Origin of the sequence: Nibribacter ruber (genome assembly GCF_009913235.1) — a bacterium.
GTDB classification, from domain to species: domain Bacteria; phylum Bacteroidota; class Bacteroidia; order Cytophagales; family Hymenobacteraceae; genus Nibribacter; species Nibribacter ruber.
Map to the genome: position 1 here is coordinate 3,335,415 of NZ_CP047897.1, position 115,343 is coordinate 3,450,757.

The 115,343-nt window shown below is 50.6% G+C and carries 93 protein-coding genes and 2 tRNA genes (1 of these 95 only partly in view); 47 read left to right on the plus strand and 48 right to left on the minus strand.

Going from position 1 to position 115,343, the window contains the following annotated elements; genetic code table 11:
• Positions 1–36 precede the first annotated feature (36 nt).
• The 11 genes from GU926_RS14055 to GU926_RS14105 all read left to right on the plus strand — a co-directional run bounded on the left by GU926_RS14055 (position 37) and on the right by GU926_RS14105 (position 13,014).
• A complete protein-coding gene (locus GU926_RS14055) occupies positions 37–234 on the plus strand; it encodes a DUF5522 domain-containing protein (protein ID WP_160692967.1) in 198 nt (65 codons plus the stop codon).
• Between the two features lie 110 nt (positions 235–344).
• On the plus strand, positions 345–584 hold the full coding sequence (gene rpmB, locus GU926_RS14060; RefSeq protein ID WP_160692969.1) for a 50S ribosomal protein L28: 240 nt from the start codon (positions 345–347) through the stop codon (positions 582–584).
• Between the two features lie 16 nt (positions 585–600).
• On the plus strand, positions 601–2,214 hold the full coding sequence (locus GU926_RS14065; protein ID WP_198001421.1) for an aminopeptidase P N-terminal domain-containing protein: 1,614 nt from the start codon (positions 601–603) through the stop codon (positions 2,212–2,214).
• Between the two features lie 185 nt (positions 2,215–2,399).
• On the plus strand, positions 2,400–2,588 hold the full coding sequence (gene rpmG / locus GU926_RS14070; RefSeq protein ID WP_066508181.1) for a 50S ribosomal protein L33: 189 nt from the start codon (positions 2,400–2,402) through the stop codon (positions 2,586–2,588).
• Between the two features lie 2 nt (positions 2,589–2,590).
• Complete coding sequence (locus GU926_RS14075; protein ID WP_071887815.1) at positions 2,591–2,743, plus strand: DUF4295 domain-containing protein; 153 nt, start codon at positions 2,591–2,593, stop codon at positions 2,741–2,743.
• Positions 2,744–2,854: 111 nt separating this feature from the next.
• Positions 2,855–3,817: a signal recognition particle-docking protein FtsY gene (ftsY, locus tag GU926_RS14080; RefSeq protein ID WP_160692973.1), complete on the plus strand. Its 963-nt coding sequence runs from the start codon at positions 2,855–2,857 to the stop codon at positions 3,815–3,817.
• Between the two features lie 298 nt (positions 3,818–4,115).
• A complete protein-coding gene (gene rimO, locus GU926_RS14085; RefSeq protein ID WP_160692975.1) occupies positions 4,116–5,480 on the plus strand; it encodes a 30S ribosomal protein S12 methylthiotransferase RimO in 1,365 nt (454 codons plus the stop codon).
• Positions 5,481–5,934: 454 nt separating this feature from the next.
• On the plus strand, positions 5,935–7,494 hold the full coding sequence (bshC, locus tag GU926_RS14090; protein ID WP_160692977.1) for a bacillithiol biosynthesis cysteine-adding enzyme BshC: 1,560 nt from the start codon (positions 5,935–5,937) through the stop codon (positions 7,492–7,494).
• 3 nt (positions 7,495–7,497) lie between these two features.
• Positions 7,498–8,070, plus strand: coding sequence for a 5-formyltetrahydrofolate cyclo-ligase (locus GU926_RS14095; RefSeq protein WP_160692979.1), 573 nt, complete (start codon positions 7,498–7,500; stop codon positions 8,068–8,070).
• 316 nt (positions 8,071–8,386) lie between these two features.
• Positions 8,387–11,608, plus strand: a complete 3,222-nt coding sequence (locus tag GU926_RS14100; RefSeq protein WP_160692981.1) for a SusC/RagA family TonB-linked outer membrane protein — start codon at positions 8,387–8,389, stop codon at positions 11,606–11,608.
• Positions 11,609–11,619: 11 nt separating this feature from the next.
• A complete protein-coding gene (locus GU926_RS14105) occupies positions 11,620–13,014 on the plus strand; it encodes a SusD/RagB family nutrient-binding outer membrane lipoprotein (protein WP_160692983.1) in 1,395 nt (464 codons plus the stop codon).
• A gap of 308 nt (positions 13,015–13,322) precedes the next feature.
• On the opposite strand, the gene GU926_RS14110 is transcribed toward GU926_RS14105, so the two are convergent.
• The 12 genes from GU926_RS14110 to GU926_RS14165 all read right to left on the minus strand — a co-directional run bounded on the left by GU926_RS14110 (position 13,323) and on the right by GU926_RS14165 (position 25,731).
• Entirely contained in the window at positions 13,323–13,703 is a 381-nt protein-coding gene (locus tag GU926_RS14110) for an SRPBCC domain-containing protein (RefSeq protein WP_160692985.1), read from the minus strand.
• Between the two features lie 47 nt (positions 13,704–13,750).
• Positions 13,751–14,353 (minus strand): hypothetical protein, encoded by a 603-nt coding sequence (locus GU926_RS14115; protein ID WP_160692987.1) that lies wholly within the window; start codon positions 14,351–14,353, stop codon positions 13,751–13,753.
• A gap of 115 nt (positions 14,354–14,468) precedes the next feature.
• Positions 14,469–16,985, minus strand: a complete 2,517-nt coding sequence (locus GU926_RS14120; RefSeq protein WP_160692989.1) for a S9 family peptidase — start codon at positions 16,983–16,985, stop codon at positions 14,469–14,471.
• Between the two features lie 107 nt (positions 16,986–17,092).
• The gene (gene mnmD, locus GU926_RS14125) at positions 17,093–17,770 is read right to left on the minus strand and encodes a tRNA (5-methylaminomethyl-2-thiouridine)(34)-methyltransferase MnmD (RefSeq protein ID WP_160692991.1); all 678 of its coding nucleotides are present in this window, start codon (positions 17,768–17,770) and stop codon (positions 17,093–17,095) included.
• A gap of 242 nt (positions 17,771–18,012) precedes the next feature.
• Positions 18,013–18,666, minus strand: coding sequence for a hypothetical protein (locus GU926_RS14130; RefSeq protein WP_160692993.1), 654 nt, complete (start codon positions 18,664–18,666; stop codon positions 18,013–18,015).
• A gap of 268 nt (positions 18,667–18,934) precedes the next feature.
• Entirely contained in the window at positions 18,935–19,327 is a 393-nt protein-coding gene (locus GU926_RS14135) for a VOC family protein (RefSeq protein ID WP_160692995.1), read from the minus strand.
• A gap of 100 nt (positions 19,328–19,427) precedes the next feature.
• On the minus strand, positions 19,428–20,390 hold the full coding sequence (locus GU926_RS14140) for a YihY/virulence factor BrkB family protein (RefSeq protein ID WP_160692997.1): 963 nt from the start codon (positions 20,388–20,390) through the stop codon (positions 19,428–19,430).
• A gap of 497 nt (positions 20,391–20,887) precedes the next feature.
• Positions 20,888–22,321: a DUF4403 family protein gene (locus GU926_RS14145; RefSeq protein ID WP_160692999.1), complete on the minus strand. Its 1,434-nt coding sequence runs from the start codon at positions 22,319–22,321 to the stop codon at positions 20,888–20,890.
• 56 nt (positions 22,322–22,377) lie between these two features.
• A complete protein-coding gene (locus tag GU926_RS14150) occupies positions 22,378–22,707 on the minus strand; it encodes a thioredoxin family protein (RefSeq protein ID WP_160693001.1) in 330 nt (109 codons plus the stop codon).
• A 122-nt stretch (positions 22,708–22,829) separates the two neighbouring features.
• Positions 22,830–23,558, minus strand: coding sequence for a DUF3891 family protein (locus GU926_RS14155; RefSeq protein ID WP_160693003.1), 729 nt, complete (start codon positions 23,556–23,558; stop codon positions 22,830–22,832).
• Positions 23,559–23,770: 212 nt separating this feature from the next.
• A complete protein-coding gene (locus tag GU926_RS14160) occupies positions 23,771–24,436 on the minus strand; it encodes an outer membrane beta-barrel protein (RefSeq protein ID WP_160693005.1) in 666 nt (221 codons plus the stop codon).
• Positions 24,437–24,762: 326 nt separating this feature from the next.
• Positions 24,763–25,731 (minus strand): NAD-dependent epimerase/dehydratase family protein, encoded by a 969-nt coding sequence (locus GU926_RS14165; RefSeq protein ID WP_160693007.1) that lies wholly within the window; start codon positions 25,729–25,731, stop codon positions 24,763–24,765.
• Between the two features lie 113 nt (positions 25,732–25,844).
• Here GU926_RS14165 and GU926_RS14170 point away from each other — a divergent pair, with 113 nt between their 5' ends.
• The 4 genes from GU926_RS14170 (at position 25,845) to GU926_RS14185 (ending at position 30,223) form a co-directional block, all read left to right on the plus strand.
• Complete coding sequence (locus GU926_RS14170; RefSeq protein WP_160693009.1) at positions 25,845–26,972, plus strand: hypothetical protein; 1,128 nt, start codon at positions 25,845–25,847, stop codon at positions 26,970–26,972.
• 92 nt (positions 26,973–27,064) lie between these two features.
• Positions 27,065–28,258 (plus strand): glycine C-acetyltransferase, encoded by a 1,194-nt coding sequence (gene kbl / locus GU926_RS14175; RefSeq protein ID WP_160693011.1) that lies wholly within the window; start codon positions 27,065–27,067, stop codon positions 28,256–28,258.
• A 215-nt stretch (positions 28,259–28,473) separates the two neighbouring features.
• A complete protein-coding gene (locus tag GU926_RS14180; protein ID WP_160693013.1) occupies positions 28,474–28,830 on the plus strand; it encodes a hypothetical protein in 357 nt (118 codons plus the stop codon).
• Positions 28,831–29,314: 484 nt separating this feature from the next.
• Positions 29,315–30,223, plus strand: a complete 909-nt coding sequence (locus GU926_RS14185) for an NYN domain-containing protein (protein ID WP_160693015.1) — start codon at positions 29,315–29,317, stop codon at positions 30,221–30,223.
• A 130-nt stretch (positions 30,224–30,353) separates the two neighbouring features.
• Here GU926_RS14185 and GU926_RS14190 read toward each other — a convergent pair whose 3' ends face one another.
• The 4 genes from GU926_RS14190 to folP form a co-directional block, all read right to left on the minus strand.
• Positions 30,354–31,022 carry a 3'-5' exonuclease gene (locus GU926_RS14190; protein WP_160693017.1) on the minus strand — a complete coding sequence of 223 codons (669 nt, stop codon included), beginning with the start codon at positions 31,020–31,022 and terminating at the stop codon, positions 30,354–30,356.
• A 150-nt stretch (positions 31,023–31,172) separates the two neighbouring features.
• The gene (locus GU926_RS14195; protein ID WP_160693019.1) at positions 31,173–32,087 is read right to left on the minus strand and encodes a serine hydrolase; all 915 of its coding nucleotides are present in this window, start codon (positions 32,085–32,087) and stop codon (positions 31,173–31,175) included.
• Positions 32,088–32,952: 865 nt separating this feature from the next.
• On the minus strand, positions 32,953–33,783 hold the full coding sequence (gene cdaA, locus GU926_RS14200) for a diadenylate cyclase CdaA (protein WP_160693021.1): 831 nt from the start codon (positions 33,781–33,783) through the stop codon (positions 32,953–32,955).
• Positions 33,780–34,577 (minus strand): dihydropteroate synthase, encoded by a 798-nt coding sequence (gene folP, locus GU926_RS14205; protein ID WP_317165572.1) that lies wholly within the window; start codon positions 34,575–34,577, stop codon positions 33,780–33,782. Before folP ends, cdaA begins: the two co-directional genes overlap by 4 nt.
• Positions 34,578–34,677: 100 nt before the next feature.
• Between folP and GU926_RS14210 the strand changes: the two genes are divergently transcribed.
• The 5 genes from GU926_RS14210 to GU926_RS14230 all read left to right on the plus strand — a co-directional run bounded on the left by GU926_RS14210 (position 34,678) and on the right by GU926_RS14230 (position 42,004).
• The gene (locus GU926_RS14210) at positions 34,678–35,247 is read left to right on the plus strand and encodes a DUF1599 domain-containing protein (protein ID WP_160693025.1); all 570 of its coding nucleotides are present in this window, start codon (positions 34,678–34,680) and stop codon (positions 35,245–35,247) included.
• A complete protein-coding gene (locus GU926_RS14215; RefSeq protein ID WP_160693027.1) occupies positions 35,225–36,337 on the plus strand; it encodes a BT_3928 family protein in 1,113 nt (370 codons plus the stop codon). Before GU926_RS14210 ends, GU926_RS14215 begins: the two co-directional genes overlap by 23 nt.
• Positions 36,338–36,415: 78 nt before the next feature.
• Positions 36,416–36,961, plus strand: coding sequence for a shikimate kinase (locus tag GU926_RS14220; RefSeq protein ID WP_160693029.1), 546 nt, complete (start codon positions 36,416–36,418; stop codon positions 36,959–36,961).
• 74 nt (positions 36,962–37,035) lie between these two features.
• Positions 37,036–37,644 carry a sterol desaturase family protein gene (locus GU926_RS14225; protein ID WP_160693031.1) on the plus strand — a complete coding sequence of 203 codons (609 nt, stop codon included), beginning with the start codon at positions 37,036–37,038 and terminating at the stop codon, positions 37,642–37,644.
• A gap of 967 nt (positions 37,645–38,611) precedes the next feature.
• Positions 38,612–42,004: a YDG domain-containing protein gene (locus GU926_RS14230; protein ID WP_160693033.1), complete on the plus strand. Its 3,393-nt coding sequence runs from the start codon at positions 38,612–38,614 to the stop codon at positions 42,002–42,004.
• Positions 42,005–42,096: 92 nt separating this feature from the next.
• On the opposite strand, the gene GU926_RS18400 is transcribed toward GU926_RS14230, so the two are convergent.
• A complete protein-coding gene (locus GU926_RS18400) occupies positions 42,097–42,267 on the minus strand; it encodes a hypothetical protein (protein WP_198001422.1) in 171 nt (56 codons plus the stop codon).
• A gap of 235 nt (positions 42,268–42,502) precedes the next feature.
• Between GU926_RS18400 and GU926_RS14235 the strand changes: the two genes are divergently transcribed.
• A complete protein-coding gene (locus GU926_RS14235; RefSeq protein WP_160693035.1) occupies positions 42,503–42,901 on the plus strand; it encodes a hypothetical protein in 399 nt (132 codons plus the stop codon).
• 142 nt (positions 42,902–43,043) lie between these two features.
• Here GU926_RS14235 and GU926_RS14240 read toward each other — a convergent pair whose 3' ends face one another.
• Complete coding sequence (locus GU926_RS14240; RefSeq protein ID WP_160693037.1) at positions 43,044–43,247, minus strand: hypothetical protein; 204 nt, start codon at positions 43,245–43,247, stop codon at positions 43,044–43,046.
• Here GU926_RS14240 and GU926_RS14245 point away from each other — a divergent pair.
• A complete protein-coding gene (locus GU926_RS14245) occupies positions 43,246–43,641 on the plus strand; it encodes a hypothetical protein (protein WP_160693039.1) in 396 nt (131 codons plus the stop codon). The two genes, GU926_RS14240 and GU926_RS14245, sit on opposite strands and share 2 nt — an antisense overlap.
• A 314-nt stretch (positions 43,642–43,955) precedes the next feature.
• Here the strand turns inward: GU926_RS14245 and GU926_RS14250 are convergent, their stop codons facing one another.
• Entirely contained in the window at positions 43,956–45,326 is a 1,371-nt protein-coding gene (locus GU926_RS14250) for an MBL fold metallo-hydrolase RNA specificity domain-containing protein (RefSeq protein ID WP_160693041.1), read from the minus strand.
• 371 nt (positions 45,327–45,697) lie between these two features.
• Between GU926_RS14250 and GU926_RS14255 the strand changes: the two genes are divergently transcribed.
• Entirely contained in the window at positions 45,698–47,227 is a 1,530-nt protein-coding gene (locus GU926_RS14255) for a SulP family inorganic anion transporter (protein WP_160693043.1), read from the plus strand.
• 367 nt (positions 47,228–47,594) lie between these two features.
• Here the strand turns inward: GU926_RS14255 and GU926_RS14260 are convergent, their stop codons facing one another.
• The 4 genes from GU926_RS14260 to GU926_RS14275 all read right to left on the minus strand — a co-directional run bounded on the left by GU926_RS14260 (position 47,595) and on the right by GU926_RS14275 (position 52,949).
• Positions 47,595–48,620 (minus strand): UDP-glucose--hexose-1-phosphate uridylyltransferase, encoded by a 1,026-nt coding sequence (locus GU926_RS14260; RefSeq protein ID WP_160693045.1) that lies wholly within the window; start codon positions 48,618–48,620, stop codon positions 47,595–47,597.
• A 63-nt stretch (positions 48,621–48,683) separates the two neighbouring features.
• The gene (locus GU926_RS14265; protein WP_160693047.1) at positions 48,684–49,844 is read right to left on the minus strand and encodes a galactokinase; all 1,161 of its coding nucleotides are present in this window, start codon (positions 49,842–49,844) and stop codon (positions 48,684–48,686) included.
• Positions 49,845–50,215: 371 nt separating this feature from the next.
• The gene (locus tag GU926_RS14270; protein ID WP_160693049.1) at positions 50,216–51,853 is read right to left on the minus strand and encodes a sodium/sugar symporter; all 1,638 of its coding nucleotides are present in this window, start codon (positions 51,851–51,853) and stop codon (positions 50,216–50,218) included.
• Between the two features lie 70 nt (positions 51,854–51,923).
• Positions 51,924–52,949: a LacI family DNA-binding transcriptional regulator gene (locus tag GU926_RS14275; protein ID WP_160693051.1), complete on the minus strand. Its 1,026-nt coding sequence runs from the start codon at positions 52,947–52,949 to the stop codon at positions 51,924–51,926.
• Between the two features lie 337 nt (positions 52,950–53,286).
• On the opposite strand from GU926_RS14275, the gene GU926_RS14280 reads away from it, so the two are divergent.
• The 3 genes from GU926_RS14280 (at position 53,287) to GU926_RS14290 (ending at position 58,384) form a co-directional block, all read left to right on the plus strand.
• Entirely contained in the window at positions 53,287–54,480 is a 1,194-nt protein-coding gene (locus tag GU926_RS14280) for a glycoside hydrolase family 53 protein (RefSeq protein ID WP_160693053.1), read from the plus strand.
• Positions 54,481–54,646: 166 nt separating this feature from the next.
• Entirely contained in the window at positions 54,647–57,208 is a 2,562-nt protein-coding gene (locus GU926_RS14285; protein WP_232058339.1) for a cellulase family glycosylhydrolase, read from the plus strand.
• Positions 57,209–57,328: 120 nt separating this feature from the next.
• The gene (locus GU926_RS14290; RefSeq protein WP_160693057.1) at positions 57,329–58,384 is read left to right on the plus strand and encodes an aldose epimerase family protein; all 1,056 of its coding nucleotides are present in this window, start codon (positions 57,329–57,331) and stop codon (positions 58,382–58,384) included.
• A 42-nt stretch (positions 58,385–58,426) separates the two neighbouring features.
• Here the strand turns inward: GU926_RS14290 and GU926_RS14295 are convergent, their stop codons facing one another.
• The 5 genes from GU926_RS14295 to GU926_RS14315 all read right to left on the minus strand — a co-directional run bounded on the left by GU926_RS14295 (position 58,427) and on the right by GU926_RS14315 (position 70,351).
• Positions 58,427–59,119: a LuxR C-terminal-related transcriptional regulator gene (locus GU926_RS14295; protein ID WP_160693059.1), complete on the minus strand. Its 693-nt coding sequence runs from the start codon at positions 59,117–59,119 to the stop codon at positions 58,427–58,429.
• A 386-nt stretch (positions 59,120–59,505) separates the two neighbouring features.
• A complete protein-coding gene (locus GU926_RS14300; protein WP_160693061.1) occupies positions 59,506–61,536 on the minus strand; it encodes an OmpA family protein in 2,031 nt (676 codons plus the stop codon).
• Between the two features lie 26 nt (positions 61,537–61,562).
• Positions 61,563–62,507 carry a PorP/SprF family type IX secretion system membrane protein gene (locus tag GU926_RS14305; protein WP_160693063.1) on the minus strand — a complete coding sequence of 315 codons (945 nt, stop codon included), beginning with the start codon at positions 62,505–62,507 and terminating at the stop codon, positions 61,563–61,565.
• A gap of 24 nt (positions 62,508–62,531) precedes the next feature.
• Positions 62,532–68,306 carry an ice-binding family protein gene (locus tag GU926_RS14310; RefSeq protein ID WP_160693065.1) on the minus strand — a complete coding sequence of 1,925 codons (5,775 nt, stop codon included), beginning with the start codon at positions 68,304–68,306 and terminating at the stop codon, positions 62,532–62,534.
• 998 nt (positions 68,307–69,304) lie between these two features.
• A complete protein-coding gene (locus GU926_RS14315) occupies positions 69,305–70,351 on the minus strand; it encodes a threonine aldolase family protein (protein ID WP_160693067.1) in 1,047 nt (348 codons plus the stop codon).
• Between the two features lie 233 nt (positions 70,352–70,584).
• Between GU926_RS14315 and GU926_RS14320 the strand changes: the two genes are divergently transcribed.
• Complete coding sequence (locus tag GU926_RS14320; RefSeq protein WP_160693069.1) at positions 70,585–70,896, plus strand: hypothetical protein; 312 nt, start codon at positions 70,585–70,587, stop codon at positions 70,894–70,896.
• A gap of 163 nt (positions 70,897–71,059) precedes the next feature.
• Here GU926_RS14320 and GU926_RS14325 read toward each other — a convergent pair.
• The 3 genes from GU926_RS14325 to pheS form a co-directional block, all read right to left on the minus strand.
• A tRNA-Asn gene (locus GU926_RS14325) sits at positions 71,060–71,133 on the minus strand.
• 175 nt (positions 71,134–71,308) lie between these two features.
• The gene (locus GU926_RS14330) at positions 71,309–72,175 is read right to left on the minus strand and encodes a 3-hydroxyacyl-CoA dehydrogenase family protein (protein ID WP_160693071.1); all 867 of its coding nucleotides are present in this window, start codon (positions 72,173–72,175) and stop codon (positions 71,309–71,311) included.
• Between the two features lie 245 nt (positions 72,176–72,420).
• Positions 72,421–73,446: a phenylalanine--tRNA ligase subunit alpha gene (gene pheS, locus GU926_RS14335; RefSeq protein WP_160693073.1), complete on the minus strand. Its 1,026-nt coding sequence runs from the start codon at positions 73,444–73,446 to the stop codon at positions 72,421–72,423.
• A gap of 873 nt (positions 73,447–74,319) precedes the next feature.
• Between pheS and GU926_RS14340 the strand changes: the two genes are divergently transcribed.
• The 8 genes from GU926_RS14340 to GU926_RS14375 all read left to right on the plus strand — a co-directional run bounded on the left by GU926_RS14340 (position 74,320) and on the right by GU926_RS14375 (position 84,129).
• Positions 74,320–75,162, plus strand: a complete 843-nt coding sequence (locus GU926_RS14340) for a LiaF transmembrane domain-containing protein (protein WP_160693075.1) — start codon at positions 74,320–74,322, stop codon at positions 75,160–75,162.
• Between the two features lie 19 nt (positions 75,163–75,181).
• Positions 75,182–76,258: a sensor histidine kinase gene (locus tag GU926_RS14345; RefSeq protein ID WP_232058340.1), complete on the plus strand. Its 1,077-nt coding sequence runs from the start codon at positions 75,182–75,184 to the stop codon at positions 76,256–76,258.
• Positions 76,255–76,998: a LytR/AlgR family response regulator transcription factor gene (locus GU926_RS14350; RefSeq protein ID WP_160693077.1), complete on the plus strand. Its 744-nt coding sequence runs from the start codon at positions 76,255–76,257 to the stop codon at positions 76,996–76,998. Before GU926_RS14345 ends, GU926_RS14350 begins: the two co-directional genes overlap by 4 nt.
• A gap of 258 nt (positions 76,999–77,256) precedes the next feature.
• Positions 77,257–77,865, plus strand: coding sequence for a TetR/AcrR family transcriptional regulator (locus tag GU926_RS14355; protein WP_160693079.1), 609 nt, complete (start codon positions 77,257–77,259; stop codon positions 77,863–77,865).
• Positions 77,866–77,871: 6 nt separating this feature from the next.
• Positions 77,872–79,230: a TolC family protein gene (locus tag GU926_RS14360; protein ID WP_160693081.1), complete on the plus strand. Its 1,359-nt coding sequence runs from the start codon at positions 77,872–77,874 to the stop codon at positions 79,228–79,230.
• A gap of 36 nt (positions 79,231–79,266) precedes the next feature.
• On the plus strand, positions 79,267–80,397 hold the full coding sequence (locus tag GU926_RS14365) for an efflux RND transporter periplasmic adaptor subunit (protein ID WP_160693083.1): 1,131 nt from the start codon (positions 79,267–79,269) through the stop codon (positions 80,395–80,397).
• A 57-nt stretch (positions 80,398–80,454) separates the two neighbouring features.
• Complete coding sequence (locus GU926_RS14370) at positions 80,455–83,850, plus strand: efflux RND transporter permease subunit (RefSeq protein ID WP_232058342.1); 3,396 nt, start codon at positions 80,455–80,457, stop codon at positions 83,848–83,850.
• 21 nt (positions 83,851–83,871) lie between these two features.
• Positions 83,872–84,129, plus strand: a complete 258-nt coding sequence (locus GU926_RS14375; protein ID WP_160693085.1) for an acyl carrier protein — start codon at positions 83,872–83,874, stop codon at positions 84,127–84,129.
• Positions 84,130–84,766: 637 nt separating this feature from the next.
• Here GU926_RS14375 and GU926_RS14380 read toward each other — a convergent pair.
• From GU926_RS14380 to GU926_RS14390, 3 genes are all read right to left on the minus strand, one after another.
• Entirely contained in the window at positions 84,767–85,519 is a 753-nt protein-coding gene (locus tag GU926_RS14380; protein WP_160693087.1) for a M48 family metallopeptidase, read from the minus strand.
• Between the two features lie 130 nt (positions 85,520–85,649).
• A complete protein-coding gene (locus tag GU926_RS14385) occupies positions 85,650–86,525 on the minus strand; it encodes a YkvA family protein (RefSeq protein WP_160693089.1) in 876 nt (291 codons plus the stop codon).
• 299 nt (positions 86,526–86,824) lie between these two features.
• On the minus strand, positions 86,825–87,475 hold the full coding sequence (locus GU926_RS14390; protein ID WP_160693091.1) for a C40 family peptidase: 651 nt from the start codon (positions 87,473–87,475) through the stop codon (positions 86,825–86,827).
• A 273-nt stretch (positions 87,476–87,748) separates the two neighbouring features.
• Between GU926_RS14390 and GU926_RS14395 the strand changes: the two genes are divergently transcribed.
• The gene (locus GU926_RS14395; RefSeq protein ID WP_232058343.1) at positions 87,749–88,099 is read left to right on the plus strand and encodes a hypothetical protein; all 351 of its coding nucleotides are present in this window, start codon (positions 87,749–87,751) and stop codon (positions 88,097–88,099) included.
• Positions 88,100–88,803: 704 nt separating this feature from the next.
• Here GU926_RS14395 and GU926_RS14400 read toward each other — a convergent pair.
• Positions 88,804–89,433, minus strand: a complete 630-nt coding sequence (locus GU926_RS14400; protein ID WP_160693093.1) for a thioredoxin family protein — start codon at positions 89,431–89,433, stop codon at positions 88,804–88,806.
• Between the two features lie 4 nt (positions 89,434–89,437).
• The gene (locus GU926_RS14405; protein ID WP_160693095.1) at positions 89,438–89,953 is read right to left on the minus strand and encodes a TlpA family protein disulfide reductase; all 516 of its coding nucleotides are present in this window, start codon (positions 89,951–89,953) and stop codon (positions 89,438–89,440) included.
• A gap of 93 nt (positions 89,954–90,046) precedes the next feature.
• Here GU926_RS14405 and GU926_RS14410 point away from each other — a divergent pair, with 93 nt between their 5' ends.
• Complete coding sequence (locus GU926_RS14410) at positions 90,047–90,601, plus strand: type 1 glutamine amidotransferase domain-containing protein (protein WP_160693097.1); 555 nt, start codon at positions 90,047–90,049, stop codon at positions 90,599–90,601.
• A gap of 180 nt (positions 90,602–90,781) precedes the next feature.
• Here GU926_RS14410 and GU926_RS14415 read toward each other — a convergent pair whose 3' ends face one another.
• The gene (locus tag GU926_RS14415; protein WP_160693099.1) at positions 90,782–91,429 is read right to left on the minus strand and encodes a porin family protein; all 648 of its coding nucleotides are present in this window, start codon (positions 91,427–91,429) and stop codon (positions 90,782–90,784) included.
• A 165-nt stretch (positions 91,430–91,594) separates the two neighbouring features.
• Here GU926_RS14415 and GU926_RS14420 point away from each other — a divergent pair, with 165 nt between their 5' ends.
• A complete protein-coding gene (locus tag GU926_RS14420) occupies positions 91,595–92,497 on the plus strand; it encodes a histone deacetylase family protein (RefSeq protein ID WP_160693101.1) in 903 nt (300 codons plus the stop codon).
• A 91-nt stretch (positions 92,498–92,588) separates the two neighbouring features.
• Here the strand turns inward: GU926_RS14420 and GU926_RS14425 are convergent, their stop codons facing one another.
• The 4 genes from GU926_RS14425 to GU926_RS14440 all read right to left on the minus strand — a co-directional run bounded on the left by GU926_RS14425 (position 92,589) and on the right by GU926_RS14440 (position 95,900).
• Positions 92,589–92,813, minus strand: coding sequence for a hypothetical protein (locus tag GU926_RS14425; protein ID WP_160693103.1), 225 nt, complete (start codon positions 92,811–92,813; stop codon positions 92,589–92,591).
• A 28-nt stretch (positions 92,814–92,841) separates the two neighbouring features.
• Positions 92,842–93,582, minus strand: coding sequence for a methyltransferase domain-containing protein (locus GU926_RS14430; RefSeq protein ID WP_232058344.1), 741 nt, complete (start codon positions 93,580–93,582; stop codon positions 92,842–92,844).
• Entirely contained in the window at positions 93,572–94,684 is a 1,113-nt protein-coding gene (locus GU926_RS14435) for a type III polyketide synthase (protein WP_160693105.1), read from the minus strand. Before GU926_RS14435 ends, GU926_RS14430 begins: the two co-directional genes overlap by 11 nt.
• 97 nt (positions 94,685–94,781) lie before the next feature.
• Positions 94,782–95,900 carry an NAD(P)/FAD-dependent oxidoreductase gene (locus GU926_RS14440; RefSeq protein WP_160693107.1) on the minus strand — a complete coding sequence of 373 codons (1,119 nt, stop codon included), beginning with the start codon at positions 95,898–95,900 and terminating at the stop codon, positions 94,782–94,784.
• Positions 95,901–96,062: 162 nt separating this feature from the next.
• On the opposite strand from GU926_RS14440, the gene GU926_RS14445 reads away from it, so the two are divergent.
• Complete coding sequence (locus GU926_RS14445; protein ID WP_160693109.1) at positions 96,063–96,434, plus strand: T9SS type A sorting domain-containing protein; 372 nt, start codon at positions 96,063–96,065, stop codon at positions 96,432–96,434.
• Positions 96,435–96,798: 364 nt separating this feature from the next.
• Here GU926_RS14445 and GU926_RS14450 read toward each other — a convergent pair.
• Positions 96,799–96,870: transfer RNA gene (locus GU926_RS14450), tRNA-Arg, on the minus strand.
• Between the two features lie 337 nt (positions 96,871–97,207).
• Here GU926_RS14450 and GU926_RS14455 point away from each other — a divergent pair.
• The gene (locus GU926_RS14455) at positions 97,208–97,408 is read left to right on the plus strand and encodes a hypothetical protein (protein ID WP_160693111.1); all 201 of its coding nucleotides are present in this window, start codon (positions 97,208–97,210) and stop codon (positions 97,406–97,408) included.
• A 276-nt stretch (positions 97,409–97,684) separates the two neighbouring features.
• Positions 97,685–98,830: a DUF2652 domain-containing protein gene (locus GU926_RS14460; RefSeq protein ID WP_160693113.1), complete on the plus strand. Its 1,146-nt coding sequence runs from the start codon at positions 97,685–97,687 to the stop codon at positions 98,828–98,830.
• Positions 98,831–98,925: 95 nt separating this feature from the next.
• On the opposite strand, the gene GU926_RS14465 is transcribed toward GU926_RS14460, so the two are convergent.
• Entirely contained in the window at positions 98,926–100,113 is a 1,188-nt protein-coding gene (locus tag GU926_RS14465) for a Pycsar system effector family protein (protein ID WP_160693115.1), read from the minus strand.
• A 120-nt stretch (positions 100,114–100,233) separates the two neighbouring features.
• Here GU926_RS14465 and GU926_RS14470 point away from each other — a divergent pair, with 120 nt between their 5' ends.
• The 3 genes from GU926_RS14470 (at position 100,234) to GU926_RS14480 (ending at position 105,439) form a co-directional block, all read left to right on the plus strand.
• Positions 100,234–100,518, plus strand: coding sequence for a hypothetical protein (locus GU926_RS14470; RefSeq protein ID WP_160693117.1), 285 nt, complete (start codon positions 100,234–100,236; stop codon positions 100,516–100,518).
• Complete coding sequence (locus GU926_RS14475; protein ID WP_160693119.1) at positions 100,515–104,267, plus strand: metallophosphoesterase; 3,753 nt, start codon at positions 100,515–100,517, stop codon at positions 104,265–104,267. The genes GU926_RS14470 and GU926_RS14475 overlap by 4 nt, the downstream gene beginning before the upstream one ends.
• 122 nt (positions 104,268–104,389) lie before the next feature.
• Positions 104,390–105,439, plus strand: coding sequence for a DUF6268 family outer membrane beta-barrel protein (locus GU926_RS14480; RefSeq protein WP_160693121.1), 1,050 nt, complete (start codon positions 104,390–104,392; stop codon positions 105,437–105,439).
• A gap of 126 nt (positions 105,440–105,565) precedes the next feature.
• Here the strand turns inward: GU926_RS14480 and ppk1 are convergent, their stop codons facing one another.
• From ppk1 to GU926_RS14500, 4 genes are all read right to left on the minus strand, one after another.
• Positions 105,566–107,653 (minus strand): polyphosphate kinase 1, encoded by a 2,088-nt coding sequence (ppk1, locus tag GU926_RS14485; protein ID WP_232058345.1) that lies wholly within the window; start codon positions 107,651–107,653, stop codon positions 105,566–105,568.
• A 66-nt stretch (positions 107,654–107,719) separates the two neighbouring features.
• Positions 107,720–108,217 carry a SixA phosphatase family protein gene (locus GU926_RS14490; RefSeq protein ID WP_160693125.1) on the minus strand — a complete coding sequence of 166 codons (498 nt, stop codon included), beginning with the start codon at positions 108,215–108,217 and terminating at the stop codon, positions 107,720–107,722.
• Positions 108,218–108,453: 236 nt separating this feature from the next.
• Complete coding sequence (gene hflX / locus GU926_RS14495) at positions 108,454–109,659, minus strand: GTPase HflX (RefSeq protein ID WP_160693127.1); 1,206 nt, start codon at positions 109,657–109,659, stop codon at positions 108,454–108,456.
• Between the two features lie 204 nt (positions 109,660–109,863).
• The gene (locus GU926_RS14500) at positions 109,864–110,565 is read right to left on the minus strand and encodes a SirB2 family protein (protein ID WP_160693129.1); all 702 of its coding nucleotides are present in this window, start codon (positions 110,563–110,565) and stop codon (positions 109,864–109,866) included.
• A gap of 141 nt (positions 110,566–110,706) precedes the next feature.
• Here GU926_RS14500 and GU926_RS14505 point away from each other — a divergent pair, with 141 nt between their 5' ends.
• Entirely contained in the window at positions 110,707–111,813 is a 1,107-nt protein-coding gene (locus GU926_RS14505) for a glycosyltransferase family 4 protein (RefSeq protein WP_160693131.1), read from the plus strand.
• A gap of 77 nt (positions 111,814–111,890) precedes the next feature.
• The gene (rfbC, locus tag GU926_RS14510; protein WP_160693133.1) at positions 111,891–112,433 is read left to right on the plus strand and encodes a dTDP-4-dehydrorhamnose 3,5-epimerase; all 543 of its coding nucleotides are present in this window, start codon (positions 111,891–111,893) and stop codon (positions 112,431–112,433) included.
• Positions 112,434–112,670: 237 nt separating this feature from the next.
• Here the strand turns inward: rfbC and GU926_RS14515 are convergent, their stop codons facing one another.
• A complete protein-coding gene (locus GU926_RS14515; protein WP_160693135.1) occupies positions 112,671–113,957 on the minus strand; it encodes a UDP-N-acetylmuramoyl-tripeptide--D-alanyl-D-alanine ligase in 1,287 nt (428 codons plus the stop codon).
• Between the two features lie 35 nt (positions 113,958–113,992).
• Here GU926_RS14515 and GU926_RS14520 point away from each other — a divergent pair, with 35 nt between their 5' ends.
• Positions 113,993–115,343 carry the 5' portion of a T9SS type A sorting domain-containing protein gene (locus tag GU926_RS14520; RefSeq protein WP_160693137.1) on the plus strand. The gene runs 884 nt beyond the window's last position, so only the first 1,351 of its 2,235 coding nucleotides appear in the window; its start codon is at positions 113,993–113,995; the stop codon falls past the right edge of the window.

Here is a 115,343-nt window from a genome sequence, read left to right on the forward strand (position 1 = left end):
ACGGAATTTTCCACCAACACTGCGTATCTTTGCCGCATGAGACCAAAGCCGCTTCCGTTGCAACCGGGAGACACGTATTTCAATGAGCAGGGCTTGATGGTTTTCACGGAGCAGTACCACCTGCGGCGCGGCTATTGCTGCCAGAGCGGGTGCAGGCACTGCCCGTACGGGTACCAGAAAGAGGCCAAAAAAGACCAGAATACCCCAAGTAAGGATGGCGGTAAAAGCGGGTAATACGCTTTTTTAGAACGGATTAAAGAAAAAAGTTTAGCGGGGGCTTTGACATTATCTATCTTTTTGCGGATATTTGCGTCCCTTTTGTAATAAACGATACTAACGATACAATGGCACGAGTTTGTGATTTAACCGGTAAAAGAGTGCAGGTGGGTAACCGCGTTTCGCACGCCAACAATAAGACAAAACGCAAGTTTTACCCGAACTTGCAGAAGAAGCGCTTCTACATCCCAGAAGAAGATGCATGGGTGACTTTGAAAGTTTCTACCTCTGCCATCCGTACCATCTCTAAGAACGGTATCTCTGCGGTATTGAAGAAAGCAAAAGACGAAGGATACATCGTTTACTAGGTAGCATATGAAAAGCATGCGGCACTTATGGTTTTTACTGCTAGTGTCGCTTCCGCTTGGAGCGATGGGGCAGTCAACCACTCCCTCAGACAAACCTGCGGACTTTTTAACCAAAGAATTTCACCGGCAACGGAGAGAGCAACTGCGGCAACTGCTGCCGGCTCGCTCCGTTGCCGTTTTCTTTTCTGCCCCAGTAAGAAACCGCGCCAATGACGTGGACTTCCACTACCACCAGAACCCAGACTTCTACTACCTCACCGGCTACAAGGAGCCTAACTCCGTTTTGCTCCTGTTTTCAGAAAAACAAAACATCAACGGACAAGCCACCACAGAGGTAGTCTTCGCGCAGCCCCGCAACCCGCAGGCAGAGTCCTGGACCGGCAAGCGCCTGGGCGCCGAGGGCGTGAAAAACCAACTGGGGCTGGCTGCCGCTTACCCTAATACCGACTTCAATGCCTTTAAGCTGGATACTGCCAGTCTGCAGCAGGTGCTGTTCTTTGAGTTGCCGCATGACGTGCGCAATGAAGAAAGAGACCGCAGTGACCTCTATGACTTGCTGGCGCAGTTCAAGCAGAAAGTAGGCATCACCAATGGCAAGAGTTTCGCACACCAGGAACTATACAACGCCATCAGGCAGTATGATGCCCGGGCAGGCCAGCAAGTGCAACAAGAGGTGAAGCGTCAGATGGAAGCAGATCCGGCTCTTGCGAACAATGCTAACTTAAAAGACTATGTAGCGGCTAAAGACGCTTCGGCCAGAGCTGCGGTAGTAGCCAGAATCCCAAAAGAGAAACTGGACATGTCTTCCTTAGAGGAGATCATGAACCAGATGCGTGAAACCAAGACTCCTGAGGAACTGGTGCTGTTGCGCAAAGCAGTGGCGATGTCGGCTATTGGCCAACTGGAGGTTATGAAAGCCATGCAACCGGGCATGTCTGAGATGGAAGTGCAGGGCATTCATGAATACGTCTACAAGAAATATGGCGCCGAATATGAAGGCTACCCGTCTATTGTAGGCGCCGGCAACAACGGGTGTATTTTGCACTATACAGAAAATGAACGTCCAAAGCTAAACAATGACTTAGTATTGATGGATTTGGGCGCCGAGTACCACGGCTACACCGCTGATGTGACCCGTACCATTCCGGCCAACGGCAAGTTCACCCCAGAGCAAAAGCAGATTTATGAACTGGTGTACGTCGCGCAAGAGGCAGGTTTCGCGCAGTGCAAAGTGGGCAATGACTTTCAGGCCCCTAACCAAGCGGCGCAGAAAGTAATGGCCGATGGCTTGATTAAACTCGGCATCATCAAAACGCCCGAAGAGGCCCGCAAGTACACCATGCACGGCGTGTCGCATTACTTGGGCTTGGATGTGCATGACAGAGGCACCTACGGACCGTTTAAGCACAATACGGTGATCACGGTAGAGCCTGGCATCTATATTCCGGAGGGAAGCCCCGTGGACAAGAAATGGTGGGGCATTGGCGTGCGCATTGAAGATGACGTTCTCATTACCAACACTGGTTGGGAAAACCTGTCTAAGGGCGCGCCCAGAAGTGTGAAAGACATTGAAGCCACCATGGCCCAGCCAAGTGCGCTAGATGACTTCAAGCTGCCGGTATTAAAGTAAGAGAATTAATTGTACCGTTTTTGGCCTGTTTTAGCAGAAATAGCGCAAAAATGGTAGCTTTGCAAATGGTTAGGGAGCCGGGCCGTGGGCATTAGGTGATACTTGACTAAAAAAGTAGTATCGTATTTGTAATTAAGTAACTAAGGCTGTATATTTGCAGTCCTAAATAAAAAATCAACTTCGCGATGGCAAAGAAAGCTAAAGGCAATAGAGTTCAGGTGATTTTGGAGTGCACTGAGCAGAAAAACTCCGGCGTACCTGGCATGTCTCGGTATATCACTACCAAAAACAGAAAGAACACTCCTGAGCGTATGGAGATGAAGAAGTTCAATCCTTTCATGAAGAAAGTAACTGTACATAAAGAAATTAAATAACCATGGCTAAGAAAGTAGTTGCAACCCTGAAGACCGCCACTGGTAAAGACTGGGCGAAGGTGATCAAAGCTGTTAAGTCTCCTAAGACTGGCGCTTACACTTTTAGAGAAGAGATGGTGCCGATTGACCAAGTTCAAGACGCTCTTAAAAAATAATTGCCTTATATCGCAATCAAGATATACCTGTAAAAGTCCCTCCATACCAGGGACTTTTTTGGTATTCAAGCCTTTTTAATCTAATCAACCCAATCGCCTCTACCCACCGCTATGGCACTTTTCGGTTTCTTCAGCAAAGACAAAAAAGATTCTCTGGACAAAGGCCTTGAGAAAACCAAGACCAGCTTCCTGGACCAGCTTAGCAAAGCAGTAGTTGGTAAGTCTAAAGTAGACGAAGAGGTTCTAGATGAGCTGGAGACCGTTTTGGTGCACGCAGACGTGGGGATTGGCACCACGGTTAAAATCATTGAGCGCATTGAGAAACGTGTAGCCCGTGACAAATACGTAGGCACTTCTGACCTGGACCGCATCCTGCGCGAAGAGATCATGGAGCTCATGGAGGAGAACAAAGGCGGGATTGCCGCAGACTTCAGCCTTCCAGACACCGGCGGTCAGCCGTACGTGATCATGGTAGTAGGCGTGAACGGTGTGGGCAAAACCACTACCATTGGTAAGCTAGCCTCGCAGTTTCATAAAGCCGGAAAGAAGGTTGTGTTGGGTGCTGGAGATACGTTTAGAGCCGCCGCCGTGGACCAACTTAAAATCTGGGGTGACCGCGTGGGTATTCCGGTGGTGGACCATGGCATGAACACAGACCCAGCCTCTGTGGCCTATGACGCCGTGAAGAAAGGCGTGGAGATGGGCGCTGATGTGGTCATCATTGATACCGCTGGCCGTCTGCATACCAAAGTTGGCTTGATGAACGAGCTTACTAAAATCAAACGCGTGATGCAGAAAGTCATTGACGCCTCTCCGCATGAGGTATTGCTCGTCTTAGACGGCAGCACCGGGCAGAACGCCGTGATTCAAGCCCGCGAGTTTACCAAAGCCACCGAGGTAACTGCCCTAGCCGTGACCAAATTGGACGGAACTGCCAAAGGTGGCGTTATCATTGGTATCTCAGACGAATTCAAGATTCCTGTGAAATATATTGGAGTGGGCGAGCGGGTAGAGGACCTGCAAGTATTTGACAAGCGCGAATTCGTGGACTCTTTGTTCTCTAAAAACAAATAGGCCGTTTTTGGGCTGATTTCCAGAAAAGAAGCCAAAAACGGAAGCTAGAGGTGTCAAATAGATATAATTCCAATCCCACAATTCCCACTCGCTCGCGTCCCGCGAGTGTGAGTCACTCCGGCCTCTGGCCGTGTTGGGCATAAGTAGAAAGCAGCCAGAGGCTGTAGGTATCTCACACTCGCGGGACGCGAGCGAGTGAAATTTGAATATATCCATTTAATTGGGCGCAGACTAAACCAAAAGAGCCTGTTTGGTTGTTGCCCTTCCATCAAAGAAAACAGGCTAAAGTAGAAGGCACGTGAAAGTAAGATCCCTTAAACAAGACAAATACAACGTAATCACCCTGGGTTGCTCCAAAAATCTGGTAGACTCAGAGGTGCTGATGGGCCAGTTGCAGGCCAATGAGTTTGATGTAGTGCATGACTCTGAGAAAGACGATGCCAACATCATCATTGTGAACACCTGCGGCTTTATTGACAATGCCAAGCAAGAGTCTATTGACACCATTCTGCGCTACGCAGACGCCAAAGACGCCGGGGCCATTGACAAACTCTACGTGACCGGTTGCCTTTCGCAACGCTACAAAGATTCTTTAGAAACTGAGATTCCGCAGGTAGATGCTTTTTTTGGTACCATGGAACTGCCACAGCTCTTGAAAACCTTAGAAGCCAACTACAAGCATGAGTTGATTGGTGAGCGGCTAATCACCACGCCTTCACATTACGCCTACTTTAAAATAGCCGAGGGCTGTAACCGTCCCTGCTCGTTTTGCGCCATCCCCTTGATGCGCGGCAAGCACATGGACCGCCCAATGGAGGACTTGGTACGCGAAGCCACGCGCCTAGCCAACATGGGTACCAAAGAACTGATCCTGATTGCCCAAGACTTAACCTATTACGGCTTACAGCAATACGGTGAGCGCAAGCTAGCCGAGTTATTACAACGCTTGTCTGACGTGAACGGCATTGAGTGGATTAGAATGCAATACGCCTACCCGTCTCAATTCCCGATGGATGCGTTGGACGTAATGGCCGAACGTTCTAACATCTGCAAGTACCTGGACATGCCGTTGCAGCACATCTCTGACAACATGCTCAAGACAATGCGCCGCGGTATTTCTAAGCGTCGTACGCTGGAGCTGGTAGACACCATTCGTCAGCGCGTACCAGACATCGCGCTACGCACTACCTTGATTGCCGGTCACCCTGGTGAGACGCAGAAGGACTTCGAGGAGATGTACCAGTGGGTAGAAGAATCACGCTTTGACCGCCTGGGTATCTTCACCTACTCACATGAGGAGAACACGCACGCCTTCAGCCTGGAAGACAACGTGCCGGAAGAGGTGAAGCAGGAGCGCGCCGATACCATCATGGAATTGCAGCAGGGCATCTCTATGGAGTTGAACGAAGCCAAAGTGGGCAACACCTATAAAGTGCTGTTTGACCGCAAGGAAAGCGGCTATTATGTGGGCCGTACCCAGTATGACTCGCCGGAAGTGGACAATGAAGTATTGGTGCCAGCAGACAGCGCCTATGTGCGTCTGGGAGACTTCGCTAACGTGAAAATCACCGATTCTTCTGACTTTGACCTGTACGGCGAAGTAGTAGGAAGCGCGCAGGAATCTGCAATGCACATTTCTACGGTAGATGCCATTTCAGAATAAACTGTTTTTAGCCTGATTCTCAGGAAACAAGCTAAAAACGAAATAGGAGTAAGGCTCACAGGTTCTCAGAATCTGTGGGCCTTGTTTGTTTTAGGCAAGTGCCGCTTCTTTTTCTGGCGCGAGTCTTCAGACTCGTGACAAAGGATGAAGGGAGTCTCCAGACTCACTAAAACCAGCAATGCGTCAAATTGGAGTCTGAAGACTCCACCCATCCCACATCACGAGTCTGAAGACTCGCGCTATATAAGATTCGTTTTTGGTCTCTTTTTCAGAAAACAAGTCAAAAACGGTAACGAGCAGAAATGCTTCGTCCATTTCAAAAACCTTGTACAGGCATTTCGGTTTCCTGTAGGCAACCGCCTTCATAGCACAGAGACGCAAGAGCCAACGCAAATCCCAAAATAGCGTTTACCTTTGCAACGAAGGTTGCTATTAAATGACGACCGCTCCCCGTATGAAAGTTTCCTGTATTGACTATAGCGCCACCGGCGCCTTCTCTAAATTAGTTGTGGATTATCTCAACAGAGATGCCAAACTCCAGCCTTTCTATCAGCATTTTCCAGAGGTACCTGCCTTTTCCAAGATTATGGAAGAACGCAGGTATCCTGCTAGCCAACGGCAGATTCTGGTAGAGGAACTTCAGCGCCAGTATGACGGCGTAGAGATGCCAGAGGCGGTGCAGTCCAATATTTTGGCGCTGAGCCAAGAGCAGACCTACACCATCACCACCGGCCACCAGCTCAACATCTTCACTGGTCCGCTATACTTCATCTACAAGATTGTCACTGCCATTACCACTGCCCGTGCATTGAAGCAGGCGTACCCAGCGCAGATCTTTGTGCCCGTGTACTGGATGGCCACCGAAGACCACGACTTTGCCGAAGTGAACCATTTCACGCTCTTCGGGAAGGAGTACACTTGGGAGAGCGAGGAGAAAGGCGCCGTGGGCCGCTTTGCCACCGATGGCTTGAATGAGATACTGGATGCCCTGCCAGAGCAGTACGAACTTTTTGAGGAAGCCTATACCAACAGCACCACCCTGGCAGAGGCTACCCGTAAAATTGTGAATGGATTGTTTGGCACGTACGGTGTAGTGTGCGTTGACGGCGACAGTCCAGCCCTTAAGCAACTGTTTGTGCCCGCAGTGCAGAAGGAGCTGACGGAGCAGACGTCTTACAAAGAAATTACCCGCACCAATGAGGCGCTGCAAGCCCAAGGCTACAAGCCCCAGGTCATGACCCGTGAGATTAACCTGTTCTACTTGGATCAGCACCTGCGCGAGCGCATTGTGCAGGAAGACGGACAGTACAAAGTCTTAAACACCAACCTGACTTTTACAGAAGCAGAAATCCTGCAGCATCTGCAGGAACATCCAGAACGTTTCAGTCCGAATGTAGTATTGCGGCCTCTGTACCAAGAGATGGTCTTGCCCAACCTGGCTTATATTGGGGGCGGGGCCGAGGTGGCCTACTGGTTCCAGTTGAAGGGAATCTTTGAGGCATTCCAGGTTCCTTACCCAGCGGTGATGTTGCGCAACTCGGCCATGTATTTGACCAAGCCCAACGCGCATCGCCTGGAGAAACTGGGGCTTACCCCGGTAGAAATGTTCAGAGACATGCCAGAACTGAAGAAGCGACTGGCGGAGCTGTTGAATCAGGAAGAACTGAGTCTGGAAGCCCAACGTCAAGCCCTAGAGAACGCTTACAAGCAGGTAGAAGAATTGGCCCAAAGCATTGACCCAACCTTGGTGAAAGCAGTAGGTGCCGAAGCGCAGAAAGGTGCGCAAAGCCTGCAAATGCTGGAGAAAAAGCTGAACAAGGCCATCGAGAACAAGAACGACACGGCCTACAACCAATTGGCCAACCTCAAGGAGAAACTCTTCCCCACGGGTGTGTTGCAGGAGCGCGTGGACAATTTGCTGTCTTACCAGACTAACAATCCTGACTTCATCCAGCACTTGGTAGAAGCGTTCCAGCCGTTCGGGCACCAGTTTACCGTGCTGCAGGAAGACTAATCCATGTTAAAGGCCCATCTCAGAAAAGCCTACCTGGCCAAACGCCGCAATCTCTCTGAGGCCGAGGTGGAGGATATGAGCCTCCAGATAGCAAATCGGTTTTTTGAGGATTTCCAGCCGGTGAAAGGGCAGACGGTGCATGTTTTTCTACCCATTCTGCACCACCGTGAAATCAATACCTGGCGCATCATCCATAAACTTTGGGAACAGTTCCCAGAGGTGCGGGTGGCTACGTCTGTCTCGCATCTGGAGGATTGCAGTATGACGCATTTCCTCATTACCCCAGAAACCAAACTGGTCACCAACCGCTGGGGAATTCCTGAGCCGGTACAAGCCCAGCAAATCACAGAACAAGAAATTGATTTGGTGCTGGTGCCGTTGCTGGTGTTTGATTTGCAAGGCCACCGCGTAGGCTACGGCAAAGGGTTCTATGATCGTTTTTTGGCTTTTTTACCCAAAACAAGCCAAAAACGAGGCCTGTCCTTAGAGCCGCCGGTTCCCAAAATTGAAGACGTGCACCCTTTGGATCTAATCTTAGATGCCGTGATTACCCCTCAACAGACCTTCTGGTTCTAGCTCCTCCCAGGGGCTCCCTCTGATTTTCCTATTCCCTCTAAATTGTATTCCAAGGAAAGTATTCTAAGAGGTAATTCTTCTTGCATCTCCTTTCCTAACAACCAATCTTTTAGCCATGTCTTTGCCTTGTACACGAGGGCAGGGGTGCTTTTCTGTGGTGTTTTGAACTTACTTGTTGCTTGGGGCTAGCAGGAAGATGGATTAGAGGCAACAAAAAGCTATATATCTGAAAGCTATTATTTATATTTAGTTTTCAGGTAACTCTTTCTGTTCCTACTCTTTTGCATTTTCTTACTCACCCATAAAACAAACTAGCATGAAAAAACCCTTACTGCTATTATTAACTTTTCTGATGTCATGGGCGGTGGCGTATGCCCAGCAGCGGGAAATTAGAGGAAAAGTGACCGGCTCAGATGACGGGACAGGCCTGGCAGGCGTGAGCGTGGTGGTGAAAGGCACTACCAACGGCACCTCTACAGACGGTGAAGGAAACTTTAGATTGAATGTCTCTGGTGATAACCCTGTGCTGGTTTTCAGCTACCTGGGCTACCTGAGCAAAGAGGTGGCCGTAGGCAGCCAGACCAGTGTGGACGTGACCATTGCCCCAGACAATAAAATGCTGAAAGAGGTGGTGGTGACGGCCCTGGGCATTGAGCGCAGCGAGCGGTCCTTGGGCTATTCCACCCAAGAGGTGCAGGGCGAAAACCTCACCTTCACCAAAGAGCAAAACGTGCTGGGATCCCTTTCCGGTAAAGTGGCCGGGGTGCAGGTAACCGGTTCTTCTGGAGCCAGCATGGGCGGTACCCAGAAACTGGTGATACGCGGGGTGAACTCTATTAATGGCTCCAGCCCGCCTTTGTTGGTAGTGGATGGAACGCCCATTGCCAATACCAACTTCGCGGGTGACGCCGGCGCCGACTTCGGAAACCTGGGCCAGGACATCAACCCTGAGGATATTGAATCCATTAACGTGCTCAAAGGCCCGGCGGCCTCGGCCTTGTACGGGATACGCGGCCAGTACGGCGTGATCATGATCACTACCAAGAAAGGCGCCAAGGGAGCCAAGAAAGTAAGCGTGCAACTGAACTCGGCGTTCGCCATTGAGAAGGCCGGCAATTTTATGCCCTTACAGAATCTGTATGGCGGCGGGTCTAAGCAAACCTGGAACCAACTGGCCAACGGACAGAAGTATGTGCAATTAGACGTAGATGAAAGCTGGGGACCCAAAATGGACGGCACCCTGGCCCGCCAGTTCTACAGTTTTTACCCGCAGGACGCAGACTTTGGCAAGGAGACGCCTTTTGTGGCGCATCCAGACAATATCAGAGACTATTATGAAACCGGCACCAATCTGAATAATGGCGTAACCATTTCAGGCGGCGGTGAGAACACCAACTTCAGGTTGAGCTTTAATGATACCAGAATACAAGGAGTAGAGCCAAACACCTTCCTCAAGCGAAACAACGTAGGCGTGAGCGCCGGCATAGACATCAACAAGAAATTGAATGTCTCCACCAACCTCAACATTGCCACCAACAATGCCCAGCGTCCAACCCAAGGCTCTGAGTTTGGGGCCCGCTACACCACGCAGTGGTTCCAACGCAGCGTAGACATGAACCGCCTGAAAAACTATAAGTATGACGACGGCACATTCCTGCAGTGGAACTTACGCAACCCTACGCCAGGTTCCAGCGGCGAGATAACCAACTTCAAGGCCCTCTATTGGAACAACCCTTATTTTGAAGCCTATGAAAACCCCACCACCGACAGCCGTGAGCGTTTGTTTGGGGACGTAGGGATGACCTATCAAGTGCTGCCAGAGGTTAAACTGAGCGGATTTGTGCGTTCAGACATGTATACCCAGAACATAGAGTCCAGAATTGGGTTTGGTGGTCAGGAGGCAGTGCCAGCGTATTCTACAGGCAAGTATCAGGGCCGCCAGATGAACTATGAGTTTCTGGCCCAGTATGACAAAGAGTGGGGTGGGTTTTCTGTGAACGCCAACCTGGGAGCCAACTTGTTCAATGACAAGTATACTTATTTGTCTATGGCTACGGTGGGTGGACTTTCGGCCCCGGGCTTCTACAACATTGAGGCCTCTATTGACCGCCCGGTAACTGCTTCTTATTTGCGTGAAAAAGAAATAAGAAGTTTGTATGGCATGGTGTCATTAGGGTACAAAGACACATACTTCCTGGATGCTTCCCTCCGGAACGATAATTCTTCGGCCTTGCCGCCTAAAAACAACTCTTACTGGTATCCATCGTTATCCGGGTCTTTTGTGTTCAGCGAACTGATTAAGTGGAACCCGCTTTCTTTGGGTAAACTTAGGGTAAGCTACGCGCAGGCAGGGTCAGACTTGCAGCCTTACCAAACCACTGCATTCTACAACGTGGGCACCGTATACGCAGGTACCACCAGCGTGAATACGCTTTCAGTGCCAGACAACCTCAATAACCCATTGCTTGAACCTTCCTTCGCGCATTCATATGAGGCAGGCATAGACCTTAAATTCTTCAATAACCGCTTGGGTCTAGACCTGACCTATTACCAGCAGAAAAACAAGAACCAGATCATTCCGCTGCGGGTGTCTGGCGCCAGCGGTTACGGCACGGCTACCGTGAATGCCGGTTTAATTGAGAACAAAGGCTTTGAACTATCTTTAACAGGAAGCCCGCTTCAAACCGAGAGATTCTCCTGGAATGCTACTTTCAACATTTCCAGAAACAGAAGCCAGGTAGTAGAATTAGCAGAAGGCAGTGACGTATACAACCACTATTCTACCACGTACTCTTCCACTACCAGCTACCTGAACTCTTATGCCGGCCAGGCTTTTGGAGTATTGGTGGGTCAGTCTTACCAACGCGATGCCGCCACGGGTAAAATATTGCTAGGGTCAAACGGTGTGCCGTTGTTCACGGCGGCCACGCACAACTTCGGGAGCGTGATGCCAGACTATACCGGCGGGTTCCAAAACTCGTTCAGGGTCTGGAAGTTTGACCTCTCTGCCATGATTGACTACCAGATGGGAGGCCAGTTCTTCAGCAGGTCAAAAATGCTGGCTATGAGAACCGGACAGGCCGCTGAGACTGCTGCCATGAATGACCGCGGTAAAAACGTGCGTGACCCAGTGGCAGAAGGCGGCGGGGTACGCGTTGAAGGCGTGTATGGCCCTGGCGTGAAAGTGAACGGCGTAGATGTAAGCGGTCAGGAAGCGGTAGTCTATGTGAACCCGCAGACGCTGTACGGCACCACCGCCAGAAGAATCTATGATGACTGGTTGTATGACGCTTCTTACGTGAAGCTGAGAGAGGTTCGTCTGGGCTACACTTTAGACAAAGCCATATTGGGCAAGCTGCCATTTGAGTCAGTAGGCATCGCGTTGATTTCGCGTAACGTGGCGCAGCTCTGGCAGAAGGCCCCTAAAGGCTTAGATCCGTCAGAACTATCCAGCGGAGGCCAGTCCATCAGCTGGTATGAGTCTGGGCAGTTGAGCACCGTGCGTTCTTACGGGGTAAACCTTAACATCACCTTTTAATTTGAATGATCATGAAGAAGTTATATATTTTACTCCTGTCGGGTGTACTGCTGGGGGGGTGCAATAATTTTGACGACGATATTAACATTACCCCGAACGCGCCAAGTGCGTCTTCAGGGATGCAGCTGCTGGCCAACGCCATGCTCTCGCTGCCAGGGCTGGGTTCTTCGCCGCAGGGTGAATTCATGGCGCAGTACCTAGCGGAGACCCAATACCCTACGGCCTCTCTTTATCCTACCGGCGGCACCAGCTTTTATGGGTTGTACCAAGGGCCGTTGATGAACATAGAGGAGACGCTCAAGTCGCAGGACCTGAATACTTTGCAAGGACCTATCGCTAACCAACTGGCGGTGGCCAAAATCTTGAAAGCCTATTACTTCTGGCATATCACAGACCGCTGGGGAGACGTTCCTTACTCCCAGGCCTTGCAGGGGAACGCTAATTTCACGCCCGCCTATGATACGCAGGAGTCTATCTACAACAGCCTGTTTGTATTGCTGAAAGAGGCCAACGACCAGATAGTGCCTGGCAACGTGACCAATGACATCATCTACAACGGTGACATGACCAAGTGGAAGAAGCTGGGCAACACCATCAGATTACTGATGGCGCTGCGCCTTTCCAACGTGAACCCTACCAAAGGCAAGGCAGAATTCAACGCAGCTCTTACCGATGGCATCATGACCAGCAACGCCGATAGCTTTGTGTTTAAACACCTCCTGGACGCCAACAACCAGAACTACTGGTACGGTGAAGTGAGCAGGGGCCGCGAATGGTGGGCCTTAACCCAAACGCTGGTAGATTACATGAAGCCGGTAGAGGATCCGCGCCTGCTCGTGTATGGCCAACCCACCAAAACCACCAAAGAATACGTGGGTCTGCCCTTCGGGACTACGGCGGGTATGCCGAACACGTCCTCTTACTCCCTGTTAGGGACGGCCATCTTCGCGCAGAATGCCCCGGTCTATCTGGTGACCTATGCCCAGGCCCTGTTTGCCAAGGCCGAGGCCGCTAAATTAGGTTGGATTGATGGCGGTGACGCAGAGGCTAAAATCAACTATGACCTGGCGGTGCAGAACTCCATCCTGCAATGGACCGGAAGCACCAACGGAGCCAGTGCCTTGCTGGCCCAGCCCGGCATTGCCTATGACCCCGCCAATGCCCTGCAGCAGATTGGCAACCAGCGCTACGTGCACCTGTTCATGAACGGGTATGAAGCCTGGGCAGAATGGAGAAGGACCGGTTACCCTAACAACCTGGTCCCTTCGGGTGGGAATGCGGTCCCTACCCGCAATATGTACCCCTCAGATGAAGCCTTCCTGAACGCAGCAAACTACAATGCAGCCGTGCAAAGATTAAACGGCGGAGATACGCTGTACGGAAAAGTATGGTGGGACAAAGACTAGCCAACCATTGCTCATAAAAAAAGAGAAGGCTGGGTTTGTCCAGCCTTCTCTTTTTTTATGGGTTTTATTGAATAGAATCTGTTCAGTAAAGAAGAAGAGGCATGTAGTACAGCTACCTTTTAATGGTATAACCAACAGACCTAATGGAAGCGATGTTCTACTTGTTGGTGATAACACCAACAAGGGTGACTGTAATAAGTGTTTAGGAAGGATATTCCCGTTTTTGGGCTGTTTTCCAGGAAATAGCCCAAAAACGAGGTGTGTAAAGTTGACTCAAGACTCAGGACTCGCGACTCAAGACTATATGGTTACCCTTCAAAGAAAGAAATGAGGTTACCTACGTAGCTTTCCTCCCAGCCTTCCACCAAATCATCATAGTCTTCATCTGGAATGTTGGTTTGCTTTACTTCCAGAGAGGTGCCCTGTTTATGGGCGTGGGTTTTGATGGTGACAATGGAAGGTTCTTCCTGCTCCCCAAAATACCACTGTTGCACAATCTTGCGGTTTTCTTCAAACTCCAGGTTTTTGCCTACAATGCTTCCTTCCCAAAGCGAGAATTCTGAGCCGGGCGTGGTGGACATTTCTACGGCATCGCCGGTCCAGGTTTCTAAGACGGTGGGGTTGGTGAGGGCTTCATACACTTCCTCTGGCGAGGCAGGCACGATAAAATATTTCTTGAATTCTTTCATATACAGGTTGAATGCGCAGAGAGCAAAAGTACAGACAAAAAACCGGCTTACTTGACTTCTATGATCTCGCCGGTGTCCAGTACTTTAAAGGTTCTTTTGGTGACAGTGAGTTTTCTGGTTTTAGGGATCTCTTGGTAGGCGGCGTCAAACTCCCAGCGGGCGGTACTGTCCAGAATAACAATGGTTAAATCTTTCTGAATGGTAAGCTGCTCGCTGTGCTGAAAGCCGGGCTCTTCCCCGCAGGGGTTGAATTTCAAATCCTGCTCATCTAAGACCGTTCCCTGGTGGTCAAATGTCCTGAGGCGGGGCAATAGGTCATCTGTAGGATAAATGGCCAGAATAGCTTCTACGTTGGGGCTTACCTGTATTTTCTTGTACACCTTCTCAAACTCCTTCACATAGGTGCCCACCACCATAGAGTCAGGCTCTTTGGCTTCTTTGTACTGAAAGGCGCAGGTAGCCGTAAAGGGCAGGGGCAAGGCGGGGAGTTTGGCCATGAACACCTGGTGCCTGGCCTTAGGAGAGGCTCCCAACACCTGACTTTCAGATTCTACCACCGGTACAGATTCATACTGGGTGTTGTTGTCTCTGGAGCAGGAAGACAGTGCAAAGAAGAACAAGGCGAAGAAAAGCGGGAACAGGTTTCGCATAGGCAGCTGGTTTTTCTGTAGCATACGCAATTTTGAGCCGTAGGTAGATTTAACGCAAAAAGCCAGCAGCGGGAGGCTACTGGCTTTTTGAATTTTAACTGATGTTCAGAAGAAACTATTCCTCTTCTTCTGGCGTGGCTCTGCGCGCGCCGGCATTGCTCTTGTTATTCTGCTCCTGGTCTCGGTTAATCTCCGTGATGTCTACGGGTTGGGAGAAGTCACCCAGCAGGTACTTGGTGAAATAATCAGCGGTCATCCAGAAAGAATATTCGGTCATGTCTCCGTAGCCGTGGCGTTGGCCGGGCATCATGACAAAGTCAAAACGCTTGTTGGCTTTCATCAAAGCGTTGGCCATTCTGATAGTGTTGGCCGGGTGCACGTTGTTGTCTACGTCGCCGTGGGTTAACAACAAGCGGCCCTTCAGGTTTTTGGCCAGGTCTGGGTTTTTGTCAATGGAATACTGGAAGGTGGTGTCTCCTTTGGCAGTAATCACTTCCTTCACGCCGTGGTGCTTCTCAGACCACCAGCGGTTGTAGATGTTGTTTTCATGGTTACCTGCACCAGAAACAGCTACTTTAAAGAAGTCTGGGTACACCAGCATAGCGGCTGTTGACATAAAGCCACCACCCGAGTGACCGGTAATGCCCACCCGGTTGATGTCAATGAAGCTATAGCGGTCGGCCAGTTGCTCTACGGCGGCTTTCTTATCTGCCAAGCCGTAGTCGCGCAGGTTGCCGTAGCCATACGTGTGGTACCACTTAGAACGGGCCGGGTGGCCGCCGCGGTTACCTACGGTAATCACAATGAAGCCCATCTGCGCCAAACGGTCTACACGGTCCATGCCACGGCTGAAGGCCTTGTTCACGGCTTCGGTCTGCGGACCTGGGTAGATGTACTGAATGATAGGGTATTGTTTGGTAGAGTCAAAGTCATAGGGCTTGTACATAACGCCATACAAATCTGTGATGCCATCGTCTGCCTTTACTTTGAACGGCTCCGGGAATTTGTAGCCCGTGGTCATCAAACGTGAGAAGTCAGCCTTCTCCAGATCCATCACTTTCTTGCCGTTGTTGTCATACAAAGCGGCGGCGGGCACGGTGTTCACTCTAGAGAAATTGTCCACGAAATAACGGCGGCTGTCGCTTAGGCTCATGTTGTGGTCAAAATCGCCTTTGTTCAACAATTTTAGGCCAGAACCGTCGAAGTTGATGCGGTACAAGTGCATGAAGTACGGGTCTTCCTTGGCTTCGCGGCCGTTGGCCGAGAAATACAGCACTCGGGCTTTCTCGTCAATGGCTACCAGTTCCTCGGTGTGGAAAGGGCCTGAGGTGATTTGGTTCTTGAGCTTGCCGTTGCCGTCATACAGGTAGAAATGGCCCCAGCCGTCGCGCTCAGACCAATGGATCATCTCATTGCCACCATTCACTAAGCCAATTCTAGATACTTCTACATAGGTATTGAAACGCTCTTCAATCAAAGGCTTCACGGTGCCAGACGGAATGTCCAACACGCAAACGTCAATCTTCTTCAGGTCGCGGCTGGTGCGGGTGAAGTACACCTTGTTAGCGGTGCCGTGCCATACGTTAGGTCTGAACTCATCGTCACGTGAGCTTTGCTTGGCCGGGGCTGGCCACACAGACAATTCCTGATCTTTGAAAGCGGCGGTGTTGATTTTTTTATGCGTCTTTTCTGCGAAGTTGAACAACACCATTTCTCTGATGGGCGCTTCCTTCTCACCAGGCATCTGGTACTTGTATGTTTCCAGTGCCGGACGGCCCGTAGCCGTGTTATGAATCACCCACAGGTCTTTCACCTTGCGCGAATCTGTGCGCGTGAGCATGAAGTATTTTGAGTCCGGAGACCACAGCACAAATGTAGGCTTGCGGTTTTTCTTGTTTTTCTCCTGCTCTACGTTGGTCTCGCCGTTGCCATCGCCGCCGTAGCTGTAGAACTCCACGCCGTCTTTGGTAAGTTGGTGCTCTACAATGGTAGAGTCCTTCTCGTTCTTCAAGGCCTTCTCATAGTTGGCCTTGTCCATCCAGTATAGGTTGAAGTTCTTCGCGAAGATGATGAACTTTTGGTCCGGTGAGATGGAGGCCCACATAGGCTTGCGCTTCGGCTTCTCATAATCCTTCAGTTCAGTCAGCTGACGAGTACCAAGGTTGTACTGGAAGTAGTGCGTTTTCTTCTCCAGGGAATCGGCGGCCTTTTTGTCTAGGCGGTCTTTCTTCACCACATCCACAGAACTCTTCACCTCAAACTGTACGCTTTTCTCATCCTCAGTGAACTTAAGGTTTTCAATAGGCAAATGCTGGGCGTCAAACGGGTCTTTTACAATCACCGTGATGGCGGCGGCCAGTTTATCTAAATCAAAGATGGCGCGCTTGCTTTTGGTGGCCGGGTCTACCACATACCAGTTCTTGCCGCCGGTGGTCTCATACTGGTACCAGAACTGGTCCGTCTTTTTGAGCCAGTGCGGGTCCAGGTTGGTGGAGAAGATGATTTTCTCTAGTTTTTTCGGGGAGAACTTGGCCGCCAGCTGATAATTGCCTTTGGCCTGTTGCCCAGTAGATTGGGCCTGTAACCCCAGGCCAGCCAATAGAAAGGCCGCCAGGAAATAAAGGGTTTTCATGTAAAACGTGGAGTTGTTAGTTTGTATGCAGGAATATACAACACCTTGCCCATATTAAAAGCGATACGGGCCTGTCTCCTAGTTTTTTACAATATTTTAATTGATTGTTACTCTGTTGGTTTTACCCCGCGCGTCATCTCGCGCTTACCCGGAGGGCCCGGTAAAGCTTCTACTTTAAAACCAGCCGCTTTCAGGCTTCTTTTGAAACTTCCTTTGGCGCAATAGGTCACCAATGTTCCGCCCGGTGCCAAGGCATCATACATCTTCTGGAAGATGGCGTCCGTCCAAAGATGCGGCTGTTTCTCTGGGGCGAAGGCGTCAAAGTACACCAAATCATAACTCTCTGACGCTGGCGCAAACGCTTCTAGGTCAGTCTCCAGTTTGCGCAGTGTGAATTGAGGAGTGATAACCACGGGTTGTTCCCAAGGGGCGGTGTGCAACGGCTGAAAGAAGTCCAGCAGTTCTGGGTTGAGGATGAATTTGTCAAAACCCAGTTGATTTACCACGTCCATAGGCAAAGGATATTTCTCAAGCGTGTCATACACCACTTCTGCCTTAGTCGCTAAAACATGCTGCAGAGTAAGTAAGGCATTCAGTCCTGTCCCAAATCCTACTTCCAGAATGCGGACAGAGGTAGACCGGGTCAAGGCATCCTCCAAACCCATCTTGATGAACACGTGTAAACCTTCCTGCAAGGCCCCATGCACTGAATGGTAATGCTCATTCAACTCTGGTACAAATAAAGTAGTGGAGCCGTCCTTGGTTTGTCTTACCTCTAATGCCATTTTTAAAATTAGAAATTAAAAATTAGAAATTATGAATTGGGGTAGAGGTTGTGACTATGAAGGGAAGAACTGAAGAATTGTAAATAACCGTTTTTGGCTTATTTTATAGGAAACACGTCAAAACGAAGCAGGCGGGCCATTTTGGCCCGCCTGCTTCGTTTTATAGCTAGGTTAACATTAATGGTAAACGCAATTTCTAATTCTTAATTTCTAATTCTTAATTTCTAATTCTTAATTACTAATTAATCCACGTACCCCTCATACTGGATGCTGGCTACGCGGCCTTTGACCAGGTGGAACCGGAGCCAGGAGTTGCGTTCCCAGTCGCAGACTTCAAGGACGTTCTTCTGTTCCTTGATGTAGAGCTTATACCCCTGCAGTTTCTGAATGAGCTCCGCGCGGGTCATGCCTACCTTGATGCCGTTGCGCAGGGCCAGGTTCTGGCTCTTGACATCGGCGTAAGAAAGAAGGAACCGTTGCGTGTACACTGGGTAGTACAACTCTACAGTGCTGGAGTCAAAGTTAAGGTGAAACAGGGTGTCTATAGATCGGGCGTCATGCAGGTTGGCAATGGTGTCTTTTATGATGTTATACCGAGACTTTACCAAGGCCACGTAATGCTGCAGGGCCGGTTCTGGCTCCAGCAGAAACGGGTTGGAAATAAATTCGGTGGCCCGGCGCACCTCTGCATTGGACTCCAGGGTAAACTCGTTCTTCTGGTAAAAGGCGTCTACTGCGGCTACGTTGTTGTAAAAGCGCTGCGGAGAAGGCTTAACGGGTGCCTTTTTGGTCTTCTGGTCCTTGGCGGCCACGCGCGGCGTATCTGGGCCAATGATATTTTGGCCTGCATACGTCCAGAGGGGACAAAAGAGAAGAAGCAGTAACAGCTGCCGCATACCAGGGTTGAAAAGTGCTAGAATGAAATGTGGGGGTGATGTTCTTATACGTAAGTGCTGAAAAAAAGCTGCCTTAAATTGTCTTTTACTGTGACCGGCAAATCTTGATTTACCCCTATGTTCTTCTAAAATAAATCATACAGATTGAAAATCCTATAGCCAAAATGAAATAACTGGGAGATTGGTTCATTGTTTCAGATGAAATGCAAGCCAAGGGCCAAGTAACAGAGAATAAGTAGGTTCTGTACAATGGCGGCCTTTGTTGTTTTTACTGCCCGGCTGCCGCGAAGGCATGGTTGGGTGCATAGGCCACTTCCAGCACGTTTCCGTCTGGGTCTCTGAAGTCAACGGTGAGGTAGCCTTCTGAATAGTCCATTTCCAACGGCCCTCTGATGACGTGGGCGCCTGCCTCGCGCAGATACGTACCCACTGCGTGCACGGTTTTTGCGTCATCAGCATTAAAGCAGACGTGGCGCACCCCTGCCGTAGGCTCTTTTGACAAACCGGGCTTTTCTACCAGGTAAAAATCACAGGAGGCGGTGGCGAAGGAGAAATGGTTGAGTTGGGTCCAACCAAGGAGGTTGAACAAGCCTTGGTAAAAAGGAAGGGAACGCGAAAGGTCAGAAACCCAGAATTCCAGGTGATGAATGCCAGCGGCCATAAGGGAGGTTTACAGCCGCAAAAATAGCAAACGGCCCAGAATCCGGAGGGTTTTATTTTCCGATTTTGGGCCGTTTTCTGAAAATTAAGCTAAAAACGAGTTAACTCCTGAACCTGCCCTGCGCAGGCGGCCTGCCAGACTTGGCTTCGTCTGAGTCTGCGTACGGTACCTCGCGCACTTCTATGCGCACAGAATTGTGGTTGGGGATTACCGGCTGGCCAAATTTTTCAGCGTACTGCTGGGTCACCTCGGCGCCAAAAAACACAATCAAGGAAGAGTAGTACACCCACGTGAGCAGGATGACAATTGAACCGGCGGCCCCGTACGTACTGCCCATGTCGCTTTGGCCAATGTACCAGCCAATGAGGTATTTGCCCAGCAAGAAGAGAAGCGCCGTGACCATGGCACCCACCCAGACATCTTTCCACCGGATGATGGCATCTGGCAGGTATTTATAGATAAGCGCAAACAGCAGCGTGATAAAGCCCATGGAGACCACAAAGTCTAGCAGGTAGATGAAGAAGACCGCAATGCCCGGCAGCAGGCGCTGCAGGTATTCTGTGAGCACGCCCAGCATGGCACTGATCACCAAACTCACCAGCAGCAGAAAGGACACGCTCAATATCATCCCAAAGGACAGTATCCGGTCCATGGCCAGCTTGAGCATGCCGTTCTTAGGTTTGGTCTTCAGGTTCCAGACGTTGTTCAAGGACTCTTGCAGCGTGACAAAGATGGTGGTGGAGGCGAAGATCAAGGTGGCAATCCCAATCCAGGTGGCTACCGCGCTGCCGCCCTCCACTTTCACGCTTTTCAAGGCTTCCTCTAGCTGCAGCGCCGCGTCTGGGCCAATGAACTCGTCTAGTTGTTCATACAGCTGCCCGCTCACGGCCTTCTCCCCAAAAAAGTAACCTGCCGTGGCAATGACAATGTACAGCAAGGGCGGCAAAGAGAAAATGGTGTTGTATGCCAGGGCGGCGGCCAACCGCAAGGAATTGTTTTCCATGAACTGACCGGCAGATTCCTTCACCAACGAGAAGATGTCTTTGAATGTATATTTGGCCATAGGCGAATAGTGTAAAACCTTAATATTACTTGCTCTTCCCCTTACGTGAACCAGAAGCCATGGTTAAATTGAATTAAGAATTAAGCCCGCCTTGACCGTCCAACCTTTTCAAACATTCACTCTCGCCATCCTTCATTCACTCATTGTTCTGTCATCCTGAAAGGACCTTGTGGGCGAACAAGACGGACCGAGGCTAAAAGCCGATATCTTCCTGCTTCAAGTTTATAACTTGGAGCTTTGCAGGGGGCAAGTCTATAAACTTGCGGCTCATTCAAACATTGGTGAACGCAAGTTGGTAAACGTGCCCCAATGCTACCCACAAGTTGCCACTTTGCTCAAACTTGCGGGAGAGTTAGTTTTTTTCAACTTCACAAATTCCTGATCAGAAATGCGTTTTTTGCTTGTTTTCCAGGAAAGTGGCTAAAAACGGAAAGCCTCTCTTTGCCATGTAAAAGGCGAAGAGAGGCTTCGGGCTGAAATAAGAAAAAAACAGGAGGTTAGTCCAGAGACAGGGCTACTTTGCCGGTGGCGTTGAACAAGGCCCTGATGCCGGTGGGCGTTAAGAACAGCGTATCTGGCGCGAAGGAGAGCACGCTTCCCCGCAGGAGGGCGTGCTCCTGCAGGCGGTTTTCTTTGAGACCTTCCTGCAGACCGGTTTTGATAGACGTCAGCTGGTCTTTTATGGGAACCGTCATCTGGTCCTCTAGCTGCGTCCTGAACTTGTTTTGCAACAGCCAGTTGGCCGTGTTTAGGAGCTGGTCGCGGGTTTTGAGTTCATACTGCAGGTCTTTCACCTTAATGCTTTGGCTGGCGGCATCGTAATAGGGAGTTCCCTGTAGGTAGACCTTTCCCTGAAACTTCTTGGTGATGAAACCGCTTTTCCCGCTTCCGCTGAGGTCTAGCGCCAGGAGTAGTTTGGAGCCCGTGCCACTGATGTCAATGTCATGGATGGTGAGCTGGTGTTTACCTTCTTCAAATTTGAAAGTCTGGTTTTTTACCTCTTTCTGCGCCATCTGGGTGAGGTAGGTGTAAGGCAGGTCTGTGGTCACGGCAATGTTGGCTTCCTGCGGAAGGGTTTGTACCGGGGTGAAGGCGGGGAGCTGCGCTTGCAGGGGCAAGACCGGTTTTTTGCCCGTAGTCACAGAAATGAAGGCGTCAATGCCCACGTTCAGGCGCATCTGGTTTTTCTGTAGCTCTAGCGGCGTCATTCTAACTGCTCTAGGTTCAACAGTGAGCCAGGCCTGGTAGGTGTCATGCACTGAGATGGGCTGTTGCAACTGCCGCCAGGCCTCGGCAAGGTAGGTCTGCAGGTTCAGGCGTTGCTGTAGTTGGCTGTCCAGCTCTTTGAGCATGGGGGCAATCTGGGCTTTGAGCTTGGGTTCTATAAACGGCGCCAGGTTGATGTTCAAGGGACCCAAAGAAAGAGTGGGTTTGCGCTCGCCCCAGGAGAAATCACCGGTGGTATAGCTTTTAACCTGGTAGTTGGGCAGCATCTGCAGGCGGCTCTCTGTGCGCACCACCATGTCAAACTCGGTTTCCTCAGACTTCTGGATGTTTTTGCAGAGCTCGCAGGCGTTCCATTGCCAGCGGCCCTTAGCCCATACGTGCAGGGGTACTTCCACATATAGTTTGCTGAATTCGGCCTTCAGCCTGATAGGACCGGTCTTGGTCACTTTTACGGCCAGGTCATCGTCTGTGATGTCATTGTCCTGGTAGATGACGCCGGTGAGTTGCTCGTTCAGGATTTTCTCTACCACAGCCGTGGGCAGCGTGACGGGCAGGTTGATGGTGGAAAGGCGGCGCTCTGGTACGGGTTGCTCGGCCACGGCGGCGCTGGGCGCCTGGGTAGAAAGCTTGGTAGAAGATTCACACGCCCCAAGCCCGAAAACACTTAAGACACACCAGAAAACAAGAGGCAACGGTACACGCATAGGCAAAGATACGGCTAAACCCCAAAGAAAGAACAGTGGGAGGGCCCGCGGGCGTCTTAGTCACAGCAGACCAGGAGCGAGTCCAGGAGTTCTTTCACTTCGTGCTCTGTAGAAAGAAGGCCGCAGTTTTTGAGGGTGCCGTTGAAATAGGTGGCAAAGAACGGAGTGCCGGTCAGTTTCACTTCTTTGCTGGACACGGGGTTTTCTGAGGCTTCCATGCGCAGGAAGGTAATGCCTTGGTACTTGGGGTCGTCAGAGAACTTCTCCATAGACGGTGCCAGTTGCTTGCAGACGTTACAATTCTCGTCAGTGAATTTTACGATGACGCGCTCTTTCTCAAATATAATGGATCGCAGTTCTGCATCAGAAGAAGTTGTTATGGCCATTTGCGTTGAATTGGGTGTTCTCCTTCATTGTAACGGCAATAAACGGCAGAGGTTAGGGGAAATTCCTGAGGTGCAAGTCCCTTCAAAGAATTGTCTTCTACCCAGATGCGTCTGAGGCGCGGTTACCTGGGTATTATTTTCCAGACGAGCCGTTGCACCGGCGCTGCTTGAAGGGCGGCGGCCAGTTCTTTGGCGGTGGAGAATTGCAACTGGATGAGAAGGCTGGCCTCTACGCTCACCTCCAGTTCCTTTTCCTGGAAAGGCCACGGGTGTACCTGCACGTCTCCGGTGGCCAGGCGGGTGACCTCATACCGAATGCCGTCTGGCCCCTGGCTTATCTCCAGGGTGCGCTCCATTTCGGGTAGTTCGCGGCGGCAGAGAATGAGGGAGAAGCGGTCACACCACTGCATGAAGTCATAGGCATACTGGGCCTGCTGCTTATTGACTTTAAGCTGTCTGCGGCAGGTTTTCTGCAGTTCTATCTGGTCATCTAAGAAGGCGTCCCAGGTTTTGTGCTGGCCGCGCACCGTCTCATGCAGAAAGGAGAGGTGCATGCTGGTAAGGAGGCTTCGCCAGTGGCCCTGGAACTTGGCTTCTTTCATGACCTGCTGTGCCTGCTCCAGCGAGAAAGGCAACTGCGTGAAATTGGCGGGCGCCCCGGCGGCGGTGAGGTAGTACTTGCCGGTCCAATCCTTCTGGCCGTCGTCGTGCTGGGCAATGGCGGCCAGGGTCTTCATGAAGTGCAGCGGCCGGTCTGCCACCCGCCAGGCGAAGCCAATCTCTGCCGCCAGCAAGGCGTGCGCCTGTTGGTAGATTACTTCCCAGCCCTTCTCATGCGGATTTACTATCATAGACGCCTTGTCCTAATTTACTGCCGCGTTTTCTAACTGCTTTGCCGCTGGAAAGGTTTATTTAAAAAGAGTTCTGAGTCTTGAGTCAAGTAGCATTGAGTGGTCGTTTTTGGCTTATTTTCTGGAAAAGAGGCTGAAAACGGAAGTGCAACGCATAAAAGAGCCTGACAGCTTCTGGCTGCCAGGCTCTCATGAATTGTGCCTTTTAAAGACTAGAACACAAAACCTAAACGCAGGCCGCCATTCACAGAAGAACCTAATGTTAATGAGTTTTGATCATCGTCAACAGTAAAAGATGCGCCGTTCTTAGGGTTTATTTCTACTTCTCCGTAGGTACGGTAAGTTAGGCCATAGCCAAATTCCACGCCCAGGTACACATGCTTGGCAAAGTAATAGTCAGCGCCAGCAACCGCGCCCAAGCCTAACCCGAAGTAGTTGCGGTTGGTGCCAGTGCCCCAGCCTCCTTCTACTTCAAAATTGTCATCTTCATAGCTTGCAAAAAACTTGCTCAAACGCAGCTCAGCGCCAATGTACGGTGATAGTCGGTCTGTGCCGGCAAAATGCTTTTCAATGCCCGGAGACAGTGACACCAAGGTAGTGCTGCGGGTCTCATCATCATTAGTGTCATTGTAAGCATCTAACGCGAAGGATAGCCGTAGGGCCGTGCTGGGGCTCAGGAAATAGCGGCCACGAAGTTGGTTCAAGCCAACAGTGCTGCCATCGGTGAGGCTCAGCTGCACTTCGCCGGTGATTTCACCGGTGGTAGGTTTAATGCCGCCGCCAGCAGTAGAAGCGCTAGTCACGGTTACATCTTGGGCAGATGCAGAAAAGGCGGCAATTAAACTGAATGCGCAGGCAAAAAATGATTTCTTTAACATGGTTTTGATTGAATAAGGTATTTAAATGTGGTGCAATATTAAACATTCTATATGTGCTATAAACTGATTCGCGAAGCGCTTATTGCCCGCCCTTTTCAAAAACGCTCTAACAGAAGTATATAGATTTTAGGAGTTCTGAGTTTATTAGGGCAATCCCTTGTGGTTGCCCTAACACGGTAGCTACTGCAAAAAGGGCAACCATAAGGAATTGCCCCTACGTGCATACTTTCCGGTTTTTAGCCTCTTTCCCAGAAAACAGCCCAAAAACGAAAATCCCTGCCGAAGTCTTGCTTCAGCAGGGATCCTTTATTCTCAATTCGTACTTCCTACTTCGTAGTCCTTGATTCTTTCAAGTTCAGGAGCATGTCATCGGTCATGGTGTCCAGGTCGAACTCTGGTTGCCAGCCCCAGTCCTGGCGGGCAGCGCTGTCGTCAATGCTCTGCGGCCAGGAGTCGGCTATCTGCTGGCGGCTGTCTGGCTTGTAAGTGATGGTGAAGTCTGGCAAATGACGTTGAATGCTGGCCGTAATCTCTTTAGGCGAGAAGCTGATGGCGCTCAAATTATAGCTGGAACGCACTTTTACTTTTTCTGCCGGAGCGTGCATCAAGTCCAAAGTGGCTTTGATGGCGTCAGACATGTACATCATGGGCAGGTAGGTGCCTTCGCTCAGGAAACACTCATACGTGCCTTTGTCTAGGGCCTGGTGGTAGATGTCCACGGCGTAATCCGTAGTACCTCCGCCCGGAAGCGCTTTCCAGCCAATAAGACCCGGGTAACGCAGGCTGCGCACGTCCAGGCCGTATTTCTCAAAATAGTACTCGCACCAGCGCTCACCAGCCTGCTTGCTGATGCCGTAGACCGTGTTAGGGTCCATGACGGTGTGCTGCGGCGTGTCTTGTCTTGGCGTATTTGGGCCGAACACGGCAATAGACGAAGGCCAATAAACGCGCTCTACTTTATGCTCCAGGCACAGGTCCAGCACATTGATGAGACCGTCCATGTTCAGCTTCCAGGCGAATTTGGGATTCTTCTCACCGGTGGCAGACAGGATAGCCGCCAAGTGATAGACCTGCTTGAACTTGTATTGGGTGAACAAATCTGCCAGGCGGGAAGCGTCCAGCACGTCAGCAATGGCAAAAGGGCCCGAATCGCGCAAATCGGCTTGCTTAGGTTCTTGGATGTCAGAAGCCACAACGTTGGCGTTGCCGTATAATTTTCTCAGTTCCAGGGTGAGTTCAGAGCCTAATTGGCCACAGGCGCCTATCACCAGAATCGTGTCGTCAGAAGTTGTCATGAGGGGTTGAGGTATAGAAAACAAATGTACGTTATAATCTTCGGCATCAAAAAATATGGGCGTGGCTCTTAGCCTTTTGTATCTTTGAACAGGTAACCACGCGTACGCTCTTTATGACCTTCACAGAGTTTCTGGTTAAGCGACGGATTGATGAAGCGGCCTTTGCCACCGGTGATGCTGACCGGTACGCGCAATGGCAGACGCTATACGCCCAAATGCACCCCAATAGTTTTTACAATTCAGTGAAGATGGTGCTCAATGACGTGCGCCGCCGGTTTCATCTGGTTCAAGTGCCTGAAGTAGCAGTCGCCGTCCCCGCCAAGCCAAGACCCATTATCCGCCGCGCACCATCTGCACAACCCACTCAGAATACTGCTGAACAAGCCCCCGTTTCCAGACAGCCCGCCGAAATTGTAGCCCAGCAGTCTGCGCCCATGACGGAGGAGAAACCGGTAGAAGCAGAAACCAGTGAGACTTCTGCAAAGCCAGCCAAAGCCAGACCCGTCTTCAAACGTCCAGCTCCAGTACCTGAAAATACAAAAGCCCCTGCTTTTGAAGAAAAGTCTGAGTTACCAGCTGAAACTCCTGCGCCAGCACCCAGACCGCGTCCTGTTTTTAAACGACCATCTGTCACAGCTACCGTTTCTGACCAATCCATAGAGGGGAAAACACCAGAGGCAAAATCCGTAAATCCAACTCCAGACGCGCCCAAGCCAGTAAGACCGAGACCAGTTTTCAAGCGTCCTTCAACTGAGACTGAACCTAAGTCTGACGAGGCGATAAGTCAGGAACCGTTTTTAGCCTCAAATCCAGAAAACAGCCAAAAAACGGAGGCAGCTGCGCCAAGTGAATCAGCGGCGTTAGAAAGCAAACCCGCTACGCCCAGACCAAGGCCGGTTTTTAAAAGACCATCGGCGACAGAAGTAAAAGAGGAGGGAAGCTTGGCAGAAGCGACTTCGGCAGTAGAATCTCAGGCAGAACCACCGCAAGCGTCCTCCGCTGAAACAACTCCTGCAGCTAAACCACCCAGGCCCAGGCCCGTCTTCAAGCGGCCAAGTGCAGCTTCAGAGCCAATAAAGGAAGAAGAGGAGGCTGCGTCGTTTTTGGACCAAAACCCAGAAAAGGCACCAAAAACGGAAGAGCCGCGTAAGCCAGAACAAAACCCCGAGGATACGCCTCCGGCCAAAACTCCTCGGCCGAGGCCTGTCTTTAAAAGACCCACGCCGCCGCCGGCAGAATAGGCGGGAAACCAAAGGATTGATTACTTTTACAGAGGATTGTTTCTTCTGAAGAGCACGAATAACTACTAACGAGCAACGAATAACGAACCATCATGTACGAAACCTTACAACCAGATTTACAGCAACAGCTAGCCGACATTGAAGCGGCCGGTCTATATAAAAGAGAGCGCATCATCACCACGCCGCAGCACGCCGAGATAAAGACGCAGAGCACGGGCGAGGTCTTGAACTTCTGCGCCAACAACTACCTGGGCCTTTCGTCGCACCCAGCGGTGATTGAGGCCGCCAAGAAGACCATTGACACCCACGGCTACGGCATGAGCTCGGTGCGTTTCATTTGCGGAACCCAGGATATTCACAAAGAACTGGAAGCCAAGATTGCCGAGTTCCTGGGCACTGAGGATACTATTCTATACGCGGCTGCTTTTGACGCCAACGGCGGCGTGTTTGAGCCTTTGTTTGATGAGCAGTCTGCCATTATCTCAGATGCCTTGAACCATGCGTCCATTATTGACGGCGTGCGCCTGTGCAAGGCCCAGCGCTACCGCTATGAGCACAATAACATGGCCGATCTGGAAGCCAAACTGCAGGAAGCCCAAGGCGCCAAGCACCGCATCATTGTCACGGACGGTTCATTCTCCATGGACGGCACCATCGCCCAGCTAGACAAAATCTGTGACCTGGCAGACCAATACAAGGCGTTGGTGATGGTAGACGAATGCCACTCTAGTGGTTTTATTGGCAAAACCGGACGCGGCACGCATGAGCACCACAACGTGATGGGCCGCGTGGACATCATCACAGGTACTTTGGGTAAAGCTTTGGGCGGCGCTATGGGAGGCTTCACCTCGGGTAGAAAAGAGATTGTGGACATGTTGCGCCAGCGCTCGCGGCCGTATCTGTTCTCTAACTCTTTGGCGCCTTCTATTGTGGGGGCTTCTTTGGCCGTGTTAGATTTGTTAAGTTCCAGCACTGAACTGCGCGACCGTCTGGAGAAGAACACGCTGTACTTCAGAGACAAGATGACCGAAGCTGGATTTGACATCAAGCCAGGCGTGCACCCAATTGTGCCCGTGATGCTGTATGACGCCAAACTGGCCCAGGACTTCGCCGCGAAGATGCTGGAGAAAGGCATTTACGTGATTGGGTTCTACTACCCAGTGGTAGCCAAAGGCGCAGCCCGCATCAGGGTTCAACTATCTGCCGAGCATACCCAGGAGCACATTGACCGCGCCATTGCCGCCTTCATTGAGGTGGGTCGTGAGTTGGGTGTCTTGAAAGGGTAATCGTTTTTAGCCTGTTTTACCGGAAATAGCCCAAAAACGCCTGCGTGACAATGAGTTGCGCAGGCGTTTTTATTTAATTTTGTTACTTATTAATAAATCGAACTCCTTTTTATCTAGCAACTACCTTTGTCATGGCAGTATTCTTTTCCAGTAAACCTTTGGCGCTTGTTTGCCTTATTCTAGTGCTTAGTCTGAGTCTTTCGCCCTCAAAAGTTATGGCGCAGGCAAGTCAGCCGGAGAAAGAGTTAACCGTGACCTTAAACGGCAAGCCCATCAATTTTGAGGAAAAGTACAGCATTGACCAACTGCGCGGCAAGCTGGATTTTACCATTAAAGACGCCAACTTGGTAAAAGTGACCATTTACCTAATAAGAGGTGCGCTGCCCTTCAACATATACACCATCAACGGCCCAGATGATTACAAGGATTTTCAGTTTGCTGAATGGTTAAAAGGAAATAAGGGGAAGGCCAAGGAGGGAAAAGGATTCCAACACGCCAAAAGAGGTGACCGCGTCCTTTTTGAATATGTCTGGGACGGGGGCGCCAGTGCCGTCAATCTCCACCTTAAATAAGTGGTACAGGAGCGCTGTTGGGTAAATAACACCGCAAAAAACATCCTGCAAGCCTCCTAAGCCCCTGTATATAGGCTTTTTATATTTTTCTTGCCCCGCCCAGATTCCTTACTTACATTTGTAACCCGCCTGCTGTGAGAGCAGCCGGAAATATGTAAATTACTCTAGCAGTGCCAGATGCCCTGACTAAGCCTCTGGAGACAGCAAAACAACTTGTGGCTTTTCTTGTTAACTGACTATTGGCAAGACAACCACTGAACTGCGTGTGAACGCAAGGTATACCCAGGATAGGATTCTTTATTTTTATTTCAGATTAGATATAATCTACAGAAACGCACACCTACATCTGTTTCTGTTTCCCTCACTCCCCCAGAGAAAAGAACCTGTTTTTTTGTTGCCCGCTTCCATGCCCAGTGCAAAGGTTGGTTGAGCTGAACCCTGCCACCATCACTTTTTTGACAGACACAAAAGACAGACAACGCACATGCAGGAAAAATTAACCAGAATTGGCGTCTTCTATGACGGCAATTACTTTCTCCAGGTAAGTAACTATTACGCCTACGGGCACAACCGTAAGCGCCGCATCAGCATATCAGGCTTACATGAGTTCATAAGAGGGCAAGTGGCCGAAGAAGAAGGAATGGACCCGCGCCTTTGCAAGATCGTGGACGCCCACTACTTCAGAGGAAGGCTCAATGCCTATGACGCCAGCCAACGCGGCGACACCCTCTACTGGGACCGCGTCTTTGACGATATTCTCATGTCTGAAGGCGTGACCACCCACTACCTGCCCGTACGCACCACCCCCGAAGGTTTTAAGCAAGAACGCGGCATTGACGTGTGGTTGGCCCTGGAGGCCTTTGAACAGGCCTTTTACAAACGCTTTGACGTGTTGGTGTTGATTTCCTCAGACGGAGACTACGTGCCCCTAGTGCGTAAAATCAATACCCTGGGTACCCGCGTCATGGCCCTTACCTGGGAGTTTGAGTACACCACAGACAACGGCCAGCGCATGACCACGCGTCCGTCCCAGGACCTGCTCGCCGAGGTGAACTATCCGCTGGCCATGCACACCGTCATAGACCAGCGCATTGCCCGCAATGAGCCGTCCATGAACCGTTTGTTTGTACAGCCAGACCAGAAGCGCGTGGCCACCGCCACTTCCCCAGATTCCATGGAACCCTCCTCCAGTGAAACCCACGGCGAAGGCGAGATCATGAGCCTCAAGAACGGCTACGGTTTCATCAAATACCCGCCCAACAACCTGTTCTTCCATTTCACCAACGTCATAGACACAGACTTTACAGAACTGCGCGTAGGCGATTTCGTGGAGTTTGAAATCACCAAAGACGAAGAAGGCAATGACGTGGCCAAGAGCGTGAAAATGATCTAACCACCCGTGCCTATATAAGTACGAAGAAGGGGAGCGGCGTCAGCGGTTCCCCTTCTTCGTTTTTGGGCTGTTTTCCAGAAAAGAGACCAAAAACGCGGTCTCTGCTTTCTTCTTGGCAACTCATTTGATGCTAGCCTACATCTTTGGGGTCTGACTTGGAAAACGACGGGCCCGGCACCAGTTCTGCCAACGGCGGCAACCAACGCGCCGACCCATATTTGGGGTTGATGACGATTTTATTGAGCAAGGGGTCCACAGAAGCTTCTTCGTGCAGGCGGTGCAACAGGTGCCAGGTGGCCGTGGTGTCTGGCAAAGCGCGGTGCCAGCGGGGAAGGGGCACGTTATAGACCCGGCACATATCTGCCAGGCTTCTGGGCGAAGGCCGCCGCATGCGGCATACAGAGAGCGTGTCCAAGAACGGGTGTTGGATGGCGGGCATTTTATAACGTCGGTAAGCGGCGTACAGGAAGCTTAGGTCATAGCTTGCGTTGTGGGCCACTACCACGCTGTTTCCAATGAATTCTCTCAGAATGGCGAACGCCGCCTGCTCTGCCATGCCGTGTACCAGGTCCTCATCCCTTATGCCTGTAATCTCCGTGATTTTTCGAGGAAGCGGGGCTTCCACCCTCACCATGGTCTGAAACTGTGAGACTACTTTGCCATTGGCGCCGCGCAAGGCCGCTATCTCAATCACACGTCCTTTGCCCGCGCTCAGGCCCGTGGTCTCAAAATCCAGCACCGTCACATTCTCTAGTACGGGCGTGATGTTAGGAAACAGCGGAAGGAAGTCATTGGACATACAGCGTACAGAAAGTGATAAGCTAAAAAGGAAATTTCTATACGTGTACTAAGCGAAGAAGCTTGGGTAATTTCGTTTTTAGGCTGGTTTTCAGAAAAGAGGCCAAAAACGGACTTTGAATAAACCATTCCATCTTGAAACCCTATCTGGCTAGTATCGCTCAACGCCCGGGGCTGGTTTCCAGTCAGATTGAGGTTCAAAATGCTGCCAGAGGATTTTGGAAACATTCCTGATCAAAACAGAGCCTGCGTTGTCATAGGCCCAGCGTTCGTCTTTCTGGTTTTTGGTGATGATGCAGAACACGTAATCGCCGTGGGGCGCGTTGACCAGCACCACCTCAGACTTGGACTGATTCACCGCCCCAGACTTTGACGCGGTATGCACATACGGCGGTATCTGCGAAAGCGCCTCACTGTCATAGTAAATGCGGCCCAGGTTGCGGTACATGCGTTCACTGGCGGCGGGGCTCACCGCTTTGCCTTCCCTAATCGTGGTCAGGAGCGTAGCCATCTCGCGGGGCGTGGTCTGGCCCCAGCCGTACCTTTCCCAGTTGGGCCTTCGGTTGGGCGTGCGCGAGTTCATGCGGGTATGCACAAAGCCGTTGCTTTCCAGCCACTGGTTAATGGCCGTGCCGGTTCCTGCCAACTGCTGTAGCCACAAACTGCCCGTATTGTCTGACGTGGTAATGCTCAACATCTGCACTTTGCTCAAGGCCACCAAGCTGCTGTCTTTGAAGTTGCCCACAATGTCTTCGCCGGCATAATATAAAGAGTCACGGTACTGAAGAATGGCTTTGGGGTCTAGTTCGCCGCGCTCTATCTTGTTGAATACGCCCACCATGATAGGGACCTTGATCATGCTGGCCGTAGGAAAGAGCGTGTCTGCGTTAATAGCTACCGTTTTGCCCGTCTTCAGATGCTTTACATAAATACCCACCTCGCCTTCAAACCCTTTGGTCAAGGCCTCTAGCTTTTGGGTTAGTTTTTGGTCTATCTTCTCTTTAGGCTTCTGCGCGAAAGAAGTGAAGGCTAGCAGGCAGAAAAGCAGAGTTTGGAGGAAGCGCATAGCAATTAGTTTTATCCGGAAAAGATAGGGAATCTAACAGAAATGGGAGAGGCGCTTTTTGCTTGTTTTCTGGGAATTAGGGCAAAACCGGCAAAACACTCGTAAGAGCTCCGCGCACTGCGAGGTCTTTGAGAGTCCTGAGTCGCGAATTCTGAGTCATTCTCCTTGCCCGCGCCAGCGCATGCAGGCATTTCAACCCCTCCACAAGCAGCCCGCCCACCCTCGACCGAGGGTAAAGAGACTGGTCAGTTTAAGTCTCTTTGCCTGAGGGAGATAGTAATGACTTATCAATTGGCAGAGGCGTTAGCCTACCATGAAACAGACAGCAGTTCACGGTGCACCTTTCTGAGCCCCCGCCCTGTCTGAGCGGTCAGCGAGTTCGGGGGTTCTTGATTCTTTTGGTTACTTTTCTCATCAAGGAGAAAAGTGACAAACGCAGGCAGAAAGTAAGAAATAGATGAAGTTAGGAAGTAATAGTTGGGAGGCAGAGGCTTGGGAGGCAGTTCCGGTCGTTGGTGAGAACACCAACAACGGCGGGATTTATAAATCTACTATGAGAAGCGTACTTATTGCAAGGCCAAGGTGAATGCTTACTAAAAGGAGCAAAGTTCTGTACTTGTTACTTATTATATCTAACAAGACCCCATAAAAGGGGAATTGGAAAATGGCTAATATGATAGAAGGGGTGATGGACTCGCTAAATAATGATGATGCTGAGATTCCTATTGGAAACAGAACTATGATAGTTTTATAGTATCCACCACCCAAGAGGAACCCACTAACAAATAGTAGAATAGGAGTAAGGCCAAGGCCCAAAAATGAAAATTTGCAACTTTTACCTAACAAATACATGGTGGCAATTGCTTTACGCCGCAGATGCTTTCTCAATCACCTTCGGCTCAATGTCAAAGAGGTACTGGTTGAGTTTGGAGCGGAGGTCGGCGGCGGAGAGGTTGCGGTAGACTTCGCCGTTGCGCACCAGGGCAATCTGGCCGGTTTCCTCAGAAACCACCAGCACAATGCTGTCGGTGACTTCGGTGAGGCCGATGGCGGCGCGGTGGCGGAGGCCCATGGAAGCGGGTACGTCGTTGCTTTCGGTGACGGGCAGGATACAGCGCGCGGCTTTGATGCGGTTGCCATGGATGATCACGGCCCCGTCATGCAGGGGACTGGTCTTGTTGAAGATGGACAGCAGCAGGCGCTTGCTCACCACGGCATCAATAGAATCGCCAGACTCGGCATAATAACGCAACTCAGAGCTTCTTGCGAAGACAATCAGGGCGCCGGTGTTCTTGCCGGCCAGGGACTTGGCGGCCTCAATGAAAGGGGTAATGCTCAGTTTGTCTGGGCTTTGGCTTTTGCGCCACGGGAAGCTTTTGAAGAACCGGTCATTGTTGAAGGCCGTGGTCTTCCCGATCATCAACAAGAAACGCCTGATCTCGGGCTGAAAAACAATGATGGCCGCCAGTACGCCCACGCCCATGAACTGCCCCAGAATAATGGTGAGCAGCTCCATGCCGGCGGCCTTTACCACCAGGTAGAGCAGGTAGATGGATAGGAGGCCCAGGAAGATTTTGAGGGCTACGCTACCGGTGAGCAGTTTGTAGAGCTGATAGAGCAAGACGGTGACCAGCAGCACATCAATGATGTCCAGCCACTCTACTTCTAAAAACCCTATGGTAAATAACTGAATCACGCGGTTCTGGTTTTTTCTACTAGTTGTATGGTCTGCGCTGCCTCCTTCACATCATGCACCCGCAAAATGTTGGCCCCGTTCAATAACGCCAGGGTGTTGGCTACAATTGTGCCCGGCAAGGCCTCGGCCGGCGTCACCTGCAGCGGTTTATAGATCATGCCCTTGCGGGACAAGCCAATCAAGAGCGGCAGTTCCAGCATCTCCAGCTCCCGCAAATGGTTGAGCAGAAAATAGTTCTGGTCCATGGTCTTGGCGAACCCGAACCCAGGATCCAGGAGAATGTCCTTCACGCCCAGGGCCCGCAGCCGCGCAATTTTTTCTGTGAAATAAGAAATAAGTTCTTCCAGCAAGCCGTTGGGGTACTCCGTGTAAGAGGCCATGGTCTGCGGCGTGCCGCGCATGTGCATTAAAATATACGGAATTCCCAGCCGCCCGATGGTCTCCAACATGCCTTCGTCCAGGCTGCCACCAGACACATCATTGATGATATGGGCCCCTTTTTGGGCGGCTTCCCGGGCTACCCTGGCCCTGAACGTGTCTACAGAGATGAGTGCTTCTGGGTACGCCTGCGCCACAGCCTCTATCACGGGCAGTACGCGGTCCAGCTCTTCCTGCTCAGAGACTTCGGGCGCGCCCGGGCGGGTAGAATAGCCGCCAATGTCCAGGAACGTGGCGCCGTCTGCCAGCATCTGCCCGGCCCTGGTCAACGTCATGTCCAGGTTAGAAACCCGGCTGTTGGCGTAGAAAGAATCTGGCGTGGCGTTCAAAATGCCCATCACAAGAGGTACTTCCAATGAGACCAGTCTGCCCCCGCAGTTAAGGGTAGACTTTTTGCAAAAAAGTGTATCTTTCGCTTTAAATAGGCTCATTTACCTTAAAAGTAAAACGAAAAACTTGATTCACCAAACGGCCCAGGAATACCAGCGTGTAGTAGAGGCGTGTCAGCGCCTGTTCCTTCAGAAGACCCAGGATTATGGAACGGCCTGGCGCATTTTGCGTCTGCCGTCCCTCACAGACCAGATTTTCATCAAGGCGCAGCGCATCCGCTCCATTCAGGAGAAAGGCACCCAGAAGATACAGGATGACATCACCTCTGAGTTTGTAGCCATTGTCAACTACTGCGTCATCGCGCTCATGCAGGAGCAGCTCATGGCGGCCGGCGAAGAGGAGCAGGCCCTGCCCGTAGACCGCGTGCGCGAACTCTATGAAACCGAAATACGCAAAACCCATAACCTGCAACAAGACAAGAACCATGACTACGGCGAGGCTTGGCGCAGCATGCGCGTAGAATCCATGACCGACTTGATCTTGATGAAAATATACCGCACCAAGCAGATAGAGGACAACGACGGGCAGACCCTGGTGTCTGAGGGCGTAGAAGCTAACTACCGTGACATGCTCAACTACGCGGTCTTCTGTCTCATTAAACTAGGCTACCCGCATGGTACTACGTCTGCTCAATAGATTTGCCTGGCTGGTAGTTGGGGCGCTGTTCATTTTCTCTGGCCTCATCAAACTCAATGACCCGGTAGGCACGGCCATCAAACTGGAAGAGTATTTTACGGTGTTCTCCAAGGACTTCTCCAGCATCTTTCTGGCCTTTGTGCCCTACGCGCTGTACCTGTCCATTTTCCTGAGCTCCCTGGAGGTGATTCTGGGCGTGGCCCTGCTGGTGCGCTGGCGCTTGAAGCTGGTGCTCTGGGTGCTGCTGGGCTTGACCGTCTTCTTCACGTTCCTCACGTTTTACTCGGCGTATTTTAACAAGGTAACGGACTGTGGTTGTTTTGGAGATGCCATCAAGCTCACGCCCTGGGAGTCATTCTCTAAGGATGTGATTCTGCTGGTGTTGCTGCTAATCCTGTTGGCCACCCAGCGGTTTTTGCCTCCTTTTGGTAGAAACAGCCAAAAAACGGCAGGCCTGGTGGTCTTGGTGACTGTGATCTTGTCGGTGGGAATGGGCGTGTATGCGTACCAGCATGAGCCGTACCTAGACTTCAGGGCTTACAAAGTGGGCGCCAACATTCCGGCCTTAATGAAACCTTCTGCGCCGCTGCGGTATGAGTACCTCATGGAAAAGGACGGCAAGGAAGAGCGCTTCACCACGTATCCTACAGACCCTAGCTACACCTTTAAGAAGATGGAGACGCTCAACCCAGAGGACGCCCCCAAAATCACCGACTTCAACGTTTGGAACGATCAGGGAGATTTCACCCAAGAGCTCTTTGTGGGCAACCGGCTTTTGATTGTGGTGCATGACGTGAAAAAGACCCATCCCAAAAGCTTCTCAGAAATAAACAGCCTGCTGGCGGGCCTGGAGAAGAACCAGACGCCCCAGGTAACGCCGGTGGCTCTGACCTCTGCCAACAGCCAGGAGTTTGACGTGTTCAGGCATGACGTGAACCTGGCGGTGCCGTACTATTTTGCAGATGCCACCGTGCTGAAGACCGTGATTAGGTCCAACCCGGGACTGCTGCTGTTGAAGAACGGCGTGGTAGTGGGCAAGTGGCATTACAATGATGTGCCTACGGTTCAGCAGGTGCAAGCCTTGTTATAGTTGAGTGCCGTTTTTGGCCTGTTTCCTGGAAAACAGGCCAAAAACGATGCCTTGGTCTTCTGTCATGAATGTAAGTGTATGAGCAACGCTGTGAGAATCTTCTTGGTGGGCATGCCCGGCAGCGGGAAATCTACCGTGGGGAAAATGCTGGCGCAAAAGCTGGAGCTGGAGTTTCTGGATTTGGACGCGCTCATAATAGAACAGGAAGGACTGTCCATTGCTGAGATTTTTGAGCGCCGGGGGCAAGACTATTTCAGAGAAGCAGAAGCCAGCGCTTTGCGAAGCCTAGAAAGCAAACCGGGCGGTTTGGTAGTGGCCACGGGCGGGGGAGCGCCCTGTTTTCTGGGCAACATGGATTACCTGCTTTCAACAGGGATTGCAGTATACCTGAAGGTTTCGGCCAGGGAGCTGCTAAAAAGATTTACGGACGAGGAACTGAGGGTGAGGCCCTTACTCCAAAACAAATCTGAAACCGAGCTGTTGGCCTATTTGACTGAAACCTTAGCCCACCGCGAGCAGTTTTATAAGAAAGCCCAAGTGGTGGTAGACACGGCAGGTGTCTCCATAGAAACCACTGTTCAGGTACTGGAAAAGCAAGTACTGCCCTGTCTTCACCGGTTCTAGGACCGGATCGTCTCATAATTTTACCTATTTTTGTTCGTTCAATTTGACAGAATCGTTTCAGTAATCTTTTACCCATGAAACCGAATCATAAAGGATCAGCTACTATTTTCAAGAACCCGGCGCTGGAGCGTTTAACGCACACGCACATTGCTATTCCTATCACCATCTTTTTAGTGATTGCCACTGGTTTGCTGGTATATGGCTTTACGTACGGGTTCATTGATGTGCTCTCTGCCGTTGGTTTGTTCCTGGCCGGCTGGTTGATGTTCTCTCTGGTGGAATACATGGCCCACCGCTTCATCTTCCATATGGAGACAGACACTGAGCTGAAGAAGAACATCCAGTACACCTTCCATGGCAACCACCATGACTTCCCTAAGGACAAGACGCGTCTGGCCATGCCGCCCATTGTGAGCTTGTTCATTGCTTCGTTCTTCTTCTTCGTGTTTAAGCTGGTGTTTGGCACGCTGGTGTTTGGCTTGGTGGCAGGTTTTCTGTTTGGGTACGCCTTGTACCTGTTTGTGCACTATGCAGTGCATGCCTATGCGCCACCTAAAAACTTCTTGAAGACCCTCTGGATCCACCACAGCATTCATCATTACAAAGACCCAGAGAAGGCGTATGGCGTTTCTTCGCCGCTATGGGACTACATTTTGGGTACCATGCCTGAGCGTAAGAGATAAAGGTTCAAAATACGCATAACCGTAACAGAAAAGGTTGCCCCACAAGGCAGCCTTTTCTGTTGTGCGGTTACTGGTCTTCCACAGCGGTCTAACCTATTTCTGAACGACATGCGTTAAACCATCCCTTCTCAATAGCGATGGTGAATGTTCCGCCCACTTTACCTTGCATTAGTTCCCCTTCTCTTTCTAAGGATTCTGGTGGATTGAGCTTAATCTTTAGCCTAATATCCTACTTGTCATTTGAGTGTTGGTCTGGCTCTTTTTCCTGAATCTGGGTAGGATTCTACTTTTCACGCAAAACTATTATTTAACTTATGTTAAATTGTTGATTGATAAGCTTTTATTGAAATTATTGTACGAAATTTATCATGATTTGAGGTCAGTTTTATGCTGAAAGGTTGTTCTGGATTAGATTTTGGTAAATTTTTCTCAAAGTAGTGGCTTCACTTATAGTAAACTGTCTTTCATAGAGTTAAGCTGCTGGTAAGACTTGGTAAGTTCTTGCTTAAAATGTGCTGAATTATCTGTTTTTGCTCCAAATATAGACCTTCTTATATATTATTTATTGAACTTTATTAATAAAACCCTATGATTAAATATGTGATAAAAATAATGCTTTCAAAAAAAGTTATGCATTAAAGAAAGAACTTTTTGTTTTATAAAAGGTAAATAGTGCAAATAGAAGTGTCTAAAATTACTATCCATAAACATATGGTTTTTAGATATTTAAATATAGATAAGCCATATTTAGAAATATTTTGTTATAAGTTAGTGCTTAATTCATAATATATTAAATTAAATTAATACTGTTTTACGAGTCTAATACAAGGGTAAGTCAAATCTTGAAACAGTACAATAGATAAATATGAAAAATTGATAAAAATGATTGTGGAAATTGCATCGGAAGTACAAAAAGTCCCTCGCTATGTACTAAACCTTTTTGAATTGACACATTTAGATCATTTTTATGCAACATTTTTACACGTCAAAATCATTAGTTCAAGAGCAGCAGGGGGCAAAACTAAAACCAAGCTCTAGTCCTTCTAAGTTATTGGTTGCTTTCTTTTCCTTGATTCTCTTTATTGGAATTTCATGGAAGTCTGAAGCGCAATCAATTTCAATTGTGAGTTCTGCTTATTGTCCTGGTGGTCAAATTACCATCACGGCAAATCAACCGGCCTCTGTCAATGGGAACGTATCTTACACTGTTGACGTAGTTGCTTCTCCAACTGAAACTGCTCCTAGCTTACAGCAACTCGTAACTGGTAATGTTTTTAGTACTAAACAAAATACCCCGACTGCAACCTATACAGCCACATTTTCTACTACTTTGAATTATAGTGGTACTTTATATCTGAGAGCAATTCCAAATAATGCGGGAGGAAACCTTCCTGCAGTATATTCTCCACAATCATTTACGTTAGTAGCAAGTCCGCCTTCTCCAACTACCGGTACTTCTTCTACTGTTTCTTATGTATATGGAGATGCTGTTACAGGTAAAACTTTGTCAGTTACCCCATTGGATGGCCAAACTATTAATTGGTATAGTGCAGCCACTGGCGGGACAGCCATTGCAACCAATTCTTCAACTTATACTCCCTCTGTTACTAACGTTGGTACTTATAAGTACTATGCTGAAGCGGCTGGAGCAGGATGCGTGAGCACCACCCGTACAGAAATGACACTAGTCATCACAGCACGGCCCCTTTCCATTACTGCTACTGCTTCAAATAAAGTTTATGACGGGAACACAACCGCTACAGTCAATTTATCTTCCAACAAATTGACCAACGATGCACTCACTATTTCCTTCACTAGTGCCACTTTCTCTGATAAAAACATAGGCACCGGCAAAACAGTTACTGTAGCTGGTATTTCTATTTCTGGAACATCTTCTTCCAACTATACGCTATCAAGTACAACGGCCACTACAACAGCCAACATCACGGCAAAAGCCCTGACGATCTCCGGCCTGGCTGGCATCACAAAGGTTTATGACGGGAACACAACCGCCACGCTCACGGCTGCTACCTTGGTTGGTGTGATCTCTCCAGACGCGGTCACGCTTAGCGCCGCTGGCACCACCGGCACCTACAACACCAAAAACGTAGGCACGGGCAAGGCCGTCACTGTGACCGGCTACACCATCACCGGGGGCGGCATCGGCAACTACACCCTCACCCAGCCAACGGGTGTGACCGGCGCTATCACAGCAAAAGTTCTAACCGTTTCTGGTTTAACAGGTGTTTCAAAGGTTTATGATGGCACCACAACAGCTACGCTTTCTGGTACTGCTACCTTGGTTGGGGTTATTTCTCCAGATGTGATTAACATTAGTGGAGCTAGTGCCACTGCTAACTTTGCAGACAAAAATATTGGAACTGGCAAAGCCATTACAGTTGCAGGATATTCACTTTCTGGAACCGGATCTACCAACTACACATTAACTCAACCTACTGGCCTTGCAGCCAACATCACAGCAAAAGCCCTGACGATCTCCGGCCTGGCTGGCATCACAAAGGTTTATGACGGGAACACAACCGCCACGCTCACGGCTGCTACATTGGTTGGTGTGATCTCTCCAGACGCGGTCACGCTTAGCTCTACCGGTGCTACAGGCACTTATGCAGATAAAAACGTAGGTTCAGGAAAAGCCATTACTGTGGCCGGCTATACTATCACAGGTGGAGGCATCGGCAATTATACACTAACGCAACCATCAAGTGTAACCGGAGCCATCACAGGCAAATCTTTGACTATTTCTGGGCTTACGGGAGTTGATAAAGTATATGATGGCACTACCACTGGTTCTCTATCTGGTAATTCTGCATTAATAGGAATTGTAGGCAGTGATGTTGTAACTATAAGTGCCGCAACAGCTTCTACCAGTTTTTTAGATAAAAATGTTGGTTCAAATAAGCCATTAACTGTTGCAGGATATAGCCTTGGCGGCGCTGAAGCTGGAAACTATTCATTAACTCAGCCTACCGGCCTAACCGCCAACATTAGTGCTAAATCATTAACAGTTACTGGAATTACAGCTACTTCAAAAGAGTATGATGGTACCACAGTTAGCACATTGTATGGCGCTGTTTTGCAAAATGTAATATCTGGTGATGATGTATCCTTAGCAACTTCAAGCGTGGCTGGGATATTTGAAGACCCAAACGTAGGCACTGGTAAAACTGTTACGCGTACAGAATTATACTCTCTCTCTGGAACCTCAGTAAACAACTACACTCTTACTCAGCCTGCATTAACATACACTGCAGATATTACTCCTAAAACGCTGAGAATTATTAATGTCATAGCAAAAAACAGAGACTATGATGGTACCACTAAATGCGACCTTGAAGGTATTGCTGATTTAGATGGTTTAGTTAACACGGATGCAGGTAAGATTATCATAGGAGGAACTGCCACTGCTATGTTCTTAGAAAAAAATGCTGGTCTTGGTAGGAGTGCGACTGTAACGGGTTATGCTCTTTCAGGAAATGCAAGTGATTTGGCCAATTACACTTTAGAACCATTTTTCCCTAAAGCAGATATTGCTCAAATACCACTTACAGTAAACGTTATTAGTGAAAACAAAAAAGATACTAAAGGCAACCCTATTGTAAGCCTATTCACCACTAATGTATTGACAGGTGACACAGTAGACCTTGCCTATGCCAATGCTAAGTATGTAACTGATGCAACAACCGGTTATATATCTATTGATGTGACTGGCATTTCAATAAGTGGAAAAGACGCCGGGAACTATGATTTAAAGACCATACAGGCTATGGGCATCAACCCACTCCCTGTGACTTTAGTTTCCTTCACGGGCAAGTACAACAGCAAGACAGGTGTAATGCTTGCCTGGTCAACGGCTACGGAGAAAGACAACGCTTACTTCCAGGTGGAGAGAAGCACCAATGGCAAGACGTTTAACACCATAGGCCAAGTGAAAGGCAATGGAAACAGCAGCACCTTGATCAAATACCAGTTTGTAGATGGCCAGCCGGCAAACGGAACTGCTTATTACAGACTGAAGCAGGTAGACGTGGACGGCAAGTTTGAGTACACCAAAGTAATTGCCGTCAACACCCAGGGCGCTTCTATGGCAGTGGGCATTATTAAAGCCTATCCCAACCCAACCTACACTGGCAAGGTGTCTTTAGAGGCGGGCAGAGGCCAAGGCGGAACTGCGGTGATCACCCTGTTGAATGGCAACGGACAAATCATCTCAAAGCAAGAAGTGGTGCTGCAAGAGGGACAAGCCCATGAACTGGACCTGAGCCAGCAGAAAGCCGGCATGTACTACCTGAGAGTGGAGAACGCCGCAGGGCAGAGCACCTCCAGAATTGTAAGACAGTAATAATATAGAGTAGGTAAAACAGAAGAAGGCCACCCGTACGGGTGGCCTTCTTCTGTTTTTTGGCTAATTCCTGAGAAACAAGCCAAAAACGATTATCGTCTCATCTTGCGCAAGAGCCAGCCAATCAAAAGCACGATCAGTACAATGACAATGACGGCGGTCCACATGCCGGCCTGAAAAATGTCGCCTACCAGCTCACAGCCAGATAAGGTAAGGGTCATTACCAGCAGCAATGACAGAAAGTATGCCTTAAGCGTTTTCATAGTTTTAGTGTTAGGTCTGGTGAAGAGCCTCTGTGCATCAAAGGCTAGTATATTGCTTAAATACTCTTCTTCGTTAGAAAAGGTTAAAAAGAGGCGGGCAGGGAGCAAACCAAGCGCAGTTGGTTTTTAGCTTGTTTTCCAGGAATTAGGCTAAAACTGTAGCTCGGTTTAAGTATATAGTGTAAATTGAATACAGTTTAACGCGTACGGTTTCGTCTCTTATCGTTTAAATAGTATGTCTACCAGAATCATCATGATGGCCAGTGCCTTAGGGTTGGCTGTGCTAGGAATAGTGTTCTCGTTTCTTCCGCTGGAATTGCTGGCGTACCTGGGTCAGTCCATTGAGCCAGAAATGGGCCTGATGTTGCAGTTGGCGGGAGCCCTGTACGTAGGATTTGCCATGCTCAACTGGATGGCCAAAGGCATTTTGATTGGTGGAATTTACGCCAGACCTGTGGCCATTGGTAACTTGACCCACTTTCTGGTAGGCGGCCTAGCGCTCCTGAAAACCCAGCTGGGCGGAGGAGCCACCCTAGAGGGTTGGCTGCTGACCGGCTTTTATCTGCTCTTCGCGGGGCTCTTCGGGTGGATCATGATGACGCATCCTTTTAAAAATGTTAGGAACCAAGCTTAATCTGGCATCAGGAACGGCAGAGGCAAGGTCAGGAAAAACTGAACAGCGCTGGTGAACGATGATCCAGTATAGCGATTATTCCTAGAGAGGGAGGGTAATCAAAGCAGTGTAATCTATCTGGGGCCAATGCGTTCGCATGAGGTTAAAAGCAATCCTGAATTAATGGATGTACCTTGGTGTCAAAGCCGTCCATGACGAATTTGAGTTGGAAGCCGAGCCAGATGGCGTATCTTTGAGAACGATAGGCGGTTTCTGGAGGAGGCAAACTTTTCCCAGAGTTCTGCTGTTCTGCAGCCAAACCCGGGGAACGCCTGTAGTAAGCGGCTTCCATGAATGAAGACAACATGAAAAAAGTAACTCAGTTTTTAGTAGTAGCTACCGCCGTGGTAGGCATGGCCTGTTCAGCTGATAAGCAAAGCGCGACCGGTAAAGAAGGATTCACCCCGCAGCCCATGAACTTTGGGACCGCTGCCACCTCTACAGACTCTTCCGGCGGAAGCGTCGCCATGAACCCGCCCCACGGCCAGATGGGCCACCGCTGCGACATTGAAGTGGGTGCTCCGTTGAACTCGGCACCAAAGGCTACCCTGCCTATCACTACGTCTACGCCGGTGCAGGCGGCACCCCAGCCAGTGCAGGTAACGCCGCAACCCGTGGCCACTGCGCCCGGCATGAACCCGCCGCACGGACAGCCGGGCCACAGCTGTTCTGTAGCCGTAGGCGCTCCGCTGCCCAAATAATAATTTCAAAAGAAGGCTCCAGCAGCTTTATAATAAAAGGCGTTTTTGGCCTGATTTCTTGAAATCAGGCCAAAAACGCCTTTTTCATTTGCAAGAAGCAGGCCTGCCAGACGGTGCCGCCTCCCTGAAATATAATCCCGCGTATGCCACCCGGTTGGCCAGCAAAGGCCTTGATTGGTGGACAGATCCCGCAGGAAAGTACTTGGTCAACGTCTTTACTGAAGGGCAGGCAGACAAAGATATATTTAAAGTGCCACCCCGTTTTTGGCCTATTTCCCAGAAAATAACCCAAAAACGGGGTACCACTTTAAAAGCTATACCACATAGGATAGCCTGAACTCCGGAATCTCAATGTTCTGGTAGCCAATTTCCTCCAGGTCTGCTTTGAGTTGTTTCATGACCGGAACCTCGCCGTGCACCAGAAAGATTTTCTGAATCTGGTCTTTGTCCTGGCAGTGTAGAAACTTGGCAATGTCACCGTAGTCGCCGTGGGCGCTGTATTCTTTCATCTCCATCATCTCGGCGCGTACTTCCACTTCTTCGCCATGGATGAACACTCTGTCTGCGCCGCCGGTCAGTTTGCCGCCCAGGGTAGAAGGTTCACAATAACCGGTCACCAGGACCGCGCTGTTAGCATCGGCCAGGTTGTTTTTGAGGTGATGCTGGATGCGGCCCGCGTTCATCATGCCAGAGGAAGAGATAATCACGCAGGGCTCGTCCATCTTAATAAGTTCTTTAGAATCCTCCACCTCTGTGATGTAGTTCAGCTGCGGAAACCCGAACGGGTCTGGGTCTTCCTTGATGTAGGCCAGCATGGTATCATTGAAGCACTCGGTATGCTCGCGCATAATGTCTGTGGCGTAGACGGAGAGCGGACTATCCACAAACACTTTAATGTCGGGCAGGCGGCCCTCTTCTGCTAAATAATTCAAAGAGTAAATCAATTCCTGGGTGCGGCCAATGCTGAACGCTGGAATGAGCAATTTGCCCTGCCGTTCTACGCACACTTCACGCACAATCTTTTCCAAACGGTCCTCGGTGTTCTCCAGGCTGTCATGCACGCGGTTGCCGTAGGTAGACTCACAGATGATAATTTCGGCCTGCGGAAATTCCTGCGGTTTGTTCAAAATGCGGTTGGCAAAGCGGCCAATGTCGCCAGAGAAAGTGAGGGTTCTGGTACGGCCCTCGTCCTGCAGTTTTAGGTTGATGGCGGCGCTGCCCAGCACGTGGCCGGTGTCTGTGAAGAGCAGTTCTACGTCTTCGTCTATCTGGTAGGGTTGGTTGTAGGGCACGGTTTGGAACAGGGTCAGGGCTTTGTCCACGTCCTCCAGGGTATAAAGCGGGTCCAGGCCTTCTAAATCGCCGTTGTTGCCCTGTATGCGGGCACTGTCTCTCAAAAGCAGTTCGCAGAGTTTCAACGTGGGTGGCGTGCAGAAGATGGGGCCGTTATAACCGTCTTGCACCAGTTTGGGAATGAGGCCAGAGTGGTCAATGTGTGCGTGTGAAAGGATGAGGAAGGTGATGTTCTCGGGCTCAAACTCAAAGGTGCGGTTTAAGTCATCAGATTTATTGCCTTGTCCTTGTGAGAGGCCGCAGTCCAATAAGATGCGCTTGCCGTTCTCTAACGTGACAAGGTGCTTGCTGCCCGTCACGGTCTGGGCGGCTCCGTAAAATGATATGGTCATGAAGGATCTTCTAAAAGGGTAGGCAGAAGTGTACGCGCAGGCTTTGGGCTTGTTGTGGAGGGTAGAGAAGTTGTCTTCGTTTTTGGGTTGTTTTGCAGGAAACAGGCCAAAAACGGCACTCCGCTCCATTGTTTTCTCAAGAGAGACCAAGGCGAAATTGATTCTCAGGAGAATGCCGTACTTTTGCACCTCTTATGGCAAATTCCTTCTCCTTCTTTCTGGCCCTCACGCCCCCGTGAGGTTGGGCTCCCAGGATAGTTTCAAGTAAAGGCTTGTCTCTTTTTCAAAAAATGGCCTGTTGCCAAGGCCGAATTACTAAACACGCCTAAGGTTAAATTTAGGTGTCTTCCGTTCCTTATTGATTTTTAAGAATGAAGCCTATAATTCGTCTGTTTGATTTCAGTCAGAAAGTAGATTATAAGAAAGAGGTGTTGGCCGGACTCACGGTGGCCATGACCATGATTCCTGAGTCGCTTTCCTTCGCTATTCTGGCTGGTTTTCCGCCGTTGGTGGGGTTGTATGCGGCCTTTATCATGGGCTTGGTGACGGCCGTGCTAGGCGGAAGGCCGGGCATGGTCTCTGGCGGCGCCGGTGCTACAGCGGTGGTGCTCATTGCCCTCATGCAAGGTCATGGCTTGGAGTATGTGTTTGCCGCCGTGGCCTTAGCGGGCATATTGCAGATTCTGGTGGGCGTGTTCAAGCTGGGCAAGTTCATTAGATTGGTGCCCCAGCCGGTCATGTTCGGGTTTGTGAACGGCTTGGCGGTCATCATTTTTATGTCGCAGGTAGAGCAGTTCAAAAGCGGTACGGGTTGGTTGTCTGGTGACACGCTCTACATCATGGCCGGACTAGTAGCCTTGACCATTGCCATCATTCTGGTGTTGCCCAGGATTACCAAAGCCGTACCACCGTCCTTGGTGGCCATTCTAGTGGTCTTTGGCGTGGTGATGGGTTTTGACATTGACACCAAACTGGTGCGTGACATCGCCTCGGTGAGTGGTAGCCTGCCGCCGTTCCATGTTCCGCAGATTCCTTTCACGCTGGAGACCTTGCAAATCATCTTCCCGTATGCCTTGATCATGGCTGGGGTGGGCCTTACAGAAAGTTTACTCACCATGAACCTGGTAGATGAAATCACCGGCACACGCGGCAATGGCAACCGCGAAAGCATGGCCCAGGGTACGGCCAACGTGCTGAATGGCTTCTTCTACGGCATGGGAGGCTGTGCCATGATTGCCCAGACGCTGGTGAACCTTTCGGCTGGTGCGCGTGCAAGATTGGCAGGAATTGTGGCCGCCTTCACCATTCTCACTATTATTCTAGTAGGTGCGCCTTTTATTGAACGTGTGCCCATGGCCGCGCTGGTAGGTGTGATGGTGATGGTGTCTATTGGTACGTTTGAGTGGATTAGCTTTAGAATCATCAACAAAATGCCCAGGCATGATGTCTTCGTGGGTATCTTGGTAGCCGTGATCACTGTTTGGCTGCACAACTTAGCCTTGGCCGTGTTGATTGGCGTCATCATCTCTGCTCTGGTGTTTGCCTGGGAAAGCGCCAAGCGCATACGAGCCAGAAAGTACCTGGATGAAAATGGTGTGAAGCACTATGAACTGTACGGACCATTGTTCTTCGGATCTGTGGCCGCGTTCACTGAAAAGTTTGACGTATCCGATGACCCGCAGAAAGTCATCATTGATTTCAAAGACAGCCGCGTGGCGGATATGTCGGGCATTGAAGCCCTCAACAAACTCACCGATCGCTACCAGAAAGCCGGCAAAAAACTCCACCTCCGTCACCTAAGCCCCGACTGCCTTGTCCTGTTGAAAAACGCCAAGGATGTGATTGAGGTAAATATTGTGGAAGACCCGCATTATGGGGTTGTGACGGATGAGTGGGTGTAAAGGCGATGAGCGTTTTTGGCTTGTTTTCTGGAAAGTAGGCCAAAAACGAATCCCCTAGCTAAACGCAGATTCTCCCCTTGAGGGGAGCGCAGAGGGGTGTTTACATTAGCAGGTCATAGCTTTCTCAACTAAAAAGATAACTCTGAAGAAGGTCCCTACTTCTATATTGGTTGGGGTAATCTCTGGTGTAAGCAAGATATAATCCTCTTGTGTAAACACCCCTCTACGCTCCCCTCAAGGGGAGAATCCGCAACTTCAAACAGCTTTGGTGCTTTGGTGTTGAGACAAAGGGCTCACAGTTTCTGCAACTGTGAGCCCTTTTTGCTATTCGTTTTTAACCTGATTTCCAGAAAACAAGCTAAAAACGCTATACCAACCCGCGTAACCGCTCGGCAGCGCTTTCTGGGGTGATGTCCCGCTGTGGGTTGCCCATGAGTTCATAGCCTACCATGAATTTCTTGACGGTGGCGGAGCGCAGAAGCGGTGGGTAGAAGTGCATGTGGAAGTGCCATTCCGGGTGCTCCTGTCCATCGGTGGGGCTTTGGTGCAGGCCGGCAGAGTAGGGGAAGGAGGTCTGGAATAGGCGGTCGTAGACTTCAGAGAGCTGTTTCATGATAGCGGCGAAGGCGTCTTTCTCCGCATCGGTCATCTGGCCCAGATGTTGGAAATGGCGCTTAGAGACAATCATGGTCTCAAACGGCCATACCGCCCAGAATGGAATGAGCGCTACAAAGTGCTCGTTCTCCAGCACAATGCGCGTCTTCTCCTCCAACTCCAAGGCCAGGTAATCTGCCAAAAGGCTTCGGCCGTTCTCCTGAAAGTACTGGGCTTGTTGCACGGTTTCTTTGGCAGGCTCTACTGGTACTGAGCTTTGCGCCCAAATCTGGCCGTGCGGGTGCGGATTGCTACTGCCCATCACTTGGCCCTTGTTCTCAAAAATCTGCACGTAGTTGATGTAGTCCAGCGCGCCCAGTTCCAGGTATTGCTGTTGCCACAGGTCCACCACTTTTCTAATCTCAGGCACACTAATCTCAGACAGAGTCAAGTCATGGCGTGGTGAGAAGCAGATGACTTGGCAGATGCCTCGCTCACTTTCGGCTTTGATGAGGTTACCTTTGGTGAAGGAGCCAGCAGGCGTCTCTGATTGCAAAGCCGCAAAGTCATTGGTGAACACAAACGTGGACGGGTAGTCTGGATTGGTTTCGCCGTTGGCGCGCAGGTTGCCGGGGCACAGGTAGCATCCCGGATCATACTGCGGCCTTTCTTCTATGGTCACCGCTTCCTGCTGGCCCTGCCACGGCCGCTTTGACCTATGCGGAGACACCAAGACCCAGTCGCCGGTGAGGGCGTTGTATCTTCTATGCGAATGGTCGTTTAAATCAAAAGACTCCATTGGTTAATGAGTGATTGAGTGATTGCTGGAATGAGTGAATGGTGATGGCGTCTTGGCCTGTTTTCAGGAAACCGGGCTAGAAACGAGGCTGCTGCCGTTGACAATCTCGGCAATATAGGCTTTCATCTTAATGCCAAATTGCTGTTCATAGGCATCTTCCATCGTCTGAATATAAGGGCCTACCTGGTCTAATTTCACCAAGTTAATAGTACAGCCGCCAAAACCTCCGCCCATCATGCGTGCGCCTAACACGGCCTCGTTCTTCTTGGCTAAGTCGGCTAAGAAATCCAGCTCGGGACAGCTTACTTCATAGTCATGTTGCAGGCCCTGGTGCGAGGCGAACATCTTTTCGCCAAAGGCAGCCATGTCTTTGCGTTCCAAATCCTGACAGGCGCCTTCTACGCGCAGGTTTTCTTCCACCACGTACTTGGAACGCTTGTAGACCACCGGGTCAAATTCAGATTGGTGTTGGGCCAACATCTCTAAAGTAGCATCGCGTAGACTGTTCACTTCTGGGTAATGCTTATTCAGGATAGCCACACCGGTCTCACATTCTTGACGGCGGGTGTTGTACTCACTGGAGGCCAAGGAATGCTTTACTTGGGTGTCTAACAGGACGATGCGGTAATCATGCATGTCTAGGTCATAATAGTGGTAGTCCAGAGAGCGGCAGTCTAGTTTTACCACGCGGTCATACTTGCCGAACATGCTGGTAAACTGGTCCATGATGCCGCACATGACGCCGGCAAACTCATGCTCGGCTTTCTGGGCCATCTTCACCAAGTCCAGCTTATCAATGTTGAGCGCGTACAGGTAGTTCAATCCATACGCCAATCCGCACTCTACTGCCGCCGACGAAGACAAGCCTGCCCCAATGGGAATATCGCCCCCGAACACTAGGTTAAAGCCTTTAATGGTATGACCCGCCCGTTGCAATTGAGCAATGACGCCCAGCAGGTAGTTCGCCCACCGGATGTCGCTTTTTTCAATCTTGTCCAGGTCAAAGGACGCCGTCTCCTCCAGGTCATAGGAGTAGACATTGAATAGGTTAGTACCGTTGGGCGCCAAGGCAAAGTAAATCTCTTTGTTGATGGCGGCCGGCAGCACAAAGCCATTGTTATAGTCCGTATGCTCGCCAATAAGGTTGACGCGGCCCGGGGAGCGTACCACCACGGGGTCTAAGCGGTAAAGTTCTTTGTATTTGGAGACGATGTCTTGCACCATAGGGTAGGTTGTTTTGCTTGGTGTAAATAGAATCTGGGCAAACGCGCCGTTTATATTAACGCATCTGCCCAGATTTTGATAAGGTAATTGGTGGAAGGTTCTCCAGTAGGAACCTAAGTGCAAAGTAGATGTAGCCACACCTCTCCACTTTAGGGCTGGTACTATTCTGCTTGTTGGTGATAACACCAACAAGGGCAAGGAAGAACCCAAATGAAAAGTAGATTTAGCTAAACCTCTCCACTTTGTCATCCTGAAAGGATTTTGTGGGCAAACTAGAAAGGCATAAACTCAAATGCTTTTCCATTTCGCTCACAAGATCTTGGCAAGATGGCATAATACATAATAACACGCTTCTTCCTGAATCTTCTCTCTTACCAGAATACAGTATACAAGGCCGCTAGAATGCCGCAAATTATAATAGACCACACGGCAAAAGAAGTGGTTGTCTTGAACATGGAAGCGTCAATCTCCAGGCCTTTCGGGTTGTCTTTGCTTCTAGGATCCAATAAACTCATGACAATCATGATGAAGGCTAAGACGCCAAACACAATGCCCATCCGGTTGATGAAAGGGATTTCCTCAAACTGGAATTTCAGGAAGATGGATAACGGAATGGTTAACAGTGCCGCCGTCAAGGCCGCCGCAGAGGTAGTGCGTTTCCAGAAGAAGCCCAGCGCAAAAATGGCAAACACGCCCGGCGAAATGAAGCCCGTATATTCCTGAATGTATTGAAAGGCCTGGTCCAGGTTGCGTAGCAAAGGCGCTACCAGCACGGCAATAATAAAGGATGCCAACACGGCAATTCTGCCCATGCCTACCAAACGTTTCTCAGAGGCATCTTTGTTAAAGAATTTTTGGTAAATGTCTAGCGTGAAAATGGTAGAGATACTATTGGCCTTACCCGCCAAAGAAGCTACAATGGCGGCCGTCAAAGCCGCAAAGGAAAGACCTCTCAAACCGATAGGCAACAGCTCCAACAACACCGGGTAGGCGTGGTCTGGTTTAATGTGGCCAGCGGCATTGGTCATCTCCTGCTGGAACGCTCCGTTTTTAAACAGCACGTACGCGGCAATACCTGGCAACACCACAATCACGGGCATCAATAATTTTAAGAAAGCCGCGAATAAGAGACCGTTACGGGCAGTGTTCAGGTCGGCGCCCAAGGCACGCTGGGTAATGTACTGGTTGCAGCCCCAGTAGCTCAAGTTGATAATCCACATGGACCCGAAGATCACAGATAAGCCGGGCAGTAACTCATACGCATCGCGGGTGCCGCCTTGGCCGTTTGGGATCATCATTTCGCCTTCAGAAACTACCATGCTAAAATGGTCTGTCGCTTCTCTGTGGATGATGGACAGGCCGTCAAAGATGCCGCTGCCGCCTAGTTGGTCAGACACCAAATCTACGGCCAGGTAGGTGGTTGCCAATCCGCCCAAAACCAATACAAACACCTGTATAACGTCTGTGTAGCCAATCACCTTCATGCCACCCAGCGTGATAAAGATGGCGAAGATGGCCATGCCGTACATGCAGTAGTAAAAGTCTAGTCCCGTGATGGTCTGTATGGCCAAGGCCCCCAGGTACAAGATAGAGGACAGGTTCACAAACACGTACACCAACAGCCAGAACACCGCCATGATGGTGGCCACGCCGTTGTTATACCGCTGTGACAAGAACTGCGGCATGGTGTAAATCTTGTTCTTGAGGTAAATGGGGATAAAGAAGATAGCCACCACAATCAAGGTAGCAGAGGCCATCCACTCATAACTAGAAATGGCCAGACCCATGGCAAAACCAGAACCCGACATCCCAATGAACTGCTCAGCGGAAATGTTAGAGGCAATCAACGATGCGCCAATGGCCCACCAAGTCAAAGACCCCTCGGCTAAGAAGAATTCCTTAGAATCCAGTGTCTTGCTTTGCTTGCGTTTGTAAATCCAGTACCCGTACCCCGACACAATCAGGAAGTACAATAAGAAGATAGCGTAGTCAATGGTGTGTAATCCCATGTGGTAGTAAAGCTTTTTGTTAGTTTGGTTTGGGTATGTGGAAGGTGTTAAGATACTAATATTGGAGAGGTTACTGATCGGGTGGCCTGGAGGAATCACGCACTACCAGCTTAGGGTCTAGCACTATTTTCTGGGGAAGAGTTTCTGTGTTGGCATTCCCCGTGATAGCGTTGAGCAAGAGCTGAGCGGCCTCGCGGCCCATTATATTGGTCTGTTGGTCCACGGTGGTAAGGCTGGGGGTGATGTACGCGCTGAACGCCTCATTGGCAAACCCCACCAAACCAATCTGCCCCGGCTGATGGAACTCGGTTTCTTTGATGGCCTGCAAGGCACCCAGCGCCGTGAAGTCCTCTACTGCAAACACGGCGTCAGGCATCAGGTCCAACTGCAATAACTGGTTCATCCTTTCTCTACCCGAGTCAATGGAGACTTTGCCGTAGACAATCAAATCCTCATCCACCACCAGCTTATTAGCAGAAAGGGCGTCTACGTAGCCGCGCAGCCGCTCATGGAAAATCTTGATGTGTGATGGTCCGGCAATGTGCGCAATTCGTCGGTAGCCCTGCTCCACCAGGTGTTCGGTGGCCATGTACGCACCTTTGTAATCATCAATGACCACGGTAGACACGCCCAAATCCTCAATGGCGCGGTCAAACAGAATCAAGGGCGTGTTGCGCCTTTTGGCCTCCAGAAAGTGGCTGTAGTGCGTGGTTTCTTTGGCAATGGAAGCAATGATGCCGTCTACGTTAGACTGCAACAAGGTTTGAATGCCCTGTACTTCTTGCTGATACCGCTCATTGGATTGGAACAACAGCACATTGTAGCCTCTGGCCTTGGCCACTTCCTCAATGCCATGAATCACAGACCCAAAGAAACTGATCTCGGCAGACGGAATGATGACCCCAATGACCATGGACTTGCCTGACCGTAAGGAGCTAGCCATGCGGTTCTGTTGGTAATTGAGCTGTTTGGCCGTGACCCGCACCATTACCTTTGTCGCCTCACTGATAGAGGGATGGTCATTCAACGCCCGTGACACGGTGGCCGCCGAGGTGTTGAGAGCTTTGGCAATGTCATGGATGGTGGTTCTGGGCATGAGTCACGTAATCGATTACGTAAATATAGAAGAAAGAAAATGACACAAGCAACACCCTCGGTTTCAAATCTTACCAAATGGAGTCTTGTCATAACACCCAGGTTACCAGAGATTACTTGCTTAAAAACCCTTTAAAGCGCCTATTCTAATGAGAACTGTCAGGGGTTTGGCAGCAGAGCAGGATTTTCATAATTTGGAAATGTAGCAACAACTTCTTAGTTATGCAACGTAATCGATTGCGTAAGGCTTAACCATGTACCGTTTTTAGGCTGATTTCTGGGAAACAGGCAAAAAACGACGTCATTCCTCAATAAACCCTAGGTTACCTATCAGAAGTATGACAGTGAATAGATACTTAAAAACCACCGTAGTATGGGCAGTAGGAGTGCTTGGTTTGGCAAGTTGCAGCAAGGAAGATGCTCCAGCACCAGCGCCAGTGGTCAAACCTGCTTCTGACTTTTACTTCGGGGCTGATTTATCTTATGTGAACCAGATTCTTGACCAAGGCGGAGTATACCAGGACAAAGGACAGACGCAGAGCCCCTACAAGATTTTCAAAGACCACGGTGCCACGTTAGCGCGGTTCAGGCTTTGGCACACGCCTACTTGGACCAAAGACGTTTATGGCGCAGAAGGCACGCAGCTATACAGCGACCTGGCAGACGTGGAGAAAGGTATGCGATTAGCCAAAGCCCAGGGAATGTCAGTGCTGCTGGATTTCCATTACTCAGATACGTGGGCAGACCCGGGCAAGCAGACGGTGCCAGCGGCTTGGTCAGGCATCAAAGACCCGCAGGTCTTGCAGGATTCTGTCTACCAGTACACCAAAAAGACGCTCACTTATTTAAACAGCAAAGGCCTCATGCCCGAACTGGTGCAGATAGGCAACGAAACCAACGGCGGGATGCTGTACACAGAGGCGCCGGCTGGTTTTCCGATGGCTTCCATGAACCAGCTATCCAACCTGCGGCAAGTGATTAACAGCGGTATAAAAGCAGTGCGTGACGTATCTGCCGGCTCTTCAATTAAATCAAAAGTCATCTTGCACGTGGCCAATCCCCAGCATGTAGAGTATTGGTTCTCGCAGGTGGCAGGTGTGGGCGGGGTCTCAGATTTTGACATAATCGGGTTTTCATATTACCCATTGTGGCATACCACCGTACCACTTACTCAAGTCTCAGACAACATTGCCGCCTGGCGAAAGAAGTTTAACAAAGACGTCATTCTCTTAGAGACCGCTTATCCCTGGACTACCAACTGGAACGACAACTACGCTAACCAATTGGGTGGCCAGCCGGCGCTGTCGGGATATCCTTACACGCCCACCGGCCAATTGAATTTCATGAAAGCTTTAACCAAAGAGGTGAAAGACGGCGGCGGAAAAGGCATCGTCTACTGGGAGCCGGCCTGGATTAGCTCCAATATGAAAGACCTCTGGGGAACGGGCTCTTCTTGGGAGAACGTGGCGCTGTTTGACTTTATGGGCAACCCGGTCATCGGCATGGACTACATGACTGCCACCTATAAATAACCTTTCGTTTTTGGCCTGTTTTCTAGAAAACAGGTCAAAAACGAAGCAAGGCTTCACAAACACTTTTCTGCTCATGGGCAGAAAGGACATTCTTAGTAATTAACCGATGACGTATCATATGCGCTCTTTTTTCACTCTCGTTATCAGCTCAAAAAAGCGGTTGGGCTTGTTTGCATTGTTCCTGATTTCTCTTTTCATTCAGAAACCATTAAGCGCCCAGACAACTTCTGGCAAAGAACCTGAACTGGTGTATGTAGATCCCCAAGGAATCCTGCGCTGGAAGAAGAACAACCAGGAAGCCACGTTCTTCGGGGTGAATTACACGGTGCCGTTTGCCTATGGCTATCGTTCTGTAAAGGCCCGAGGGGTAGACCCAGAGAAGGCCATTGACCAAGACGTATACCATCTGGCGCGGCTGGGGTTCAATGCGTTTAGGGTGCACGTCTGGGATACGGAGATTTCTGACTCGCTGGGCAATTTGCTGGAGAATGAGCACCTGCGGCTGTTTGACTACCTGGTCTACAAACTGAAGGAGCGCAACATACGGGTACTCATCACGCCCATTGCCTTCTGGGGAAATGGCTGGCCCCAGAAAGACGAGAAGACGCCCGGCTTCTCTCACAAATATGGGAAGCAGCGGGCCTTGGTAGAGGAAGAAGCCTTCAGAGCCCAGGAGAACTACCTGAAGCAGTTCCTGAAACACGTAAATCCCTACACCAGGCAGACCTATGAGCAGGATGGCAACGTGATTGCCGCCGAGATCAACAACGAGCCCCAGCACTCGGGACCCAAGGCGCGCACCACAGAGTATGTGACCCGCATGGCAGCGGCCGTGCGCGACACCGGCTGGAAGAAACCCCTGTTCTACAACATAAGCGAGTCGCCTAAATATGCAGACGCCGTGGTAAAGGCGCCCGGCGTGGACGGCTACAGTTTTCAGTGGTACCCTACCAACTTAATGGCCAATCATAGCTTGCAGGGCAACTATCTCACGCACGTAGACCGCTACCACATTCCGTTTGACACCCTGGCGGCATTTAAGAACAAAGCCCTGATGGTGTATGAGTTTGACGCCGCCGATATTCTTGGTTCTTACATGTACCCGGCCATGGCTAGAAGCTTCAGAACGGCGGGTTTTCAATGGGCCACGCAGTTTGCCTATGACCCCATGGCCACCGCCTATGGCAACACCGAGTACCAGACACATTATCTGAACCTGGCCTTCACGCCAGCCAAGGCCATAAGCCTGATGATTGCAGGCAAAGCCTTTCATCAGGTGCCGCTGCGCAAAAGCTACGGCTCATATCCGGCAGATAGTGTGTTTGGCAGTTTCAGGGTGAGTTATAAAGAGAGTCTGAGCGAGATGAACACTGCGCGAGAGTTCTATTATTCAAACTCTACGCACACCCAGCCAATCAATAAGACCAAGCTAGAGCATGTAGCAGGGATAGGCAGTTCACCGGTGGTTAAATACACGGGTACGGGTGCCTATTTCCTGGACAAGTTGGAGAAAGGGGTTTGGCGCCTGGAGGTGATGCCAGACGCGTATTTTATCAGAGATCCCTTTGGCAAAGCCTCCCCGAGCCGGGAGGTGAGCCGCATACAGTGGCAGAACCAGCACATGCAGGTGTTGCTGGCAGAACTAGGGGAGAATTTTGAGGTGCAGGCGGTGAACGCAGGCAACACGTTCACCGGGAAAGCCAAAGGCGGAAGTTTTGAGGTAAGCCCCGGGGCCTATATTTTAAGTAGAAAGAAGAATAGCAAGTGGACCGGTGGTAAAGCCTATGGCAATCTGCGCGTAGAAGAGTTTGTGGCGCCGCAGCCCTATGCCTCTACTGTATTCGTGACGCATGAGCCTTTACAAGAGGTGAGCAGCAACCAACCCCTTCCCTTAACCGCCCTAGTGGTAGGAATCGGGACAGAGGCCAAGGTTACCCTGCAACTGAACAATCAGGCTGGCGTTTACAAAACCATTCCCATGCAACCGGTGGGTGCCGGTCAGTTTGCCGCCCAAGTGCCCACAGATGCGCTGACGCCCGGCCAGATTTCTTACCGAATTCTGGTGCAGGACGGGCAGAAGCAAGTGGCTTTTCCGGGAAACAAAGCAGGAGACCCTTGGGCCTGGGACGCGAATACTTCAGAAACCTACCAAACCTTTGTGGCCGCGCCCAATGGTCGTTTAGAACTGTTCAATGCCACCCATGACCGCCAGCTGTTCGTCTTCCCTAACCTCTGGAAGAGCGACGAACGCCAGCTTATTGCCTCTGAGCACCCTGGTCAGTTGATTTTAAAACTCACCGCCCCGCAACTACCCGAGGAACAAACCATGGGGCTGCAACACTATATTGGAGACAAGCTGCAAGGCCGGCCATCTGAGCTAGGGGATTTTGAGAAGCTGGTGATTCGGGTGAGGTCTACCACTGGTGCGGCGCTGCCTGTAAAGGTGAATCTGTTAACCCACCAAGGCACTGCGTTTGCGGCGCTGGTGTCGGCTAAGACCACGTTCCAGGACATTGAGATTCCTTTGAGCAGCCTGCAGCCAAGTGTCTTTATGCTGCTGCCAAGGCCCTATCCGGGCTTCCATCCTTTCTGGTTCAGCGGTAAAGGCTCACAGGACTTCCGTCTTGAAGACGTGGAGAAACTGCAGATTTCGTTGGGAGACCTGACTAGCAAAACCACGCGGGCTTATGGCTTTGAGATTGAGTCTGTCTGGCTGGAGAAAAAATAAGAGAATGGGCTAGGTCTCGTTTTTGGTCTGTTTTCCAGAAAACAGACCAAAAACGAGACCGCCTCCGTAGAAATAGTAATAGAATAGCCTGCTTAGGCGGGCGGCCTTTACTCAATGATTATGGAAAATACCAATAGCTCTCCCCAACAAGCCCCTATCACAGAAAAACGGTCCTACACCTTGCAGAACCAGCAAGGCATGCGGGTCACCATCAGCAATTATGGGGGCACCATCACCTCCATCTTAACACCAGACAAATACGGCAGGTTGGGGGAAGTGGTATTGGGCTTCAATGATCTGGCGGATTATACCAACGAGGCTTACCTTGCCAATCAGCCTTATTTTGGAGCCATCATTGGCCGCTTTGGCAACCGCATTGATAAGGGGAGATTTCAACTGAACGGGCAAGAATACCAACTGGCCACCAACAACGGGGAGAACCATTTGCACGGCGGCATCAAAGGCTTTGACAAGGTGTACTGGCACGTGGAAGAACAGCCTGCCCAGAATGGCCTCAGACTGAAGTATACCAGCCCAGACGGCGAGGAAGGCTATCCAGGCACGGTGCAGGTCACGGTTTTGTATATCCTCACTCCCCAAAACGAACTGGTGATAGACTACCAGGCCACCACAGACCAAGCCACACCCATCAACCTGACCAACCATTCCTATTTCAACCTTGCGGGGGGCATGGCACAGGATGCCTTAGACCATGTGCTGACCATTGCCGCAGACCGCTACGTAAAAGTATCTGAATCCCTTATCCCCACCGGTGAACTGCCCACCGTAGAAGACACGCCCATGGATTTTCAGACGCCGGTGGCCATGGGTGCTCGCATAGACCAGGTGCCCGGCGGCTACGACCATACCTACGTGTTGAAAGAAGCGGGCCGGCATTTGAAACGCGCCGCCACGGTTGAGGAGCCTGTCTCTGGCAGGTGTTTGGAAGTCTGTACCACAGAGCCGGGCATTCAGTTCTATTCCGGTAATTTTCTGGATGGCACCTTGCGTGGCCACGGAGGCGTGGTGTACAAACGGCACTACGGGTTCTGCCTAGAGACGCAGCATTTCCCAGATTCGCCTAACCAGCCATGTTTCCCCAACACTATTCTGGAGCCCGGCCAGAAGTACCACCAGAAAACTATTTACCGGTTCTATGTGTGCCAGGATGAGTAAACTCCGTTTTTGGGCTATTTCCTGGAAAACAGCCCAAAAACGCTAGATCAGGTCAAAGGCGCGGGCAAACTGAGACAGCTCATAATGAGAGTGCACGCGTAGTTTCACCTTGAGGTTGCGGCGATGGGTGTTAACGGTTTTCTCAGAAATGAAGAGTTCTTCGGCAATCTCTGTGGAGCTCTTGCCTAGTACCACCATTTTCAGGATTTCCTGTTCCCGCTTTCCCAGTTGCGCGAAGGCCTGCACGTTCTCCCGCAGGAACTTGCTCTCATCCAGCAGGCGGTTCACCTTGGGCGTGATGTGGGTGTCTGGTTCTACCTTGATGGCAATGGTGATGGTGAGCAGGGGAGAACCTTCCTCGTCGCGCATCAGAATCTTAAGCGTGCTCAGGTGCCAGACCCATTCTTCTGAGTCTTTGAATTTCACCTGCTCAAAAAAGGAGATGATTTCCTCGTCATCATTTCGCTCCAGCAGGCCGTTGATCAGCTTGGGAATGAAGTCATCTGTTGCCTCCTGGTTGAAGAAGCGCTCATAGAACTGCGGGCCAATGCATTTCAGTTCTTCCAACGTAATGCCCAAAAGCCGAAGTCCCCTGGGAGACATGTACTCTACGCTTAGCCCTTTTTTGATATTATGTATTACCACAACACCCGGTAGGTGATCTGCAACAGCCGCTATCTCAGCAATCTTCTCCGCTATCCTGCGGTCTATTTCTGATTCTGGTTGTTTCTCCATTCTGCGTTGGTTAGATAAGAATCTTACTACTTTATAGTAGCAGAAATCAAAAAGTAAGCGGTAAGCCTAAGAAATTGTTGGCGAAACCTTCGGTCAACCTATAGGAGAGTGGTTGAGTTGCCAGATTTTGAGCGAAGGCCTCCGTTGCCAAGTGAATGTTTCCGGTTCACGGTGCGTAAGCAAGCGGTCTGAAAACCAGGAACGATGAGTTTGTTCTAAGGTAGATAAATTCTGGGAGGGTGCCAAGGAGCGCTGACAGGCCTGCTCTCAAGGCAATGGGTTCCTGATAATCTGGAATTGGTGCATTGACAGGCATCTGGCCTTTAAAAGAAAAGCCCGCCTCTGTGGTAGAGGCGGGCTTTTGAAGTTGATAGGTACAACCGAGTTTACTTTTTCAAGATTTTAAACTCTGTTCTACGGTTCAATTGGTGTTCTTCTTCTGAGCAGGAAACGCCGTCTTTGCAACGGTTCAGCAGACGAGTCTCGCCGTATCCTTTGGCTACCAGTCTGTCGGCGGCAATGCCTTTAGAAACTATGTAGTTCACCGCAGCCTGGGCACGTCTCTGAGACAGCAAGTTGTTATAGGCATCTGTCTGACGGCTATCAGTGTGAGAGCTCAACTCTATCTTAATGTTAGGGTTGTCAATCAAGGTCTGCACCAATTTATCAAGTTCCAGAGCCGCGTCTGGTCTAATATCATGCTTGTCCAGGTCATAGTAGATGTTCTCTACCAAGATTGGCTTGTTGATGGCATCACGGTTCAAGACTAAGCCCAAACGTACCATGTCTACAATAGACTCACACTCTGGCGTAATGATGGCAGAACGCGTAAGGTAGTTTACTTTGGTAGCCTTGATGTTGTACTTGGTTCCGTCAAAGATGTCAAAGGAGAAGTTACCGTTGGCATCTGAGTAGGTTACCACAGCGGTAGTGTCACCAATCTTATACAAGGCAACCTTCACGTTGCCCACCGGCAGTTCTTTGAACACGCCAGGGCTTTCCTGTACTTTCTCAAAGGTCTTACCGGCCAGTTTACACGGCTGCGGGAAGTAGTTGAACGTATAGATGTCATCAGAACCGTCCATACTTTCACGGTTAGAGGAAATGAAGCCAGCGTCTTTCTTCTCAAACAGAATGCTGAAATCATCTGCCGAAGAGTTCAACGGGTACTTCATGTTCTGTACGTTTGACCAGGCGTCACCTGCTCCTTCTGCAGAGAAAACATCTAGCCCGCCCATGCCTTGGTGTCCGTCTGAAGAGAAGAACAATCTGCCAGTAAGGGCGTCTACCGTAGGGAAAAGCTCTCTGCCCGGGGTGTTGATCACGTTGCCAGCGTTCACAGGCTTAGACCAGAAAGTGTGTACTTCCACTACTTCTTCGCCTTTGCTGTTTCTGGTGGTAATGCTGTTGAGCTGTTTTACCGTGTAGAAGATATCAGTGCTTCCCAGGGTGCCAGGCATGTCTGAGGCAAAGTAAAGCGTATCACCAGTGATGGACAAGGCAGGGTGACCCACCGAGTACTGGCCTGGGTTGTTGAACGGGAATGGCTCTGGCTCACTCCAGATTTCACCTTCTTTTTTAGAGATGTACAACTCCAAACGGTTCACGTAGTCAGAAGGAGCGGCAAAGCTGATCCAGCTGAAAGGATCCGGGTTAGCCGTCTTACTCTTGCGCTTCAACTGGTTTACCCTTGTGAAATAGACTGTCTGGTTGTCTGCTGAGAAGATAGCAGAGCCATTCTGGTAGTCATTCAGCAGGGGAGCAGGAAGTACTTCTGGCAATAAGAAGTTGTCTGCCGTATCACGCTTGCTGTAGTACAAAGCCGTGTTGGGTTTGCCCGTCCAGCCAGACACTATGGTGTTGTTTCTGAAGTCCTGGCGGTCTGAGGTGAATACGATACCACCTTTGTAGAACGCCGGTCCGAAGTCTGTGTTGCCAGAGTTAAGACCAGAAAGGTTAGACAAGGCAAAGGATCTTGGTCTGGCCATCCAGTTCTGGGCATTCTCTGTAATGGAGATCAGCTTCATGGCCTTGGCCGTAGAGTCAGGCACCAGTTCTGCATAGTCCATATACAATTGCTTGGCTTTTGCATAGTTGCCGTTCATACGGGCCGCATCACCGTAATGGATCAGGTCCTGCGGGCTGTAGTCCGGGAATGCCAGCATCTGGGAATACCAGAACTCCGCTTCTTTGGCATTGTTGAGTCTACGATATGAGTCTGCTACACGGGTCACGATAGGAAGTGATGGCTCCTGCTGTTTCAAGGCCTCTTTATAGGTCTGAATAGCCAGGGCATACTCCATGTTCTGATAATAGAGTTCTGCTTTCTTAAGCTCTTTCTTTTGAGCCTGGGCCCCCTGTGAGAAAAACAACAGAGCGGGCAGCGCAAGGAGAATAGGTAATATACGGTACTTCATGGATGATTACGAAGGTTGCCCCCCGCCTAAAAATGACGAATAGTTAATGAAGGAGTATCATCTTTCTTGTAGAACAAAAGTCCTACAGAGAATTCATGGGTAGCGTGCCCTTTAAAGCTGTTCAAAGACAGGTCATTGGCATACCCTATTTTTATTTTAGGGGTCACGTAAATCTCTGTCATCCAGGCCCAGGCGTTCTCTGTAGAGGCAGGTGCCTCTTCGCCGTTCTTAGAAGCGAGCAGTTGCATAGAGCGACGGTAGGTACCACCCAGCCAGATTCTGTCACCAAACAAGAAGAAGGCGTTCAGGTCTATGTTGGTAGGGCTCTTGAAGTCTTCTTTCACCAGGAAGCTTGGCTTGAACCTAACAATGCGGCTAATGTCAAACAGGTAACCAGCGGTTAAGAAGTAATGACGGTCTGGTGAAAAGGCGAAATCTTTAGAAGAAGGCACTAGGTTGGCAGCTGAGATACCCGCAAAGAACCTGTCTGTGTTAAAGAATAAACCGGCTTTGGCATCTGGTAAGATCTTGGTCTCTTTGGTAAGCGGAACAGAAGGGTCCAACTCAGGATCCATCAAGCGGAGCTTGGTGCCGTCCACGTAATGCTGGGCAGCACCCGCAGCCAGACCAAAGGCCAGCTTTGATTTTACGCCAACTTTGATTTTAACAGAAGTACTGGCCATGATGCTCTTCTGGCCTTGCGCTCCAATCTGGTCATTCATTACCTGAATGCCCAGGCCTACCGTTTCATTGTAAGAACCGTCCGCCGCCAGGGTCTGCGTTCTGGGTGCTCCAGGAACGCCGGTCCACTGGCTTCTGAACAAGCCGTTTACATTGATAAGGCCTTTGCTTCCTGCATAGGCAGGGTTGATAGCCAAGCCGTTAAAAATGTACTGTGTGTAGTATGCACTCTGCTGGGCGCTAGCAGTGTAGGCCCAGAAGAGTAGCAATGGTAAAAGTATCTTTTTCATATCTGCTGATTTTCCTTTCGTGTATTACCGTATGATCATCATATATCCAGGTGTTGACTTCATAGTGCCATCGCACATTTTCACCTTCAGCACATAGAAATAAGTGCCCTCGCTGAGCTCACCGCCGTTCCAGGTGTTCTGGTATCCTTTGGTGCGATATACTTCTGAACCCCAACGGTTCATAATCACCAGTTCATTCTCTGGATAGCTTTCAATGTTCTTAATCTTCCAGGTGTCGTTGATGCCGTCACCGTTTGGAGTAAGCGCGTTAGAGAAGTCAAGCTGAGCCTGTGCGGCTGCTGGGTTAGCGATTACTGAGATTGGATCACTGCTACAGCCATTGTTGTTGTTGGCCGTTACAAATACGGTACCGTTGAAACCGCCTTGTGGTGCAGACACCAGAATACGGTTAGTGCCTTGGCCGCTCGTAAATGTCCATCCTTTTGGCAACTCCCAGTTATAAGAAACCGCATCTCCACCTACTACCGTGAATTCTAGCTGACCGCATTTACCAACCTGATTGATGGCGGTAGGGGCAGTTGGAGCAGGGTATGGTGTTAACAACTTGGTTCTTGGCGCACTGGTAGAGCAGGTGTTCTTGGCTACCACGGTTAACAAGGCTTCTTTTCTGCCAGAGGTTAACGTGATAGAGTTAGTGCCCTGTCCAGATTCAATCTTCCAGTCTGTGTCTGCTGGCAGTGTCCAGATGTATTCAGTAGCTCCTTCAATGGCGGCCACTGTATATACCAGGCCTTTTTCATTGCTACAGAGGTTGGTAGCTCCTAAGATGTCTCCCAACTGGGCCTGTTGCTCCTCATTTACAGAAACTGCTAAGGTGCTGGCGTCACTCTCGCCGCAACCGTTTACTGCTTTCACGCTGATGCTACCAGACTTGGTGCCTGAGGTAACGGTGATAGAAGTAGTTCCCTGACCGGCCGTGATAGTCCAGCCTGTAGGTACGGTCCAGGTGTACGAGTTGGCAGTGCTGATGGCATCAATGGTGTACACTAAACCTGGTGCGTTCTGACAGATCAGTTTAACCGCGTCGCTGGTGATGGCACCTGGCGCTGGTGATGGAGAAAGTGAAGTTGTAACGGCAAGCGTAGTGGTTTCACTGTTTCCGCATTGGTTTTGAGCTATTACTGAGATCTCTCCGTTTTTATCTCCTACAGTTACCTTAATGGTGTTGCTGTTTTGACCGGAAGTAATGATCCAGCCTGCTGGCGCCTTCCATAAATATCCAGTGGCACCTGTGATGGCTGGTACGCTGTACGTAACATTTGTAGAGCCAAAGCAAGCATTCACCAGACCAGTAATGGTTTGTGGTTTTGCCGGAGCAGTGTTTGTGATGACAGCTATGGTTTTAGCAGCGCTGTTTCCACAACCGTTACCTGACATGACAGAGATGGCACCACCTTCTGTACCTGTAGTCACCGTGATAGAGGTAGTTCCCTGGCCCGAAGTAATAGTCCAGCCCGCTGGTACTTCCCAAGTGTATCTGGTGGCGCCAGAAACGGTACCTACCGTATACACAATGCCTGTAGTGTTCACACATGGTGCCTGTGCACCAGTAATGGTGGTTGGAGCCGGAGGAATAACACCCGTTACTTGAACTCCCAAGGTGCTGGCTGTGCTCACACCGCAACCGTTGGCTGCAATGACAGAGATGTTACCGGCAGTAGAAGATGGTTGAACCGTGATGCGGGTAGTACCTTGCCCGGTTAGAATCAACCAGCCAGATGGCAAGGTCCAGTTGTAGCTAGAAGTATTGGCAATGGCGTCTACTTTGTATTCTACTTCTGTCTCGCCGGCGCAGACTACCTGGTTACCTGTAATGGCAAGCGGAGCAGTAGGAGCAGTGCTGGTAGTTTTCACTTCAAGAACGGCAGCCTCACTGAAACCACACTCGTTTCCAGCTCTTACAGTAATTTCTCCAGCAGTAGTGCCAGTTTTTACGGTGATACTGTTCGTTCCTTCGCCAGATGTAATGGTCCAGCCTAAAGGAAGGGTCCACACGTAAGATGTAGCGCCTGGCATGGTTGGTACTACGTATTTGGTACCAGTGCTGCCGCTGCAAGGTAGGGCCTCGCCGGCAATGGCAAGTGGTTTAGATGGAATGATGTTTGGTTTCACTGCCAAGGTGCTGGCGGCGCTGTTTCCGCAGTTGTTCACGGCCGTTACAGAAATGTTGCCAGCGGCTTTACCTACTGTCACCGAAATGGTGGTGGTACCTTGTCCTGAAGTAATGGTCCAGTCAGCAGGTACGGTCCAGTTATAAGAAGAAGCGCCGTTTACTGGAGGAACAATGTAAGAAACACCTTGCTCAGCCTCACACACCGCTGTTGTGCCAGCCAGAATGTTGCCTGGCTTTGGCGGGGTACCTGTAGTAGGAGCCACCGTAATTTCGCTTTCAGTGCTTTCACCGCAACCGTTTACTGCTCTTACTTTAATCTTTCCGCTGGTGCTACCTACTTTCACGGAGATAGAATTACCAGCAGCGCTCTGGGTGTATGTCCAGCCAGTAGGCAGAGTCCAGATGTAAGAAGTAGCACCTGTAACAGCGGCCACTGAGTATTCTACGCTTTCATTGCCGGCGCACACGTTCACTGAACCAGAGATGGCACCCGGTGCTCCTGGAGCAACCTTGCTGGTTACTACCTGAATCACTTTGGCTGAGCTCTGACCGCAGTTGTTAGTGGCCACTACAGAGATTTCTGCCGGGGCAACCCCTGCTTTTACTTTGATAGAAGCCGTTCCTTGACCAGAAGTGATGCTCCAGTCGTTGCCCCCGGTGATAGTCCAGGTATAACCGGTCACGTTGGTCATGCCCGTAACGGTGTAGGTAACGTTGCTTTCCAGTTCGCAGACAGCCGTACGGCCCACTACGGTTACTGGAGTGGCTGGAGGAGTAGTGGCAGGTTGAATAGTAGTGCTGCTGGCTTCACTTAAACCACAACCGTTTCTGGCTTTAACAGAGACAGTTCCTGGGCCTGAACCGATGGTTACTTTAATAGTAGTAGAACCTTGACCGGCGGTGATAGTCCAGTCACCGGTTACGGTCCACTCATAAGCAGTAGCACCAAAGATTGGATCAACTGAGAAAGAAACGTTCTGTTGGTTGATACATGGAGCAATCGGGCTGGTAGTGATGAAACCAGGAGCCGGGGTAGGTGCTGTAGAAACAATGACAGCTAAGGAAGCAGCAACGCTTTCACCGCAGTTGTTCAAGGCAAATACTTTTACAGAACCGTTGGTATTGGCTGGGTTTACCTTCAAAGTGGTAGTGCCCTGACCAGAAACAATGGTCCAGTTGGCTGGAACTTCCCATCTGTATCCAGTTGCATCTGTGCCGGTGGCAATGGTGTAAACCACTTCTTTGTCTGTTACGCAAAGGCTGGTGCTACCTGCCAATGACAGAGGTTTCTCTGGGGCGTTCAGCGTTGGAGTTACGGCTAAGGTTCTTTCTATTCCGGCGCCGCATGAATTGATGGCGGCCACGGTTACGTTGCCAGCAGTGCTACCGGCTCTAACAGTAACGGTGGTTCCGTCAGAGGCACCTGAGATGACCCAACCCGTTGGGAAAGTCCATGCGTAAGAAGTAGCACCGGCTACTGGAGAGATAGAGAAACGAAGGTTCTGGTCTCCAGCGCATGGCATGGTAGTAGTAGTGGTGATTTCGCTAGGACGAGCTGGCTTGTTCAAAGGAGAGATGGTGATGCTCTTCTCCGCGCTTTGACCGCAGGTGTTCAGGGCGCTTACAGTAAGCGTACCACTTACAACTGAGCTGGTTACTCTAATCTTAACCGAAGCAGAACCTTGTCCTTCTACAATAGAAAGACCGCCGGCTACTTTCCAGAAATAGCTGGAAGCACCTGGCACGGCGCCAACGGTGTAGGTGTACACCTCACCGGTAGGCGATGCGCATGGCGTAAGCGGGCCGTCAATGATAGAAGGAGCTGTATTGGCTGTTGGCGTTACCGCTAAAGAAGTGGTGCTGCTGGTACCGCAACCGTTGATGCCGGAAACAGTGATAGAACCGGCTCCAGAACCAACTTCCACTTTAATAGTGTTGGTGCCTGCGCCTTCCACAATTTTCCAGCCGGTAGGCAAGGTCCAGTTGAAGTACGTGGCGCCTGTTTCAGCTGACACGCTATATTCTGTAGTCACGCCAGCACAAGGGAAGTTGCTACCAATGATAGTAGGAGGAGCCGTAGGGGCCGAAGAAGAAGCCAAAACTTTCAAAACGCTTGGCTCACTAGGTCCGCAAGGGTTTACGGCTCTTACCGTAATGTCTCCAGAGCCAGAACCTACGGTAACCGTGATAGAGTTAGTACCGGCACCAGCCGTAATTACCCAGCCAGAAGGCAAGGTCCAGTTATAAGTAGAGGCATTAGGAATAGCGGCAACGGTATACTTTACATTCTGGGTGCCGGAACATGGGTTGCTAGAACCATTGCTAGCCGTAATGGCACCAGGGGCCGGCGACGGGCTGGTAGTTACAATCACAGATTTGCTCACTGGGGCGCTCAAACCGCAGGTATTACCCGCTGTTACTGTGATATTACCTCCGTTTGGACCGGCAAGCACTTTAATGGAAGATCCTGAGGAGCTTCCTACAATTCTCCAGCCATCTGGAATAGTCCAGTTGTACTGAGTGGCCACTTTGATGTTGGTAACGCTGTAGGTTTGCTCCGTGTCAACGCAGACGGCAGCAGGGCCCGTGATTTCAGTTGGGTCAGCTGGGGCCACGCAAAGGGTTACCGTGTACTCGTTGTTCTCGCGTACCTCATCCAGACCGTCACCTTGAATGGTGGCTGTATTTACCAGGTTAGCAAGGGCATCATTATTAATGCGGTAACTAATCTCAAAAGTATATGTGGCACCGTTGGCTAAGCTAGGGATGTTCCACTGCTTAGTATTATCGGTATAGCTGGTACCAGCCGGCAGGGTGCCTGTGCTCACTAGGGTAAGACCTGTGTTTTGGAAAGCCACGCGAACGTTAGACTCATCAATAGGTCCGTTGTTTTTGGCGTAAACTGTATACTTAACTATATTCCCCACATAGTAATTGCCTTTTGAATCTCCCGGTGATTTAGTCATGGTGACTTCCAAATCGGTAGGAATGGTAATGTTATTGCTGAGTAAGCTAATGCCACCACCATGCGTCAATAAGCGGCCGAAGACAGCGGCACTACTACCGGCCATGATGTCTCCCTGGGCCAAGAGCGTACCTCTAAAGGTAGAGAAAGACCCTATGTTGGTATTGCCTGCCACTTGCCAGAAGATGCTCTTGATGCGTGGTTGCGCTCCTCCCTCTAAGAGCTCTACTTTCGCAAAGGAGTTTATCTTGAGGTTTCCTTTTACCTGGAAAATGAAAACAGCATTTGGATTGCCGCCATTGTCTAGGACAAGGTTGCCTGTCAGATTGGCATCGCCTTCAAAGCGGTAGACGCCTGGCGTAAGTACCTTGCCTCCCAAGTCTTGACCTGTTAGAGTTTGAGTAGGTGTCTGGCCGGCTGCCTGGTTGTAGGCAAGAACCAAGTCAGCCTGTGCCGCAATGGCGTTAGGCGTGTTGATTTCTTTAGTACCAATCACAATACCCGGCGGAAAGCCTGCGAAAATATCACTCGGGGCTACCCCCGCATTTCCGTTGATTTTAGTATCTCCAGAACTAGAAACGCCTGTTTTGGCGAGCACCGTAAACGGAAAGGCTTTGCCTAGGGCTGGAGCCGTAGTCTGGGCCTGGCCCGTAAATGTGAAATAAGAAAGGAGAAGTGCGAGGAGTAGAAGTTTTCTCATGCGGTAAGCAATTTGACAATGGAGAAGTGTCTTGGGTTATAAGTGGTTAAGTATTAATAAATGCAATTTAAAAAAGGTTACACTTAAGACACAAAATTGGCAAAAAAATTCCACAAAGAATAATTGAATTATTCAACTGCCTTAAAATAGATTTTATGTAATCAAAAATAAGCCTTGCAAAAGTCACCTTTGGAGTAATTGTCTAGATTTTTTATAGGCAAAATACAATTTTTGCTGTTAGTCCCAGATTCCATATTATGGGGAAACTTTAGATAGGAAAAACTATATATTTTTAGGTATATATAGAATAAAAGCTATTTAAATTTATACATTAGCCTAAGCGTCCGCTCATTTAAATTTGCAGCATTTGGCCTTTATATGTGTTTTAAATGATATTGTTCAGGCTCTTCTGAGTATCTAAAAACTCATGTTGGACGAAGTAAAATATTGGAGTATCCAAGACCCGTTTTTTGGGTGTTTTCCAGAAAACAAGCCAAAAACAACCAAGGCCTAAAACCGGAACAATACAGATTGGCATCCAGAGAAAAAATTAGCGAAAACCTGAGAAAAAAATTCTTGGCAAGGGTTAATTTTCAGGTAAATACACTTAAGCGCGCCAAGCTTTCCTTTAAGCAACGACCCTTCTTGGCTTAGAGATAACTGATAAGTCTGTTGAGAGTCCTGTTCAAGAGACTATTTGAGAGCAAGTTGAATGATGGGCTCTGGAGTTTCATGAGCGCCATGTCTTTGTACTAGCTTCGGCTTTGTAGCGCATGCCTTGGCTAGAGTCTACCATAGGAAGCGCTTCATCTTACTAGAAACTTGCAGCAAGCCTTGGCTGATTTGGTCCTGTCTGAGAAACGGTACACGCCTAGTTGGTAGCCTGATTATGCTTTTGCTAAACGTAAAACGGCCTCTGTCTCTACTCAAGAAACAGAGGCCGTTCCATCGTTTTTGGGCAGTTTTTCAGGAAACTGCCCAAAAACAGAAGGAGGGTACTAATGGGTGCTCGTTGGCGTAGAGAGGCTTTTTACATCATGCAGAAACTGGTCTACTTGTTCCTGCGGTGTGGCCCAGGAAGTAATCAGCCGGACAGCTGACAAGCCGTCAGCCATTTTTCGCCAGACAAAGAAGCCGTATTTCTTGTTCAGTTCCAGGATGAGCGCGTCGGGTAGAATAGGGAAGATTTGGTTGGTTTGGGCAGGCGTCAGGAAGGTGTAGCCCAGGTCCTGCAAGGCAGTGGCCAGTTGCTGGGCTAGTTGGTTGGCGTGTCCTCCCAGCTCAAACAGCAGGTTGTCCTTTAGTAACTCCGCGAACTGCGCGCCAAACAATCGGCCTTTGGCCATGAGGGCCCCGCGTTGCTTGATGTAGTATTTAAAGTCTTTCTTTAAAGCCGGGTTGGCCAGAACGATGGCTTCCCCAATAAGGCCGCCGCACTTGGTGGCGCCCAGGTAAAAGATGTCGGTGAGGCTGGCAATGTCTGCCAAGGTCATGTCATTGCCAGCCGCTGACAAGGCCATGCCCAGGCGCGCACCGTCCATGAAAAGGAGCAAATTGTTCTCATGGCAGAACTGGGAGAGGGCGGTCAGCTCTTGCTTGGTGTAGATGGTGCCAATCTCCGTGGAGTTGGAAATGTAGACCATTCTAGGCTTGACGGTGTGGTACTCTGGAAACTTGTTCAGCAGCGGTTCTATAAGCCTAGGTGTGAGTTTGCCATCTGGTGTGGGCACTGTTTCAATCTTATGCCCGGTAGCTTCAATGGCGCCGGCCTCATGGTTGTTGATGTGCCCTGTCTCTGCGGCAATCACAGATTCATACGACTTCAGGAAAGCCCCCAGTACAATAAGGTTTGCCAAGGTGCCGCCCGCTACCAAGTGCACATCTACGTCTGGTCTCTGACAAAGCGCTCTAATGGCAGCCACACTTTCCAGGGTGGCCTCATCATTGCCGTAGCCAGGCTGCTGGGTCAAATTGGTTTCGGATAACCGGCGGAGGATGTTGGGGTGGCAGCCTTCGCTGTAGTCATTGGTGAAGCTATAGGTCATGGGTTATTTGCTAGAGGTAGTAAAGTCTGCTAAAGATAAGCGTAAAGCCATAAAAGATACACCAACCCTGTGGGATAGCTTGAAGTAAGATTTTTGACTTCAAGGTTCTAATGGAGCCTGTCGTGGCTGCGTAAATAATAGATACTCAAATATTTATCGTTCGTTTGAAACTATAATGATTTTGTGAATGTCATAGGATTATGTAAATCTGTAACACGTATAATCTTTTGGCTATGAAGCAATTCGAAAGTAATATTCTGCCTTTTATAACAGACAACACGCTGGTCTTTTCTACCTCCAGGAAAAGCAAATGTTCTATAGAGATGGACAGGTTTCTGAGAGAATTCAGGTTGATAGCCGCCATAACCACAGATTACAATAGCAACCAAGCCTATTATTTTGAAAGCAACCTAGACACGAACATCACCATGCGGATTCAGCTCATGAACCGCACCATTTCTTGCATCTTGGCTCCTAACAGCTATTTTGAAAAGCACCTCACAGATATTTTTCTGCAGCAACAAGATTCCCTTTCTTTAGAGTAATTACCAAAATGAGCTAGTGCTGTTAACTAACGCTGATCAAGCGAAGAAGGAGTGCGGCAAGAGCTACTTATAGAAAGTCTGCAGCAAAAATAAAGAAGGGGCTGCGGGAAGCACAAAACCCTGAAAACAAGAAAAGCCATCATTGCTGATGGCTTTCTGTTTGCTCCCCCTCTTGGGCTCGAACCAAGGACCCCATGATTAACAGTCATGTGCTCTAACCGACTGAGCTAAGGAGGAGTTTACTATTCGTGACCGTGGTGTTGAATAGTGATGCAAAAGTAATGGGTGCAGTGTGATTACGCAAGCATTGCCCAATAAAATTTTATCCTTTTTACTAACTGCTTGAAAATGAAAACAGAAAATTTATCCTTTTTGGGCTCTTTTCCAGAAAACAGGCTAAAAACGGCTCTTCTTATTTGGTGGCAGGGTAGTCATAGAAGCCTTTGCCTGTCTTCCGGCCGTGGTGACCCGCGTCTACTTTCTGCTGCTGCCAGCGGCTGGGCCTAAACTTGGGGTCATAATGAAAGGCCTCAAACATGGCGCTGGTCACTGAGAAGTTGGTGTCCACCCCAATCAAATCCATCAACTGGAACGGCCCCATCTTAAAACCAGAGGCTTGCATCAATCTATCTATGCTTTCATGGCTGGCTACGCCTTCTTCCAGCAGCTTCAAACTCTCCACGTAAAAATGACGGGCCACGCGGTTCACAATAAAGCCAGGCGCGTCCTGGGCCAGCACCGGCGTCTTGCCCAGCTTTATGGCCAGCTCCTTCATAAGCTGCGTCACCGCTGGGTCCGTAGCAGCGCCGGAAATTACTTCTACCAGTTTCATGATAGTGGCCGGGTTGAAGAAGTGCAGACCCACTACGCGCTCGGGCTTTTCTACCTTAGCCGCAATGCGGGTGATGGGCAATGATGACGTATTGGAAGCCAGGATAGTTGTGGCCGGGTTTTGGTCAGCTATTTCGTTTAATATGCTGTGCTTCACCTCCAGACGCTCAATCACGGCCTCAATCACCACCTCAGCGATGACCTGCAACACATCTGTGGTGAACGTAAGACGTTCCCAAATCTGAGTTTGCTGTTCTTGGGTCAGTTTTCCTTTATCTACCAGCGTGGCCAGAGACTTCTCTGTAGTGGTTTTGGCTTTCTCCAGCACCGTTCCATTAATATCATATAGTACCGTCTGGAAGCCACTTTGTGCGCACAATTGTGCAATGCCTTGGCCCATGGTGCCGGCGCCAATCACGGCTATGGTTTTGATGTCTTCTAAGGTCATTTGGTCAAATTTGGAAATTTGAAGATGTGAAGATATGGAAATTTGGAGATGTGAAGATTTGGAAATTTGAAGATGAAGTAATGCCTGAGACTCTTCTAAAACAATAAAGCCGTTTTTGGCCTGATTTCTAGAAATCAGGCCAAAAACGGCTTTATTGTTTCAATTGCAGAATTTCAAATCAGAAAGTCCGAAGGATTATTCTCCCATCTTCAAATTTTCAAATCTCCTCATCTTCAAATCTGCAATTACATTCCAGTAAACTGTCTCAAGAAGCGCACGTCGTTCTCAGTGAACAGGCGCAGGTCTTTAATCTGGTACTTGAGCATGGTAATACGCTCAATGCCCATCCCAAACGCGAAGCCCGAGAATTCCTGAGAATCAATTCCGCAGTTCTCCAGTACATTAGGGTCTACCATGCCTGCGCCTCCAATCTCTACCCAGCCAGAGCCTTTGCAAATGTTACATCCCTTGCCTTTGCAAATGTGGCAGGTGATGTCAATCTCAGCACTCGGCTCGGTGAACGGGAAAAACGAAGGTCTGAACCTGATTTTAGTATCCTGCCCAAACAACTCCTGCACGAAGTAATACAACGTGTCCTTCAGGTCTTTAAAGCTCACGTTGCGGTCAATGTACAAGCCCTCAAACTGATGGAACATGCAATGCGCCCTTGCCGAGATAGCCTCGTTGCGGAAAACGCGTCCCGGCGACAAGGTTCTGATAGGCGGTTTCTGGTGCTCCATCACGCGTACCTGCACGGTAGAGGTGTGAGTGCGCAACAGCATGTCTGGGTTCTTGCTCAAGAAGAACGTGTCCTGCATGTCGCGGGCCGGGTGGTTGTCCGGGAAATTGAGGGCAGAGAAATTGTGCCAGTCGTCCTCCATCTCCGGGCCTTCCGAGACATTAAAGCCAATGCGCTCAAATATTCTGATAATCTGCTCCCGGGTACGCGCCAAGGGGTGACGGGCACCCAAGGCATTTGGCACTGGAGGCAAAGTGAAGTCCATGCCAGCCAATACATCTGGCGTAGCATTCTGCTCCAACTCTTCCTGACGGGCGTCAAACTTCTGCTGGGCCAACTGCTTAAGCTGGTTCAGTTCCTGGCCCACCTGCTTGCGCTGTTCCGGGGCCACGGTTTTTATCTCGTCAAACAAAGCGGCAATGCTCCCTTTCCGGCTCACGAAGGTGTTCTTGAAAGCCTCCAGTTGCTCTTTGTTCTCTATCTCAAAGGCTTCTACCTCTTGCGTCAGTCTCTTGATGTTCTCGAATAGCATAGCACAAAGATAAAGATTAACCGGGAATGCTAGCATAGTCGCGAGTCTAGAGTCGCGAGTCCTGAGTCAGGAATTCGTTTTTGGGGTGTTTTTCTTGGAATGAGGCCCAAAACGGCTATAGGCGCAGACGCTCGCAGGTCCTCTCGGACGCTACGAGGTCTTGGTTAGTTATGAGTCTTGGGTTGCAAGTCAACAGTGCTCCCACCCGCGCAGGGTGATGAAGGCATTGCAACTTCTCAAACAGCAGTGCGCCTGCCCTTGACTGAGGGAAAAGAGACTGGTCAATTTAAGTCTCTTTTCACGAAGGAGAAAGTAATGACTGTTCGATTGGCAGAGGCGTAAGCTTACCATGAAACGAGTCACGCTGGCCAGGTGCAGAGTCTGAAGAAAAGACTGTCCGAGCGTTCAGCGAGTTTCTTTTCTTCTTGATTCTTTTGGTTACTTTTCTCATCAAGGAGAAAAGTGACATACCTGAATAGAAAGCAAGAAAGAGGAGTTTGGTAGTAAGGTATTGGCAGGCAGTTCTGATTATTGGTGATAACCAACAACGGCTAACGGAATGACCCACTAGTTTAAACACCCCTCTCCTGAGCTACGCACGCTGCCTCAAACTCGCGTTTGGGCAATCCTCAAGGGGAGAATCTGTGCTTGGCCAAGGATGTTGCAAGAAGCCACAAGTCGTTTTTGGCCTAATTCCCAGAAAACAAGCCAAAAACGGCATTCTCCTTCCATTCACCTCCTTCGGTAAAAATCCCTCCCGCCATTCACCTACCAAAAACCGTCATTCACCTACTTTCTGCCAGAGCTAACCTATTAGCCATTGTGGCTGGTACACTAAGGCTATACATTTGAATCATCCTAACAACAACAACTATGGAAACGAACGATAGAATCACCTCGAAAAATTACAGGGGCTATGAGCCAACCAGAAACAACGGCGGTCGCATCATGGCCGGATTGATCATTGTCCTGGTTGGCGTGGCCTTGCTGGCCAACCAACTATATGAACTGCACCTGCCGCGCTGGGTATTCTCCTGGAAGATGCTTTTGATTGTGATTGGTCTATACACTGGTTTTAAGCACAACTTCAGAAACATCGGCTGGATTTTCCCCTTCGCCATTGGATCTGTATTCTTATTGGAGGACATTTACCCGGCGCTAAACTTTAAGCCGTACTTCTGGCCGGTGCTGTTGATTGGCTTTGGTCTGTACATGATGTTGCGTCCAAGACACCATTCATATTCACCGGGCAAAGGATGGAAAAGCCCAACCCAACCTTTGCCGGGAGCAGGAGCAGGAGCGGGGAGTGCGTATGCTAGTCCTTCGTATGCTGCGCCTACGGCAGAAGAGGCGTTTGACCCGGCCAACGTTTCAAAAGACGACTACATCAACGGAACGGCCATTTTTGGCGGCATCAAGAAAAGCATCATCACCAAAAGTTTTAAGGGCGGACAGATCACCACGTTCTGCGGCGGCGCCGAGTATAACCTGACCCACGCAGATTTGCAGGGCGAAGTGGTCATTGACGTAACCATGATGTTTGGCGGCACCAAGCTGGTGATTCCTCCGGACTGGAAAGTGCGCTCAGAAGTGGTGGCCATCTTTGGCGGAATAGACGAGAAGCGCTCCATGGTGGCCCCTTCCATCCAAGGCGACAAGGTGGTTATCTTAAAAGGCACGCTCATCTTTGGTGGAATTGACATCAAAAGTTATTAATTGCAGCTAGGTTGACCGTATGGAACTGTCCATCCACCCGCCACTGCTAACCTCTACCCGAACTGACGCCATGCCCTCGTTTAAAATCATTCTGCTGTACCTGGGCTGGGGCCTGCTCTGGGCAGTAGTGCAAACGCTGGTGTTGTACCAGTTCGGGTTTAGGGGGCAGACAGTGGTGATAGATGCGGTATTGACCAACGTGCTGTTGCTGGGCAGTGGCTACGTGATGGCTACCGCTCTCCGGTACTACCAGCTAGAGCCCAAACAGATTGCTTATTTGTTGGGCTGGAGCGCCGGATTAGCCAGTTTCACCGTGTGGCTGTACCTGATGGGAATTGATTGGCTACTGGATGGACAAGAAGAGTATCTGGCTTTTGTGCACCAGTCGTACCCGGTGCGGGTGGCGTTTGCCTGGCTCATGATCCTGTTCATTGTCTTGCAGAACTGGCTCTGGTACTACACCAAAGAGAAGCAGCAAGCCGAAGACCGCAAAACCGCCACGGAGAAGATGGCCCGCGAAGCCGAGCTGTTCACGCTCAGACAGCAACTGCAGCCGCACTTTCTCTTTAATAGCCTCAACTCCATCAGTGCGCTGGTACGCACCAAGCCAGATCTGGCTAAGCAGATGGTGCAGCAGTTGTCAGATTTTCTAAGAGGCACGTTGCGCAAAGACGGACAGATGTTGATTCCTTTGTCTGATGAACTTCACCACCTGCAGATTTACCTGGAGATTGAGAAAGTGAGGTTCGGGCATAGGTTGCAGACCCAGGTAGAATGCCCTGAAGAATGCAAAGACCTGCAACTGCCTTACCTCTTGTTACAGCCCATAGTAGAGAACGCCATCAAATTCGGGTTGTATGACACGCTAGGCGACACGCTCATTAAAATCACCGCCCACTGTGAGGACGGGCTATTAGTAGTTTCTACTGAGAATCCCTTTGAGGCCAGTTTGCTTTCTCCTAAACAAGGCACGGGCTTCGGGTTGGACTCGGTGCGCCGCCGGTTGTATTTGCTCTTTGGCAGACTAGACCTGGTCAGCACCCAGCAACACGAAGGCACCTATATTACCACCGTTAAAATTCCGCAACCGCTATGATTACCTGTCTGGTTATTGATGATGAGCCATTGGCCCGTACCATTGTCTGCGAGTACCTGCTCAACCACCCAGACATTGCGCTGGTGCAGGAATGCAACAACGGCTTTGAAGGCGTGAAAGCCATCCAGCAACATAGTCCGGATTTGATTTTCCTGGACATACAAATGCCTAAAATCAACGGCTTTGAGATGCTGGAACTGGTAGAGCACATGCCGGGCGTCATCTTCACCACCGCCTTTGACGAATTTGCCATCAAGGCTTTTGAGGCCAACGCGGTAGATTACTTGCTCAAGCCTTTTACCCAAGAACGGTTTGACGCGGCCATTCAGAAGTGGCGCCAAAAACAAGGCCAGCAGGTAGCTGAGGTTCCTGCAGCCAACCTGCAGGAAGTAGCTCACAAACAGCCCGAGGAACAATTACGCATCGTGGTCAAAGTCAACAGCGACATCAGGATCATTCCGGTGCAGGACATTGAGTACCTGGAGGCCTATGATGACTATGTGAAGATTCATACCGGCGCGGGCTGTTTTCTAAAAAAGAAGACCATGGGATATTATGAAAGCACGCTTGACCCCAGCCAGTTTGTGCGGGTGCATAGGTCGTACATGATTTCCCTGTCGCAACTCACCCGCATAGAACCCTTGGAGAAAGACACCTACGTGGCGCTACTCAAAAAAGGCACGCGCGTTCCACTCAGCAAAAGCGGTTACAGTAGGCTCAAAACTGTTTTAGGTATTTAAAGCCGTTTTTGGGCTGTTTTCTAGAAAGTAAGCCAAAAACGCTGCGCACTTCATCCTGTATTTTAACCTGTTCAGGAAGAAATTAAAGCCTCTGGTCAGATTCCAGTCCTTTTGCTGTGATGGCTTGACTAGCTTTCGGCTTACCTACCTTTTGTGTACATAAGTGAGAATAGATAGCCTGAAATTAAGTTAGATGGAAACTTTGGAAACAAAAATAGTTTCCAGTAGGTTTGCCGCAGATTTGACTTATCTGGGTACATGAGAGAGAGAATTTTACAGGAGGCTTTGCTTTTGTTCTTCCAGCGGGGAATTAAGGCGGTCTCTATGGATGACGTAGCAACTCATTTAGGAGTGTCTAAAAAGACGATCTACAAGTGGTTCGCTAACAAGGATGAGCTGGTGTATGAAGGCATGAACCAGCACATCAATGGCATGGAAAACACCTGTTGTCAAGCCCTGGATACGGCCAACAACGCCATGGAAGCCATGTTTCAGGTAGTAGAAATGGTGCGCGGCCTTATGCGACAGGTGCACCCCACCATTTTCTATGATTTACAGAAATATCATCCAGAGGCCTGGAAACTGTGGATTGAGCATAAAAACAATTTCTTTTTAAAGCATACCAAGGAGCACCTCCAGAGAGGCATCAAAGAGAAGCTGTTCAGAGAAGACATTGACGTGGAGATTGTGGCCCGCCTTAGGTTAGCCGAGGTGGAGATTAGTTTCAATTCTGACATTTACCCTGCCACCCAGTTTGACCTTCAGAAAGTTCAGATTGCCTTGTTAGAGCATTTCATTCTAGGACTTGCCACCATCAAAGGCCACAAGCTGGTCAATCAATACAAACAGATCATTGAAGAAGAATAAAACCCTATGAAAAATTTACCCAAAGTCAGCAGGCTTCTTTTCTGCGGGCTTCTATTCATGTTGCTCTCCACCACCTCTAGTTGGGCACAAGACAAGACCTTTACCTTAGCACAAGCCATTGACTATGCCTTGCAGAACAAAGGAGCCGTGCAAAACGCGAAGGTGGACATTGAAATTGCCAAAGCCCGGGTAGGAGAGGTGAGGGCCATCGGGTTGCCACAGGTATCTGCAGGCGTAGACTATAGTAATAACCTGGCTATTCAGCGCGTGTTCTTGCCAGCAGCCTTCTTAGGCGATCCTACCCCAGGAGCGGTGGTAGCCGTGCCTTTTGGAACCAAGCACTCTAATAGCATTGCCTTAAACGGCAGCCAACTGTTGTTTGACGGGTCTTACTTACTAGGGTTAAAGGCGGCACAAGTCTACACGCAGCTTTCTGAGAAAGCTTTAAAGCAAACAGAAATCCAGGTAGCCGATGCGGTGACCAGGGCCTATTACAGCATTCTCATCACAGACGCCCGCGCGGCCTTGGTAGACCAGAATTTAATCAGGCTGGACTCTATGCTCCGTGAGACCCGCATCTTGAATAAGAATGGGTTTGTGGAGAAAATAGATGTAGACAGGTTAAGCGTGACCAGAAACAACCTGCAGTCTGAGCGTGATAAGTTACGCAGTCTGCAAGAACTGGGCGTCAATCTGCTTAAGTTCCAGATGGGCATGCCGCAAACCCAGCCCATTACGCTGGCCGGCTCCATTCAAGAGGTGATAGTGGCTTCAGAACACCAAACCGCCACCAGTGACTACGCCAACAGAATTGAATACTCTCTCTTAAACACCAACCAAGAGCTGGCTACCCTCAACTTGCGCAACAGCAAGGCCGGTTACTACCCAAGGCTGGTCTTAACGGGCCGGTACGGAGGCAATACCGCCAGTGATGATTTCGGGGATATGTTTGACAAGAACAGCTACTTTCAATTTGCCGGCATAGGGCTAGGGCTCCAGATTCCGGTGTTTGATGGGTTTGCGAAGAAGTACAAAATACAGCAGAACAAACTGGCGCTTCAGAAAATTGAGGTGGGCAGAAAAGACTTGGAACAGGCCATAGACCTGCAGGTGGTACAAGCCAACACCTCCGTCAAAAATGCCAGAATCCAGCTAGACGCCCAGGAAGAGAACCGGGAGTTGGCCCAGGAAGTGTTGCGCGTGGCCAGGGTAAAATACAGAGAAGGCGTTGGCTCCAGCATTGAGGTGTTGAATGCAGAAACCTCTTTAAAAGAAGCGGAGACCAATTATTTCAGTGCGCTTTATGACCTGGTAATCTCTCAGGTGGACTTACGCTTAGCCAACGGCACCCTCTTGACGCAATAATTTTCATTAGTGACTATACAGAAACATTTCAGATACATGAAAAAGCAACTACTTACCGCCCTTACTCTAGCTGTTCTAACCACGGCCTGCGGCGGCGAAAAAGATAAAACGGTCCAACTGGCAGACCTTAAAAAGCAACAAGCAGAAATCACCAGCCAGATTGCCACGCTAGAAGGCGAATTGCAGAAAGAAGGCAAAGGCACAGCACCGGCAGTAGTGGCCGTACCAGTGTCTGTGGTGAAGGTGCAGCCAGAAACCTTTAAGCATTACCTAGAGGTGCAAGGCAAGGTAGACTTTGACCAGAACGTGATGGTGAGCGCCAAAATGCCCGGCGTCTTGACCAGCGTGCGCGTAGTGCGCGGTGACAAGGTGGGCAAAGGCCAGACCTTGGCCAGCATTGACGCCAGCGTGTTGGACCAGCAGATTGCCGCCCTTCGGCCAAACCTGGACTTGGCCCGCACGGTGTTCCAGAAGCAGAAAAACCTGTGGGACCAGAAAATTGGCACTGAGATTCAATACCTGACCGCCAAAAACAATGTGCAAAGCTTAGAGCGTCAGATTGCAGCCATGCAAGAGACCAAGGCCCAATACACCATCACCTCACCCATCTCTGGGGAGGTGGATGAGGTGATACCTAAAGCGGGAGAAGCGGTTTCACCCGGTATTGGCATCATTAGAGTAGTAAACGCCAACAGCGGTAAGATTGTGGCAGACGTGTCTGAGGCCTACGCGTCTCAAGTGAAAGAAGGAGATGAGGCCATGGTCTTGTTCCCAGACATCAATACGGAAGTAGCCACTACCGTGCGCGTGGTGGGTAAGAACATTAACCCAAGCACCCGCGCCTTTACAGTAGAGTTAGGCGTGAAAGACGCTGACCGCGGCAAAGTGAAGCTGAGCCCCAACATGGTAGCCGTAGTACGCATACAAGACTATGTGAAAGAAGGAGCCTTGGTGTTGCCGGTGAACCTGGTGCAGAAGGATGAGCAAGGAAGTTTTGTATATGTGGTAGAGCAGAAGGGCAACCAGCGTGTGGCCACCAAGCGCAACATCACGGTAGGCACCACCTATGCCGGTAAGATGGAAGTCTTGACCGGCCTCAACGCCAATGACCAAGTGATTAGCGCCGGCGCTCAGAATCTGAACCCAGGCCAAGCAGTAAGTTTTTAAGAAGAGTGATGTTAGGCTGTGGTGCATGCCAGGGCCAGCCCTTAAAATTCCAACAGAATGGAACAATCCAATAACATTAAGGAATTCAAGCCCACCAGTTGGTCTATTGATAACCGAACCAGTATTTACATCATTACGCTCCTTATTGCGCTAGCCGGTATCATGGCCTACAACCGCTTGCAGAAGGAGAACTTCCCAGACATTGTGATTCCTACCATGATTGTGACTACGGTGTACCCAGGTACCTCGCCGTCAGACATGGAGAACCTGGTGACGCGTCCTATTGAGAAGCAGATCAAGTCATTGTCTGGCGTCAAGAAAGTGACGTCAACCTCTATGCAGGATTTCGCCATGATTACTGTGGAGTTCAATACAGACGTGGAGGTGGAAGCAGGTAAGCAACGCGTGAAAGACGCGGTAGACAAAGCCAAAACCGATTTGCCGACCGACTTGCCACAGGCACCCAACGTGCAAGAGATTAGCTTCTCAGAGATGCCCATCATGTACGTAAACCTCTCGGGTAACTTCAGTGCTGAGCGTTTAAAGACCTTTGCCGAGGATCTGCAGGATCGGATTGAAGCCCTGCCAGAGATTACGCGCGTAGACATTGTGGGTGCCTTGGAGCAAGAGGTGCAGATCAACGTGGACATGTACAAGATGCAGGCCGCTAAAGTCACCTTCGGGGATATTGAGCGCGCCATTGCCTTAGAGAACATGACCATTTCTGGTGGTACTGTGCGCGTAGGTGAGATGAAACGTGCTGTGCGTGTAGTGGGTCAGTACACAGATCCCACCGCCATCGGTGACATTGTAGTGAAATCCTTAACCGGTGCCAACATCTACCTGCGGGACATTGCCCAGGTAGTAGACACGTTTGAAGAGCGTGAGAGCTTCGCACGTCTGGACAACGAGCCGGTTATCACCTTGAACGTGGTGAAAAGAAGCGGCGAAAACCTGATTGAGGCCTCAGACAAAATCAATGAGATCATCAAGCAGACGCACGGCAACCAACTACCCAAAGACCTGAAGATTACCGTCACCGGTGACCAGTCCACCAGCACGCGTCACTCACTAAATGACCTCATCAATACCATCATCATCGGTTTTATTCTGGTGACCTTGATTTTGATGTTCTTCATGGGAACCACCAACGCCTTGTTCGTGGGCTTGTCGGTGCCTATCTCCATGTTCCTGGCCTTCCTGGTCATGCCAATGTTGGGCTTCTCTCTGAACATGATTGTGCTGTTCTCCTTCCTGCTGGCTTTGGGGATTGTGGTGGATGACGCCATTGTGGTGATTGAGAACACCCACCGTATTCTGCACCAAACGCATTGGAATATTTTCAAGTCGGCCAAAGCGGCCGCCGGTGAGGTATTCATCCCTGTATTGGCAGGCACCCTGACGACGGTAGCTCCTTTCTTGCCCCTGGCGTTCTGGCCAGGCATCATTGGTAAGTTTATGTTCTACCTGCCTATCACCTTGATCATCACGTTGATGGCATCCCTGATTGTGGCCTTCATCATCAACCCGGTGTTTGCGGTTTCGTTCATGGACCGCGGCGAGGCGAAAGACCCGGCCAAAGAAAAAAGAACCTTCCTGTTGTCCTTGATTATCATGGGAACGGTGGCCTTGGCGGCCTATGCCATGGGTTCTATGGGCATCGGCAACTTGGTGGTAGTCATCATGATTTTTGTGGCCCTAAACAAATACGTGTTCACCAGCTGGATCAATAAATTCCAGTCTACTGTGCTGCCAGCCTTTATGACGCGCTATGAAAATTTATTGCGTTGGATGCTGGTAGGCAGACGTCCTTATGGCGTATTGGGCTTTGTAGTAGGCCTTTTGATTCTGTCTTTCGTGGTGACGGCCATTAGGTCGCCAAAAGTGGTTTTCTTCCCGGACGGTGACCCTAACTTTGTGTACACCTACATTAACATGCCCATTGGTACAGACCAGTCGGTGACGGATTCTGTGACCAAGATAGTGGAGCAGCGCGTGCATAACGTTATGGGCAAAGACAACCCGAACGTAGAGTCTATCATTTCTAACGTAGCCATTGGCGCCGGTGACCCTAACAGCCCAAGCATTCAAGCAGAGTCTAACAAAGGCAAGGTGACCGTAGCGTTTGTAGACTATCAATACCGTGAGCCAGGCGTTAGTACCAGTACCTACTTAGATAAAGTGCGCGAAGCGGTGAAAGGCATCCCGGGTGCTGAGATTACGGTAGAGAAAGAACAGAACGGTCCGCCGGTGGGCAAGGCCATTGTGGTAGAGGTAGCCGGCGAAGACTTCCAAGGTTTAATTGCCCTGTCTAAACAAGTGGAGAATTACCTGGACTCTGCCCAGATTGCTGGAATTGAAGACCTACGCACCGACTTGCAGGACCAAAACCCAGAGATTACCATTGAAATTGACCGCGTACGCGCCAACCGCGAAGGCCTGAGCACCGCCCAGATTGGGTCTGAGATTAGAACGGCCATCTTCGGGAAGGAAGCTTCTAAGTTCAAGAAAGACGAGGACGAATACCCTATCCAGATACGTTATTCTGAGCTGTACCGCAAGAACATTGACCAGTTGCAGAACATGGTGCTCACCTTCCGGGATGCGGCTGGAGCGGTAAGACAGGTGCCGGTTTCGGCGGTAGCCAACGTGAAGTACTCTACCACCTACGGCGGCATCAAACGCAAGAACCTCAAGCGCGTAATTACCCTTTCATCTAACGTGTTGGGCGGTTACAACAACAACGAGGTGGTGGCCAACATCCAGAGTGCTCTGACCCGTTTCAATGCGCCTGAAGGCTATGAGATTAGAATGGGCGGGGAGCAGGAAGACCAGCAAGAGACCATGGACTTCCTGGGGTTGGCTGGTATGGCGGCCCTTGGGCTTATATTCTTGATTCTGGTAATGCAGTTTAACTCCGTCTCTAAGCCCCTCATTATTTTGTCAGAAATTATTTTCTCGGTCATAGGGGTATTGCTGGGCTTCTCTGTCTTTAATATGGACATGTCAGTGGTGATGACCGGTATTGGTATCATTGCGCTGGCAGGAATAGTGGTGAAGAACGGCATCTTGCTGGTTGAATTCACCGATGTGCTACGTGAACAGGGCTTGGAATTGAAGGAGGCTATTGTGATGGCGGGCAAAACCCGACTGAACCCAGTGATTCTGACCGCTACTGCCGCCATCTTAGGGTTGATTCCGTTGGCCATTGGCTTGAACATTAACTTCTTCACGCTCTTCTCTGAGTTTGATCCGCACTTCTTCTTGGGTGGTGAAAACGTGACGTTCTGGGGCCCGCTGGCCTGGACCATCATCTTCGGGCTGAGCTTCTCTACGTTCCTGACTTTGCTGGTAGTGCCTATGATGTACCTGATCAATGAGAAAATCAAAAATCGGGTGTTGCCTAAGCGCAGAAAGCAAAAACATGTCGCCGTACCTGTTGTGACTCATTAGAATTATTAAGTTTTTACCCATATGATAACTGCTACAACACCTTCCATTGCCAAAGAGGTAGTCAAAATCATCAGCAAAACCAAAAAGGTGCAGCCGTCACGCTTGCGTGAGACGTCTAACCTGAGCAAGGAGTTTGGCTTTGACACGGTAGACGTGGTAGATATTATCCTTCAACTTGAGAAGAGCTTCAAGATTGTGATTCCGGACGAAGTGCCGTTGAACACCGTGGGAGACTTTGTAGAATTCGTGTCTACGCATACCATGCGCCAGGCCAGCTAGATTTTATTTTTAATTGCTCATTTAACTCAGAAAGGCCAGGGGATCTTCCCCTGGCCTTTCTTTTTGCTCTTCCGTTTTTGGGTTGTTTTCTGGAAAAGAAGCTAAAAACGGAAGAATTGCTGGTTGTTGATTGATTTACCTGCTGAAGTAAACACCCCCTTCGCCCCCTCAAGGGGGGAATCTGCGGTTAGTTAAGGCTAAGCTACACGCACCGTTCCAGTCTTTCCGTCGAGTCGCCTAAGCAGGTTGCCGTCTCAGGTTAGAACAACGGTAATGACAGAGAACCAGCCGTTCCTCTACCAAATGAGCATCTCCGCAGAAGAGGCAAGCTGGTACAGCGCGAGGCGGGAAGACGGGGCCCCGCGGCCGTGAGCGCTTGGCGGCGAAGATGAAACAAGGTGGCGTAAGGGCACCGGATCAAGCGGCATTGCTCAGGAACAGCCACCGGATGCACACGGCAGAAAGGCACGGAAGCAAATCCACGCTGTAAAAAGCCTATTCAGATTTTGAATGCGGTTAGAAAAGCAGTTTGGGTCGTTGGTGACAACACCAACAACAGTTGAAACAACGCACAGTCATCTAGAGTAAACTCTTCGTTTTTCGCCTAATTCCCAGAAAACAAGCCAAAAACGAATCCTTAAAACTGCTGGAGTCTATAGTTCTTCAGTTCCTTGTCCAAGCCCTTGGCATCACCGCTAATCTTATCCAATAAAGCCCAAAAATGTGGGCCGTGGTTCTTCTCAATAGTATGCGCCAGCTCATGCAAAATCACATAGTCACACAGGTGCTGCGGCAGGCGCATGAGGTGCAGGTTCAAATTGATGTTATTGGTAGAAGAGCAACTTCCCCAGCGGGTCTTGGCGCTTTTAATCACCACCTTCTGGTAAGAGAAGTTGAACTGGTTGGCCCAGAAGGCTACGCGCTCGGGCAGGTAGCGTTTGGCCTCCAGACGCAAGGTTTGTTCAACGGCACTTTTAATGTACGTCTGCACCTCAGGATGGTCCCAGGACAAATGCTCTGGATAATATACCTGCAACTGCCCGTCTTTCAGTTTGCTTTTGAGTTGGGGCAGAGTATGCGCCTGAAGATGCAGTTGGTGGTAACGGGTTTTAAAAGGCTCTTCGGGGCTGAAAAGGAAAGGCTTGGGCTGGTTTTTCTCCAAGTTGCTGAGGTGTTTCTGAATCCAAGCGGTTTTCTCTTGTACAAAGGCCTCTGCTTGCGCCAAGGTGGCGCGTTTAGGCATAGTCACTTTCACTCCCTGGCCAGGCCGAATGCTAATGCGCACAAACCGGGCGGTGGCGCTAGATACAAACCGCACCTTGCCAATGGGGGCTATCTCTTTCTCCAAAACTACTGCCTGGGCGGCAGCGGGGCGCTTCTTCCTTTCCATACACAAATCTTGTCTGCAAAGATACCGCTTGGCCGGCGAATTACAGCAGGAGATGTCTGCAGCAGTGGGCGGTAGAGACACAAAAAAGGCGCCTCTGCAAGAAGCGCCTTTTTCTTAAAGCTGTATCTGGTTAGCGAACGTTGCCGCCGTGGTCCATGTCATCGCGGTTGCTGCTGGGTACGCGGGTGCTGTCTGTGGTAGAGGCGCGCACGTTGGGTTCTCCGTAGCCGGTAGGCACGCCATGGTCTGTGGGCGCGGCGTCATGGGTGGCGGTAGGGTCTTTCTCCTGCACCGGCGTTCCTTCTACAGGGTGCAGTTCTGTCACCGTGGTGGCGTTCTGCGGAGGAATGATGCCTCCGATAGAGCCCTGCGCGCCAGAAGAGTTGCCTCCTACCTGCATATTGCCCGCCTCTGGAGACGTGTAGCCAGAAGGCCCCGAAGCGCCGATACCGCTGCTAGAGGGAGTCGTCTCGCGGCTGCCGCTGTACTGGCCGGCAGGCTCGTTCTCATATTTGGCGGTATGGGCAGAAGTGTCCACGGTTCCATCATGCTGCTGGCTGTGGCCCTGGGTATCTGTATTTCTGTATTGGTTGCTGGCCTCCCAGGCCTGGAATCTCTCCAGCTCAGATTTAATGCTGGTCATGAACCAGGCCAGCAAGCTGATATCGTCTAAGAAGCCCACCACTGGTAGCCAGTCGGGAATGAGGTCAATGGGCATCAGGAAATACAGAATCACGCCCACGCCGCCCACAATGGTGCTGGTGGGTAGGCCCGTGTATTCCTTGTTCACGGCGGCTTTTATGAGACGGCCCAGGGTCTGGAGGTTTTCAAAGACTTCGCCGGCAATGGTGCCCACGTCTTTCTTCTCGCTGGCCTTCTTGTAGGCGTCATTGAGCAGGTCCTTCAGTCTGGAAGGCTGCTTCACGTAGCCTTCGGCTTTGGCGAGGATGCGCTTGAACAGCGGAGACTCTGACACGTGCTTTTGGTTTGGATTCTGGTTTTCCATAGGGATAGGTGGTATTCGCGCTTAGGTTGTGTCTTTCAAAAATGGGTTGGACTGCTGCCCTTGCCGCCGCGAAATAACGAAAATTCAGGCATCTTCTGCTGTAGAGAGGTTCTAAAACAAGAGGTGGTGAAAAGCCCGGGCGGCAGTGGTCTTTGGCTATACTGCTTTCCCCTTAAATAGTTAACCCGTTTTTGGCCTCTTTTCTGGAAATAAGGACAAAAACGATGCTCCTGTAACCACAAAGGCCAGCCCCTGAGTAGAGGCTGGCCTTTGTGGTGTATGACGCGGGTAAAAGCTGCTTAGATGGCTCTGCCGGCTGCGTAAAAATACTTTTTGTAATAAGCTGAGTTGAGGGAGTTGATCATGACGCCGCCCCGGGTGGCCGAGTGGATGAATTTGCCGTCTTTCAGGTAGATGCCTACGTGGTAGATGGGCTGGCCCGGTCCACGGCGGAAGAACACCAAATCGCCGGTGTCCATGCCTGCTTTGGCTACGCGTTTCACCTGCGTGAACATGGAGCGGGAGCTGTGGGTGAGCGTGATGCCGTACACTTGCTTGTACACTTTAGAAACGAAGCCAGAGCAATCGGTGCCTTTTCGGGTGCTTCCGCCGGAGCGGTACGGGGTGCCAATCCACTCGGTGACGGTTTTCAAGAAGGCTTGGTCTTCTTCGTAATCCAATTTAACGCCCAGGGTTTGGGAGTAGTAGTTATAGACAAGGGAGTCTTTGGCGGTAAGGACTTTGGCGGTTTTTACTTCAGAACCAGCGGCGGCGGCCGTCTCCTCAGAGGCGAAGCCGTTGTGCTCTAGTACCCATTCCTGCACCATGTCTTCCTGGGTGCTGTTGGATGCCTGGTTGTACGCATTCGAGTTAGAGGCCGGGGCCTCATAGAAAAACGAAAGTAGGGATGCGGTGACTGCCAAAGCAGAAATGATGTAATTTTTCATCATCTGTTTTAATGGTGAAACATCAAGTAGCGCCGTCTGCTGCGGGTTACTTGCGGCATTTCCAACAGTTATTGCCTCACGGCAATGCAAAACAGGAAGAGGCCTTTACAGAGGTTTTTAACTTTTTTACAGAAAACCTTCAGAAACAAAGATAGCCTCGCAACCTTTTAAAAACCAAATCGTTTAAGCAATCTTTTTTGTATAAAAGCAGGAGAAGGATGGAGAATGGTGCTGAAAAGTAGCATAAAAGCCGGGAGAGCCGTATAATTAGCCCAAATGGAAAAGATGGAGCCGGCCTTAGAAAACATAAAAATTATAGAGAACTCGCTGTTCGCGCGCATTGCCCGCTGGAAACTCAAGAGTACCAACGTGGCCATGGTGCTGGGCAAATCTATTCACCTGAGCGGGGTTTCCAAAGATACCTTTCTTAAAAATCGCCACTGGGTAGCCCATGAGCTCTGCCATGTGCGTCAGTTTCAGGAATATGGGTTCTTCCGGTTTCTGTGGCTGTACCTGCTGGAGTCTCTCCGGGTTGGGTATTATGACAACCGGTTTGAGGCAGAGGCCCGGCTGGCCGGCGAGAAGCAGTGGTTTTCTCAGGAGGAGGAGAAGGCGGGTATTGTATAGGAAGGTAAGGCGCTTCCATCCAGAACTGCTAGTGCTAATTGCACATTCTCCCCTTAAGGATTGCCCAAAGGCGAGTTTGAGGCAGTGAGGATTCTCCCCTTTAGGGGAGCGCAGAGGGGTGTTTACATAATTTGGTCATTTTCTTCCGCCGTCGTTGGTGTTTTCACCAGCTACCAGGACTGCCTTTCCATTGGCAATTACATGCAACTCCTGCTTCTCAACTTTTAATTCTTAACTCTCCGTTCGGGCGTTTGTCACTTTTCTCCTTGATGAGAAAAGTAACCAAAAGAATCAAGAGCCCCCGAACTCGCTGACCGCTCGGACAGGGCGGGGACTCACAGAGGCGCACCGTGAGAAGTAATCCGTTTCAGAGCGGGCTTACGCCTCTGCCAAATGAGAGGCCATTACTTTCTCCCTCGGGCAAAGAGACTTAGATTGACCAGTCTCTTTGCCCTCGGTCAAGGGCTGGCGGAGTGGTGTTGGAACCGTTGCAATGCCTTCATCGCCCTGCAGACGACTTTTGTAGAGACAACGGCACCGCCTTGTCTCCCACGCATTGCCTTCTTCTGCCAGCCGTCGCATCTGCTGTTCCTACAATGACCTTGTAGTGTGCGCAGTTCCTGGGAGTGTCTGTGCTCGTTTTTTGCCTAGTTCTTGGAAAACTGCCCAAAAACGACCTGGGCATTTAAATCAAGAAGAAACTATTATTGTGCGGAGGCTCGCCATTTAATGGTGCAGCCTATGGCTTTGGTGAAGGTCTGGGCGATGGGTTGGTTGGCTAGCAGGCTGTTGAGGGCGTTCTCGGCGTAGCGCTCCGTTACTTTCTCTGGGTCGCCGGCGTTGTTGTCAAGGGCGCCAATGTAGGCTACCTTCCATTGGCCTTGGCTGGTTTTCTGCAGGATGTACAGGTGTGGGGTTCTGGTAGCCCCGAAGCGTTTGGTTACTTCCTGGGATTCGTCCTGGAGGTAGGCAAACGGAAATTTCTTGTCTTTGGCGCGCTTCTGCATCTGCTCAAAAGAGTCGCCGGGCGAGGCAGTCACGTCATTGGGATTGATGGCCACCACCGGGTACCCTAACGGGGCGTATTTCTGGTGCAACTGGATGAGGCGGTCTTCATACAGCTTGGCAAAAGGGCAGGTGTTGCAGGTAAACGTGACCACGTAGCCTTTGGCGTTCTTCTGGTCTTTCAGGCTCATCATCTGGCCGTTCACGTTCTTCAGGGTAAAGTCTGTGGCTACGTCACCAACTTGATAACCATTCTGTGCCACCATGGCAGAGGTAAGCAGGGCAAATACGCTCAGCAAGAGCAGCAGGAGGGGGAATTGTCTTTGCATAAGGCTAAGGTTTAAGGGAGAATTTGGTGGAAAGGTATTCTTGCAGTAGGGCGGGCGTGAGCGGCTTTTCTACAAAGAGTCGCTGTTGTTTGGCGTTGTTAAAAAACAAGGTTGCCGGTAGTGCGCCGCTCCAGGCAGGGTCAAAGGCGTCTATCCAGGAATTGTAATCTGGTTCATCTAGCAGAAGCACGGTGCTTTTGAGTTGGCGGCGCTGCACGAAGGGAATCACCTTTTTGTCCAGGTCTTTGGCAAAGTCCAGGCTCACCAGCAGCACCTTTACCGGTTGGTTGGCATATTGCTTTTGCAGGGCCTCAAAATGAGGAATCTCCTCTATGCACGGCTTGCACCAGGTGGCCCACAAATTGATAATGTAAGTGGTGTCTGCAGAGGAGTTCAGGTAGTGTTGCAGCTGCGCAAGTTTAATGACGGGCACGTGGGCATTCTGCGCCACCGCGCCTCGGCTGCTGGCTAGGCCCACCAACAGGCATAAGGCTACTAACAGATTTCCGGGTACCCTCATCGCTTTGTATAGTTTAGATAACAATGTAACGATTGGCGGGTTATGAAAGTACATTAAATACAATTTTTAACAAAGACTTAACTGTATACAACTATGTCAGGGAAACTAACCGGAAAAAAGATTGCCATTTTAGTAGAGAAAGGATTTGAGCAGGTAGAACTGGAAAAACCAAAGACAGCCCTGGAAGAAGCCGGCGCTGAGACGCATATTATTTCGCCGCAGTCTGGCAAGGTGAAAGCCTGGGACTCCAAAGACTGGGGCAAAGAGTTTGACGTGGACAAAAAACTGGAAGACGTAGTGGCCGCTGACTATGACGGGCTGCTCCTGCCTGGCGGCGTCATGAACCCAGATTACCTGAGGGCCAATGAACAGGCGGTGGCGTTCGTGCGGGCGTTCAACGAGGCTGGAAAACCCATTGCCGCCATCTGCCACGGCCCCTGGACCCTTATTGAAGCCGACGCCGTGAAAGGCCGCCAAGTAACCAGCTGGCCCTCTCTGCGCACCGACCTCACCAACGCCGGCGCCAACTGGGTGAACGAAGAAGTAGTCACAGACAAGGGGCTGGTGACCAGCCGCAAACCAGAAGACATACCTGCCTTCAACAAAAAGATGATTGAGGAGTTTGCCGAAGGCGTGCACAACCGTTAATCAAAATATTATATACAATGAAGGCCCGGCGCAGCAACTGCGCCGGGCTTTCGTTTTTAGGCTATTTTCCAGAAAACAAGCCAAAAACGGAGGTTGAAGCGGGAAAGCAATGGCCCTAAAAGCAGAACAGGATGCCTCTAAGAAAGTGACATCCTGTTCTGTTTATGAGAAGGGAGTATTTTAGAAGCCTACCCCCAGATATACTTGAAAGTTGCCGCTCTTGATGTTGTTGAACGCACTGTAGGCGGCATCACCGGCGTCTTCGGTTTCACCCAGGTCTGCCAGGCTCAGATAGTACCGCGCACCCAGCCTGAAAATGCTCAAGCGGGCCTCAAGACCGGCGGCGGCGCCAAAGTCAAAGCTGTTGAACTGAGACTTGTCAATCTCTTTGTTGTTTTCTTCTACGGCCATCAGCACACCGGCCTGCGGACCAACGTGCAAACTTACATTGTCTGTCACGCTCAGTACGCCCATGACCGGTATTTCTATGTAGTCAAAGCGCATGGAACCGCCTTCCATCTTGCTCTCTTTGCGCGAATACAGAATCTCTGGCTGCACAGAGAAGAACCTGCTCAGGCTGAACTGGGAATAGAAACCGGCGTGCCAGTTGGTGCCCGTTTTAAGACCTTGAATGCCGTCAGTACCATCGCCGCGCAGGGTGTTGTACATCAGGCCGCCTTTAATTCCAAAGCCAGAGTTGTCATAGGTGGGAGCGGTCTCGCCGTCACCGTCGCGGTGGTTGATGATGCCTCGGTTGAGCACGCGTTCCTGCGCCTGAGCTGCCCCCAGGGTAAGAACCGCTATTAGAAGTAGAATAGTCTTTTTCATAGTATGTTAGGTTTTAGAAGATTTGCCGGTTTGGTGGTTATAGAACTATCAGCAGAATCCGGTAGAGTATACTGCCAGCCTGTAAGAATGTTGCAAGCAGACGCTGAGGCCCGGTGGGGTTTGGAAGCCGGGTAGTACCTTTGTCTTTTACCGTGAAAGAAACTCATGCTTAAAATTGCCTGGTCTGAAGAGTACGCGCACCATCTCCCCGAAGGGCACCGGTTTCCCATGCTCAAGTATGAGCTTCTGCCCGAGCAGCTGCTGTATGAGGGCACGGTCACGCACGCCAACTTCTTTCGGCCCAGTCCGCTGCCCGAGGATCGCATTCTCAGGGTGCATGATCAGGACTATTGGCAGAAGCTCAAGACGCTGCAACTTTCACCCTCAGAAATCAGGAAGACCGGCTTTCCGCTGTCGCAGGGCCTGGTGGACCGTGAGGTGCGCATTATGGGCGGCACGGTAGAGGCGGCAGACTTTGCCCTGGAGTTTGGCGTGGCCATGAACATTGCCGGCGGTACGCACCATTCTTTCACAGACCGCGGCGAAGGTTTCTGCCTCCTCAATGACAATGCCCTGGGTGCCCGGTATCTTTTGGATGAAGGGAAGGCGCAGAAAGTGTTGATAGTGGATTTGGATGTGCATCAGGGGAACGGCACCGCCCAGATATTTGCGCAGGAGCCGCGCGTCTTCACCTTCAGCATGCATGGCGGCAAGAACTACCCCTTCCACAAAGAAACCTCAGACCTGGACGTAGAACTACCCGATGGCATAGAAGACGCGGCCTATCTGGCGCTGCTGCAACAACACCTGCCCCGGCTCATGGACCACGTGGAACCTGACTTCGTGTTCTTCCAAAGCGGGGTAGACGTATTGGCCACGGATAAACTGGGTAAACTGGCCCTCACCACCGCCGGCTGCAAAGAGCGCGACAGAATAGTGCTGGAATTGTGCCTTAGGCACGGCGTGCCCTTGGTGGCCAGCATGGGCGGCGGCTACTCCACCCGCATAGCAGACATAGTAGAAGCCCACGCCAACACCTACCGGCTAGCCCAGCAGATATTCTTTTAAGATGTTAGATGTTAGAAGCTAGTATTTAGACATTGGACTCTAGACTAAATCAAAAGTCTAATATCTAACTACTAATATCTAGCATCTATTTTTAGTCCCTTGTCTTGAGTTTGGTGAAGCGGTCTCTGGAGAAGCCTTGGGTGAGCGTGCGTTTGAGGAACAGGTAGATGACCGGCACCAGCAGAAGCACAAACAGCAGGTACAACATCACTTTTACTACTTTTAAGAAAAGGCTGATGACCAAGGCAGACAACAGAACAGACGCAATGATCAAAAACCAGAATTGAATGGAGGACTTGGAGGAACTTCGGCCCATGGGGTAAAAGGGTTGGTGATAAACTAAGTTACTCGTTTTTAGGCTGTTTTCCTAGAAACGGGCCAAAAACCACCTGCCATCTGAACGCCCAGCGCCACCGCAACTCAAACTGCGGCACCCCGGCCCGCGGCAGGAGCCTTTGCCAATCTTGCTTTATAAACGCACGCTCCACTGATAATGGTGCATCATGCTTTACCAAATGTGAGTGTGAGAAAGCCTTGGTGAGTGCTTTGATGGAATAAAAGGCCAGCGGGTGCCGGTGCAAGTCATTGATGAGCACGGCAATGCGCACCTGTTGCCGCAGCCCCGAGAAAAGCTGAACCAGTCCATCATCTGTGAAATGGTGCAGGAACAGACTGCAAATGACTATATCATATTTCTCCTGGGCAAACTGTTCTGAGAAGACGTCTGCCTGCTCAAACCGAATCTCTGGGTACTGTTGGCTGTGTTGCTGGCCGTAGGCTACCATAAAGGCGTTGGCATCTATGCCCACCAAGTCCACGGGTAGATTTCTTTTTCTGGCCCACTGCGCCACCATGCGCAGCGTGTCACCGCCGCCGCTGCCCAGATCTGCTATTTTTAGCGTCTTTCCAGAAAAAGTGCCCAAAAACGGATGCGCCAAGAGTCGGTCCAGGCCGTTGCGGACCACGTCATGCCCCCCCAGATAGGTGTTGATGATTTCCAGTTCTTTCAGGTTTTGGCGCAGGGCATCAGAGGCCAGGGTAAGATCATCCATGAGCTCTGGCTGGGTGCTGCGCTCACGCCACATGGTGCACAGACAAGAGCATGGATTCTAAGGTAAGGCCCGGCCCGAACGCAAAGCTAAGAACCGGTTCCTGGTGCTGGGCGGATTGCGTGTCCTGTAGCAGCGCCTGCAGCACAAACAGTACCGTCACCGATGACATGTTGCCAAACTGCCGTAAGGTCTGGTAGGCGTAGCGGTTGTCATGGGGCGTCAGGCCCAGGGCCTGTTCAATCACTTCCAGAATCTTTCGCCCGCCGGGGTGTATGGCAAAGAGCTTTATTTCCTGCAGTTTCAAGTTGAGTTTTTGGAGCAGGGACTGGGTAAGCTGGCCAATGCCTTCTTTGATGAGCGCCGGCACATAAGAAGACAACGTCATCTCAAACCCGAAGTCATGGATGTGCCAGGCCATTTCGCGCTGGCCCGAGGGCGCCAAATCACAATGAAAGGCTTCCAGCCGAAGCGCCGTGTTTGTCAAAGGCTCAGCGCTTACCAGCACGGCTGCAGAACCATCGGCAAAAATGGCATTGGACACCAGGTGATCAGTTTCTTTGTGCTTTTGAAAGTGAAGGGTGCAGAGTTCGGTACAGACAATCAACACGCGGGCGGCCGGGTCTGCCGTGCAGAAGGCGTCTGCCGCTTTAATGGCGTTGAAGGCGGCGTAGCACCCCATAAAATACACGCACGTGCGCTGTACGGTGGCCGGTAATCCAAGCGCTTGCACCAACTCAATGTCCAGGCCGGGGGCGTACATGCCCGTGCAGCTTACCGTGATGAGGTGAGTGACCTGCGCTGCCGTGAAATTGGGTACTTGGTTAAAACAGTCCTCAGAGGCCTGTACAGACAAAGGCACCGCGTGCTCCTGAAACTGTTGCATGCGCCTGCCCACCGCCGGAAAAGGCTCCAGGCCTGGCGTGTTGGGATAGAAGGTGAATTCTCCGTTTTGCTTGCCGTAATCTTCCAGCACCGTGTGCCGCGTGTTAATGCCCGAGAGGCGGTAGAGGGCTTTGAGCTTGCGGGTCTCTTGCTCATCCAGCTGAAGAGCACTGGCCATAAAGTCAGCTATTTGTTGCTGAGGAAGGGCGTGAAACGGATTGGCCGTCCCGATGGCGCAGAGGTAACTCTTCATAATTTAAGTATAAGCAATTTAAGGAGTATTTGTTTTGAGCAGGCCAGGGAAACTTCTGCATTGCATACGTGCATTGTTGCCGCCGTGGTTGCCTGCCTTAAAAGGGTTGGCCATGGGTATGCCGCATGATGAACCTCACCGCTGCTGGTAACCGCTGTAGGCCGCTCACTGCCAGTTCAGACAAGAACGGCTGCCCAAACAGGCGCTGTACCAGCCGTCCCGTGCGTAAACGGCTGCCAAAATGCTGCTGCCATTGCCGGGTGTAGTTGCTTTCCATCTGGTGGCGGGTCTGCTGGCCGTTCAGAAAGGTCATGATCTGCTCGCTCGCCAACTGCGCCGAGTGGATGGCCATGGCCATGCCGTTTCCGCAAAGCGGCGTGATCAAACCAGCCGTGTCACCGGCCATGAGCAGGTGATTCTCCACGCAGCTTTTAGGGGCGAAGGAGATTTCATTGATGACTTCGGGCTGTGGGTATAAAAACTCACTATTTTGAAAAATGTCCTTCAGAAACGGGTTTTGCTGTAGTACCTGCTGCTCCATCTGGGCAATGGTGCCATGTTGTCTTAGATTTTGCCGGGTAGTCAGGTAACAGAAACAGAATTTGTCATCTTCAATGGCAGAGATGCCGGCGTACCCGTCTTTGAAGTTGTGCAGGGCAATCTCGTCTTTGGGTAGTTGTTTGCGCACGTGGTATTTAACGGCCAGGTAAGGAGAGCGCCCCGAAAAAAACTGGCGGTTCAGGCGGCGGTCCAGGGTACTGCGTTTGCCATAGGCGCCTACCACCACGGGCGTCTGGAACTCCTGCCCATCGGCTAGCTGCACCATGAACTGGTTTTGAGTAAACTCTACCTGCGTGACCGTGGCCTGCTGCCAGATGCGCGCGCCCTGGGTCTGGGCTAGTTGGGCCAAGTGATGGTCCAGAGTGTAACGGCTCAGCCCGAAACCTCCTAAGTCCAAGGGAGCTTTTAATACCTTACCGCTGGGCGAGGTGAGCTTAAACTGGTGAATGTTAGCCGCCCCTAAGGCTTGTGGCTGTATGCCCAGTTGCTGCAGAAACGGCAGTACCTCATTGGAGATGTATTCGCCGCAAACCTTATGGAATGGAAACTGTTTTTTCTCTAGCAGTACAATATTTTTACCCTGGCCTGATAGTTGCAACGCCGTTATTAGACCTGCTAAACCGCCTCCTATGATCACTGCGTCTGGTTTTTGCATGGCTGCCGCTGCTTTTATTGATTAAATACAATGAAAAATTCTGTCTACCGGCTAAAAAGGCCAAGTGCTTGCGTAAAATACAAAACTAATTTTAGGGCTTCTGCGTTAAAACTAGAGGAAATACGTGATATATTTTTAAGTGCTCAAGACAAAAAGATTCGCATGAAACACCTTATACTTCTAGTAATAGTTTGCCTTTCCTTTTACCAGCTTCCGGCGCAAGTCAGAAAAAACACTCCGCTCCCCGCTGACGTCAAAGTAGAGGCAAAAGCAGAGGCAGAAGCCCGCTCTGTCAACGTGTTTCCTAACCCTACCAATGGAGTAATCAATATCTCCCTGGAAGGTTTTGAAGGAAAGAAAACTGAATTGCGTATTTTAAATGTGATTGGCAATATTGTGTACCGCGAGGTGGTTCCAGATCCGTCCAGTCATTTTGTAAAGTCCGTTGATTTAGACAAGCTTGCCAAAGGACTTTACTACGTGAAATTAGACGCCGAGGAATACAGTGAAGTACGAAAGGTTATTTTACGATAAACTGACCCTATAATAATAAGAAAGGCAAAGCGCTAAAACGCTTTGCCTTTTTTTATGCCTTTTTCGCCCTGTGTCAACCCTGAAAATATAATGTCTTCGGCTGGTTTTGTGTAGTAGATGTTCCTTTGCAACAAGCACAGGAATGAAGCATTCTGGCTTTATTTCTTTTGGAAAGAAAGCCTTGAAATACTATCCTAATTGCGTGATCTGTAATAGAATAGCGCTTGAGTATTTTCTATAGTTAGCAATACTATAAGGCAGCAGCCACCTGAAGGGAAACAGAAAAAGGAAAATCTTCTATAAGCCATGACTACTGAAAGCAGCGCTGCCAATGAGGTTCAGAAAGGGCGGGGAGGAAAGAAAGTGGCCGCGCCGGGAATCGAACCCAGATCAAACGTTTAGGAAACGTCTATTCTATCCGTTGAACTACACAGCCAAGCGCCTGGGCGCAAAACAAAAGTAGTAAAAATACCGCTACCCGCACCAGTTTTTACAGCAACGCCAATGAAAGAATACCCACCACTGCTTTGTATGAATCAGCAATTATAGAAACTCAATCAATGTGTATGATGCTAGAAAATGCTTTTATTAAGATGAACAGAGGTAAATCATAAATGCCTTATTTGTAATTGGAATGAGCGCGTTATTTTTAATTAATTAAAATCTAATTGCCTTTTTAATTCTAATAAACGTTAGATAATTATTTGATTAATGGGAGTTATTTCTAATTTTGTCTCACCTATTAATTTCTACTCAAGAAAAAAAGCATCACTATGAGAGAGCAACTAAAAAGCAAGCTTGACAAAATGCAAATGGAAGTTATCCGCGACTGCCAAAACGTGGAAGACGTTCAATTAATGCTAGGCATTTTCAGCCAGATGAACGAGGCGTTGAATCAGATTCCTGATACAATGAACAGACCTAAAGGCGCTAAAAGAGGCCGCAAGCCAAAAAACGCTGAGAACAACGCGTAAGCAGTCTTTCTCTTATTACATTGGAGTCAAGGTTAGCCTGTTGAAGGGCGGCCTTGACTTTTTTTATGCCCCGTTTTTGGGCTTTCTACATCTCTAAAGGCGGGTAGGAGCAACAGCGGTATAAAATAAAGCTGAATTCCTGAAAAAATCTTTGAAACAGCCAGAAAGCAGGCAAAGGAAAAGGCGGTATCTCCGTATAAGCGTCAAAGCCACCTGACCAACTTAGGCTGAGGCGCCGTAAGGCCGGCCCTTTAAGAATAGTACAAGAACCCCCGCATGGAATTCCCTGAAATGAACAGTGCTTTTTTACCAGATGAGGCTGATGACACCCAGCCCGCCTTGCTGTTTATTCCAGATATAAGTGGCTTTACGCGGTTCATGCATGAGAATAAAATCAAGTACAGCCGTAACCTCATTGCAGACCTTTTAGAGACCATTATAGAAGCCAATATTCTTAATCTGGAGGTGTGTGAAATTCAAGGCGATGCCATTCTTTTCTACAAGCTGGGCGCGCCGCCTACCATTGATGAGATGGTAAACCAATGCAAACAGATTTTCCTGGATTTCCAGAATTACCTCAAAATCATGGAGCGCGACGGCTCTCTGCTGGGCACTCACCTCTCTGAAAACAAACTCACGCTCAAGATTGTAGCCCACTACGGCCGCATCAGTGTCACGCAGATCAGGAACTACACCAAACTCATGGGCATGGACGTAATTCTGGCGCACCGGCTCTTGAAAAACAACATTGAAGGCTCAGAATACGTGCTCTTGAGCGAGGGCTACCTGAACACTCAGAATCCTGAGGCCGTGGAGAAGAGCTTTGAATGGACCCAGCTCAAGGAAGGCTCCACAGAATATGAGCACATGGGGCGGGTGCGCTATAAGTATGCCTTCTTGACGCCCCTGCGCCTGCTGGTCACAGACCCAGAGGCAGAACACAACCGGCACCAGTACCCCAACACGTTCTCTCTGGAGGCCAAGGTGCACGCCCCGGTAGAACTGGTGGGCCGCGTCATTAGAAACTACCGGTTAAAGCCCGCCTGGATGCAGGGCATGAAAACGGCCCAGTATGACATTACCAAAAGCGACCGATCCGGCACGTATTGCAAATGCGAGATGGAAAAGGGCGGCGTCATAGAGATACAGACGCTGCAGTTCAAGATGAGTGATGACCACGTGGAGTACATTGAGAAGATCACCAACTTTAAGATGTTTCCCAACGCCCTGCTGTTTCTAAAAGCGTATGCCACTGGTCCGCATACCACCTTGCTTACCCTGGAGTTCCATTACAGCCGCGTGTCTGTGGGCGACTACTTCTATGACTTCTTCGGGCGCAAGCAGATGCGGGACTTCATGGGCAAGTCTTTAAAGCGCCTGAAAGAACTCTGTGAGCAGATGCAAACCAGCAAAATCTCCTAAGCCGTTTTTGGGTTATTTTCCAGAAAAGAGGCTAAAAACAGAAGCGGCCGTAAGACTTAACTTACGGCCGCTTCTGTTTTTGTTAAAAGAGGTTCTTATCGGGCAATGGCAATCACAAAGGAGACCACGGTTAAGATAATGCCAATCATGAAGATGGTGTAGGAAATGCGCAGCAAGCGGTACTTTTTGCTCAACACATCACCTAGGTAATAAATGTCTGTAATCATGTTGTTGTAGAGCGCATTCTTATCACGCATGATCTCATGCATGCCGCTCTGGAAGTCATCCAGGGGAATCTTGGTGAAATTCCCGAAGAACAGCAGATTGATTCTCCGGCTTTTGAGTTTGTTGGGCTTCAACCTGAAACTGGTCACTTCTGGCTGCGCAGAGATAATGGCCGAGATCACTGAGGCCAGCGACGTAGCCAGCAGAATGCCCACCGGAATCATGAGCACCGGGTTGCGCGTGAACTGCGAGCCAATGATGGAACTCTTGGTACCCAGGTACGTGATGATGATGGACATGATGATGGCGTTGAGGCTGATCATCATGTTGGCCTTATTGTCTGCTATGGCACTTAGACTGATGTGGTTGTCATAAGTGCTTTTGAACATGGTCTCAATGCCGCGCTTGGGCTGGGCCAGGGTCTTGCGGTCTTCCTTTTCCTTCTTCTTGGATTTCTTGGTAAGCTCCTTCTGGTGGGCGCGCTGCTCCTGTATGTTCTTGTTGAGCTGCTTGGAGAAACGGTTCTGCGCCGCCTGCGTCCTAAAGGTGACAGACAACAGAAAGTCCAGCTGGTACTGGGCCCATTCTATGTCTGAGAAGGTCTGGTCTAGGTAGATTTCCCACTCCACGCGCAAAAGTTCTGCCTGCGCAAAAAAAGTGGGCTTGCCAATGTTGGAAATGTCGGCGTCTACCAGAATGTCTTCGGCTAGTTGGTGGGTCAGCTGGCCGCTCTTGGTGGCCATGATGCAGCGGGCCACCTCCGTGATCTTGTCTTCTGGGTATTGGTTGGCGCGCAGAAACGTGGTGGCAAACTCTACGCTTTCGTCTTCATGATTTTTGTACGTGTTAATGTAGCCGGTGTCATGAAACCAGGCCGCCAGCAGCAGGATTTCCATCTCTTCTTCGGGCAGTCTGTGTTCTTCGGCCAGGGAACGGGCTTCGCGCACTACCTCAAACGTGTGTTTGTAGTTGTGGTAAACCAGCTTCTTTGACAATTTCTCCTTAAAAAGAGCGGCAACGTAATGGCTCGCTTTCCGGATGAGGTCTTCTTTTTCCATAAATTTTGGAGGGGCGTAGGGCCGCCTGTGGGAGCCACATCAGGGGCACGGCTCGTAGCGTTTAATCCAGAGTGTAAAACGCGATAAGCCGTGCTAAGGTTAAGCAAGGGGCTTCTGTTTTTGGCTTATTTTCTGGAAAACAGGCCAAAAACGGTCACAAATACCAAGACGCGCGGGCGCTTGACGGCAAACTTTTGGCAAGTAGGCTTCTTACAGGTAAACCTTCTCCCTGTCCTTACGTCTTTAGGCAAAAGAGAAGCAGCCTGCCGTTCTGTTTTCTATGCCTTTGGTGCCTGTGCCTTCACCCAGAAATCAGGTTTTTCAGCACTGGGGCTTTCTGTCTGCAAAGATGAAGGAAGGAGAAAGGCTCAGGGCACGGCTGCTTTTGAAAGAAACAATTCATGAAAAACAAATACTACCTCTATCTTCTGCCGCTGCTGGCGCTGGGGCTGTTGGCCTCTTGCTCCGGCTCTTACAAAGCCTTCTACTCCCGCGACCTAGTGCAGTGGAAAGATCAGAAGCCTCAGGATTCTTCAGAAGTCATCTACACCGTCTTTCTGATTGGAGATGCCGGCGCCCCGCTCACAGATGAACCAGATCCTAACCTGGTACTGCTCAAGTCACAACTAGACGTGGCCAATGAGAACAGTACCATTGTGTACCTGGGGGACAACATCTACCAGAACGGTTTGCCAGAGCCCGGCGCCTATGACCGTAAAACCGCCGAGGCGCGCATGAAGGCCCAGTTGGAAATCCTCAAAGGCTACAAGGGCGAGAAGTACATGATACCGGGCAACCATGACTGGGGCGGCGGAAGCGGCTCTCCAGACGGCCTGGAAGCCGTAATAAGAGAAGAACGGTTTGTAGAAGAATACCTCACAGACACTACCACCAACATTGTGGTGGGCACAGACTTCTTTGTGCCCGGCAGTGGCTGCCCCGGCCCCTTTGAGGTGCTGGTGCAGGATGAGATTGTCTTGATTGCCATCAACTCCCAGTGGTGGCTGCACCCGTATGAACGGCCCTACGGCAATGACAACGTCTGCGGCGTGGTGAACGAGGTAGACTTTTTGGTGCAGCTGGAAGACATCATCAACAAGCACAGCGGCAAGGACATTCTGGTGGTGGGTCACCATCCGCTTATGAGCAACGGCATACACGGTGGTTTCTTCACCGTCACAGACCACCTGTTTCCGCTTACCATTCTATACAAGTGGGCGGTGTTGCCTATTCCCCTTATCGGGTCCATCTACCCGCTGGCACGCAAGTACGGCGGTATTAGCCAGGATATCCCGCACCCTACCTACCAGGCGTATATCAAAGGACTCACCGCCATTTTTGACAAATACCCCAACATAGTGTACGCCGCGGGGCATGAGCACAATCTGCAGTACGGCAAGCTGGGCAAGCTGCCGCACATCATCAGCGGCTCTGGGTGCAAAACCCAGCACGTGAGCGGCGGCGAAGAAGCTCAGTACGCGCACAAAGTCAAAGGCTTCGCCAAGATCAACTACTACCGCAACGGAGATGCCTGGGTGGAATTCTGGACGCCTGGCGCCAAGGCCGGCGATCCTGGAGAGATGACGTTCAGGACGCCTATGTACGCCAAAACCACCAAGCAGGAAGAGCGCATAGCCGTTTCTACCGAGGACTACTCAGACAGCACCATCTCCCTGCCAGCCAACCCGGCGTATGAGGCCGGCGGCTTTAAAGAGTTGTTCCTGGGCGAACACTACCGCACCGACTGGCAAACCCCTGTCACCATGCCCCTGCTGGACTTGAAATCAGAAAAGGGAGGGCTGGTGCCCTACCAGAAAGGCGGCGGCAAGCAGACTTCGTCTTTGAAATTGAGAAACGAAGAAGGCCGCGAGTACACGCTCAGGTCGGTGAACAAGGACCCGACCAATGTATTGCCGGTGTCTTTGCAAGAGACCTTTGCCCGTGATTTGTTACAAGACCAGATTTCTGCCCAGCAACCGTACGGCGCGCTCATTGTGCCCAAACTGGCAGATGCGGCGGGCGTGTACCATACCAATCCCAAACTGGTGTTTGTGCCCAAAGACCCGCGCCTGCGCCAGTACATGGACGAGTTCAGCAACACCATTGCCTTTCTAGAGGAAGACGCCGATGAAGACCACTCAGACGTGGCCAGCCTGGGCAACGCCACCAACCTGGTAGGCACCGAGAAAGTGCTGGAGCGCAAGCAGAACGACCATGACAACCGAGTAGACGAAATCGAATTTGCCCGTGCCCGCCTGTTAGACATGCTCATTGGTGACTGGGACCGGCATGAGGGCCAATGGCGCTGGGCCGAGACCCAGAAAGGCGACAACCGCACCTTCAGGCCGGTGCCCGAAGACCGGGACGTGGCCTTCTTCAAGGCAGACGGCATTATTCCCTGGCTGGTGAGCCGTCGCTGGGGGGTGCGCAACTTCCAGCACTTCGGGTATGACTTTGGCGACTACAAGGGCCTGAACCTGACCGCCCTCACCAGTGACCGCACATTCCTTTCCAGCGTGACCAAGGAGCAGTGGCTGGAACTGGCCAACAAGATGAAGGCAGACATGACAGACGCGGCCATTGAAGAAGCGGTGCGCCAACTGCCCAAAGAAGTGTATCCAGTCTCGGGCCCAGAAATAGTAGCCAAGCTGAAATCTAGAAGAGACCTGCTGCCCACCGTAGCCGAGAAATACTACCGCCACATCTCTGAAGTGGTGGACGTGTCTGGCAGTGACAAGCGGGAGATGTTCCTGGTGGAACGCCTCAACGACGACTCTACTCGCGTAACCATGCGCAAAATTAACAAAGAGGGAGAGGTGGCCAAGATCCTGTACCAGCGTACCTTCCTGCACGGCGAGACCGAAGAGGTGCGGCTGTACGGCTTAGGCGGCGATGACGTCTTTGAAGTGACTGGCAACACCCGCCGGGCCATCATGATCCGTATTCTGCCCGGCGAGGGCAATGACTCTGTCACAGACAAGTCTTCTGTGAAAGGCATGGTGCGCAAGACCAAAGTGTATGACAACACCCAGGAGAAGAACAAGTTTTCCTTCAGCGCAGAGACAGAGGACAAGACCGAGGAGTTTGAAGATGTAAACGTCTATGACCGGGATAATTACAAGATCGCCTACTTCGGGCCGCGCCTTTCTGTGGAGTACAACGTAGATGACGGTCTTTTCCTGGGTGGAGGTCTGTTGTACCGCAACCACAAGTTCAGGAAGAAACCCTACGCTTCTGAGCATTACCTGCGGGCCAACTACGCCTTTGCCACCGGTGCCTACAACGTGCGCTACAATGGAGAATTCAAACAGATTCTCAATGACAAGTTAGACCTGGGCATTACCGCTGCCTTGTTTGGGCCACAGTACCAGTTCAATTTCTACGGGTTGGGCAATGAGACAGTAGAAGAAGGAGATACAGAGTTTCACCGGGTGCGCATGTCCAGATTGTTCATCTCGCCAACCCTCAATACCTCGTTCACGCACTTTGTGCACATGGGCATCGGGCCGCTGTATGACCAGTACCAGGTGCAGCACACGCCGGGCCGGTTTGTGGATGAGAAACTAGGGGAGGAAGTCTTCAACAAAGACCGCTACACCGGCGTGAGGGGCTTCCTGAACCTGCAGGCGGTGAGCACGCCCATCAACCCGCGCATCGGTCTTAAATGGTTAAACGAGTTCTCCTACAACCAACAGCTGGATGACGAGAAACTCAACTTTGGGCGAGTGAGTTCTGAGTTCATCTTCTACATTGGGCCAAGGCTGCCGTTCCAGGTAACGCTGGCCGCCCGGTTGGGAGGAGCGCACAACTTCGGGGATTTTCCGTTCTACCAAGCCAACACGCTGGGCGGGCTTTCCAACCTGCGGGGCTACAGGAGAACGCGCTTTGCCGGTCGCAGTAGTCTGTACCAGAACACAGAGTTGCGCGTGGAGCTGTTCAAGTTCAACGTGTACCTGTTCCCGGGTAAGTTTGGGTTGATGGGATTGGTAGACCACGGACGCGTTTGGCAGGACGGGGAGGACTCCAACAAGATACACCGCGGCTTTGGCGGCGGCGTCTGGATTGACGTGCTCAAGCAGGCGGTGGTCAACGCCACGTATTCTGTGGGCGAAGAGGACAAACTGGTCAATGTCAATTTCGGGTTTCTGTTTTAAAACAACAGGCATCTTTCTGGCAGCGCGCCCGTTTGAGAAAGGCTGGCACGTTGCATAGTACACGAGTAAACAAGTCCCCTTGCAGAGAAAGGAAAGCTTTTTCTGCAACACTGTTCTAAACTATGAGAAACATTTATTCTTTGGTAATGAGTGCGGCCCTTTTGGGCTGCAGCGAGCTGGCCGCAGCGCAGGAGATTCTCTCAGACTCTGCCCAGGCGTTAAGACAACAGACAGACCCTAAAGAACTGGCCAACCCGTCTGTAATAGGCATGGGCCGAAGCAAAGGCGTGGTGGTGCGTTATGAGATGCTGCCCCGGTTTGGCCTGCGGTCAGAGGGCAAACGCGAGGACATTGGCAACTCTGAGACGGAGGTGCGGCGCAACAACAAGTTTGAGATCAAAGCCTACATTCCCATCCTCAATCGGCCTCATTTTAAAATGGTGGTGGGGGCCGGGTACTTTCTGGAGGAGTTCAACTTCAAACAACCCGAAGGCCTGGAATACCCGCTCTACAAGCAACTGCAGGACAAAGACCTAAGGTCACTGGACGGGCAGCTGATCATGCTCAAGCCGTTCAATGAGAAAAACTACCTGTTGGTGCGCGTAAAGGGAGAGCTAAACGGAGACTACGGCAAAGACAATGACATACCCCTGCATAAATACCTGAAGACGTCAGTAGAGGCCATTTACGGCTGGAAGAAAAGCCCCTTGTTCTCCTATGGATTTGGGGTGCAGCTAGGCTATACCTTCGGGCGGCAGTCCATTTACCCGGCCGTCTTGTACAACCGCACCTTTAACGACCGCTGGGGCATAGAGTCCATCTTCCCGGCCAACCTGACCGTGCGCAGAAACCTCTCAGACAAGTCTTTGCTGTTTGCGGGCTACAAGGTAGAAGGTGCCAGCTACAACATTACCGTGAGCCCGCCCTTCCAGCTGAACGAAACCGTGGAGTTGCGCAAGTCTGAGATCAGAGCCAGGTTGAGATGGGAGCGGGAAATCTATGACTTCATCTGGTTCGGGCTGGAAGGCGGGTACCGCTACAACCATCGCTTTGATGTCTATGACGGCGAAAACGTGAATGCCAACCCGCTCATAGAAAGCCACATCAAAGACGCCGCCTTCCTGCAGGTAGACTTGTTCCTGGTGCCCCCCAGAAGATTCCTCAAGCAATAAACAAAAGTCGTTTTTGGCCTGTTTTCCAGGAAATAAGCTAAAAACGACTTTAGGATACCTCTACGCAGAAGCACCCACTCAACTAAGATTGAGTGGGCGCTTCTGCGTAGAGGTCATTTGTTGAGGTTACACCTGAAATCCTGCGGCTATTGCTTTCTGTTTCAGGAATTCATAGATGGCGTATTGGGCGCGCACGGTGTTGGTGGGCGTGTCTGAGATGTAATACTCATTGTGGAACGTGCGGGCCTTCTGGTTATCTTGGCGCAGAATGTCCAGAATGTGCCTTATTTCCTGCTGGTGCGCTGGGTTGTATATCGGGAAGCCCACTTCTATGCGGCGGCTCAGGTTGCGGTTCATCCAGTCTGCAGAGGCTATGAAGATTTTCTCTTCGCCGCTGTTGCCAAACACGTAAATGCGGCCGTGCTCCAGGTAGCGGTCTACAATGCTGCGTACTTCTATGTTCTCGCTCATGTTGGGAATGCCCGGCACCAGGCAACAGATGCCCCGTACAAGCAGCTCAATCTTCACGCCCGCCTGGCTGGCCTCATACAACTGCCTGATCATGTCCTCGTCCTGCAGCGCGTTGATCTTAACGTATATGTAGGCGTCTTTTCCTTCCTGGGCCAGGCGCATCTCGTTCTGGATCAGCTCATAGAATTTTTCCCGCATGTTGAACGGGGCTACCAGCAGGTGGTCAAATTGTTTGTCTGGCTGCCGGTCTACAAAGAAGTTGAAGACCTTGGTCAGGTCCAGGGTGAGGCGTTCATCTGTGGTGAAGAGCGCATGGTCTGTGTAGGACTTGGCCGTCTTCTCATTGTAGTTGCCGGTGCTCAGGTATGCGTAATGCACCGCCTTGCCTTCTTCCTGACGGGTGACCAAGCCAATCTTACTGTGTACTTTCAAGTCTGGCACGCCGTAAATAACGTTGGCACCGGCTTTTTCCAGCTTCTGGGCCCAGTAGATGTTGGATTCCTCATCAAAGCGAGCCTTTAATTCTACCACCACCGTTACCAGTTTGCCATTTTCTGCGGCCTTTATCAGCGCCTTGGCAATCTTGGACTTGTCTGCCACGCGGTACATGGTGGCGCCCACGCTGATGACGGCGGGGTCTTCAGCGGCTTCTTCAAAAAACCGGAGGGTGTAGTCAAACTTCTGGTACGGGTAGTGCACCAGATAGTCTTTCTCCTTCATGGCGGCCAGCATGCTTTCTGCCTTTTCCAGTTCTGGGTGGGGCAGGGGCGGCTGCTCTTCATATTGTAGGTGAGCTGGCTCCAGCATGGGGAACCCGAAGAAGTCCCTGAAGTTATGGTACCGGCTGCCTACCACCAACTCATCTGCCGATAGGCCAATGCGGTCCAGTAGCACGTTCAGCAGAGGCTCTGGGGTTTGCGGGTCATATAACAGGCGGCTGGGATGGCCTTTCTCGCGCTTTTTAAGGCTTTTTTTAATCTTGGCCATGAGGTTACCAGAGATTTCCTCCTCCAAATCCAACTCTGCGTCTCTGGACAGTTTTATGGCGAAGGCCTCTACGGTCTCAAACTCTGGAAACATGGTGGGCAGCCCTACCCGGATGATGTCATCCAGCATGATCACGTAGCGGTCATCTTGCTCATCTGGTAGTTCTACAAAGCGGGTGCCATGCTTCTGAGTAGGTAGCTCCAGGAGGGCGTACTGCTCTGACTCCTCGCCACCATTGGCCTGCGCCGGCACCAGCCTGATGATCAGGTATACGGTTTGGTCCTTTAAAAACAGCGGGCTGGGGTTGGAACTGAAAATAATGGGCACCAGCAGCGGCTTCACCTTCTTCTTGAAGTAGTCCAGGGCAAGAGACTGCTGGTCTTGGCTGAGTTCCTGTTCCGTGACCAAGTTAATGTGCTCTTTCTTGAGTTCGGGGAGCAGTTCATTGCGGTACACCTGCCCAAATTCCTTTTGTTGGCGGCCTACCTCGGCCAAGATCTGGTCCAACTCGGTGGCCGGGTCATTCTGCAGTTTCTCGCGGGTTTTCTTTTTCAGTTTGACCAGACGGCGCATGGTGGCCACGCGCACTTTAAAGTACTCGTCCAGGTTGGAGGAGAAGATGGCCAGAAACTTAAGGCGTTCCAGCACGGGGACGCGCGGGTCTTTGGCTTCTTGTAAAACACGGTAATTAAAGGCCAGCCAGCTCAGCTCACGGCTTAGCAGGGGTATTTCTGGTTCTGTTTCTGGGGTGGGCACGAGAGATTCTGTATGTTTCTTGGAAACCATTCACGTCTGGGTTGGGCAGGGCACCGCGGGCCTGCATTAGCGATAATTTTTGGGGATGTCTATAAACAGCAGCTTGGTGTTGTCTGTAGAAGCCTCGCCCCAATAAGAGCAATCAAAACTGATGCCGGCTACACCTGCGGTGGGTAGGTTGGCAATGCCTTTGTCTGGCACCAGCATGTTAATGAGCTCAGTGAGGGTAGGGTTATGGCCCACCAGCATGACCTGGTCGTACTCGTCTGGCAAGGCCTGGATGAAGTGCAGCAGCGAGGTAGCGTCTATGCGGTAGAGCTCTTCCTCCACGCTGATCTTCTCTGGGTCATAGTCTATTTCCTTGGCCACAATGGTAGCCGTGGAAAGGGCGCGCACCGCAGAGCTGGAGATCATCAGGTCTAGTTTGATTTTGCGCTCAGAGAGTTCCTGCCCAATGAGCGGGGCGTCTGAGCGGCCGCGCTTGGCCAAGGGACGGTCATGGTCGCTGAGGTCTTCAAACTTCCAGCTGGATTTGGCGTGGCGTAGGAGATAGAGAGTTTTCATGCGGTTCTACTAAAGCAATAGCCACAAGAAGAGCCGCAAAAAGAACGGACCTCTGTGGCTTCTTCCCTTTACTGTTTGCGCCCTTAAATAGTTGTGCCCTTGCCTGGTTCCAGCCGTTTCTTTCTGGATGCCCTGAAAAGCAAACGGGCTCCCTTAAGAAAAGAGAGCCCGTTGCCGGTAATTTGACTGAAGTTGTCGTTTTTGGCCTATTTCCTGGAAAACAGCCTAAAAACGGCCTACCATTCTTCTTGTTTGCCGGCGTTGGGGTAGCGCTCAAAATGGAGCTTGGCTACTTCGCGGGTCAGGACCTCGCGCAGCTCGTCAATGTTGGCGCGGTTGGTAGCTGAGATGAAGATGGCGGGCGCGTGTTCTTTGGCCATGTAGGTAGACTTGAGGTCGGCAATCTCGGGCAGAGCCTCTGGGTGGTCTTCCTTCAGCTCCTGCTCGCGCTTTTCAAGGTAAAGGTCTGTCTTGTTGAAGACCAGAATGACCGGCTTGTCGGCACTCTGGATATCTTTGAGCGTCTCATTGACAACGTGGATGTGCTCTTCAAACGAAGGGTGCGACACGTCCACTACGTGCAACAGCAAATCTGCCTCTCTGATCTCATCCAGGGTAGACTTGAAACTTTCAATGAGCTTGGTAGGCAGTTTCCTGATGAACCCCACCGTGTCTGAGAGCAGGAACGGAATGTTGTCAATGACTACTTTTCTTACCGTGGCGTCTACTGTGGCAAACAGCTTGTTCTCTGCAAACACATCTGACTTGGAGAGCAGGTTCATGAGCGTAGACTTGCCCACGTTGGTATAGCCCACCAATGACACGCGCACCACCCCGTGCCTAGACTTGCGCTGCTCATAGTTCTGCTTGTCAAACTTCTCCAGCTTCTCTTTGAGCAAAGAAATCTTCTCGCGCACAATCCGTCTATCCGTTTCAATCTCGGTTTCACCTGGTCCGCGCATGGCCACGCCCCCGCCTTTCTGACGGCTCAAGTGGGTCCACATGTTGGTTAGTCTAGGCAGCAGGTAGCGGTACTGGGCCAGTTCTACCTGCGCTCGCGCCGTAGCCGTCTGCGCCCGTAACGCAAAAATATCCAGGATGAGCAAACTGCGGTCAATGATCTTCACTTCCAGCTCGCGCTCCAGGTTGCGCACCTGAGAGGGGGAGAGCTCATCGTCAAAAATGACCATGTCTACCTTGTGCTCTTTCACGAAGGCCACAATCTCCTCCAGCTTGCCCTTGCCCACATAGGTGCGCATGTCTGGCTTGTCTAGTTTCTGGATAAAGCGCTTGAGGGTCTTGGCACCTACGGTCTCCGTCAGGAAGGCAAGTTCGTCCAGGTACTCCTTCGTCTTTTCATCTGTCTGGCGCCATTCCGGCACCGATACCAGGACGGCCGTCTCTTGTTCTTTAGCGGTTACGTGGAGTTTTGTATTCTTCATCTATGGTAATGATTAAGGATGAGTGATTAATGAATAATGTGGCTTCTACTTAACAATGATTAAGGGCGGGCAATAAATTAGGAGAAGGTGTAGCTGCCGCGTTTCCTGGCAAGCCGTTCGTTTTTAGGCTATTTTCTGAGAAATAGGCCAAAAACGCCTTCCGTCATTGATTACTTATCCTTTTTCATCATTCGTCATTATTCATTATTTCAACATGGTGGTGAACTGGGCCAGCGCCTCTTGTTCCTGTTCGCTCAGCTGTGACCCGAACCCGGGCATGAGGCCTCTGCCGTTGGCAATGACGGCTTTGCGTTCTTCTACGCTCAACGTGCTTCTCTGTAAATTGGATGCCCCGCTCAAACCTTTCTGTCCGTCCGGGCCGTGGCAGGTAGCGCAGAGTTGGGTGTAGATGGCTTTGGTATTGTTCAGCTGCGTGCCTTCTAGTTGAGATAAAATTGGGTTGACGGCGGCCGGTTCTGATGCTTTGGGCTGAGGCTTTTCTACCGAGGTAGGCATGGTTTCGGCCACTTCCGGCTGGGCAGGAGACATGTTCAGGCTCTTGGTTTCGGCAACGCCGTATACGTACAGGAAAGTAAGCACCCCCACCGCGGTCAACACCTTGCTATGGCGTTTGATACCCACAATGGCAATAGGAATGGCCACCAGTACCAGCCCCATTTTCACCAGCAGCCAAGTGGGCAGTGGACCATTGTACTTGTACGTCAGAAACCCGCCACTCACCAGAATGAGCGTGCCAAACACCATGTCCAGGATTTTAGTGGAAGACCGTACTTTGTTGAGGGTGTCATGCTTGCCTAAAAACAGCAGCAGGGCCTTGGCCAGGAACAGCAGCAGGAACAGAATGACCACTAAGACGTGCGTATGTAAAAATGCGGTAATGGGCATGGGACTCTATTGGCGAATGGGTAAACAGCGGTTTTACGCAAAGTAAGCACAATACCCCTGAACTATCCATACCGCATCGCAGAATTACGTATAGGGACAGGTTCTATAAAACCCTTGTATCTTTGTCCTTTACTCTAGCCTATGCGCGTTGCCATCGTCATCAACAAATCCTGGAACATATACAACTTTAGACTGAGCCTGGTCAAAGCCCTGCTGGCTGCCGGCCATGAGGTCATTGCCATTGCCCCCGAAGACGCCTACTCTGCCAAACTCGTGGCCGAAGGCTGCCAGTTTCTGCACCTGCCCATGGAAAGCAAGGGCACCAATCCGCTCAAAGACCTGCTGCTCATCCAGAACTTCCTGAAGGCCTACAAACAAGTGAAGCCCGACGTGATTCTGCAATACACCATCAAACCCAACATCTACGGAAGCATTGCCGCCAAGCTGGCCGGTATTCCTACCATCAACAACGTGTCGGGTCTGGGGACGGTGTTTATTGTGCAGAACCTGGTGTCTAAGGTGGCCATGGCGCTGTACAAGTTCTCGTTCCAGTTTCCGGCCAAGGTGTTTTTCCAGAACAATGATGACAAGGCACTTTTTCTGGAACGCAAGCTGGTGCGTGAGTCTATTACTGAAGTCTTGCCAGGTTCCGGCATTGACACCCAGCGTTTTCAGCCGGCTCCGTTCCAACGCCATGACCCGTTCACGTTCTTGATGGTGTCCCGCGCGCTCTATGAAAAAGGCCTGGTGGAATACGTAGAGGCCAGCAAGATATTAAAAGCCAAATTTCCCAACGTGCGCATTCAACTCCTGGGCGGCATTGATGAGGAAGGCAACATTGGCATTAAGCGCACCTTGGTAGAGCAATGGGCGCAGGAAGGCTGGCTGGAGTACTTGGGCACCTCAGATGACGTGGCCGGAGTCATGCGCCAGGCAGACTGCGTGGTCTTGCCCTCTTACCGCGAAGGCACCCCGCGTACCCTCTTAGAAGCCGCCGCCTTGGGCAAACCCATTGTCACCACCAACGTGCCCGGCTGCAAAGAAACCGTGGTAGACGGCTACAACGGCTATCTCTGCGAAGTCCGCAGCGGGGTAGATTTAGCAGAAAAGATGCAACAAGTTCTGTCCTTGCCAGATACTGCTTTACAGACCATGGGTCAGCATAGTCGTCAGTTAGCCGAGGAGAAATTTGATGAGAAATACGTGATAGATCGTTATTTTGCAGCTATAAAAGACGCTACTAAGTAGATTTGAAGATTTGGGAATGTGCAGATTTGAAAATGGATTCAAACATTCTCTCAATCATTCAATCTCTCATTAAAAAGATGGAAATAAAGAAATTCCCTATTGAAGGGGTGGTAGAGATTACACCGCGGGTGTTTGCAGATGAGAGAGGGGCTTTCTTAGAAACCTTCAGTGCCAGACTGTTCGCCGAGGCTGGTATTACCGAGACGTTTGTCCAAGACAATAAATCCATCTCCAAGAAGGGCGTGCTACGCGGATTGCACTTCCAAAAACCACCATATGCACAAGCTAAACTGGTGAGTGTGGTGGTAGGCAAAGCTTTGGACGTGATAGTAGATCTGCGGAAAGACTCTGCCACGTTTGGACAGCATGTGTCCTGTCTGCTAGACGCTGAGAAACACAACCAATTTTTTGTGCCCATCGGGTTTGCGCATGGGTTTGTGGCTCTAGAGGAAGGAACCGTTTTCCAGTACAAGTGCAGCAATTATTACAACAAAGAATCTGAAGGTGGCCTGCTGTGGAACGATTCAGAACTGGGCATTGACTGGGGAATTGATAACCCGCTGGTATCTGAGAAAGACGAAATCCTGCCAACCTTAGCCGAGTTGGAGTCTCCATTTTAAAGAATCCAAAATGCCCAGCCCATCCTGGAGAAGTTGAAAGTTAGATTTCTCCGTTTTTAGCCGATTTTTCAGAAAGTAGCCTAAAAACGAAAGCCTTGTGCTTTGTAGAAGGGACAACATCAAATGCGGACTTGCTAAGTCTAAATAACCAAAGAGGCCTTTGCTACTACAGCAAAGGCCTCTTTGGTTATAACATCGTTTTTGGCTTCTTTTCCAGAAAGGAGGCCAAAAACGAGTTTACAGTAAATCTACCACGGTCTCCAAGCCAATGCCGCGGGAGCCTTTGACTAGTATGGAGCTGTTGCGCACGGGGTGGTCTTTAAGCCAGATTTCCAGTGCGCTTTTCTCCGCGAAGTACCTGAAATCTGGGTTCACCTCGGCGGCGTAGCGCATCTCATGGCCGCATAAAAAGACTTGCGCAAAATTCTGTTGTGACAGTTGTTCGCCTAGCAGTCTATGCTCCGCCTCGCTTTCCTGGCCTAGTTCCCGCATGTCACCTAAGATGACCACCTTCTGTTCGCCTTCCATCTGAGCAAAATTGGAAACGGATAAAGACATGGAACTGGGGTTGGCATTGTAGGCATCTAGCAGAATGGTATTGGTGTCTTTGCGTACAATCTGGGAGCGGTTGTTGGTGGGCACGTACCCGGCAATGGCAGCGTTGATCTGGTCATGCGGCACCCCAAAAAACTGCCCAATACACGCAGCGGCGGCCATGTTGTCAAAGTTGTAAGAACCCATCAAATGCGTGTGCACGGTGTCGCCGTTGGCGGCGCGGTAAATGACCTGCGGCGCGGCTTGCAGCAACTCAGCGGAGTAGTCATCCTGCGGGCCGTAGTAGGTCACTTTCTTTTCTATGCGGCGGCTCATGCGCAGGAGGTGTTCATTGGCGGTGTTCACAAAAACGGCACCGTTAACCTTGTCTAAATGCACATATAGTTCGCTCTTGGTGCGGGCCACGCCCTCCAGACTACCAAATCCTTCTAAGTGCGCCTTGCCAATGTTGGTGATGATGCCGTGCGTGGGCAGGGCGTAGGAGCAGAGCTCAGCAATGTCACCGGGTTTGTTGGCACCCATTTCTATGATGGCCAATTCATGCTCAGGCTGGATGCTCAGCACTGTCAAGGGCACGCCAATGTGGTTGTTGAGGTTGCCTTTGGTGCACAGCACCTTGTATTTCTGGCTGAGTACGGCATTAATCAGTTCCTTGGTAGTGGTTTTACCGTTAGAGCCCGTGATGCCAATGAATGGAATAGATAGCTGCTGCCGGTGATGCAGGGCCAAGTCTTGCAAGGCTTTTAACGTGTCTGGCACCTGGATGATGTTGGGACCCGTCACGGTTGGGTCTTGCACCACGGCGTAGCGGGCACCTTTGACCAAGGCGGCCTCGGCGAAGGCGCTGCCCTTGAAGTTAGGTCCGTCCAGGGCAAAGAAGAGCGTATTGTCTTGCGCTGCGCGGGAGTCGGTGCTTACGTTCCGGCATTCCAGGTATTTCAAGTAAAGATTTTCCACTAGCTCCGCCATATTTTTGTAGCTTTATTTAAATCAGGGTAGATACAATGAATCCAAGGTTAAAGGTACTAGGCTTTTTGATAATTTGTTTGTCTCTGGCTGGGCAAACCAGCTGGGCGCAGACCCGGGTGCGGTTTCAAGAGACCGCCGGGCCCGTGGTGAAGGCAAATGATCAGCCTTTGCGCCTTCCCTGGGCAGGAGGTTTCAACAGCCCCCAGTTCTCCAGCATTGACCTGAACCAAGACGGGCAGCAGGACTTGTTCGTCTTTGACCGGAGTTCTCAGAAGGTCTCTACCTTTCTGGCGGTGCAGTCCAATGGCCAGTGGCAGTACCAGTGGGCGCCGCAGTACGCAGCCGCCTTTCCGCAGGATTTAAAGTTTTTTGCCCTGCTCCGCGATTTTAACTGTGACGGCGCACCTGATATTTTTACGGCCTCCAGCCAGGGATTTAAAGTATATACCAATACCACCTCCTCGGGCAGTTTGCTTTCTTTTGACCTTACGCACCCGTTGCTCACCTACAATGACGGCGTAAACCTGACGGTGGGTTCAGAAGACCTCCCGGCCATCTCTGACATGGACGGCGACGGTGACCTAGACATCTTGATGTGGGAATGGTCTGGCGGCACCAGGCTGGAGTATTTTCAGAACCAACGCGCAGAGGAAGGCTTGTCCTGTTCGGCCATGGCGTTTACCAAAGCCGCCTCGCAATGGGGCCGGGTGACCCGCTGCGCCGGAAACTGCAATAGCTACAAGTTTGATGCTGAGGCGTGCCCGTCTTTGCACCACGTGGGCGGCTCCAGCGTGCTGCCTTTGCACCTGAACTCAGACGAGCTACTTGACCTGGTGGTAGGCCATGACGACTGCCCGGATCTGGTAAGCCTCATCAACACCGGTACCATTCTCACCCCAAAAATCACCAGCGCCGAGCGAAACCTTCCCCCAGACATTACCGGCAACCAGTTCAGCGTTTTTCCGGCGGCGTATTACCTGGATGTCACGTTTGACGGCCTTCCAGATTTGGTGGTGGCGCCCAACATGACCAGCAATGCTCACCGGAACGTGGACCTCAACCGCTCCACCTGGGTGTACGCCAATACCGGCACTGCCCGGCACCCCAGGTTTCAAAGCCCCAAACAACCGTTTCTGCAAGACCAGATGCTGGACGTGGGCGAAGGCGCATCTCCTGCCTTGGGTGACCTGGACGGAGATGGTGATGCTGATCTGCTCATAGGCAATACGGCCCTTCTCAAGGACGGGCGCTATGCCGCCTCGCTTTCGTTCTATAGAAACACGGGTACAGCCGCAGAGGCGAGTTTTACGTTGGCGCAGCAAGATTATCTGGGCTTCACGGTGGGAGAACTGCAAAACCTGAAACCCCAACTACTGGACATAGACC

Coding starts and splice junctions, on each gene's coding strand:
- GU926_RS14235 (WP_160693035.1), top strand. CDS start 42,503: ATGTCTACCAGAATCATCATGATGGCCAGTGCCTTAGGGTTGGCTGTG.
- GU926_RS14220 (WP_160693029.1), top strand. CDS start 36,416: ATGAGCAACGCTGTGAGAATCTTCTTGGTGGGCATGCCCGGCAGCGGG.
- GU926_RS14245 (WP_160693039.1), top strand. CDS start 43,246: ATGAAAAAAGTAACTCAGTTTTTAGTAGTAGCTACCGCCGTGGTAGGC.
- GU926_RS14390 (WP_160693091.1), bottom strand. CDS start 87,475: ATGATGAAAAATTACATCATTTCTGCTTTGGCAGTCACCGCATCCCTA.
- GU926_RS14140 (WP_160692997.1), bottom strand. CDS start 20,390: ATGGCCAAATATACATTCAAAGACATCTTCTCGTTGGTGAAGGAATCT.
- GU926_RS14405 (WP_160693095.1), bottom strand. CDS start 89,953: ATGAGGGTACCCGGAAATCTGTTAGTAGCCTTATGCCTGTTGGTGGGC.
- GU926_RS14130 (WP_160692993.1), bottom strand. CDS start 18,666: ATGCGGCAGCTGTTACTGCTTCTTCTCTTTTGTCCCCTCTGGACGTAT.
- GU926_RS14465 (WP_160693115.1), bottom strand. CDS start 100,113: ATGGAAAAAGAAGACCTCATCCGGAAAGCGAGCCATTACGTTGCCGCT.
- GU926_RS14240 (WP_160693037.1), bottom strand. CDS start 43,247: ATGTTGTCTTCATTCATGGAAGCCGCTTACTACAGGCGTTCCCCGGGT.
- GU926_RS14110 (WP_160692985.1), bottom strand. CDS start 13,703: ATGAAAGAATTCAAGAAATATTTTATCGTGCCTGCCTCGCCAGAGGAA.
- GU926_RS14265 (WP_160693047.1), bottom strand. CDS start 49,844: ATGGTGCAAGACATCGTCTCCAAATACAAAGAACTTTACCGCTTAGAC.
- GU926_RS14055 (WP_160692967.1), top strand. CDS start 37: ATGAGACCAAAGCCGCTTCCGTTGCAACCGGGAGACACGTATTTCAAT.
- GU926_RS14410 (WP_160693097.1), top strand. CDS start 90,047: ATGTCAGGGAAACTAACCGGAAAAAAGATTGCCATTTTAGTAGAGAAA.
- GU926_RS14395 (WP_232058343.1), top strand. CDS start 87,749: ATGGAAAAGATGGAGCCGGCCTTAGAAAACATAAAAATTATAGAGAAC.
- GU926_RS14255 (WP_160693043.1), top strand. CDS start 45,698: ATGAAGCCTATAATTCGTCTGTTTGATTTCAGTCAGAAAGTAGATTAT.
- GU926_RS14365 (WP_160693083.1), top strand. CDS start 79,267: ATGAAAAAGCAACTACTTACCGCCCTTACTCTAGCTGTTCTAACCACG.
- ftsY (WP_160692973.1), top strand. CDS start 2,855: ATGGCACTTTTCGGTTTCTTCAGCAAAGACAAAAAAGATTCTCTGGAC.
- GU926_RS14330 (WP_160693071.1), bottom strand. CDS start 72,175: ATGACCTTAGAAGACATCAAAACCATAGCCGTGATTGGCGCCGGCACC.
- GU926_RS14250 (WP_160693041.1), bottom strand. CDS start 45,326: ATGACCATATCATTTTACGGAGCCGCCCAGACCGTGACGGGCAGCAAG.
- GU926_RS14160 (WP_160693005.1), bottom strand. CDS start 24,436: ATGTTAAAGAAATCATTTTTTGCCTGCGCATTCAGTTTAATTGCCGCC.
- GU926_RS14440 (WP_160693107.1), bottom strand. CDS start 95,900: ATGCAAAAACCAGACGCAGTGATCATAGGAGGCGGTTTAGCAGGTCTA.
- GU926_RS14310 (WP_160693065.1), bottom strand. CDS start 68,306: ATGAGAAAACTTCTACTCCTCGCACTTCTCCTTTCTTATTTCACATTT.
- GU926_RS14480 (WP_160693121.1), top strand. CDS start 104,390: ATGAGAAACATTTATTCTTTGGTAATGAGTGCGGCCCTTTTGGGCTGC.
- GU926_RS14100 (WP_160692981.1), top strand. CDS start 8,387: ATGAAAAAACCCTTACTGCTATTATTAACTTTTCTGATGTCATGGGCG.
- GU926_RS14340 (WP_160693075.1), top strand. CDS start 74,320: ATGGAAACGAACGATAGAATCACCTCGAAAAATTACAGGGGCTATGAG.
- GU926_RS14095 (WP_160692979.1), top strand. CDS start 7,498: ATGTTAAAGGCCCATCTCAGAAAAGCCTACCTGGCCAAACGCCGCAAT.
- GU926_RS14455 (WP_160693111.1), top strand. CDS start 97,208: ATGAGAGAGCAACTAAAAAGCAAGCTTGACAAAATGCAAATGGAAGTT.
- GU926_RS14475 (WP_160693119.1), top strand. CDS start 100,515: ATGAAAAACAAATACTACCTCTATCTTCTGCCGCTGCTGGCGCTGGGG.
- GU926_RS14120 (WP_160692989.1), bottom strand. CDS start 16,985: ATGAAAACCCTTTATTTCCTGGCGGCCTTTCTATTGGCTGGCCTGGGG.
- GU926_RS14185 (WP_160693015.1), top strand. CDS start 29,315: ATGCAGGAAAAATTAACCAGAATTGGCGTCTTCTATGACGGCAATTAC.
- GU926_RS14380 (WP_160693087.1), bottom strand. CDS start 85,519: ATGGAAAGGAAGAAGCGCCCCGCTGCCGCCCAGGCAGTAGTTTTGGAG.
- GU926_RS14420 (WP_160693101.1), top strand. CDS start 91,595: ATGCTTAAAATTGCCTGGTCTGAAGAGTACGCGCACCATCTCCCCGAA.
- GU926_RS14290 (WP_160693057.1), top strand. CDS start 57,329: ATGGAAAATACCAATAGCTCTCCCCAACAAGCCCCTATCACAGAAAAA.
- GU926_RS14065 (WP_198001421.1), top strand. CDS start 601: ATGCGGCACTTATGGTTTTTACTGCTAGTGTCGCTTCCGCTTGGAGCG.
- GU926_RS14275 (WP_160693051.1), bottom strand. CDS start 52,949: ATGCCCAGAACCACCATCCATGACATTGCCAAAGCTCTCAACACCTCG.
- GU926_RS14500 (WP_160693129.1), bottom strand. CDS start 110,565: ATGCCCATTACCGCATTTTTACATACGCACGTCTTAGTGGTCATTCTG.
- rpmG (WP_066508181.1), top strand. CDS start 2,400: ATGGCAAAGAAAGCTAAAGGCAATAGAGTTCAGGTGATTTTGGAGTGC.
- GU926_RS14165 (WP_160693007.1), bottom strand. CDS start 25,731: ATGACAACTTCTGACGACACGATTCTGGTGATAGGCGCCTGTGGCCAA.
- kbl (WP_160693011.1), top strand. CDS start 27,065: ATGTACGAAACCTTACAACCAGATTTACAGCAACAGCTAGCCGACATT.
- GU926_RS14270 (WP_160693049.1), bottom strand. CDS start 51,853: ATGGGATTACACACCATTGACTACGCTATCTTCTTATTGTACTTCCTG.
- GU926_RS14320 (WP_160693069.1), top strand. CDS start 70,585: ATGAAGCAATTCGAAAGTAATATTCTGCCTTTTATAACAGACAACACG.
- GU926_RS14415 (WP_160693099.1), bottom strand. CDS start 91,429: ATGAAAAAGACTATTCTACTTCTAATAGCGGTTCTTACCCTGGGGGCA.
- GU926_RS14295 (WP_160693059.1), bottom strand. CDS start 59,119: ATGGAGAAACAACCAGAATCAGAAATAGACCGCAGGATAGCGGAGAAG.
- GU926_RS14215 (WP_160693027.1), top strand. CDS start 35,225: ATGGTACTACGTCTGCTCAATAGATTTGCCTGGCTGGTAGTTGGGGCG.
- GU926_RS14505 (WP_160693131.1), top strand. CDS start 110,707: ATGCGCGTTGCCATCGTCATCAACAAATCCTGGAACATATACAACTTT.
- GU926_RS14075 (WP_071887815.1), top strand. CDS start 2,591: ATGGCTAAGAAAGTAGTTGCAACCCTGAAGACCGCCACTGGTAAAGAC.
- mnmD (WP_160692991.1), bottom strand. CDS start 17,770: ATGGCATTAGAGGTAAGACAAACCAAGGACGGCTCCACTACTTTATTT.
- GU926_RS14355 (WP_160693079.1), top strand. CDS start 77,257: ATGAGAGAGAGAATTTTACAGGAGGCTTTGCTTTTGTTCTTCCAGCGG.
- GU926_RS14370 (WP_232058342.1), top strand. CDS start 80,455: ATGGAACAATCCAATAACATTAAGGAATTCAAGCCCACCAGTTGGTCT.
- GU926_RS14515 (WP_160693135.1), bottom strand. CDS start 113,957: ATGGCGGAGCTAGTGGAAAATCTTTACTTGAAATACCTGGAATGCCGG.
- GU926_RS14170 (WP_160693009.1), top strand. CDS start 25,845: ATGACCTTCACAGAGTTTCTGGTTAAGCGACGGATTGATGAAGCGGCC.
- GU926_RS14430 (WP_232058344.1), bottom strand. CDS start 93,582: ATGTGGCGTGAGCGCAGCACCCAGCCAGAGCTCATGGATGATCTTACC.
- GU926_RS14490 (WP_160693125.1), bottom strand. CDS start 108,217: ATGAAAACTCTCTATCTCCTACGCCACGCCAAATCCAGCTGGAAGTTT.
- GU926_RS14375 (WP_160693085.1), top strand. CDS start 83,872: ATGATAACTGCTACAACACCTTCCATTGCCAAAGAGGTAGTCAAAATC.
- GU926_RS14225 (WP_160693031.1), top strand. CDS start 37,036: ATGAAACCGAATCATAAAGGATCAGCTACTATTTTCAAGAACCCGGCG.
- pheS (WP_160693073.1), bottom strand. CDS start 73,446: ATGCTATTCGAGAACATCAAGAGACTGACGCAAGAGGTAGAAGCCTTT.
- GU926_RS14315 (WP_160693067.1), bottom strand. CDS start 70,351: ATGACCTATAGCTTCACCAATGACTACAGCGAAGGCTGCCACCCCAAC.
- GU926_RS14460 (WP_160693113.1), top strand. CDS start 97,685: ATGGAATTCCCTGAAATGAACAGTGCTTTTTTACCAGATGAGGCTGAT.
- GU926_RS14150 (WP_160693001.1), bottom strand. CDS start 22,707: ATGGCCATAACAACTTCTTCTGATGCAGAACTGCGATCCATTATATTT.
- GU926_RS14180 (WP_160693013.1), top strand. CDS start 28,474: ATGGCGCAGGCAAGTCAGCCGGAGAAAGAGTTAACCGTGACCTTAAAC.
- GU926_RS14190 (WP_160693017.1), bottom strand. CDS start 31,022: ATGTCCAATGACTTCCTTCCGCTGTTTCCTAACATCACGCCCGTACTA.
- GU926_RS14135 (WP_160692995.1), bottom strand. CDS start 19,327: ATGGCCGCTGGCATTCATCACCTGGAATTCTGGGTTTCTGACCTTTCG.
- GU926_RS18400 (WP_198001422.1), bottom strand. CDS start 42,267: ATGAAAACGCTTAAGGCATACTTTCTGTCATTGCTGCTGGTAATGACC.
- GU926_RS14300 (WP_160693061.1), bottom strand. CDS start 61,536: ATGAAGTACCGTATATTACCTATTCTCCTTGCGCTGCCCGCTCTGTTG.
- GU926_RS14345 (WP_232058340.1), top strand. CDS start 75,182: ATGGAACTGTCCATCCACCCGCCACTGCTAACCTCTACCCGAACTGAC.
- GU926_RS14115 (WP_160692987.1), bottom strand. CDS start 14,353: ATGCGAAACCTGTTCCCGCTTTTCTTCGCCTTGTTCTTCTTTGCACTG.
- GU926_RS14425 (WP_160693103.1), bottom strand. CDS start 92,813: ATGGGCCGAAGTTCCTCCAAGTCCTCCATTCAATTCTGGTTTTTGATC.
- GU926_RS14195 (WP_160693019.1), bottom strand. CDS start 32,087: ATGCGCTTCCTCCAAACTCTGCTTTTCTGCCTGCTAGCCTTCACTTCT.
- GU926_RS14305 (WP_160693063.1), bottom strand. CDS start 62,507: ATGAAAAAGATACTTTTACCATTGCTACTCTTCTGGGCCTACACTGCT.
- GU926_RS14385 (WP_160693089.1), bottom strand. CDS start 86,525: ATGGAAAACCAGAATCCAAACCAAAAGCACGTGTCAGAGTCTCCGCTG.
- GU926_RS14350 (WP_160693077.1), top strand. CDS start 76,255: ATGATTACCTGTCTGGTTATTGATGATGAGCCATTGGCCCGTACCATT.
- GU926_RS14435 (WP_160693105.1), bottom strand. CDS start 94,684: ATGAAGAGTTACCTCTGCGCCATCGGGACGGCCAATCCGTTTCACGCC.
- GU926_RS14280 (WP_160693053.1), top strand. CDS start 53,287: ATGACAGTGAATAGATACTTAAAAACCACCGTAGTATGGGCAGTAGGA.
- GU926_RS14400 (WP_160693093.1), bottom strand. CDS start 89,433: ATGCAAAGACAATTCCCCCTCCTGCTGCTCTTGCTGAGCGTATTTGCC.
- rfbC (WP_160693133.1), top strand. CDS start 111,891: ATGGAAATAAAGAAATTCCCTATTGAAGGGGTGGTAGAGATTACACCG.
- GU926_RS14155 (WP_160693003.1), bottom strand. CDS start 23,558: ATGATAGTAAATCCGCATGAGAAGGGCTGGGAAGTAATCTACCAACAG.
- GU926_RS14230 (WP_160693033.1), top strand. CDS start 38,612: ATGCAACATTTTTACACGTCAAAATCATTAGTTCAAGAGCAGCAGGGG.
- GU926_RS14445 (WP_160693109.1), top strand. CDS start 96,063: ATGAAACACCTTATACTTCTAGTAATAGTTTGCCTTTCCTTTTACCAG.
- GU926_RS14260 (WP_160693045.1), bottom strand. CDS start 48,620: ATGGAGTCTTTTGATTTAAACGACCATTCGCATAGAAGATACAACGCC.
- rpmB (WP_160692969.1), top strand. CDS start 345: ATGGCACGAGTTTGTGATTTAACCGGTAAAAGAGTGCAGGTGGGTAAC.
- GU926_RS14105 (WP_160692983.1), top strand. CDS start 11,620: ATGAAGAAGTTATATATTTTACTCCTGTCGGGTGTACTGCTGGGGGGG.
- hflX (WP_160693127.1), bottom strand. CDS start 109,659: ATGAAGAATACAAAACTCCACGTAACCGCTAAAGAACAAGAGACGGCC.
- GU926_RS14360 (WP_160693081.1), top strand. CDS start 77,872: ATGAAAAATTTACCCAAAGTCAGCAGGCTTCTTTTCTGCGGGCTTCTA.
- bshC (WP_160692977.1), top strand. CDS start 5,935: ATGAAAGTTTCCTGTATTGACTATAGCGCCACCGGCGCCTTCTCTAAA.
- GU926_RS14145 (WP_160692999.1), bottom strand. CDS start 22,321: ATGCGTGTACCGTTGCCTCTTGTTTTCTGGTGTGTCTTAAGTGTTTTC.